We start from the raw sequence: 114,789 nt of genomic DNA on the forward strand, positions 1-114,789 counted from the left end.
CAGGTGCGGGAGTTTGACCTGCCTTTCATCACCGAAGTTGTGCTGGCTGAAGTCACCGCCCGCGTCCGCGACGCGGAGCCGCCGCAAAGCGTGCCTTATTTCCACAACAACGACGAGGCCAGCCTCTTCCTGCGCCTCAAGGGCTACCCGATGCCCGCAGACGGGTAACGTTTCCCAGGCTGGAAACGTCCCGGAAAACACGTGTTTTCCGAGCCGGAATTATCGCATAATTCCGGCCGCTCTGCCGCAGGCGGCACCTTTCAAAGGGCCAGAACCAGCACCAGGATAGACACCACCAGAAGCCCCATGCCCGCCAGTTCGCGCCCCGTGACCTTCTCCTTGAAGAACAGCACAGAGGCCAGCAGCGACAAGAGCAGCTCCACCTGCCCCACTGCCTTCACATAGGCGGCGTTTTGCAGCGTAAAGGCCCAGAACCAGCAGAACGATCCACCCATGCTGGTCAGCCCGACCCAGACCGCCACTTTGCGCGCCTGCCAAACCCGGGCGATCTCACCCTTTTCGCGCAGTCCCAGCCAGACAAGCATGAACAGCGTCTGCAGACTGACCACTGCGGCCAGCGTCACGCCTGCGCGGAACATCGGCTCCAGTTCACCCAGCTGCAGCGACGCCCCGCGGTAGCTGACCGCGGAAAATGCAAACAGCACACCCGACCCCAGCCCCAGCTGCGAGGCGCGGTTGGTTAGGTGCCGCCACCAGGGGCCAGCCGTGTCCGGCGTCTTGGACAGCACCAGCACCGCCGTCAGGCCGATCAGGATCGCCGCCCAGCCGCCAAGGCTGACAGGATCGCCCAGCACTGCCAGCCCGACGATGGCGGTCTGGATCACTTCGGTCTTCTTGAAGGTGATGCCCACCGCAAAATTGCGCTGCTTGAACAGGGCAACGACACAGACGGTGGCCAGGATCTGCGCAGTGCCGCCAATGGCGGCAAACATCCAGAACTTCGGCCCCAGTTCCGGCAGGCTCCGCCCCGAGACCATCAGGTAGGCGGCCAGCCCGGCCAGGATGAACGGTGCGGAATAGACAAACCGGGCGAAGGTGGCTCCGCCCGGCGACAGCGTCACGCTGCTCAGGACCTTCTGCAGCATGAAGCGCACGGTCTGAAAGCTGGCGGCGGCTATGGAAACGGGGATCCAGGCAAACATGCCCCGCTTATGCGCCGTTATTCCCCCTGCTGCCAGAGCGGATGCGGCACCGGGTCCTTGGCCCGCAGCAGGTAGTTGCGGAAAATCTGCAGGTAGTTGCGGTAAATGTACCCGTCATTTGCCGCCAGGAACTCCGCCCGGCGCGCCTGGTAGAGCCGCGGCAGCGCATGCCAGGGCACGCCCGGGTGCATGTGGTGCACGATGTGCAGGTTGTTGTTCAGGAACAGCAGGGCCAGCGGCCCCTTGTCCTCGATCACCACGGTGCGGCCGCGGGCAGTCTCATGCGCACGGTGCTCCAGGAAGGTGCGGATCTTCAGCAGCGCCAGCCCCAGATAGGCACCGGCCATCGCCGCCCACAGCGGCGCAGGCGACTGCACCACGACCCAGACCACCACTGCCAGACCGAGGCCATGCAGCGCCCAGTCGCGGGCAATCCCCGGCTGCCCCTTGCGCATCAGCCGCCAGTCGCCCGCCATGAAACAGAGTTGCCCGATCAGCGGCCCCAGCACCACCCGGCCCAGCAGCGTGTTGTTCACCCGCAACAGCGCCTTGCGCCAGGCAGGCAAGCGCGCCCAGACGCCCGGATCCTGAAAATTGCTCTCGGGGTCATCATAGGGATCCGTCAGCGCTTCATCCTCATGATGCGCCAGATGGGTGTCGCGGAACCGGCCGTAAGGAATTGCCAGGCTCAGCGGAAAGAACATCAGCGCCTCGTTCAGCCAGCGGCTGCGGAACGGGTGCCCGTGCAGCGCCTCATGGGTCAGCGAGGAATGCAGCGCCGCCATCACACCCAGCGCCAGTACCGTCAGCCCCAGGCTCACCTGCGGCAGCAGCCACAGCGCCGCCAGCCAGCCGCCGTGGCAAGCCACGATCAGCGCCAGAGTGCCCCATTCCACGCCCCGCGGCATGTATTCGCTGCACCGCTCAGACATGGCTGCGCCCCCAGCTGATCTTGGCCCAGGCGCGCTCATAGAAAAGATAGACCGTGAACCCGATGCCGGTGTTGACCAGCGCCATCATCCCGCCCGCCTTGACCGAGCCGGTGGCAACCAGCCCCACCAGCGTCATCGTCGCCAGCCCGAGGACGTTCCAGATCACTGCTTTGACAATGGAGCGCCTGCGCGTTTCCATCTTGCCTCCTGAAATTCTTGCTAAGGTCTTGTTTCCAAACTACCGCAGCCGCCGGCTGTGCAGAATTCCGAATGCAGTTAACAAAAACCACCATTCGTGATATTTAGAAACACATGATAGAAAATATCGACAAACGGGTGCGGGCTGAGCAGTTCCGGCAAAGATTGAACAAGGCCCTGCGCGACAGCGGCCTCAGCCAAAGCGCCCTGGCCCGCGCTGTCGGGGTGGACCGCTCCACCATCTCGCAGCTGCTGACGGATGAGGGCGCGCGGCTGCCCAACGCCCATGTGGTCGGCGCCTGCGCTGGCGCGCTTGGGGTCTCCGCCGACTGGCTCCTCAGCCTCTCGGACCGCCCTGAAAGCGCCGCCGAGCTGCTGGCCTCCAGCCTCACCCTCTCCGAGGCCCCGCGCGCGCTGGTCGATGAAAAGATCTTCGACTGGCACCAGGAGGCCGAGGGCTACAAGATCCGCCACGTCCCCGCCGCGCTCCCCGACATGCTGAAAACCCGGGCGCTGCTGGAATGGGAATACGCCCCGCACCTGGGCCGCACCGCAGGCCAGGCCATCGGCGCCTCCGAGGACCGCCTCACCTGGATGCGCCAGTCGCCTTCAGACTACGAAATCGCCCTGCCGCTGTATGAGCTCGACAGCTTTGCCCACGCCGTCGGCTACTACGAGGGCCTGCCACTGGAGATCCGGCTGGAGCAGCTTGACCAGTTCGAACGCCTCTGCGAGCAGCTCTACCCCCGCCTGCGCATCTACCTGTTTGATGCCAAGCGGCTTTACTCTTCACCGATCACGATCTTCGGGCCGCTCCTGTGCGTTTTTTACGCCGGCACCCATTATCTCGCCTTCCGCGACAAGGAGAGGATCGCCACCTTCACCAGCCATTTCGACAACCTGGTGCGCGAGGCCGATATCACCGCACGGCAATTGCCCGGACGGCTGCGCGCGCTCAGGGCGGCGATTTCCTGAACATAGCAGCAGGGCCGCCGGAATTCGGCGCGAATTCCGGCTCGGAAAACACGTGTTTTCCGGGACGTTTCCCGCGCCGGGAAACGTGACCCACCCGTTCAGCCCTGCTTACACCTTCGGATCCGGGTTCTCCGTATGGCCGTCGACGGCAATCACCTGCCCCGAAACCAGCCGCGCCGCGTCCGAGCCGAGGAACACCGCCATATTGGCAATGTCGCTGGCCTCCACGAACCGCCCCATCGAGGTGCCCGACGCATAGCCTGCATAGACCTCATCCCGGGTCATGCCTTTGGCCGCGGCCTCGCGTTCCAGCACGCCTTCCATCCGCGGCCCTTCCACCGCGCCGGGACAGATCACATTGGCGCGGATGCCAAACGGCCCCAGCTCCATCGCCAGCGTCTTCATCAGGCCGATAACGGCCCATTTGGCGGAACAATAAGGCGCCCGGTTCGGGTAGCCGTATTGCCCGGCAGTCGAGGAAGTCACGATGATCGCCCCCGCCTTGGCGGCCTTCATCAAAGGTGCCGCATATTTGGCAGCCAGAAAGCAGCCCTCCAGGTTGACGCTCACGCATTTGCGCCAGTCCTCCAGCGCAATGTCCTCGATCAGCGCGGTCGGCCCGGCAATGCCCGCATTGGCACAGAGCACATCCAAACCGCCCCAGGTTTCAGCGATCTCCGCAAACAACGCCTTGACGCCCGCCTCATCGGTGGCATCCACCGCCGTCGTGCGCCAGCCCTCCGGCACGTCTGCCAGCGCCACCGCGCTGACATCCGTGACCCAGACCTGATGGCCGGCAGCGGCAAAACCCTCGGCCATTGCCCGGCCGATGCCAGACCCGCCGGCGGTGACCAGAACCCGGCTCACTCCTTCAGCGCTCACCGCGGCGCACCAATGGCGCGGCCCAGCCCCTCAGGCGCCGGCAGCGCCGCATGGGCCTCTGCCAGCTTCACCAGATTGGCCTCGATATGCGGCGCAGGCGGCGCCGAGCGGCGGGTCGCAAGGTCCACATGCAGCAGCATATGCTCGCCCGTCGCCAGCAGCCGCTCGCCACAGAACATCTCGTGCCACAGGTGCATCTTCTTGCCCGCGCCCATGATCACCCGGGTCCGCACCTGGATCGGATCGCCCGCGTGCACTTCGTCGATATGGCGGATATGAGTTTCAGCGGTGAAGTAGCTGCCGCCGTTGGCGATATACTCCGCATCGCAGCCGATGATCATCATCAGCCGGTCGGTGGATTGCGCGAACGCGTCCAGATAGCGGCTCTCGGTCATATGGCCGTTGTAATCGGTCCAATCCAGCGGCACCACGCGGCTCTGGGTCAGCACCGGCTGGCTCAGATCGTCCAGACCGTCCATCGCGCGCACCAGCCCGGCCTCACCCTCGCGGTTCAGGTCATGGGCGTTCTGCAGCGCACCGGCGCCCCAGTTGTTGTTGCCCAGCGCCCGCATCATGCCCACCAGGTTGTCGTCCCGGTGCCGCTCCAGCTCGCGGATCGAATACTGGCCGGACTGCTCATCCGACTGGCCTGCAATCAAGTCGACCAGCTCATCTGTGAATTCCGGCACATCCATAAGCTTGGTCCAGGGCCAGCTGAGACAGGGGCCGAACTGCGCCATGAAGTGCTTCATGCCCGCCTCGCCGCCCGCCACCCGGTAGGTCTCAAACAGACCCATCTGTGCCCAGCGGATGCCAAAGCCGTAGCGGATCGCGTTGTCGATCTCCTCGGTGGTGGCGATGCCGTCCTTGACCAGCCACAGCGCCTCGCGCCAGACCGCCTCCAGGAAACGGTCCGCCACATGGGCGTCGATCTCTTTCTTGAGGTGCAGGGGATACATGCCGATGGCAGTGATGATCTCCTTGGCCCGGTCGATGACACCCGCCGGGTTGGCCTCGGTTGTGACCAGCTCTGCCAGCGGCAGCAGGTAGACCGGGTTGAACGGATGCGCGACCACGATCTGGCCGGGGTTCTCACGCCCGTCCTGCAGCTGCGAAGGCTTGAAACCGGAGGTGGACGAGCCGATCACCGCATCCGGCGCGCAATGCGCCTGCAGCTCGGCATAGACCTTCTGTTTCAGGTCCAGCCGCTCCGGCACGCTCTCCTGCACCCACTCGGCACCCTCAACGGCCTCCGCGATGGTTTCATGGAAGGTCAGGCTGCCCTCCGCAGGCAGCGCCACATTGCCCAGGCCGGGCAAGCTCCGGCGGGCATTCCCCAGCACTTCGCCGATCTTGCGCTCCGCTTCCGGGTCCGGGTCAAACACCCGCACGTTCCAGCCGTTCAAAAGGAACCGCGCGGCCCAGCCGCCGCCGATAACCCCGCCGCCGATGATTGCTGCTGTCTTTGTCATCTGAGTACCCTAGTATCCTTCAACCGTGATGACGTTCCCTTGGTCATCCAGTTCTTGCCAAATTCCAAACAGCTGATTCCGCGCCGAACACGTTTTGGTCTCAGCCATGCATTGCCCGCGGCAGTCCGAAGCCTTTGTGCAGGATCTTCCCGCATCGGCAAACGACAGGATGCATTCGTAGGAAACATGCGGATGCTGCAACAGGTAGCTCCCGCCTTGCTCCTCGCACATCTTTTCCTCGCGCACATCCCGCACCGGCCCCGCAGGCTCCGCCTCAGGCAAACAGGCCTGAAGCACCAAACAGAAGGAGAGACTAATCGGGAGGAGACGCATCGCCGTATTGGTGCCTAACCGGTGCACAGGGGGTGTACGGGGGGTGCACGCGTGGCACCCCCTCGAAAATCCGCTTACTTCGCCACCGGCGCGCGCTTGGTCAGCCCCAGCTTCTCGCGCACCTCCTGCGGCCCGATCACCCGCGCGCCCATGTTCGACACAATGGTATTCGCCCGCTCAACCAGCTGCCAGTTTTCCGCCAGCACCCCCTTGTCGAGCCACAGGTTGTCCTCCAGCCCGACCCGCACATTGCCGCCCGCCAGCACCGAGGCCGAGGCATAGGCCATCTGGTTGCGGCCCAGCGCAAAGGCCGAGAATGTCCAATCGGAGGGCACGTTATTGACCATCGCCATGAAGGTATTCAGATCATCCGGCGCGCCCCACGGAACCCCCATGCACAGTTGCACCAGCGCGTTCGGCTCCAGAATCCCCTCTTTTACCAGCTGCTTGGCAAACCACAGGTGGCCGGTGTCAAAGGCCTCGATCTCCGGCTTCACCCCTAGGTCTGTCATCATCTGCCCCATCGCCCGCAGCATGCCCGGCGTGTTGGTCATGACGTAATCGGCCTCGGCAAAGTTCATGGTGCCGCAGTCCAGCGTGCAGATCTCCGGCAGGCACTCCGCCACATGGGCCACCCGCTCCGTTGCCCCGACCATGTCGGTGCCCGCTTCTTTCAGCGGCAGCGGGTTCTCGGTGTCGCCAAACACCATGTCACCGCCCATGCCCGCGGTCAGGTTCAGCACCACATCCACTTCGGCATCGCGGATCCGGTCCGTCACCTCGCGGTAGAGATCCAGCCGGCGGCTCGGCACCCCGGTCTCCGGATCGCGCACATGGCAGTGCACAACGGCGGCGCCAGCCTTGGCCGCGGCGATGGCGCTGTCGGCAATTTGCTTGGGCGAGCGCGGCACATGCGGGCTGCGGTCCTGGGTGCCGCCGGAGCCGGTCACGGCACAGGTGATGAAGACTTCGCGGTTCATTTCCAGAGGCATTTCGCTTTTCCCTTCGATGTACAGGGTTTTGCCACGGGTTATCCCCAGGCTCCTCCCCAGATTCCGATTTGCGCTGACAGCGACTCTGCCGCAGCCTTTTACGGCACAGTTTACACCAGGCGAATCGAAGTTGATGAAATCCGCAAAAAACATCCTGCAGCCCGAGAACCGGCCGCTCAAAACAGCGGTTCTGGTTCTGGACGAATGCAACACGCTGTCCTTTGCCGCTGCAGTGGACCCGATGCGCGCCGCCAACCGGCTGGCCGGGCGGGCCGCCTTTGACTGGGATTACGTCAGCGCCACCGCAGAGCCGCCGATGCTGACCAGCGGCCTCACCGTGCCCAGCTTTCCGCTGGCCCGGCTGCAGGGCTGCGAGCTGTTGATCATTGTTGCGGGCTTCCAGCTGGCGCGTCATGCCACCCCTAGCCTGCTGGCCGGCCTGCGCCGCATTGCCGCCACCGGCGCCACCATCGCAGGCATCGACGGCGGGCCGTGGCTGATGGCCGAAGCCGGGCTGCTGGATGGCCACCCCGCCACCACCCACTGGGAAGACCTGGAAAATTTCTCCGCCCGGTTCCCGGAGGTGGACGCCCGCAACGACCGCTTCACCGTCTCGGATGCCCGCCTGACCTCCGGCGGCGCCACCCCTGCGATCGAGATGATGCTGCACATCATCAGCGCCCGCCACGGTGCCGGCTTTGCCTCCCGCGTCGCCGGGCTGTTCCTGTTCGACGGCCCCGCCGCGCTGCCGCGGCCGCAAAGCCGCCTGGGCAACCGCGGCCACAGTGCGCTCACCGCCAAGGCCAACGCGCTGATGGAGGCTTCGCTGGATGAGCCGCTGCCGCTGGCCCAGATCGCCGAGACCCTGGGCACCAGCCCGCGCAGCCTGCAGCAGCAGTTCCGGCTCAAGCTCAACACCACGCCGCAGGACCACTACCTGCAGCTGCGCCTGGCCGAGGCCCGCCGCCTGGTGACCGACACCGCAATGCCGCTGATGGAGGTGGCTATGGCCACCGGCTTCACCTCGCAGTCGAGCTTTGCCCGCGCCTTCCGCACTGCACATGGCACCTCTGCCCGCGACCTGCGTCAGGAACAGGCCCGCCCGACGGCGCACTAACACCACGCGGGTCAAGGGCCGCGCAGCGGCGGTGCGCAGCACCGTTCACCCTTGACGCGCAATCCTTGAACACACTTGCAAACGCGCTTCAGGGGCAGACCTGCCCCTGAACGCCTCTCAGCAAAACCTTCCGCGTTGCGCCAGCAGCGCCCGGCCCAACCGGCCCAGGGCATGCCCATGCCCGCAGGCCGGGCGGGAGCATCTCCGCCCCTTGGATCAATACGGCATCGGATGCAACCGGTGCGCCGCGTTGATCTCCTCCAACACGTCCTGGCTCAATTCCAGCTCCACCGATTGCAGCAGATGCTCCAATTGCGCCAGACGGGTGGCGCCAAAGATCGCCGAGGCCATGAAGGGCCGCGTCCGGCACCAGGCCAGCGCCATATGCACCGGATCCAGCCCGTGGCGACCCGCAATCTCCAGATAGGCCGCCACCGCATCATAGACCCGCGGGCTGTGGCGTCCGCCCAGTTCCGGGTTGATCGATTTGCGCGAGCCTTCCGGTACCGCCCCGTCCTGGTATTTCCCGGTCAGCAGTCCGGTGCCCAGCGGCGAAAATGCCATCAGGCCGACGTCCTCATTGACGCTCAACTCTGCAAGATCTGTGTCGTACATCCGGCAGACCAGCGAGTACTCGTTCTGGATCGAGGCCAGCCGCGGCCAGCCGCGCTCCTCAGAAATCCGCAGCCATTGCGCGGTGCCCCAGGCGCTCTCGTTGGACAGGCCAAAGGCCCGGATGGTGCCGCGGTCCACCTCACGCTGCAGCGCTTCCAGGCAGTCCTCCATATTGGCCAGAGTCTCCCCGCGGTTCTGGCCGGAGGGGTCATAGCTCCAGTTCTGCCGGAACATGTAGCTGCCCCGGTTCGGCCAGTGAAACTGGTAGAGGTCGATATAATCGGTCTTCAGCCGCTTCAGCGAGGCTTCCACGGTGGGCGCGATGGTCTTGGAGGAAATCGGCGCCCCGTCGCGCACATGTTTCATCCCCTCGCCGGAGTGCTTGGTCGCCAGGATGTAGTCGCCGCGCCGTCCGGTCTTTTCGTTCCAGTTGCCGATGATGCGCTCGCTGTTGCCCAATGTCTCTGCGCTGACCGGGTTCACCGGATACATCTCGGCGGTGTCGACAAAGTTCACACCGTTCGCCAGCGCCATATCAATCTGCGCGTGCGCCTCGTCCTCCGGTGTCTGGGTGCCGAATGTCATCGTGCCCAGGCACAGTTCGGACACCTTCATACCGGTGCGGCCCAACGGGTTCATCTTCATCTTGCGCGCTCCCCTGCTGCGGATCTGCCCGCGACCCTAACCGGCGGGACGGCGAGTGCAAGCGGCTTGCACCCGCAGCGCAAACCCGCCAGCCTGCGGGCAAACCGAGGAAGGGAGATGAGATGCCGCAACAGATCACCAAGGGTGTCAAGGCGCTGCTGGCCGAGGCCAACAGCCTTGTCGAGACCATGAGTGTCGAAGACGCCAAGCAGAAGGTGCTGGACGAGGATTACGTTTTCATCGACCTGCGCGACATTCGCGAACTGCAGCGCAGCGGCATGATCCCCGGCGCGTTCTCCTGCCCGCGCGGCATGCTGGAATTCTGGATCGATCCGGACAGCCCCTACCACAAGCCGGTGTTCAACCAGGACAAGACTTATGTGTTCTACTGCGCCAGCGCCTGGCGCTCTGCCCTGAGCGCCAGGGCGGCGATGGAGATGGGGCTGAAACCGGTGGTGCATCTGGAAGGCGGCTTCACCGAATGGGCCAAGCAGGGCGGCCCGGTGGTCCCACGCGAGGGCTGAGGCGCGCCGCGCAGCCAGGCTCAAGGCGCGGCACCCGGCGGCACTGGCCGTTTGGACGATTGAGAACAAAAGTGGAACATGTTAATCTGGCGGCATGCCGACTCACCTGCTTTCCCGCCGCAGCCACAAACCCCGCCCGGCGCTGACCCTGACAGAGGGGATCGCGCTGGACCTGGCCCGCGTGCATGAGGCCTGCGGCCCCGCCCGCCACAGTTTTGCGCTGTGGCTGGCAGCAGCGGCCCAGGGGCCTGTGCTGTGGCTGTCCCAGCCCCAGGCCGGCAGGCCGCTGAACCCGGCCCAGGCCGCGAGGCCGCTGAACCCGGACGGGATCGCGGAGTATGCCAGCCCTTCCCGGTTCCTGTTCGTGCAAACCGCCCGGGCAGAGGATCTGCTCTGGGCAATGGAAGACGCCCTGCGCGGCGGCGCCGCGCCGCTGGTGGTGGCAGAGCTGGCAGAGCCGCCCGCCATGACCCCGGTGCGGCGGCTGCATCTGGCGGCAGAGGCCGGCGGCCGCTTCGGCCCGGCCCCGCTGGGCCTGCTGCTGACCCCGGGCCAGGGCGGCGCCCAGGGCATCGAAAGCCGCTGGCACCTGGCCCCGGCCCACGGCCTGCCGGCCCATGCGCCCTGCCCCGCCAGCGGCCCGGCGGGCAGCCGCATGTGCTGGGCATTGCAGCGCCTGCGCGCCCGCACCCTGCCGCCGCGCAGCTGGCAGATCACCCGGGCCCGCGCAGGCGGCCCGCTGCAGGCCGCCCCGCTGCCGCCCGGCGCGGCCAGCCTGCAATCCACCCGCTCCGCACACTCCGGAGCACTCCCGCAACCGCAGTCACCGCTGGCTGCGCCAGCGCTGCCCTAGCGGCATTGGGCCCGGCACCGGGCGTTGCCCGGTGCCGGGCCCAACAGGCAAAGGCTTTGCCAAAAGCCGCTGCCTGGCGGGAGAGCCTCCCCGTTCCGCGCCTCACAACGGCACGCGCGAAAGTGAGCAGCCCGCGCCGGCAGATCCGGCTACACTCTGCCTGCAGCTCAAGGCCTGCAAAGGAAACCCGGCTTGGACACATACGGAATGAAGCGGCGCAAACTGCTTGCCTGCCTCAGCGCTGCGATGCTGGCACCGCAGGGGCTGGGTGCAGCGCCCCTGGCATACCAGCTGGTGCCAGAGGCCACCGATGTGCGGTTCACTTTCCTGCTCAGCGGCCAGCCGCAGCACGGGCGCATTCCGGTTGCCGCCGCCCGCATCCTGATTGATCCGGCAGACCTGGCCCGCAGCCAGGCCGATATCACCCTGGACGCCCGCCGTGCCCGCACCGGACTGATCTTTGCCACAGAAGCCCTGAAAGGCCCTGGCATCCTCGACACCGCACGCCACCCGCATATCCGCTTCCGCTCCACCCGCGTCCGGCTGGGGCCGGAGGGGCGGCTGTCGGGCGGCTCCGTGATCAAGGGCGATCTCACCCTGCGCGGAACCACCCGTGAAGTCACCCTGCAGGTCGCGCTCTACCGCCGCCCCGGCAGCGCCCCGGATGATCTGAGGGAGCTGGACGTGCAGCTGTCGGGCCAGCTCAGCCGCGCGGCATACGGCGCCACCGGCTATGCGGATTTGGTTGCCGACCGCGTCACACTTGCCATCAAGGCCCGCATCCGCCGCGCGGGCTGAAACCGCCGTCCGGTGCGGAAAAGCACCGCCGCGCAAAAATACGACATGGCTTTGGCGGAAACCGGCTGGCAATGAAGCGCCAGCCTGTCATGGTCGCAGCGTTATGCGCCTGATCGTCTCCTTTGCCGCCCTGTTCCTGTCCGTCATCCTGCTGCAGCTGTCCACCGGAGGCGTCGGCCCGCTCGATGCCATCTCGGGCCTGACGCTCAACTTCACCAAGGAACAAATCGGCCTCCTCGGCTCGGCCCATTTCTTCGGCTTCTTCATTGGCTGCTGGTGGGCGCCGCGGCTGATGGGCAATGTCGGCCATTCCCGCGCCTTTGCAGTCTGCACCGCGCTGGGGGCGATGGGCCTTTTGGGCCACACGCTGACCGAAAACCCCTATGCCTGGGCGGTGATGCGGATCGCCTCCGGCCTCTGCGTGGCCGGAGCCTATACAGTGATTGAGGCCTGGCTGAACGCCAAAGTCACCAATGAAAACCGCGGCCGGGCCATGGGCACCTATCGGATTGCCGACATGAGCGCCTCGCTGGCGGCGCAGCTGATCATCGCGGTGCTGCCGCCTGCGGTTTACATCTCCTATAATCTGCTGGCTGTGGTGTGCTGTGCGGCCCTGCTGCCGCTCACGCTGACCAAGGCCAGCCAGCCGGAAACCCCCGACGCTCCACGGCTGCGGCCCAAGCTGGCATGGCGCTGCTCGCCGCTGGCGGTGGCCGGCGTGATCGTGTCGGCGCTCAGCTCCGCCTCCTTCCGGATGGTCGGCCCGGTTTATGGCCAGGAGGTTGGGCTGGAGATCGGCCAGATCGCCTTCTTCCTTGCCTCTTTCGTCCTGGGCGGCGCGCTGGCGCAGTATCCAATGGGCTGGCTCGCCGACAAATACGACCGCCGCTGGGTGCTGATCTGGCTGTCCAGCATCGCCATCCTCAGCTGCGGCATTACCATGGCTGCCAGCGGCACAGGCACCCTGGGTGTGATGCTGGCAGCCGGCTTCTTCGGCTTCACCACCTTCCCGATCTTCTCGGTCTCTGCCGCCCACGCCAACGACTTTGCCACCTCTGCCGAACGGGTTGAGCTGTCGGCGGCGCTGATGTTCTGGTACGCGCTTGGCGCCATCGCCTCGCCCTATGTGTCCTCGGCGCTGATCGACAGCTTCGGCCCGGCGGCCCTGTTTGCCTATGTCGCCTGCGGCCACGTGGCTCTGATCGCTTTTGGCCTCAGCCGGATGAAAGTCCGCGCCAGCCCCGCAGAGCGCACCAATTATGTCTATGCGCCGCGGACATCTTTCACCATCGGGCGCCTGCTGAAACGCTCGCGCGAGGGGCGTGAATAAAGGTCAGCTTTACTGTCCGAATGTTTCGCGCGCGAAACATTCGGACAGAACCATTGACCCTTTAAAGGTTTGTTTACGAACAGCTTTCAAAGCCAAGAACTGCAGCGGCGGCAGTGGCGTGCCCATTGCCCGGCCCGCAGAGGGCGGCGAAATTGCCCGCCCGCCCTGCCGCTGCGCGCGGCCCGTCGCACAGCAGGGGTTTCCGCCGCCCGCGCCATGCGCTAGACGGGCCTTTGACGCATTACCTGGATGGATGGCATGGCACGTATTCTGATCACTTCGGCGCTTCCCTACATCAACGGGATCAAGCATCTGGGCAACCTGGTGGGCAGCCAGTTGCCGGCAGATCTTTACGCCCGTTACAACCGGGGCCGCGGGAATGAGGTGATGTTCCTGTGCGCCACCGACGAACACGGAACGCCGGCAGAACTGGCTGCCGCCAAGGCAGGTAAGCCGGTTGCGGACTACTGCGCCGAAATGCACGAGGTGCAGACGGATATCGCGCAGCGCTTCGGCCTGTCGTTCGACCATTACGGCCGCTCCTCCAGCCCGCAGAACCATGCGCTGACCCAGCATTTTGCAGGCAAGCTGGCGGACGCCGGGCTGATCTCCGAAGTCAGTGAAAAGCAGGTCTACTCCAATGCCGATGGCCGCTTCCTGCCCGACCGCTATATCGAGGGCACCTGCCCCAACTGCGGCTACGAGAAGGCGCGCGGCGACCAGTGCGAGGAATGCACCAAGCAGCTGGACCCCACCGACCTGATCAACCCGCGCTCCGCGATCTCCGGCTCCACAGACCTGGAAGTGCGTGAGACCAAGCACCTGTTCCTGCGCCAGTCGGCGATGCGCGATCAGCTGGATGCCTGGATCGATACCAAGAAGGACTGGCCGGTCCTGACCACCTCCATCGCCAAGAAGTGGCTGCATGACGGCGACGGCCTGCAGGACCGCGGCATCACCCGCGATCTGGACTGGGGTGTGCCGGTCAAGAAGGGCGGCGCCGACTGGCCGGGCATGGAGGGCAAGGTCTTCTATGTCTGGTTCGATGCGCCGATCGAATATATTGCCGCTGCTGGTGAATGGGCCGAAAAGCATGGGCTTGCAGACGCCGACTGGCAGCGCTGGTGGCGCACCGACAAGGGCGCCGAGGACGTCAAATACGTCCAGTTCATGGGCAAGGACAACGTGCCCTTCCACACCCTGTCGTTCCCGGCCACCATTCTGGGCTCGGGCGAGCCGTGGAAGATGGTCGATCACCTGAAGAGCTTCAACTACCTGAACTATGACGGCGGCCAATTCTCCACCTCGCAGGGCCGCGGCGTGTTCATGGACCAGGCGCTGGAGATCCTGCCCGCCGACTACTGGCGCTGGTGGCTGCTGAGCCATGCACCCGAAAGCTCCGACTCCGAATTCACCTGGGAGAACTTCCAGCAGTCGGTGAACAAGGATCTGGCGGACGTTCTGGGCAACTTCGTCAGCCGCATCACCAAGTTCTGCCGCTCCAAGTTCGGTGAGGAAGTCCCGGAAGGCGGCGAATACGGCGCGCAGGAGCAGGCGCTGATCGACGAGCTGACCACCCGCATCCGCGCCTATGAGGGCCACATGGAAGCGATGGAAGTGCGTAAATCGGCGCAGGAGCTGCGCGCGATCTGGGTTGCCGGCAATGAATACCTGCAATCCGCCGCCCCCTGGTCGGTGTTCAAGGAAGACCCCGAACGCGCCGCCGCGCAGGTGCGGTTGGGCCTCAATCTGATCCGGCTTTATGCGGTGCTGTCGGCACCGTTCATCCCGCACGCCTCGGACACGCTGATGGCAGCGCTGAACTCGGACGACCGCAGCTGGCCGGAAGACGTGGCGGTGGCGCTTTCCGCCCTGCCCGCAGGCCATGGCTTCACCGTGCCGGAAGTGCTGTTTGCCAAGATCACCGACGAGCAGAGCGAGGAATGGCAGGAGCGTTTCTCCGGCACCCGTGCCTGACGCACCGGACATTGACTGACACGAAGGCCGCCCCGTGGGCGGCCTTTTTTGTTTGCCATCCCCTTGCCACCGCGCAAAATTTATTTCCGACTAAAAAACTCGGATTGACATAGGTGAGTAAATAAATCAGGTATACAGCATTCCAGCCAGCCTGACTCGGATCGGGCGAGCCCGAGTGACATAGAATCAACCGAGATCGCCCCCATGCCGACCAGTGCGCGCCGCCCCAGCGGCCCTGATATCAAGGAACCGGAGTCCGAGGACATGCGCCAGCTGTGGCCGCAGGTCTTTGCTCCCTCCGGCGCATTGTCTGGCTTTTGTCTGGAATGGCTTCTGGACAGGGCGGAATTCAGCGATGGGCGCACGTCATGAACCAGATTACTTCCAAACCTGTCCCCACTGAGGCCACCGCCGAGGTGTTCCCGACCTATCACGCCGAGGACCTGACCCGCGGCGGCACCCAGGCCCGTATCCTGTTGAACGGCCAGATCTATTCGCTGCGCATCACCCGCGCAGGCAAGCTGATCCTGACCAAATGAGCGCCGCCTCCCATCCCCGCGGCGGTGTGACCGTCGGCACCCTGTCGGAGTTGCCGCCGCTGGAGGCCGGCGCGGTGATCTATCTGCGCCACTGGTTCTCCGGTTCCGAAACCCGCGCGCAGATGCGCCGTGATTTTGAGGTGAACTTCGGCCCGGAAATGGCGGAATCTGCCTTTGAGGCCTTTGGTTACTTGTGCAATTTCTGCGCCGCCCATGGCCGCCGCCCGCTGGTGCGCCACGGCATGACCTGCAACTGCCTGGGCGCTGATGAAAACTGCTTTGCCAACCTGCTCGCCTCAGCCGCGGAGGGCCAGAAGGACGACGCCCATGTTCTCGCCTCGCTGATCGTCACACCGCGTAAGGCGCCGGAACTGGCGAAACTTGCCTCTGACTGCGGGCTGCTGATGCAGCAGATCATGGGGCTGCAGCTGCCTGTGCAGACGGACCGCCCCGCCTCTGCCACCCTTCATTGAACACAGAACAAAACCAAGGACTTAGCTGATGAAATCTGTCTTTCTCGCGGGCACTGCCCTCGCCGGTCTCACCCTTGGCACCACCGCTGCCCTTGCTGCTGACAAAGCCGCGGTGCTGACCAACTACGCCAACATCGCCGAGGCGAAATACCAGGACAGCCTGGCAACAGCACAGGTGCTCAAGGCCGCCGTTGCGGCGCTGGTGGTGCAACCGTCGGCAGAGAACCTGGAGGCCGCCCGCGCCGCCTGGATCGCGGCGCGCGTGCCCTATCAGCAGTCCGAAGTGTTCCGGTTCGGCAATGCCATTGTCGACGACTGGGAAGGCAAAGTGAACGCCTGGCCGCTGGACGAAGGGCTGATCGACTATGTCGACGCTTCCTACGGCGGCCCAACTGACGAAAACACCCTGGCGGCGCTGAATGTGATCGCCAACCCCAGCTTCGAGCTGTCGGGCCAGGCCATCGACGCCACCAAAATCACCCCGGGCCTGCTGGAAGGTGCCCTGCATGAAGCCGACGGGGTCGAGGCAAACGTGGCCACCGGCTACCACGCCATCGAATTCCTGCTTTGGGGCCAGGACCTGAAGGGGACAGAACACGGCGCAGGCGACCGGCCCTGGACCGACTATGCAGCGGGCGACACCTGCACCGGCGGCAATTGCGACCGCCGCGGCGAATACCTGCAGGCCGCCACCGACCTGCTGATCTCCGACCTGGAGTGGATCGCCGCGCAATGGGGCGAGGCCGGCGAGGCCCGCACCGCGCTGCTGGCGGATGAGGACGCAGGCATTACCGCAATGCTGAACGGCATGGGCTCGCTGTCTTATGGCGAGCAGGCGGGCGAGCGGATGCGCCTGGGCCTGATGCTGAACGACCCGGAGGAAGAGCACGACTGCTTCTCCGACAACACCCACAACAGCCACTACTATGACGGGCTGGGTGTGCAGAACGTCTATCTGGGTGAATACGTGCGGGTGAACGGCGAACTGGTGTCCGGCCCCTCCCTGTCCGATCTGGTTGCTGCCAAGGACGCGGATCTGGACGCCGAGATGCGCGGCAAGCTGTCCACCACAATGATGGCGCTTGGCCGCATCAAGACCGCTGCCGAAGCAGGCCTGTCCTATGACCAGATGCTGGCACAGGGCAATGCGGCCGGCGAAGCGCTGGTGATGGGCGGCGTCAACGGGCTGATCGACCAGACCCGCTCCATTGAGCGTGTGGTTTCCACCCTCAAACTGGACGGTGTTGCCATCGAAGGCTCCGACAGCCTGGACAACCCCGCCGCCGTCTTCAACTGATCGCTTTCAAGCCACAGAAGCACCCCCGTGAAGGGCCGCATTTCCCGCGGCCCTTCATGCGCAGCCAGCAAACACCCGCCAATTCCCTAGTGTTTCACTCTGGATAACCCTTGAATCCCCAGTAATTTTATCAGATATATTTTCCCAACGGAATCACTTGGCCTATTGCGCCACGGGCAAGGACGCGAGCAGCATGATCGTTTGCCACTGCACACAGATCTCGGATCACGACATCCGCGCCGCCATCGACTGGATGCGAAGCGCCGACCCTGAAACGATTATCACCCCCGGAAAAATCTATCACGCGCTGGGAAAATCCGCCGATTGCGGCGGTTGCATGCCCCTTTTCCTCGACACCATGCGTGCGAGCAGTAAGCTGGAAGTACCTGCGCAGCTTGCGAATTTACGCGCTGGATCAATTCGGGAGAAGAATAATGAAGGGCGACGCCAAGGTTATCGACTATCTGAACAAGGCTCTGCGGCATGAGCTGACGGCGGTCAGCCAGTACTGGCTGCATTACCGGCTGCAGGACGATTGGGGCCTGGGCAGCATGGCCAAGAAAAGCCGCGAGGAAAGCATCGAGGAGATGCAGCACGCGGACAAATTGATTGAAAGGATATTGTTCCTGGGCGGCCACCCGAACCTGCAAAAGCTTGACCCGCTGCGGATCGGCCAGACGCCCAAAGAAACCCTCGAATGCGACCTTGCCGCCGAAGTGGACGCCCGTGCGCTCTACAAGGAAGCCCGCGACGCCTGCAACACCGCGGGCGACTATGTATCCCAGAAGCTGTTTGAAGAGCTGATGGCGGACGAAGAAGGCCATATCGATTTCCTCGAAACGCAGCTTGTACTGCACGACCGGATCGGTGCCGAAAACTATGCCCAGCTCAACGCCACCAAGATGGCAGAGGTTGAAGACTAATTTCACGCTGGCTGCCGCACTTGCGGCGGCCACGCCCCTTGCGGCGCTGGACCTGGCCAGCCGGTACCAGGCAGAGCCGCACCTCTCCCCGTCTCCCCGCACCGATGCCGAACGCGCCCGGATTGCCGGTGCAGTTGCGCCCGCCACGGATTTCTCGGCGCCTGAGCCGTTCGAGGACCTGCCCGCAGGTGCAGCCACGGTGCGCGCCCGTTCGGATGATGAGGCGTTTTCCCAGCATTCCGCCGGCCTCAGCTTTGAACAGGAACTGGAATTCAAGCTCGGCAACGGGCTTTTCAAGAAGATCTGGGTGTTTTCGCCCGCCTCCACCAAGGCGTCTGACGGGCTCGGGCCGCTTTATAACGCGCGGTCCTGCCAGCGCTGCCACCTGAAGGACGGGCGCGGCCATGTGCCGGAGCAGCCGGATTATGCCTCCACTTCGATGTTCCTGCGAGTCTCCATCCCAGGCCCTGTGCCGCCGGAGCTGCAGGAGATTACGGACTACATCGGCACCGCCCCTGACCCGCAGTATGGCCGCCAGCTGCAGGATTTTTCCGCCCCCGGCGTCGCGCCGGAATACAGGCTGCGGGTGGAGTATGAGGAATTTGAGGTCGTGCTGTCCGGCGGTGAGACCACCACCCTGCGGCGTCCCAGCTACACCGCCGCAAGCCTCGGCTATGGCCCGCTTGCGGAGGGCGCCATGCTGTCGCCCCGCGTAGCGCCGCCAATGATTGGGCTCGGCCTATTGGAGGCGATCCCTGCCACCGACATCCTCGCCCACGCGGATGAAAATGATGCGGATGACGACGGCATCTCCGGCCGCGCCAATCTGGTCTGGTCGCGGGAATTCGGCCAGATCATGCTGGGCCGCTTCGGGCTGAAGGCAGGTTCCCCAACCGTGCATGAGCAGTCCGCAGGCGCGTTTTCCGGTGACATCGGCATCTCCACCCCGTTGTTCCCGGCCCACGCGGGGGAATGCACGGATCTGCAAACCGCCTGCCAGACGGCCCCGCATGGCGGCAGTGATTCCCGTGAAACCGAGATCGACCAGCCCAATATGGATCTGGTCACTTTCTACAGCCGCAACCTGGGCGTGCCCGCGCGCCGCAACTCCGATGACCCGCAAGTGCTGCGCGGCAAGCAGGTATTCTACAACAGCGGCTGCGCCTCCTGCCATGTGCCGAAATACGTGACCCACCGGCTGGAAGACCGGCCCGAGCAGAGCTTTCAGCTGATCTGGCCCTACTCCGACCTCTTGCTGCATGACATGGGTGAAGGCCTGGCCGACAACCGCCCCGAAGCCCGCGCCACAGGCCGTGAATGGCGCACCGCGCCGCTCTGGGGCGTTGGTCTGACGCAGCAGGTGTCACCCCGTGCCACTTACCTGCACGACGGCCGCGCCCGCACCTTGCTGGAGGCCGTCCTGTGGCATGGCGGCGAGGCGGAAGCCGCGAAGACCCGCGTTGTGGAGCTGCCGCCGCAGGACCGCGCCGCCCTGATTTCTTTCCTGGAGAGCCTCTGATGCGCGTCCTTGCCATTGCCCTGACCCTGGCTGCCGCTCCCGCTGCGGCCTCCGACTTGTCCAGCAGCATCACCGATCAGCTGATCCTCCCGGCGTTTGAGGAGCTGGCAATGGACACGGCAGCGCTGGCGGACGCAGCCAAGGCCGACTGCAACCCGCAATCCGAAGCCCTGCGCTCAGCCTATGGCGAGACCTTCGACGCCTGGATCGCCGCCAGCCACTACCGTTTTGGGCCGACGGAAACGGACAGCCGCGCCTTTGCGCTGGCCTACTGGCCCGACAGCCGCAGTAAGACGCCCAAAGCGCTGGCCGGTCTGATCCGCAGCGAGGACCCCGGCATCACCGACCCCGCCGCATTTTCCAGCTATTCCATCGCCGCCCGCGGTTTCTATGCGCTGGAATACCTCCTGTATGACCCGGACCTCTCCTCCGCCGGCAGCGCGGACTACCGCTGCACCCTGACCCGCGCCATCAGCACGGACATTGCCGCCACTGCGCAGGCCATCAGCCGAGACTGGGCAGAAAACTACGCAGGCGAAATGCGCGCACCGGCCAGCCGCTACCGCAGCGAGGATGAAATCACCCAGGAGCTGCTGAAGGCGCTGACAACCGGTTTGCAGGTGCTGGACGACATGCGGCTGGGCCGCCCGCTGGGCAGCTTTGACAAGCCCCGCCCCAACCGCGCCGAGGCCCACCGCTCCGGGCGCAGCCTGCGCCATGTTCTGGTGTCGCTGAACGCGATGGAGCCGCTGGCGCTGGCTCTGGCACGGGATGAGGCCGGGTTGAAGGCGGACCTCGCAAAGGGTTTCGGCAAGGTCCGCAGCCGCGCCGAAGCGCTGGATGATCCGGTCTTTGCCGGAGTTGCCGATCCAACCGCCCGCATCCGGATCGAGGCGCTGCGCCAGCAAGTGAAAGACCTCCGCGCGATTGTTTCAGAACGCCTTGGCCCCTCTCTCGGCGTGGCGGCAGGATTCAACTCGCTCGACGGCGACTGACGGAAAGGACCCCGCATGACCTCCCGCCGCGGATTTCTGGCAGGCCTGATGGCCTCCGCCCTCACACCGCAGGCCAGCTGGGCCAGCGCCGGCAGCCCGGCCTTCCTGTCGGCTGGCAAGGATGCCAGCGGCGCCTTCCTGCTGGCGGGCCTTACCGGGACAGGACAGATCCTGTTCCGCCACCCACTGCCGGACCGCGGCCATGCAGCTGCCGCGCATCCCGTGCGGCCGGAAGCCGTTGCCTTTGCCCGCCGCCCGGGCCGCTTTGCCGATGTGATCGACTGCCGCACCGGTGCCGCGCTGGCCCGGCTGGAGCCGCCCGCTGGGCATCATTTCTACGGCCATGGGGTGTTTTCCCCGAACGGCAGCCGCCTGTTCACCACGGAAAACGACTATGAGAACGCCCGCGGTTTGATCGGCGTCTGGGATGCTGCAGACGGCTACCGCCGCGTTACCGCGTTCTCCTCCGGCGGCATTGGCCCGCATGACATGGCTTTGCGCCGCGATGCGCCCGGGCTGGTGGTGGCAAACGGTGGCATCGAGACCCACCCCGACAGCGGCCGCGCCAAGCTGAACCTGCCTGACATGCGCCCCAACCTCAGCTACCTGAGCCTGGACGGCGTGCTGCAGGAACAGATGGAACTGCCGCCAGAGCTGCGTCTCAATTCGATCCGCCACCTGGCGGTGCGGGCGGACGGCACCATTGGTTTCGCCATGCAATGGCAGGGTGATCTGGGCGAACAAGTCCCCACCGCCGGCCTGCACACCCCCGGAGGCGTGCCGCGTTTGCTGGCGGAGGACGACGCGCGGGTGCTGAACATGCGGGGCTACGGCGGCTCCATCGCCTTCTGCGCCGACGGCAGCCGGATCGGCGTCACCTCACCGCGCGGCGGGGTGCTGCAAGTGATGGACACAGTGAGCGGCGCGCTGCTGGCAGTGCACAAGATGGCAGATGTCTGCGGTCTGGCCGCCTCCGCCGAAGGCTTTACGGCCAGCACCGGCACTGGCCAGTTCTATGCGGTTTCGGATAGCGGCCGGGATGAGGTGCACCACGCGGAATTGGCCTGGGACAACCACCTGATCCCGCTGATCTGAAGCAAAGTTTCCCGGTGCTTCACAGGCGCGCCCGCCACGGCGCGCCTTTTCGTTTTCAAATCCCCCGAAAGTAATACGAAAACGAATGGTGACTCTTCGCGCGTGATACGCTACAGAATCGCGGCGAAAGGAAAGCAAATGGATGCCGCAAGCCGTCAGAACGAAATCATCTCCCTGCTGAACCGGCAGGACCGGGTCGAGGTTGAGGAACTCTCGCAACGCTTTGGCGTGTCCTTGCAGACCGTGCGCGCCGATCTGCGCGACTTGTCGGCGCGCGGCGCGCTGTCCCGCGTGCACGGCGGCGCCGTCCGCGTCAGCTCCGCCGCCAGCCAAGGGTACGAGGACCGGCGCAAGCTGAACGCCGGCAACAAGCTGGCGATGGCCGCCCTGGCGGCAGAGCTGATCCCCGACAACTGCTCGCTTTCGCTCAACATCGGCACCTCCACAGAACAGGTGGCCCGGGCCCTGTCCGGCCACAGCGGCCTGACGGTCATGTCCAACAATATAAACATTATCAACATGATGATGGGTGGTCAGGCCAAAGAGCTTATCCTGGCCGGCGGCACCGTGCGGCAAAGTGACGGTGCCATCGTGGGCCAAGATGCTGTGGACTTTTTCTCCCGCTACAAGGTGGATTTCGCGGTTATCGGCGCCTCAGCTTTGGATGCCGACGGCGCGGTGATGGATCACGATGCCCGCGAGGTATCTGTCGCCCGCGCAATCCTGAAAAACGCACGGCAGAAGGTGCTGGTCTGCGACGGCAGCAAGTTCGACCGCTCCGCCCCGGTGCGGATCTGCGACCTCTCCGATCTCGACGTGGTGATCACCGACCGCCCGGTTCCCGCAGAATTTGCCGAGGCCGCGCAGGCCGCCGGCACCCGCATCCTGACCGCAGGACAAAACGAAAGCAGCGAAAATGACTGACACGCCTGTAACAGACCTTTTCATCATCGGCGGCGGCATCAACGGCTGCGGCATCGCCCGCGACGCCGCCGGCCGCGGCTTGTCGGTGACGCTGGCAGAGATGAACGACCTGGCCTCGGCCACCTCTTCTGCCTCAACCAAGCTGTTCCACGGCGGCTTGCGCTATCTCGAATATTTTGAGTTCCGCCTGGTGCGCGAGGCGCTGATCGAGCGCGAAGTGCTGTTGAAAGCGATGCCGCATATCTCCTGGCCGATGCGGTTCGTGCTGCCGTTCCACAAGGACATGCGGTTCGACAGCGAGACGCCGACGTCCAAGCTGCTCACCACTTTCATGCCCTGGATGAAGGGCCGCCGCCCGGCCTGGCTGATCCGGCTGGGGCTGTTCCTCTACGACTCGCTTGGCAAACGCGGCATTCTGCCCGGCACCGCGAAGCTGGATCTGGAGGCCGACCCGGCGGGCAGACCGCTCAGGGACAAGTTCAAGACCGCCTTTGAATATTCCGACTGCTGGATCGAGGACGCCCGCCTGGTCGTCCTGAACGCCCGCGACGCCCAGGCCCGCGGCGCCGAGATCCTGACCCGGACCAAGGTGCTGGCCGCTGAACGCCATGCGGACCACTGGGTGATCACCCTACAGGATCAGGCCAGCGGCGAAACCCATCAGCGCCGCGCGAAAATGCTGATCAACGCGGGCGGGCCCTGGGTCGCCGATGTGCTGCATCAGAAGCTGGGCCAGAACAGCCGCGAGAACATCCGCCTGGTGCGCGGCAGCCATATCGTGGTGCCGAAGCTGTTTGACCACGGGCGCTGCTACTTCTTCCAGGGAACCGACGGGCGGATCATCTTTGCCATTCCCTATGAGGAAGACTTCACCCTCATCGGCACAACGGACAGCGACCACTCCGATCCGGACACCGCGCCGGAATGCACCGCAAAGGAGCAGGACTACCTGATTGATTTTGCATCAGGATATTTCAATCAGCCGCTCAAGCGCGAGGATATTGTCTGGACCTATTCCGGCGTGCGCCCGCTTTATGACGACGGCGCCAGCTCTGCCACCGCGGCGACCCGCGAATATGTGCTGACACTGGATCAGGCACAGGCGCCCCTCTTGAATGTCTTCGGCGGCAAAATCACCACCTACCGCAAACTGGCCGAAGCGGCGCTGGCGAAAATCGGCGAGGTTTTCCCGCAGCTGCCCGCGGACTGGACCGCAGGCGTGGCCCTGCCCGGCGGCGATTTTGCGGTGGCGGATGTGGAAAAGCTGCAAGGCAAACTCGCGGCGGACTATCCGTTCCTTTCGCCCTATTGGACCCGCCGCCTGATCCGCGCCTATGGCACCGAGGCCTGGGCGGTGCTGGGCGAGGCCAAATCCGCCGCTGATATGGGGCAGGACTTCGGGGCGACGATCACCGCGCGGGAACTGGACTGGGCAATTGCCCGCGAATGGGTACGGACCGGAGACGACTACCTGTGGCGGCGCACCAAGCTGGGACTGCGGCTGGATGAAGCCCAGCGCGCCGCGGTGGATGCCTATATTCAAGGCAAAGCGGCGCAGTTGGCGGCATAACTCAAAGGGTGGCGCCCGGCCCGGCGGGGTGGAAGCGAAGCGCCCGGCCCGTGGGGGCGGGACGGGCGCTGCCCGGCGTGCCGCCGGGCAGGACATTCTGAAAGGGTCTTAAAACTCCACGCCCTTCTGCGCCTTCACGCCGGCGCGGAACGGGTGTTTGATCTGCCCCATCTCGGTCACTAGGTCGGCGATCTCGATCAGCTCCTCCTTGGCGTTGCGCCCTGTCAGCACCACATGGGTCATCGGCGGCTTCTGCTCCACCAGGAACTCCAGCACCTCCTCCAGGTCCAGATACTCATAACGCAGCGCGATGTTGATCTCGTCGAGCAGAACCATGGTATTGCGCTCGTCCAGGATCATCTCCTTGGCCTTTTCCCAGCCCTTCTGCGCGGCGGCAATGTCGCGCGCCTTGTCCTGGGTTTCCCAGGTGAAGCCCTCGCCCATCGCATAGAACTGGCAGAGATCGCTGAAGTTCTCCTCGATCAGGGTGCGCTCGCCGGTCTGCCAGGCGCCCTTGATGAACTGCACCACGGCGGACGGCATCCCATGGGCAATGCAGCGCATGATCATGCCGAAGCCGGAGGAGGATTTGCCCTTGCCCGGCCCGGTGTGGACGATGATTAGGCCCTTCTCGCCTTCCTTGGTCTTCATCATCCGGTCGCGCGCGGCCTTCTTCTTGGCCATCTTGGAGGCGTGACGGGCGGCTTCTTCCTCTGAGATGCCGGTTTCAGACTTTTCGCTCATGGGGGCTCTCCAGCTGTTTGACCCCATGTCTTGACAAAGAAGCCCGCCATAGCGCAAGGGGGTTCAGCTGGTTCCTGTGAAAACAGGCGAAGAGGGAATGTGAAGGCCTTGCCAAGGCTCAAGCACAGCCGCCCCCGCGACCGTGACCGGATGAGGCCGCCATGCCACTGGGAATACGTCCCGGGAAGGCAGGATGGCCGGCAAGGCCTGAGCGCCTTGGCATCCGCAAGCCGGGAGACCTGCCAGCGAGAGAGAGATCAACGGGCAGACGGGGTGTTCTGCGACCGGGTGAGGGACTGGCACGACACAGTTCCTTTCTGGCCATCCCGCACGCCCTGCCGCGACAGGAGACGCGCTGATGGCTGACGATATGGCAGGCAAGACTGCCAGCACCCAGGGACCGGTCACGCTGACCGTTTGCCTCACCTGCCGCCGCGAGGGCGCCGACCCGGAGGCCGCCCGCCCCGGCGCCATCCTTCACACAGCCCTGGAAGAAGCCGGAATGCCCGAAGGCGTTCGCCTGCGCGGCGTCGAATGCCTGTCCTCCTGCAAGCGCGGCTGCGCCGTGGCCTTGGTCGGCGGCGAAGAACGCTGGACCTATGTCTACGGCGACCTCGACCCGGACCAGCATGTCCCCGAAATTCTGGAAGGCGCCGCAGCCTATGCCGCCACTACCGATGGGGTCGTGCCCTGGCGCGAGCGCCCGCAGACTTTCCGCAAGCAATCCGTTGCCCGCATCCCGCCGGCCAAGTTCTTCTCCGAGGAGTAAACATGAGCGACCTCAACAAGATCCCCGTCACCGTCATCACCGGCTTCCTCGGTGCGGGCAAGACCACCCTGATCCGCCACCTGATGCAGAACCCGCAGGGCAAGCGCCTGGCGGTTGTGGTGAACGAGTTCGGCACCGCTGGCGTTGACGGTGACATCCTGAAATCCTGCGCTGATGAAAACTGCCCAGCGGAGAACATCATGGAGCTGGCAAACGGCTGTATCTGCTGCACCGTGGCCGATGACTTCATCCCCACCATCGAACAGCTGATGGACCTGCCCGAAAAGCCCGATCACATCGTGATCGAAACCTCCGGCCTGGCGCTGCCCAAACCGCTGCTGAAAGCCTTTGACTGGCCCGCGATCCGCTCCCGCATCACCGTCGACGGCGTGATTGCGCTGGCCGATGCCGAGGCGGTCGCCAAGGGCCAGTTCGCCCCCGACCTGGACGCCGTGCAGGCCCAGCGCGAGGCGGACGACAGCATCGACCACGAAACCCCGCTCAGCGAAGTGTTCGAGGATCAGATCTCCTGCGCCGACATCGTGCTGCTGTCCAAGGCCGATCTGGCCGGCGACGCAGGTGTCGAGAAGGCCCGCGCGGTGATCGAGGCCGAGGCACCGCGCAAGCTGCCGATCCTGCCGATGAGCGAAGGCGTCATCGACCCGCGCATCATTCTGGGCCTGAATGCCGCTGCCGAAGACGATCTGGAGGCGCGCCCCAGCCACCACGACGGCCACCACGACCACGAGCATGACGATTTTGAAAGCATCGTTGTCGAAATGGGCGAAGTCTCCGACCCCGAAGCGCTGCAGAATGCTATCGTGAAACTCGCCCGCGAGCGCAATATCCTGCGCGTCAAAGGCTATGTCGCGGTGGAGGGGAAACCGATGCGGATGCTGGTTCAGGCCGTGGGCGAGCGCCTGCGCGCCCAGTATGACCAGCCCTGGGGCGCGCAGCCGCGCAAAACCGCGCTGGTGGTTATCGCCGAGCATGACGACATCGACGAACAGGCCATCCGCGCCGAGCTGGGGGCGTAAGCTGATGCCCCTGACCCGTAAACTTCATGAGCGGAAAGGATCGCGCCCGTCCCGGGGTGGGCGCAATCGCGCCCGCCCATGGGGGCGGGTCGGGCGCAATCCGGGGCTTCCGCCCCGGGACACCATTTTGCTGGCCGGGAAAGGCAGAAACTGATGCACGTCGTCTTCCGCGAAAGCCACGGCCTTGACGAGACCGACACCCCGCAGGACCTCGGGCAGACGCCCGCGGACCTTGTGGTGCTGTCCTTCTCCGACAGCGACCTCGGCGCCTTTGCGGCGGGCTGGCACCGTGCGGACGGCAAGCTGCCCAGCTTGCGCCTCGCCAACCTTGTGGCGCTCAAGCACCCGCTGTCGGTCGACGTTTACGCGGAACAGACACTGGAAGGCGCCAAGGGCGTCCTTGTCCGCCTGATTGGCGGCGAAAGCTACTGGTCCTACGGCCTTGCTACCCTGCAAGACCTTGCCCGGCGCAAGGGCATCGCGCTGGCCATCCTGCCAGCAGACGGCCGCGAGGATGCGCGGCTGGATGAGCTGTCCACCCTGCCAGTCTCCACCCTGCGCCGCCTGCAATCCCTGTGCGACGCCGGCGGCGCCGTCGCTGCTCAGGCGGCGCTTGCACAGCTTTCGCTGGCTGCCGGTCTCTACGCAGGCCCGGTTCTGGGTCTCAAGACCACACCCGAACACGGCTTCTACGACCCAGCTAAAGGCGTGCTTGCGGACCTGCCGCCGCAGGACAAACCGCTGGTGCTGGTGAGCTTCTACCGCTCTTACCTCACCGCTGCCGACACCGCCCCGGTGGATGCCATGATCGAGGAGCTCCGCGCCCGCGGCTATGCGGCCTATGGCGCCTTTGCCGCCAGCCTCAAGGCGCCCACTGCCGCGGACTGGCTGCGCGAAAAACTGCCCTCGCTGAGCCCGGCAGCCATCATCAACGCCACTGCGTTTTCCGCCCAAGGCACCGACGGCAGCGCCTCGCCGCTCTCCGCCACCGGCTGCCCGGTGTTCCAGGTCGCCCTCTCCACCGCACGCAAGAAAGACTGGGCCGAGGCCGACCGAGGACTGTCGCCCGCCGACCTCGCCATGCACGTCGTCCTGCCGGAGGTTGACGGGCGCATCTTTGCAGGCGTCGTCAGCTTCAAATCGCCGGGTAAGAAGGACCCGGACCTGCAATACTCCCGCTTTGCCCACCGCGCCGATGCAGACCGCATCAAGGCTGCTGTGGACCGTGTGGAGGGCTGGCTGCGCCTCGCCAAACTGCCGAATGCGGACAAGCGCCTGGCGCTGATCCTCTCCACCTACCCTGGCCGCGACCACAACCTCGCCCATGCCGTCGGCCTCGACGCGCTGGCCTCCTGCGACGAGATCCTGCGCGAACTGGCGGCCCAGGGCTACGCCGTCGAAGCGCTGGAAAACACCGGCCTGCGGCTGATGGAGGAAACACTCAGCGTCCCGCTGGAGGACTACCGCCAGGCCCTCTCCACACTGCCGCAAGACCTGCAAAACACCCTGACTGAGGCTTGGGGCAGCCCGGAAGAAGACGCCAATTGCCGCAACGGCGCCTTTCATTTCAAGGCCTTGCGTGCAGGCAACGCCCTGATCGCCCTGCAGCCCGAACGCGGCGAGGTCAAAACCCGCGTCGACGACTACCACGACCTCGACCGCACCCCGCGCCACGCCTATGCCGCCTTTTACCTGTGGCTGCGCGACCAAACCGACGCCCTCGTGCACATCGGCGCCCACGGCACCCTGGAATGGCTGCCGGGCAAGGCAGTCGCCCTCTCCGGCGCCTGCTGGCCCGAGGTGCTGACCGGCCCGCTGCCCGTCGCCTACCCGTTCATCGTCAATGACCCGGGCGAGGCCGCCCAGGCCAAGCGCCGTATCGGCGCCGTGACCATCGGCCACTTGCCGCCGCCGCTGGCGCAGACCAACCTGCCTGAGGGCATGGCGCGGCTCGAAAGCCTGCTGGATGAATATTCCACCGCCGACGGCCTTGATCCCGCCCGCCGCGACCGGCTGATCGGCGACATCCGCGCCGAGGCGCAGGGAACCGGTGTGGAGGCCGACCTCGGCCTCACCCCCGACACTTCCCCGGCTGAGGCGATCACACGCATTGACGCCTTTGTCTGCGACATCAAGGAAAGCCAGTACGGCGAGGGCTTGCACATCTTCGGCACCGGCCAATGCGGAGCGGAGGAACGCGCCGGGCTGATTGCTGCGCTGGACGGCCAGATCGTCACCCCCGGCCCTTCCGGCTCGCCGTTCCGCGGCCGCGCCGATGTGATCCCGACCGGGCGCAACCTCTTCACAACCGACCCGCGGGCGGTGCCGTCGCGGGCGGCGCATGCGCAAGGGGTCAAACTGGCGGAAGAACTGCTGCGCCGCCACCTTCAGGACCACGGCGACTGGCCCAAGGGGCTGGTGATCGACCTCTGGGGCTCCGCCACCATGCGCACCGCGGGTGAGGAGTTCGCTATGGCGCTGCACCTTGCAGGGCTGGCACCCAAGTGGGACGAAGGCTCCGAGCGCGTCTCCGGTTTCGAGGTGCTGCCGCTCTCCATGCTGAACCGCCCGCGCATCGACGTGACCCTGCGGGTGTCCGGCCTGTTCCGCGACGTCTTCCCGGGCCTTGCCCAGATGTTCGAAAGTGCCGCTGCCGCACTGGCGGGCCGCGAGGAAACCCAGGCCGACAACCCCTATCTCACTGAGACCCCGCGCGTCTTCGGCCCCAAGCCGGGCCAGTACGGTCTGTCGATGAACCCGCATCTGGACGACTACACCGATGCAGCGCGTAAGGCGGCGGGCGAGGCCTGGCTCAATGCCTCTTCCCACGCCATCGACGCCAAGGGAGAGATCAGCGACGCCCGCGAGGCGCTGGAAACCCGCCTGCAGGGTGCCGACAGCTTTGTGCACCTGCAGGACCTGCCGGAAACCGACCTGCTGGTCGCGTCTGATTACGCCGCGCATGAGGCCGGCTTTGCCGCCGCAATGGCGCGCATCGGCCAAGCAACACCCGCGCTCTACCACCTCGACGCCACACGGCCCGACAAGCCGCAGGCACGTTCCCTGGGCGAAGAAATCGCCCGCGTCACCCGCGCCCGCGCCGCCAATCCGGACTGGGCCACCTCAATGATGAGTCACGGCTTCCGCGGCGCGGCGGAAATCGCTGCGACGCTCGATCACATGGCTGCCTTCGCGCATCTGGCCCAGGTGGTGCAGCCGCATCTGTTCGACCTCTACTTCGAGGCCACCCTGGGCCGCGACGATCTGGTGGCGTTCATGGAGCGCGAAAACCCCGAAGCGCTCGCCGCCATGCGTGACCGCTTCCGCGCCCTGTTTGATGCAGGCCTCTGGAGCACACGGCGCAACTCGATCATGGCAGAGCTGGAGGGCGCCGCATGAGTGCCGCTGCCGCCCCCAAGGTCTATGGCTGGTGCCCCGGCGCCCTGCGGCCAATGATGTCGGGCGACGGGCTGGTGGTGCGGGTGCGCGCGCCAATGGGTAAACTGACCGTTACCCAAGCGCGCGGTGTGGCAAGGCTTTCTGAAGAGTTTGGTAACGGCCTACTGGATATCTCTGCCCGCGCCAACTTGCAGATGCGCGGCATCCGCGAAGAGGCACATGAGGAGCTGATCGGCGCCCTACGCGATCTCGGCTTCATCGACCCGGACGCAAGCGCCGAAGCCCGCCGCAACGTCCTGCTCGCGCCGTTCTGGACGGCGGGCGACGACACCCACGCCATCGCAGCAGCGCTCAGCGCCGCGCTGACCGCGGCAACAGACCTTACCCTGCCCGGCAAGTTCGGCTTTGCCGTCGACTGCGGCTCGGAACCCGTCCTGCAAGACACCGCTGCCGATATCCGCATCGAACGCTCTGACAGCACCCTGATCCTGCGCGCTGACGGCGCTGAAATCGGCCTGCCCGTCACACGTGAATCCGCTGTCGCCGAAGCCCTCGCCCTCGCCCGCTGGTTCCTGAAACAGGGCGGCGCGCCTGAGGGCCGTGGCCGGATGCACCGTCTCATTGCGCGCCGCGGGCCGCCGGCGGCACATGCCGCACCGGTGGCAAGAACCGCTTTCATCGCAAAGCCGGGCACTGTGTCCGCAGGAACTCTCGCGGCGCTGGAATTCGGCCAGATGCCCGCCGCAACGCTGGCACAGTTGGCAGGCCACGGCGATATCCGCCTCACCCCCTGGCGCGCGCTTCTGGTGGAAGGCGCGGAAAGCCTGCCGCCCCTGCCCGGCCTGATCCTGGATGCAACGGATCCGCGCCTGCAAGTCGTCGCTTGCACCGGGGCGCCCGGCTGCCTGCAGGCGCTGTCTGCAACCCGTGATCTGGCCCGTGACCTAGCGCCGCACGTTCCCTCGGGGACCAAACTTCATATTTCCGGCTGCACCAAAGGCTGTGCCTGCCCGGGCACCGCACCGCTGACACTGACCGCAACCGGCGAAAACGAATTCTCCCTGATCCGCAATGGCACTGCCGCGGATCAGCCGCTAAAGACCCGCCTGAGCGCCGACGCGTTGCGCGCCGCTCCCGAACTTCTGAAAGAGGGCAGCTGACATGCTCCACACCTATGAAACCAACGGCGCCGCGATCTACGCCGAAAGCTTTGCCACCATCCGCCGCGAAGCCGATCTGGCGCGCTTCAACAAGGACGAGGAAAGCGTCGTCGTCCGCATGATCCACGCCGCTGGCATGGTGGGGCTGGAGGAGCACGTGCGCTTCTCCGACGGCATGGCTGAAACCGCCCGTGCAGCCCTGGCGAACGGTGCGCCGATCCTCTGCGATGCCTATATGGTGAGCGAAGGCATCACCCGCCCGCGCCTGCCCGCGGACAATGAGGTAATCTGCACCCTGCGCGACCCCAAGGTGCCGGAGCTGGCCAAGGAAATGTCCAACACCCGTTCCGCCGCCGCACTGGAGCTGTGGCGCCCGAAACTGGACGGCGCCGTCGTGGCCATCGGCAACGCCCCCACCGCACTATTTCATCTGCTGAACATGCTGAAGGACCCGGCCTGCCCCCGCCCCGCCGCCATCATCGGCTGTCCCGTGGGCTTTGTCGGCGCGATGGAATCCAAGGACGCGCTGATGGAGGACCTGCCGGTCCCGTCGATGATCGTGAAGGGCCGTCTGGGCGGCTCCGCCATCACCGTTGCGGCGGTGAACGCACTGGCAAGCTGGAAAGAGTAACGATGGGCAAAGTCATCTGCGCAGGGCTTGGCCCCGGTGATCCCGACCTGATGAGCGTCCGCTCGCACCGGCTGATCACAGGCGCGCGCCACATCGCGTACTTCCGCAAGGCAGGCCGTCAGGGCCAGGCCCGCGCCATCGTCGAGGGCATGCTGGCCGAAGGCGTCACCGAACACGCGATGGAATATCCGGTTACGACCGAAATCCATTTCTCCGACCCTGAATACAACCGGGTGCTGGGCGAATTCTATGACCAGTGGGCCGACACATTGGCCGAAATCGCCAAGGATGAGGACGTGGTGGTCCTGTGCGAGGGCGACCCGTTCCTCTATGGCTCTTACATGCATCTCTACACCCGCCTGCAAGGCCGTGCGGAGCAAGAGATCGTGCCCGGCATCACCGGCATGTCCGGCTGCTGGACCGCCTCTGGCCAGCCGATCACCTGGGGCGATGACGTGCTGACCGTGGCGATGGCGACCCTCAGCGAGGATGAGCTGGCTAAGCGCGCGGCAGAAACCGACGCGCTGGTGGTTATGAAGATCGGCCGCAACCTGCCCAAGCTGCGCCGCGCACTGGAACGGGCTGGCCGTGCCGGTGAAGCCTGGCTGGTCGAACGCGGCACCATGCCCGGCCAGACCGTTCAGAAGCTGTCGGAGATCACAGGCGAGGTGCCCTATTTCTCCATCGTATTGGTTCACGGACAGGGGCGCCGGCCATGAAACTATCGCAAAACGGCTGGGTGGTGATTGCGGGCCTCGGCCCGGGAAATGAAGCACTGGTGACCCAGGAAGTCCGCGACGTCATCGCGGAAGCCACGGATATCGTTGGCTATATCCCCTATGTGAACCGTATCGCGCCGCGCGAGGGGCTGACCCTGCACGCCACTGACAACCGGGTTGAGGTCGACCGCGCCACCCATGCGCTGGAGATGGCCGCCGAAGGCAAGCGCGTGGTCGTGGTGTCCTCCGGCGATCCGGGCGTGTTTGCCATGGCCTCCGCCGTGTTCGAGGCGCTGGAGAACAGCGCGGAAAGCCACCCCGAATGGCTGGATCTGGAGATCAAGGTGCTGCCGGGCATCACCGCGATGCTGGCCGCCGCTGCCGCCATCGGCGCGCCGCTGGGGCATGATTTCGCGGCCATCAACCTCAGCGACAACCTGAAGCCCTGGTGCCTGATCGAAAAGCGCCTGCAGCTGGTTGGCGAGGCCGGTCTGGCAATGGCGTTTTACAACCCGCGCTCCAAGTCACGCCCGCATCAGTTTGCCCGCGCGCTGGAGATCCTGCGCGAGGCCTGCGGCGCGGACACGCTGATCACCTTCGCTCGCGACGTGACCAAACCCGGGCAGGAGCTGCTGACCGTGCCGCTGAAGGAGGCCACGCCTGAGATGGCCGACATGCGCACCGTGGTGATTGTCGGCAACCGCGACACCCGCAGGGTGGGCAATTACGTCTATACTCCACGCTACGCTGCCGAAGGATGAGCAATCCAGGCCATCACCTCTGCCACGTTGCCTTTGATGGGGCGCTCGGGCACCTTGGGTCTGCCGATCATGATGACCGGCAGGCCAAGACCGCGCGCGGCAGTGAGCTTGGCCGCGGCCCCCGCGCCGCCGGCGTTCTTGGCGACCACATGGGTGATGGCGTGGCACTGCATCAGCGCGGTGTCGCCCGCGACGTCAAACGGCCCGCGGGCAATCTCGACCGTTGTGTGCGGCAACGGCAGGGGCGCTTCGGGTTCGTCCACCAGCCGCAGCAGGTAGTGGTGCTGGGGCTTGGCCGCGAATTGCGCAAGGTTTTGCTTGCCGATCGCCAGAAACACCCGTGCCGGGGTTTCGGGAAGAGCCTCCACGGCCTGTTCAATGCTGTCCGCTTGCACCCAGTTGTCGCCCTCTCCCGCCTGCCAGGCCGGGCGCTCAAAGGCGCAGAGCGGCACGCCCACCAATGCGCAAGCGCCCACCGCGTTGGTGCTCATCTGCGCCGCGAAGGGATGGGTGGCATCGACCACATGGGTGATCCCTTCGGCCTGCAGGTAATCCGCCAGCCCGTCCGCGCCGCCAAAGCCGCCAATGCGGGTGGGCAGCGGCTGGCTGACCGGTTTGGCGGTACGACCCGCGTAGGAGAACACCGCATCCGCGCCTGCTTCGGCCAGGGTTTTGGCGAGCGCCGAGGCCTCGGTGGTGCCGCCCAGAAGAAGGATGCGTGTCATGTCTGATCCATGGCTTACGATAATCGGTCTGGGCGAAAATGGACTGGAAGGCTTGGGCGATGCAAGCCGGAAGGCGCTGGCGGAGGCCGATGTGATTTTCGGCGGCCCGCGGCACCTGGAACTGGCGGGTGCGGGCAGCAAAGGCCAGCCCTGGCCGGTGCCGTTTTCCATTGAACCTGTGCTGGCGATGCGCGGCCGCAACGTCGCGGTGCTAGCCTCGGGCGATCCGTTCTGGCATGGCGCCGGCGGTTCGCTGATGCGGGATCTGGCGCCCGATGAGTGGATCTCTTACCCGGTGCCATCCTGTTTCGCGCTGGCCGCCAACCGGCTGGGCTGGAAGCTGGAGGACGTTCTGTGCCTAGGCCTGCATGCCGCGCCTTATGCGCGGCTTCTGCCCTTGTTGGGGCGGGGTGTGCGGGTCATCTGCACACTGCGGGATGGCAAGGCCCCGGCGGAGCTGGCGGAATGGCTGGTTGTGCATGGTCAGCCTGATGCTGAACTGACCGTAATGGAACGGCTTGGCGGCCCCAGGGAACAGATGCACAGCACCACGGCCGAAAGTTGGGATTCGGCATCCGGTGGGGCGCCGGTCCTTATGGCCATCGAGGCCATGCGGCCCGGACTGCCGCAGGCGTCCGGGCTGGCGGATGATCTTTTTGCCAGCGACGGGCAGATCACCAAGCGTCCGGTCCGGGCGCTGACCCTGTCGGCCCTGGCACCGCGCGCAAGCGAACTACTGTGGGATATCGGCGGCGGCTCCGGCTCGGTCTCGGTCGAGTGGTGCCTGGCCGCCCCCGGCGCACAGGCCATCACTTTTGAGCCGCGCGAGAGCCGGCTGGAGAACATCCGCGCCAATGCCGCGGCCTTTGGGCTGGATCACCGGATGAAGCCGGTGCTGGGCAAGGCGCCGGAGGTGCTGGACGGCCAGCCCCTGCCTGACTGTGTCTTCATCGGCGGCGGCGGCTCGCAAGAGCTTTTGGACCATTTGTGGAACATCCTGCCCGAGGGCACCCGGCTGGTTGCCAATGGCGTCACACTGGAAACCGAGACCCTGCTGATGCAGGCCCATGCCACGCGCGGCGGGCATCTGCTGAAGGCCGAGATTGCCGAGGCAGGCCCCCTGGGTTCCATGCGCGACTGGCGGCGGGCGCGGCCCGTGATTCAGTGGAGCGCCACGCGATGAAGGTGGCAGGCATCGGGTTTCGCAGTGCCGCCACAGCGGCAGATCTGCAGGCGGCACTGGCATTGACCGGCGCGCAGGTGGATGCACTGGCCTCTGTCGCGGAGAAGGCCGGGGCGCCGGCCATGCAGGAGTTTGCGCGCAGCATCGGCCTGCCGGTGATTGCGCTTGAAAATCAGGATATTGCCGGGGAGCAGACCCTCACCTGCTCCCCCCGGATCAAGGCGCGGTTCGGCACCGGGTCGCTGGCGGAAGCCGCGGCGCTGGCCGGGGCGCGCCACGGGGTGCCGGGCGCGCAGTCGCGCCTGCTCGCCCCCAGAGTTGTCACCGCGGATGGGCTTGCCACCGCGGCCATAGCAGAAAGACTTGAGCCATGACCGTTCACTTCATTGGCGCCGGACCGGGCGCTGCCGATCTTCTGACCCTGCGCGGGCGCAACATCATCGCGTCCTGCCCGGTGTGCCTGTACGCGGGTTCGCTGGTGCCGGAGGAAATCCTGAGCCACTGCCCGGCGGACGCGAAGATCGTGAACACCGCGGCAATGGACCTGGATGCCATCGTGGCAGAGATCAAGGCAGCGCACGAGGCAGGACAGGACGTGGCGCGGCTGCATTCCGGCGACCTGTCGGTCTGGTCCGCCATGGGCGAGCAGATCCGCCGCCTGAAAGCAGAGGGCATCCCGGTGAGCGTCACCCCGGGCGTGCCGTCCTTTGCCGCTGCGGCTGCGGCGCTGGGAACCGAGCTCACCCTGCCGGGCCTCGGCCAGTCGGTGGTGCTGACCCGCACCCCGGGCCGCGCGTCCTCGATGCCTGCAGGCGAGTCGCTGGAGAATTTCGCGAAAACCGGCACCACCCTGGCGATCCACCTGTCGATCGGCAATCTGGACCATGTGGTCGACAGCCTGACACCGCATTACGGTGCGGACTGCCCGGTCGCCGTGGTCTACCGCGCCAGCTGGCCGGATCAGCAGATCATCCGCGCCACCCTGGACACGCTGAAAGAGTCGCTGGATGAGAAGATCTCCCGCACCGCGCTGATCCTTGTTGGGCCGGTTCTGAAGGGCGAGGGCTTTGAAGAAAGCTGCCTCTATTCCACCGACTACGACCGCCGCTACCGCCCGCAAACGGCTGACAGCCCGTGGTCGAGCTGGAACCATGGGGACGACTAAGACCATGGCCAACATGAACCCTCCCGGGCTGATGATCTCGGCGCCGTCCTCGGGCACTGGCAAGACCACCGTGATGCTGGGCCTTTTGCGGGCGCTGGCCGAGGACGGGCTGACCGTGCAGCCCTACAAGAGCGGACCGGATTATATCGACCCGGCCTTCCACCTGGCAGCGGCTGGGCGTGCATCCTTCAACCTGGACACCTGGGCGATGGACGCAGGCCTGCTGGATGCAGTCACCAGCCAGTCGGCGGGTGCCGAAATCTGCATCGGCGAAGGTTCCATGGGCCTTTACGACGGTGTGGCAACGCGCGGGCAGTCGGGCTTTGGCTCCTCCGCCGAGACCGCCAAGCGCATGGGCTGGCCGGTGGTGCTGGTGGTCGATGTGGGCGGTCAGGCGCAGTCCGCTGCGGCCACCGCGCTGGGGTTCAAGAACTACGACCCTGAGCTGCCCTTTGCCGGGGTGATCCTGAACCGTGTTGCCAGCCCGCGGCATGAGCGGCTGACCCGGCTGGGCATGGAGAAGGCAGGCATCAAGGTTCTGGGCTCCCTGCCCCGGCGCGGCGACCTGACCCTGCCGGAGCGGCATCTGGGCCTGATCCAGGCGGTGGAGCACCCCGATCTGGAGGCCGCCATCGCGGGCTATGCCGCCTTCCTGCGTGAGCATGTAGACCTGGAGGCAATCAAGGCCGCAGCACTGGCTGGTCAAGCGCCTGCGCCCGCAAACCTGCCCAAACCGCCCGCGCAACGGATTGCGCTGGCCTGGGATGCGGCGTTTTCCTTTACTTACCCGCATCTGCTGACCGGCTGGCGCGCGGCAGGCGCAGAAATCCTGCCGTTCTCGCCGCTCGCTGACGAGGCCCCGGCGGCGGACGCCGATCTGGTCTGGCTGCCCGGCGGCTACCCGGAGCTGCACGGCGGCACCTTGGCGGCGGCGGAGACCTTCCGCGCCGGTGTCCGCAAGCACGCCGAGACCAAGCCGGTGCATGGCGAATGCGGCGGCTATATGGCCCTGGGCGAGGCGCTCATTGACAAGGAAGGCAACCGCCACCAGATGCTGGGCCTTCTGGGCCTCGTGACCTCCTATGAAAAGCGCAAGTTCCACCTCGGCTACCGCCGCGCCATTCTGCAGGCCGGGATGCCGGGCTTTGACGCAGGCACGGCACTACGCGGGCATGAGTTCCATTACTCCACCATTCTGGAAGAGCCTGACGCACCGCTGGCCAATGTCATGGACGCCGACGGCGGCCCGGTGCCGGAGACCGGCTCGATCAAGGGCCACGTCACCGGCACCTTCTTCCACTTGATCACGGGAGAACAGGCATGAGCGGTTTTGTGAGCTTCGTCTCTTCCGGCCCCGGCGATCCGGAACTGCTGACCGTGAAAGCCGTGAAGCGGCTGGAAGCGGCGGATGCGGTGCTGTTCGACGACCTGTCGTCGGGGCCGATCCTGAGCCATGCCCGCGCCGATGCCGATCTGGTTGGGGTGGGCAAACGCGCCGGCCGCCCCTCGCCCAAGCAGGATCACGTCAGCCAGCTCTTGGTCGATTACGCTCAGAGCGGCCTCAACGTGGTGCGGCTGAAATCCGGGGACTCCGGCGTCTTCGGGCGGCTGGAGGAAGAGATGACGGCACTGCGCGAGGCGGGCATCGGGTTTGAAATCGTGCCCGGCGTCACCGCAGCCTCCGCTGCTGCGGCGGCAGCCAACATTCCGCTGACCCGGCGGCTGACCGCGCGGCGGCTTCAGTTCATCACCGGCCATGACGTTACCGGCGGACTGCCGGACGATCTGAACATGGCAGCGCTGGCCGACCCGCATGCCACCACCGTGGTCTATATGGGCAAACGCACCTTTGCCGACCTGGCAGAGAAGCTGATGGAAGCGGGCCTGCCCGCGGACACCCACGCGCTGGTGGCGCAAGGGGTTTCCACTCCTGAGCAGAAACTGTTCTGCCACACCGTGGGCGAGCTGCCCGTGACACTGCGTGCGATGGAGACCAAGGCGCCGGTGCTGATCCTGTACGGGCCGCTGGCCGATCAGGATCTGCCTGCCGTATGAGCATGCCCACCCTCACCCTGTGCCGCACCTGCCGCGACGCCGACCCTGCCCTGCCCGGTCAGGTCGCCGCAGCGCTGGAGACGCCGCGCATGATGTGCGCCACGCAACTGGCTTCCCCTGCCACTAAGGCCATGTTCAGTCGCATTCTGACCAGCGGCCTGTTCGCTGGCGCTGCAGCAGGGTTGATTACCGCCCTGCTGCAGCTGTATTTCGTGTAGCCCGTGCTGCTCCACGCCGAGCTCTACGAGGGCGGTGAGCTGGTGCATTTCGGCGCTGACCCCGTAACCGCCCATCCCGACCTGCCCGGCATGTTCGCCGAACCGGTGCGCGATGGCCTCAGCATCATCTTCACCATGCTGACCTACACCGGTTATGCGCTGGTGATGGCGGCGCTGATGTCTGTGGCAGAACGCCAGGGCCATGAGATCAACGCACGCACCGGCCTGATGTGGGGCCTGGCGGGTTTCATCACCTTCCACTTCGCCCCCGGCCTGTCGCTGGCGCCTGAGGTGCCGGGTGTTGCTGCTGCTGACGTGGGCGTGCGCCAGGCCTGGTGGACCGTCACCGTGGCCGCGGCCGGCGTTGCCATGTGGCTGATTGCCTTTGGCGGCAACCTGGTCAGCTACTTGGTCGCTGCCCTTTTGCTGATGGCCCCGCATATCGTTGGCGCACCTGAGCCGGAGAGCTTCTCCGGTCCGGTCCCGACCGAAATCGGCGCGCTGTTTGCCGCCCGTACCTTCGGCATCGGCATGGCCGCCTGGGTGCTCTTGGGCAGCTTTGCCGGCTACTTCTGGCAAACAGAAGGCAAGCGCGCGGAAGCCGCAGCCTGATCCCCTGACACCTCCCGCCGGGCCTGCCCAGGCGGGAGCTTTCTTTTCGAGGATGACATGATGTCCCGTTCTCTTGCTCTTTTTGCCATCGGCCTGATCTTTGGCGGCGGCGCCGGCTTTGTGACCGCTGCCGGCAATGGCATCACCTTCGACGGCCATGATCACGGCGACCCGGCGCATCACGGCGGCGGTCATGGTGAAATGGCGGCGCATGACCATTCCCAGACCGTCAGCCTGGCGGCTGGCCCGGATGCGCCCGGCGTCGCCATCCAGCTGCACAAGGACCCGATGGCTGGATGGAACCTGCAGGTCACGCCGCAGAACTTCCGCTTTGCCCTGCAGAACGCCTCTGCCGCGGACGTGGACGGCGAAGGCCACGCGCATGTCTATGTGAACAGCGAGAAACTCGCCCGGCTCTACGCCAGCTGGATGCATATACCTGCCCTGCCCGGCGGGGCTGAGGTCAAGGTCTCGCTCAACACCAACAGCCACAGCGCGCTGCTGGTGGACGGTCAGCCGGTGGAAGCGAAGATTGCCGTTCCCGCAGGCGAAGGCTCCTGAGCTGTAAATCCCGGCTTGCAAGACAAATGGCGCGGCCCCATAGAGGGCCGTGTTTTCACGTGAAAGGCCCCGTCATGATTGAGCTTTCCCTGATCGGCATAGGCACCGGAAACCCGCAGCACATGACGCTGCAGGCGATGGACGCGCTGAACGCTCAGGATGTGATCCTGATCCCCAACAAGGGCGCGGGCAAGGACGACCTTGCGGGACTGCGCCGCGAGATCTGCGCGCGCGCAATTCAGGGCGATGGCCCGGAGATCGTGGAGTTCGCCCTGCCCGTGCGGGACGAGGCCACCAAGAGCTACCGCAAACGGGTGGACGACTGGCACGACGCCATCGCCGAAATCTGGTGGCAGAACATCACGGCCCATCTGCCGGATGGCGGCAAAGCCGGGTTCCTGGTCTGGGGTGACCCGTCGCTTTATGACAGCACCATGCGGATTGCCGAGCGGCTGAAAAGGCTGGCAGAAATCAAACTGACCGTGATCCCCGGCATCACCTCGATCCAGGCGCTGACCGCAGCGCATGCGATCCCGGTTAACGAAATCGGCGCGCCCTTCACCATCACCACCGGGCGGCAGTTGCGCGAGAACGGCTGGCCGGACAGTGCTGATACGCTGGTGATCATGCTGGACGGGGAATGCTCCTTTCAGTCCATCGCGCCGCAGGGTGTGGAAATTTTCTGGACCGCCTATGCCGGGATGGAGAACCAGATTTCCGTTGCAGGCCCACTGGCAGAGGTTTCAGAGCAGATCATCGCAACCCGCGCCAAGGCGCGCGCCCAGCACGGCTGGATCATGGACATCTATCTGCTGCGAAAAAGCTGAAACCGGCCGCTATTGCAGCGGCTCTCATGTTACCGGGCTGGATTGAGTGGCGGGGAGACAGGGATTCGAACCCTGGGAACGCTCTCACGTTCAACGGTTTTCAAGACCGCCGCATTCGACCACTCTGCCACCTCCCCGGTCCGTCAGCGGTTTAGGATGCAACGCCGGGCGAGGCAAGGGGAAATCCGAGGCCCGCAACCAGCCCGCAAGGGAAATTTTTGAACGGCCGCCCGGCGCGCGGAAATTTGCCGCCGCTGAGGCTTTCCCTTGTGCCGCGGCCCGGCAGGGTTTTCATGACCGGAAGCGCAGGCTATCATGCCGCCAAATCAAGAAGACCGGGCATTCCGGCAGGGGCGCAGAAGCGCCGCGGGCACAGGCAAGGATGAGAGCATGACAGACACCGTGTCGAGAGCAAAACACGCCCCGCGGATCGCCGCGGCGGCCCTGGGCCTGTTGGTCCTGGCAGCCTGCGAGGACGGGCCGAAGCTGGGGTTCCTGGAGCCCAAACCCAAGGCGGAAGGCGAGGTCAAGGCCTCCAGCAGCACCAAGCTGGTGGAACGCGACGTGGAAGCGCCGGATGTGTTCCAGGTGACCGAAGCGGGCCTCTGGGACGGCCGCCCCTCGATCGGCGGCGTCTGGGTGGCGCATCCCGATACCCAGGACCCGGAACGGGTGATCATCCGCAACAATGCCAATGGCCAGTTCGTGATCGGCGCCCTGTTCCGGCGCGAGCGCGAGATTCCGGGACCGCGGCTGCAGGTATCCTCTGACGCCGCCGCCGCGCTTGGCGTGCTGGCAGGCGCCCCGGTGGAACTGAACGTGACCGCCCTGCGGCGCGAGGAAGTTAACCCCGATCCGCTGCCGGAAGACCTGTCAGGCACCGAGCCCGCGCTGGAGGGCGACGCAGGGCTGAACGACGATGCGCTGGCCGGAAGCGAGATCTCTGAAACCCCGCTGGACCCGATTGCCGGCGCCGCGGCTGCCATTGAAGCCTCGGCACCCTCAGCCGCCTCTGCTGCGGCCCCTGCCAAGGCAGAACCTGCCGCCGCCGCGGCCCCCAAGCGACAGAAATCCTCGCTGAGCAAGCCGTTCATCCAGATCGGCATTTTCAGTGTCGAGGCCAATGCCAAACGGACCGCCAACATGATGCGCAGCGCCGGCATGGTGCCGGAAGTGCGTGAGCAATCCGCCAGTGGCAAGACCTTCTGGCGGGTGCTGGTCGGCCCGGCACAGAACAAATCCGAACGCAGCCAGCTGCTGCAAAGCGTGAAGGAAACCGGATTCGCGGATGCCTATGCAGTCTCAAACTGATCCCCGCACCGCGCGCCTGGCGCGTGCCCTGAAATCTTCGCTGCGCATGGGCCTGGCTGCCGGGCTGGCGGTCAGCCTGTCGGCGCTGTCCGCCGCCGCCTTTGATACCAAGGCGCGCGCGGCCTATGTGCTGGATGCAGGCACCGACACGGTGCTTTTGTCCAAGAACTCCGACGTGCCGCTGCCGCCGGCCTCGATGTCCAAGCTGATGACGCTTTACGTGGCATTTGAGGCCCTGCGCGACGGGCGGCTGACGCTGGACGAGACCCTGCCGGTCAGCGAGCACGCGATGAGCTACAAGGGCTCGACCATGTTCCTGGACACGCTGGACCGGGTCCGGGTCGAAGACCTGCTGCGCGGCATCATCGTGCTGTCCGGCAACGACGCCTGCGTGGTGATTGCCGAGGCGCTGAGCCCGGATGGAACCGAGGCCGGGTTCGCCCGCTATATGACCAAGCGCGGCCAGGAACTGGGCATGACCGCCTCAACCTTTGCCAACTCCAACGGCTGGCCCGCCGCAGGGCACCGGATGTCGGTGCATGATCTGGCAATCCTGGCCGAGCGGCTGATCGAGGATTTCCCGGAATACTATCCGCTGTTTGCCGAAACCAAGTTCGAATTTGACGGCCGCGCGCCGTCCAATGTCCGCAACCGCAACCCGCTGCTGAAGCTGGGTATCGGCGCCGACGGGCTGAAGACCGGCCACACCGAGGAAGCGGGCTATGGCCTGGTTGGCTCTGCCAAGCAGGGTGACCGGCGGGTGATCTTTGTGGTTTCCGGTCTGGACAGCGAACGCGCCCGGGCAGAGGAGGCAGAAGCCCTCGTTAACTGGTCGTTTCGCCAATTTACCAAGAAAACCGTTGCCAAAGAGGGCATCCCCATCGCCGAAGCCGAGATTTGGCGGGGGGCCGAGCGATCGGTAGGACTGGTGCCGGCGGAGGATCTGGAAATCCTGCTGCCGACGCTGGCAGGCGGCACCATCGAGGGCGAAGTTGTTTACAGCGGCCCGATCGAGGCGCCTGTGGCCCAGGGTCAGCGACTGGCGGAACTGGTGCTGCAACCCGAGGAACTGCCGGAGGTGCGGCTGCCGCTGGTGGCTGAAAGCGATGTGCCCGCGGGCGGCTTTGTGGTGCGGGTGAAAACCGCGGCGCAGGTGCTCATCAAGCAGTTCCTGACCGGTCCCGAGGGGGCGCTGTGACAGCGGACACGGGGCGCGGCGGCCTGTTCATTACCTTTGAAGGCATCGATGGGTCCGGTAAGTCCACCCAATGCCGCCTGCTGGGTGAGGCGCTGCAGGCGGAGGGCCGGGATGTTGTGCTGACGCGAGAACCTGGCGGCTCCCCCGGCGCCGAGGAAATCCGCCGCCTGGTGCTGGAGGGCGATCCTGACCGCTGGTCGGCGGAAACTGAACTGCTCTTGTTCATGGCGGCGCGGCGCGACCATCTGGAGCGCACCATCGAGCCTGCCCTCGCAGCTGGCAAGGTGGTGATCTGCGACCGTTTTGCCGACAGCACAAGGATGTATCAGGGGCTGTCCCGCGGCGATCTGCGTGCAGCGGTGGACCAGATGCACAAGCTGATGATCGGGCGCGAACCGGACCTGACCCTGCTGATTGACATGGACCCCGCCGAAGGCCTGGCCCGCGCCAAAGGGCGGCAGGGCAAGGAAGAGCGGTTCGAGGATTTCGGGGTCGCGCTGCAGGAGAAGATGCGCGCGGGCTTCCTGGCGCTGGCGCAGGAATTTGCCACCCGCTTCCGGGTGGTCGATGGCGCCCGCCCGGTAGAGGAGATTGCGGCCGATGTACGCAAGCTGGCGGAAGCTGCCCTGAAGGGAACTGGGGCATGAGCGCTGACGAAGACCTTCCCCGCGCCGACCAGGCCGAGGGCGCACCGCATCCGCGCGAGACCCTGCGGCTGATCGGGCAAGAGGCGGCAGAGCAGGATTTCCTGACCGCATACACTTCCGACCGCCTGCACCACGGCTGGCTGCTGACCGGCCCGCAGGGGGTGGGCAAGGCAACGCTGGCCTGGCGGATCGCCCGTTTCCTGCTGGCAACGCCGCCGGCCGAGGAGGGCCTGTTCGGCGCCCCGCCCCCGCCGCAGACGCTGGACATTGACGCAGAGCACCCGGTCTCCCACCGCATTCAGGCGCTGGCGGAACCGGGACTGGCGCCGATCACCCGCTCTTACGATGACAAGGGCAAGCTGCGCAGCCAGATCGTGGTGGACGACATCCGCAAGCTCAACCGCTTCTTTGGCCTGTCGGCCACCGACGGCGGGCGGAGGGTGGTGATCGTTGACGCCGCCGACGACATGAATGTCAGCGCCGCCAATGCGCTCTTGAAAATGCTGGAGGAGCCGCCGGCACGCACCACGATCCTGCTGATCTCGCACCAGCCCTCGCGCCTGTTGCCAACGATCCGCTCGCGCTGCCGCACCCTGCGGCTGGGGCCGCTCAGCGCGCCGGACATGGAGGCGGCGCTGGCGCAATCAGGTGTCGAGCTGCCCCAGAATATGGACAATCTCGCGGCCCTTGCTGGCGGCTCTGTCGGCGCGGCGCTGCGGCTGATCAATCTGGGCGGGCTCAAGATCTATGCCGAACTGGTGCAGATCCTCGATTCCATGCCGCGGCTGGACCGCCAGCGCGCCATGGCGCTGGCCGAGGCCGCCGCCCAGCGCGGTGCGGCTGAGAAATTCGAGCTGCTGTTGTCGCTGACCGAGATGGCGCTGGCCCGGCTGGCGCGCACCGGCGCCACCGGCGCACCGCCAGCGCCGGAAGCGGCACCGCAGGAGGCAGCGATGCTGCAGCGCTTGTCCCCCGATCCGCGCAAAGCGCGCGCCTGGGCTGACCTTGCCGCGGAAGTGACAGCGCGCTCCCGCCACGGGCAGGCGGTGAACCTTGACCCCGCGGCGCTTGTCCTAGATACGGTTTTCAAGATGCAGGAAACCGCGTCGCGCTAGGCATCCGGCGCGGCGCAAGCGGCACCAGAGGATTCATGACCGAGACGCCCCCCCAGATTACGGACAGCCATTGCCACCTGGACTTTCCGGACTTCGAAGGCCGCCTGGATGAGGTGATCGCCAGCGCGGCAGAGGCCGGCGTGACCCGGATGGTGACGATCTGCACCAAGATGAAGAACGAGCCCTCCGTGCGCGCCATTGCCGAGGCGCACACGCCGGTGTTCTACGCCGCGGGCACCCACCCGATGAGCGCCGCGGACGAGCCGCTGGTCACCGTTGACGAACTGGTGGCGCTGGCCAAACACCCGAAGTTTGTCGGCATCGGCGAGACGGGCCTCGACTACCACTACACCGCCGACAGCGCCACAGTGCAGCAGGAGTCCTTGCGTATTCACATTGCTGCCGCCCGCGAAACCGGCCTGCCGCTGATCATCCACGCCCGCGCTGCCGACGACGACATGGCCCGCATTTTGGGCGAGGAGATGAACAACGGCGCCTATTCCTGCGTGATGCACTGCTTCTCGTCTTCGGCAGAGCTGGCCAGGGCGGCCCTGGACCTGGGCTTCTACCTGTCGATGTCCGGTATTGCCGCCTTCCCCAAGAGCCAGGAGCTGCGCGATATCTTTGCCGCTGCACCCGTGGAGCGCATTCTGGTCGAGACCGACGCGCCTTATCTGGCGCCGCCGCCCTACCGCGGCAAGCGGAACGAGCCGGCCTATACTGCCTTTACCGCCAAGGTGGGGGCCGAGGTGTTCGGCATGGACTACACCGCTTTTGCCGCGCAGACGCAGCAGAACTTCGACCGGCTGTTCTGGAAAGCCGCCCAGTATGAGGCTGCCGCCTGATGGCTGAGATGCGCTTTACCATCCTGGGCTCGGGCTCATCGGGCGGGGTGCCGCGCATTGGCGGCCATTGGGGCGATTGCGACCCCAAGAACCCGAAGAACCGCCGCGGCCGTTGCTCGATGCTAGTGGAGCGCATTGATGCGGGCGGCACCACCTCAGTGCTGATCGACACTCCGCCGGACATGCGCAACCAGCTTCTGGATGCAGAAGTCGAGCGCCTGGACGCTGTGGTCTTCACCCATTCCCACGCCGATCATCTGCACGGGATCGATGACCTGCGCATGGTCTATTACAACATGCGCCAGCGGATCGATGTATATGCCGACGGACCGACCCAGAATGACCTTTTGAACCGCTTCGGCTACGCTTTCACACAGCCTGAGGGCTCTCCCTACCCGCCGATCCTGGACCTGAAGGCCATCAGCGGCCCGTTCACCATTGAAGGTCCCGGCGGCGCAATCCCGTTTCGCCCTTTTGAAGTGAAGCACGGTTCTGTCGATGCCCAGGGTTTCCGTATCGGCGGCCTGGCCTATCTGCCGGATGTGAAAGAGATCCCGGACGCCGCCCTGCCGGAACTAGAGGGCCTGGAAGTCTGGGTTTTGGACGCGCTGCGCCGCACGCCCCATCCGACCCATTTCAGCTTCAGCGACGCAATGGAGTGGTTCGAAAAGATGGCGCCCAAACGCGGCATCCTGACCAACATGCATATCGACATGGACTACGCCACTTTGGAGGCCGAGACTCCGGACCACATCACGCCTGCTTATGACGGGATGGTCATCCGGATGGAGATCTGATGGGCGCGCTTGCGCCCTTTTTCATTTACGCATTTTGAGGCCGGATTTGTTTCAAAGCCTGATTGACGTCATCCTGCCGGTGTTCCTGGTTGTCGGCGCAGGCTACGCCGCCACCGCGCGGGGCGTGCTGGAGCAGGCGCATGTCGACGGCGTGATGAAATTCGCCCAAGGCTTTGCGATCCCCTGCCTGCTGTTCAAAGCGATGGCGGAACTGGATCTGTCTGCCAGCTTCAATCCGCAGCTGCTGGCAAGTTTTTACACCGGCGCCTTCACCTGTTTTCTGATCGGACTGTTTGGTGCCAGGCTCCTGTTCAAGCGGGAGTGGGAGGACTGCATCGCCATCGGCTTTTGCTGCCTGTTCTCCAACTCCGTGCTGCTGGGGCTGCCGATTACCGAACGCGCCTTCGGGCCGGACAACCTGACCGGCAACTACGCAATCATCGCCTTCCATTCGCCGTTCTGCTATGGCGTCGGCATCACCGCGATGGAGTTTGTGCGCAACCGCGGGGCGGGCGGCATCAAGACTGTCACATCGGTGCTGAACGCAATGTTCCGCAATGTGCTGATCCTGGGGATTACGCTGGGGTTTGCGGTCAACCTGTCGGGGCTGGCGATTCCGCTGGTCATCAATGAGGCACTGTCGCTGCTGATCCGCGCGGCACTGCCGGCGGCGCTGTTTGCGCTTGGCGGCGTGCTGGTGAAGTACCGCCCCGAAGGCGATATGCGGGCGATTCTGTTTGTCTGCTTCACCTCGCTGATGATCCATCCGGCAATTGTCTGGACCTTGGGATCGGCCTTGGCGCTGCCGCAGGATCTGTTCCGCTCCGGCGTTCTGAACGCCGCGATGGCGACCGGGTTCAACGGCTATATCTTTGCCAATATGTACGGGCGGGCCAAACGGGTGGCCGCGTCCTCCGTGCTGATTGCCACCGGGGCCAGTATCCTGACCGTGTGGTTCTGGCTGCTGGTTTTGAGCTGAATAAAAAGGTCAGCAGTTCTGCCCAAATGTTTCGCGCGCGAAACATTTGGACAGCAAGACTGACCTTATCCTTCAGATTTCATTAGCAATTTTCCACCAAATCGTTACCGCCGTTAAAAGCGGGGATCATCCAGCTCCAGCGGAAATCCCTTGGGCAGCAGACCAGCCTGAAACCAGTTGATGAAGGAATGGATCGAAAACACCGGCAGGCCGGTGGCCTTCCTCACGTCGCGGGCGTAAGGCACCATATTTGTGCATTCCAGCACGATAGCGCCCAGATCCGGTATGTCCGCTACCATTGCGCGGGCTGCATCGATCATGTCCAGGCGGCAGGATTCGAAGTCAATCGAGGGCGCGTCACCCAGGACATCGCGGGTAAAGGCGCGGAGGCCGTCAGTGCCTGCAATGGGCGTATCCGGCGCAACACCTGCGGCAACAAGGTGGGCGGGTGTCAGCGTCGCCTTGGAAATAGTCAGGATGCCGCAACGCTTGCCCGCGGGCAGCAGGTTTTGCACCATCGGCACCTGCATCAGCGAGGATGTCGCCACCGGCACGCCCAGCGCCTGCTTCACCTCATCCTGGATCAGCGCCAGGAATCCGCAGTTGGTGGTGATGCCATCGGCGCCCATGGCGACCAGGTCACGGCCGGCCTCGACAAACAGGTCGATCAGGTCCTTGGGATTGCCGCGCACGACATTCTCAGGGTTGGCGCCGCGCACCACCTTGTAGTGGACCGGGAAGTCCCAGGTCATCGCGTTGCCCATGTCGCCAAAAATGCGGGGAAAGCGGGTTTCCAGCATCAGGATGCCAACCGCCGCGCCAAAGACCGTCTTGCCACCGTGTTCCATGTGACTCCCCTACTCGTCCGGCACGTAAAGCTGGGAAAAGGCGATGCGGACAGCTTCCGTCGCCTCCTCCCGCCGTTTCTCGATATGGCTGCGCATGGCCGATACCGCCGCATCCGTGTTGCGGGCTGCAATGCCTTCGACGATCTGGCGGTGGGCCGAAATGTCGCCCGGCGCCTTGCCCCCTGCCCGGTCGCGCATGCGTTTGAGGTCAATGAGCCGGATATAGCGGATCCGGCCGTTGAGGTTGTTCAGGATGCGCTGCAATTCGCTGTTACCCGAAAGCTGCGCCAGCCGGGCATGGAAGCTTTCGTCCATCGCCAGCAGTTCTTCCGGGTCGGTGGCGCTTTCGTACTCCGGCTCCATCCGGTTCAGGTAATCCGCCAGCGCGGCAATGTCCCCATCCGGGGCACGGGTGCAGGCCAGCCGCACGGCTTCGCATTCCACCGCCACGCGGGCCTCATACAGGTCCATGATATAACTGGGCGTCAGCGGGCGGCAAAAGAAGCCGCGGTTGTTCTGGAAGGTCAGAAAGCCCTCGGCCACAAGCCGGTTCAGCGCTTCGCGCAGCGGGGTGCGGCTGGCGCCCAGCACCTCGGACAGGGCGCTTTCGTTGATCCGCTGGTCAGGCTTGAAGGCAAAATCCGCCGCCATCCGGCGCAGCGCCTCGTACACCCTGTCCACATTGCTTTCGCGTTTGGCCATCATTCCCGCCGTGTGTTCAATCCGCGGAGCAAATTAGGGCGGTGCCCGGTCCTTGGCAAGATTGAATTCGGAATTGAATACAATTCCCGGATCAGTCACTCTTGGTGCGCAGTGTAGGGTGCCAGCTCCTGCTTCAAGAGCGCCAGGAACTCCTGCCCGACTGCCGACAGGGGGCGCGACTTGGAGGTGATCACCGCCATATCCATCATGATGCGCGGCCGGAACGGGCGGGAAACAAATCCGCCGCCGCTCTCGAAGCCCAGTACGAAGGGGTCGAGGAGCGAAACCCCCATTCCCTCCTGCACGAAACTCAGGAGGTTCTTGAACATATGCGAATGCACGCGGGTTTTCAGAGGGATCCCTGCCTGCTGAAAGACTTCCCGGGTGCGGCGGTGGGTCATGTGGTCCGGCCCCATGACAATGAAGGGCACACCCTCCAGCAATTCGGGCGTCAGCACCTCGTGTTCCGCCAGCGGACTGTCCGCAGGCATCGCCAGACGGGTTTCGACGCTGACTGGATGCACCTCCAGCCCGTCATGGATCAGCGGCATCTCGCAGACGCCGATCTCAAACAGACCGGCGATCACCCATTCCTGGATCTTCAGCGAATACTGCGCCTGGAAGGAGATCGACAAATCGGGGCGTGTACGGGCAAAACGGGCGATCAGCGCAGGCATGAAACCAAAGGACATGGAGTGCTGCGAGGCCACCTGCAGCTGACCCGCCTGTTTGTTCTGCAGGTCCGTCACTGCCTGCGCCACGTGGTCCAGCCCGCGCACCACGGTGTCGACCTCCTGAAACAGCACGCCGGCCTCCGGTGTCGGGATCAGCCGGCCCTTGCTGCGTTCGAACAGTTTGAGCCGTGTCTGGCGCTCCAGCTGGTAGAGCAGATTGGAAATGCCGGGCTGGGAGATCCCCAGTTGCTCTGCCGCACCGGTAACAGTGCCGGTTTCGACAATGGCGTGAAAGGCCTGCAGCTGGCGGAAGCGGAGAGACATGTCAGCTCATCACTTTTCATGATACCTTATCCAATTCTTTGTATTGGTAATGATGATCCAGTCAAGGCAGGCTTTTCCCGCACCTGGGAGGAAGATCAAAGTGCTGGAACAAAAGATTGCCGGGATGGATTTGTGGCATCTCGCGCTGCCCGTCTTGTCGCGCCGCGACCATGGGATCGGGTCTGTTGAGGGCTCCTGCGAAGTTGTGATTGTCCGGCTGCGCAGCGAAGGCGGCGCCGAAGGGTTTGGCGAGGCCTCGACCTGGTCGGTTTTCACCGGCACGCCCGAGGCCAGCCTTGCGGCGCTGGACCGCTACATCCGGCCGCTGGTGGAGGGCCGCCGGGTGGCGGACCGCGCGGCGATCATGGAGGATGCGGCCAAAGCCGTGGCCCATTGCACCGAGGCCAAGGCGGCGCTGGAAACCGCCCTGCTGGACCTGACCGGGCGGATCTCCGGTGTGCCGGTCTGGGCTCTGCTGGGCGGCAAGTGCCGCGATAGCATCCCGCTCAGCTGTTCGATTGCCGATCCGGATTTTGAGAAGGACGTGGAGCTGCTGCACCGGCTGCGCGCAGACAAGGTTGGGCTGATCAAGCTGAAGACCGGCTTCAAAGATCACGCCTTCGACATCATGCGGCTGGAGCGGATTGCCAGGGACTTCCCCGATTTCCGGGTGCGGGTGGACTACAATCAGGGCCTCAGCATCGAGGACGCGCCTGCGCAGGTCCGCGATGTGGCGGAGTTCAAGCCGGTTTTCATCGAGCAGCCGGTGCGGTTCCACCACTTTGGCATGATGGCAAAGCTGCGCCAGATGATTGATGTGCCGCTCTTGGCGGACGAGAGCGTATTCGGCCCGGAGGACATGGTGCGCGCGGCACGCGAGGGCATCTGCGATGGTGTCTCGGTCAAGATCATGAAATCGGGCGGCCTCAGCCGCGGTCAGACGGTGGCGCGGATTGCGGCGGCCAACGGGCTGTCGGCCTATGGCGGCGACATGTTCGAAGCAGGGGTGGCGCATCTGGCAGGCACCCACATGATTGCGGCCACGCCAGAGATCCGGCTGGGCTGCGAGTTCTACCAGGCAAGCTATTTCCTGAAAGAGGACATACTGGAGACCCCCTTCCAGGTCGTCGACGGTCAAGTGGTGGTGCCGGACGGACCGGGCCTGGGCATCAAGCCGGATGTTGAAAAGCTGGACCGTTACGCGGTCTCAAAGAAGGTCGCGGCATGACGGCGGGAAAGAAAACCGTTGCCATCATCGGCGCCGGCATTGTCGGCGTCTCGGCCGCGATTGAGCTGCAACGTGACGGGCATCAGGTGATCCTGATTGACGGCAAGGGGCCGGGTGAAGGCACCAGCCACGGCAACGGCGGCATTCTGGCCTCCTGCTCCATCGTGCCCGTCACCGGACCGGGGCTGTGGAAGAAGGCGCCAAAGATGCTGCTGGACCCGGAGCAGCCGCTGTTCATGCGCTGGGGGTACCTGCCGAAACTGGCGCCATGGCTGATGAAATACATGGGCCATGCCAATGCAGCCGATACCGCCCGCATCGCCGCGGCACTGGCGCCCATCGTGGGGGATTCGCTGACCGATCATCAGGCACTGGCGGCTGGGTCCGGGGCGGAACGGCACCTGAAACCCTCGGACTACCTGTTCCTCTATAATGACCGCGCGCATTTCGGCGAGGACGCATTCGGCTGGGGGTTGCGCAAGAAACACGGTTTCCAGTGGGATGAGTTGGAGGGAGCGGAGTTCCGGGCCTATGACGGCATCTATTCCCGGGACATCACCTTTGCCGCGCGGCTGAAGGACCACGGCATCATCACTGACCCCGGCCAGTACGTGAAGGACCTGGCGGCCCACGTCACCGGCAATGGCGGCCGGCTGATCAAAGCCTTTGTGACGGACGTGGCGCGCGAAAACGGCACGGTGACCGGCGTGCGCGCAGGCGGCGAGACCATCCCCTGCGACGCGGTTGTGGTGGCCACCGGCGTTTGGTCCAAGCCGCTGGCAGAGAAACTGGGAATTTCCGTACCACTGGAAGCAGAACGCGGCTATCATCTTGAATTATGGGAGCCTTCGGCGATGCCCAAGGCCCCTGTGATGGTAGCAGCGGCCAAATGCGTGGTGACCCCGATGGAGGGACGGATCCGGATTGCAGGCATCGTGGAATTCGGCGGGCTGGAAGCCGGGCCGTCGAAAGGCCCGCTGGAGCTGTTGCACAGGAATGCGCGCCGCATCCTGCCGGGTGTCACCTGGAAACACGAAGAGGAATGGCAGGGCGCCCGCCCTGCCCCGGCCGACTCGATTCCGGTGATCGGCAAAGTTCCCGGCCTGTCCGGCGCCTACGTCGGTTTTGGCCACCACCACATCGGCCTGACAGGCGGACCAAAGACCGGGCGCCTGCTGGCGCAGATGATTTCGGGCCGAACCCCGAACATGGACATGAGCGCCTATGACCCGGCGCGATACGCGATCTGATACCAACCAGTGCCCCTTAAGGGGCCGCAACCACAACAGGGAGTAAATGATGAAGAAACTGACCAAACTGCTGGCCGCCACCGCGCTGACCGCAGCCGCCGCCCTGCCCGCTGCGGCTGAAACTTGGGACATGCCGATGGCCTATTCGGCGTCCAACTTCCACTCTGCCACAGGTGCCGAGTTTGCCGAGTGTGTAACCACCGGCACCGGCGGCGAAGTTGAGATCAAGACCCACCCCTCCGGCTCGCTGTTCAAGGGCGCCGACATCAAGCGCGCTGTGCAGACCGGCCAGGCCCCCATTGGCGAGCGGCTGCTGTCCGGCCACCAGAACGAAAACGCGCTCTTTGGCTTTGACTCGATCCCGTTCCTGGCGACCTCCTTTGATGACAGCGACAGGCTGTGGAAGGCGGCAAAGCCCTCCATCGAAAAACTGCTGGCTGAGCAAAACCTGACCCTGCTTTACGCTGTGCCGTGGCCGCCGCAGGGCCTCTATTTCAAGAATGAGGTGAACTCGGTGGCCGACATGAAAGGCATCAAGTTCCGCTCCTACAACAATGCCACCTCGCGGCTGGCGGAGCTGACAGGCATGCTGCCGGTGACCATCGAGGCGGCTGAGATCAGCCAGGCCTTTGCCACCGGTGTGGCGGAGTCGATGGTCTCCTCCGGCTCCACCGGGTATGACCGCAAAGTCTGGGAAAGCCTGAACTATTTCTACGAAGTGGATGCCTGGCTGCCCCGCAACTACGTGTTTGTGAACTCCGATGTCTGGAACGGCACCTCCGAGGCCAACCAGAACGTGATCAACGGCTGTGCCAAGCTGGCGGAATACGCGGGCAACTGGCGCGCCAAGGAGTACACCGGCTTTACCCTGCAGGGCCTGCGCGATGGCGGCATGACCGTGGGTCCGGCGTCCGATCAGATGGTGGGCGAGCTGAAGGAAATCGGCGTCACCATGACCAATGAGTGGCTGGAAGCGGCCGGCGAAGAAGGCAAGGCCATCGTCGACGCCTTCCGCGCTGAGTAATCAGACAAATTGGTACGGGCGGCGCGGCAGGTGCCGCCCGTAGTCTTATAAGAATAATGCCGATGGGGATGCTATGACTGTGCTCAGGGGGCTGCGCTCCGGACTGGATTTTCTCTACCTTGCGGCGGGGGGGCTGGCCGCGCTCTGCCTGATTGCCATTCTGGGGCTGATCGTGGTCCAGATGCTGGCCCGCTGGACCGGTGAGGTCTTCCCCGGCGCGCCGGATTACGCAGGCTATGCGATGGCCGCTGCGTCCTTCCTGGCCTTTGCCAATGCCCTGAACCGCGGCAGCCATATCCGGGTGTCGATCCTGCTGAACGCCGTGCCCGAAGGTTTCCGCCGGGTGCTGGAAATCTGGTGTTTCGGCATCGGCACCGCGGTGATGTGGTACTTCTGCTTCTACGCCTATCGCTTTGTCTACTGGAGCTGGAAGTTCAACGACGTGAGCCAGGGTCAGGACCGCACGCCGCTTTGGATCCCGCAAAGCGCCATGCTGATCGGCGCGGTCATCCTGGCCATCGCCCTCACCGACCACCTGATCCACGTGATTTTCCGCGGCGACCACCGCATCACCCGGGATCTCGAAGATCAGAGCCACGCGGAGTAAGGGCCCATGGAAAACATCTCAGTCATCATCCTCTTCCTCTTCGTGCTGTTCACGCTTCTGGGCACCGGCGTTTGGGTCGGCCTGGCGCTGATGGGCGTGGCCTGGGTTGGCATGGAATTGTTCACCACACGGCCTGTGGGCGACGTGATGCTGACCACGGTCTGGTCGGCTTCCTCCAGCTGGACCCTGACGGCGCTGCCGATGTTTATCTGGATGGGCGAAATCCTGTACCGGACCCGATTATCCGAGGACATGTTCAAGGGCCTCAGCCCCTGGATGGCGCCCCTGCCCGGCGGGCTGGTGCACACCAATATCGTCGGCTGCACGGTATTTGCCGCGGTCTCCGGCTCCTCCGCCGCGACGCTGACCACGGTGGGTAAGATGTCCATCCCGGAGCTGCGCAAGCGCAACTACCCCGAGAAAATGGTGATCGGCACCCTGACCGGCGCGGCCACCCTGGGCCTGATGATCCCTCCGTCGCTGACGCTGATTGTCTATGGCGTCACCATCAATGAATCGATCACCAAGCTGTTCTTTGCTGGCATCCTGCCCGGCCTGGTGCTGGCGGCGATGTTCATGGGCTATGTGGCGGTCTATTCCAAGGTCGGCAAGGACTGGAACCCGAACAGGGAGGACAAGCTGACCTTCGCGCAAAAGGTCAAGAACTCCCGCTTTCTGGCGCCGGTGATTGCGCTGATCGTGGTGGTGATCGGGTCGATGTACCTGGGCTTTGCCACGGCAACCGAGGCTGCCGCATTCGGCGTTATCGGCTCGCTGCTGCTGGCACTTGGCCAAGGCTCTCTGAATTGGAAGACCTTCACCGAGAGCCTGATGGGCGCAACCCGCACCAGTGCGATGATTGCATTGATCCTGGCGGGCGCGGCCTTCCTGTCGCTGTCGATGGGCTTCACCGGCTTGCCGCGGGGCCTTGCCGACCTGATTGCCGGCTGGGAGCTTTCGCGCCTGGAACTCCTCATGGTGCTCCTGGTGTTCTACATCGTGCTTGGCTGCTTCCTCGACGGCATCTCCTCGGTGGTGCTGACCATGGCAGTGGTGGAGCCGATGATCCGCCAGGCCGGCATCGACCTCATTTGGTTCGGCATCTTCATCGTGGTGGTTGTGGAAATGGCGCAGATCACTCCGCCGATCGGTTTCAACCTGTTTGTGATGCAGGGCATGACCCACCACGAGATGAGCTATATCGCCCGTGCCGCGATCCCGATGTTCCTGATCATGGTGCTGATGGTGTTTGTGCTGATCGCCTTCCCGGAGCTGGCAACCTACCTGCCGAACAACCTCAGGCCGGGACCGGTCTAACCTCATGCTCCGCGCGCTCGCCTTTGCTGCCCGGCACGGGCGGGCCGCACTGGTCCTGGGGCTTCTGGCCGGGCTGTTGCTGCCCAGCCTCGCCGCTGCGCTTCAGCCCTGGCTGCCGCAAATGGTGGCCGGGCTTTTGTTTCTGAACGCCTACCGCATCGGCCTGCGCAAAGCCGCAGGCGGGCTGGCGGACGGTATCGGCACGCTGAAGGCCATCACCCTTCTGCAAGTCGCCCTGCCGCTGCTGGCTCTGGGGATTGCCGCGCTGTTCGGCGTTGCGCAGACCCCCGCCGCTGTGGCGCTGATCCTGATGCTGAGCGCCCCCTCGGTGACCGGCAGCCCGAATATTACCGCGCTGATGGGGCACGCACCGGAACCGGCCTTCCGCCTGCTGATCACCGGCACCGCGCTGATGCCGCTGACGGTGATTCCGGTGTTCCTGCTGGCGCCCGGCCTCGGCGATCTGGGCGAGGTGCTGCGCGCCGCCGGACGGCTGATCGGCGCGATTGGCCTGACGGTTGCGGCAGCCTTTTTGCTGCGCCGCCTGACCCTGCCGCAGATGCGTGAGGACCAGGCCAAAGCCATCGACGGGCTGACCGTGATTGCGCTGGCAGTGATTGTGGTCGGGCTGATGGCCGCGCTGGGGCCTGCGCTGCGGATGGACCCGCTGCTGGTCCTGCAGTGGCTGGGATTCGCTTTGGCGGCCAACCTGGGCCTGCAGGCACTGGTGTTTGCAGTATTGCGACGCCGCGCGGGCAGTGGCGCGGTGCCCGTTTCCGTTGTCGCCGGCAACCGGAACTTTGCCCTCTTCCTGATCGCCCTGCCCGCGGCCACAACCGATCCGCTGCTGATCTTTCTCGGCTGCTACCAGATCCCGATGTACCTGACTGCGATCCTGATGAAGCCGCTTTACGGCCGCGCTGCGCTCAGGACAGGAAGGTGACCCCCGGCATGTGCCGGATCAGCTCGGCATCCGCCACGTAGCTTTCGCTCATGTCGTCCACCAGTGCCTGCGACCAGCCGGGAAGGTCGATTTCCTCCTCGATCTCCGCCTCGTCGTGGAAGTAACTCAGAAACAGCGCACGCACCCGCTCCCTCTGGTCTTCCGACAGCCCGGGGCGGCTTGCCAGATAAGCCTCCAGCCGCTCGTATCCTGCCTCGGAGATGATGCCGCGGGTGATGTCCAGCTCACCGCTGAAGCGAAAGCCCTCCCCAAGGCCGGTTACATGACCCAGGATGCTGGGCCAGATCACCGGTGTTTCCTCATTGCACCAAACGGTAATGCGGCAGCCGGGATTGCGGTCCTGAATGTCCTCGACAACCTCCGACCACCGCAGATTCAGAAAATCGGTGTCCGACGCAAACTGCTTCCAGGTGCGTCCGGACTGGGACTTGAACACCGGCCCGACCAGAGTGGCCGGGTTGCGCAGGCCCAGGAAAAACTCGCAAGGGTTCCCGGGAAACAGGCCACGCAGGGCTGCTGCGTTCTTGCCTGCATTGCGGTACAGCCTGCCGCCGTTCAGCATCCAGCCCGGCACACCCAGAAAACTGGAATTGGTCAGGATGATCCGCGATACCGCCTGATCCTTGACCAGCCCGGCCAGCAGGGCCTCGCGCTCCTGTTCCGTGACGAACTCCTGATCCTGCTTGCGCAGCAGCTGGTTGAGCGCACTCATGTAGGTGCCAGGGCGGCGGATCATGACACCCCGCTCCAACAGCGGTTGCGCGTCCTTGCGCAGCGACCAGGTCAGCTGGCCGTTGTCGGTATTGGGCGCGCCGACGTGAAAGGCGAGGGTGATGTCCCGTATGTCCGTATCTGCCTGGCTCATTTTCCTGTCCGGCCTTTGCCCGGTATTTGCTCAGCAGCGCATTGGAAGCCTGCCGCGGGTCCCTTTGTGCGCGTCATAGCCGCTCCTTCATCCGGCGGAAGAACCGGTCGTCCCGCTGGCGCAAGATATACGCGCAGACCTGCTTCGCAAGCCCCGGATGGCCGCGGTCAAGTGCCAGATTGGCAAGCTCCCTTTGGAACCGGGGGAAACTGTGGCGCTTGCGCAAAAGGCGATGAAAGCGGTGCGGGGTCAGCTCGCCGGTAATGGCGCCGCGGGCAATCTCCTGCAGAATACCCATCTGCTGCAGTGAGGAGCCCAGCCTGTGCCCCAGCAGCGGGCAGCGCCAGAAGGTGACATTATCGCCGGTGAACCGCGCCGCATGGCCCGCATCCGGCGCCACGTAGGGGTCGAACATGATGTGCACCTCCCCTGCCCCCTGGCTGGCCTGCGCCGCATCGCCGAAGGGGCCGGAAAAATCCCGGTCCCAAACCTTCTTGTAGCGCATTTCCCAAGGCACGATGGTCTTGTCCAGCGTGGACTGCGGGCTGATTGCAAACACCGTTGAGCCCGGCGCCGCCGCGGCAAACGCCGCCGCCGCATAACCGCCCATCGAGGCACCATAGAACACGACGCGGGAAAACTGCGCAAAGAACCCGCTGTCGCGCAGTTCCTCAAACTTGCGGGTGACTTCCTGATGGCGGAACCAGGTCCAGCCGTTGGCCATCACCCCCAGCATTGACCAGCCCTGCGCCTCGATAAAGCTGAAGCCCCAGGGCCGGCGGTCATCCCGCTTGGTCATCGCAATGTCGAGATTGTCGAACGTAACAACCAGCGTGCTGCCGCGCGGCATGAACAGGAAGGAGTGCTCTTCCAGCTCGTCGAAGAAGCCTTCCTTGCCGGCCAGTTGCCGGGCCACCTTGGACCACTCTCCGGAAGGCGGCAGCACCTCCTGCGGTTCGGCGGACAGAATTGCCAGACCGTTGCGGTCCGCTTCCGGCGGCAGCAATGTATTGCAGCTGCCGTAGGCCTTCAGGAACGGATAGCTGCCAGACCCCTTGCGGATTTCTATCACCATCCGGCTCAGCGGGTGCAGCGCCCGGTCCAGCATCGGTTTGATGTTCTGGATCTTGTGGCGGACGCCAAAGCTGTTCAGCGCCAGGATCACATCGTACTGACGGTTTTCAACTGTACCGGAAACGACCCGGATGGCATCGCGGTCCACCCCACCCTGTTCGAGGCGGGCATGCCAGTCCTGCGCTGCCGCCTCGTTCACAGGCTTTGGCTGCCCCTTTCGGTCGAGGCTGACCAGATCAATGCTGCATCCATAGCGCCGGTGCAGCAAAATGCACAACTCCGGCGCCTGGCCGTTGATATCGGCGACCGTCAAAACATCATCCACATCCAGCGCGGTCAGCACGGTTCCGATGTCGAAAATGTCACTCAGCATGGGTATTCAACTGTCTTTCAATGGCCAGGCGGCCCAAAGACGGCCGCGAGCTGGACTTGGCAAGCGCTTAACTGAAAGGCGTTCCCTCGCCACCCAATACACGCAAAAGGTTAATGGCCCGGTTAACTGTCAGGACCCCTGTCCGGTTCGGGTCAGCACTGTGGAGTACTTGCCGTGCTTGGCCAGCACATCGACAACGCCGAAATCTTTCATCGCACCGATGCCGCCTGATCCCTTGCGGATATCCAGGACAATGCCGCCGCCGTCATTGATCTGGCTGCGGAACAGTCTGTCATAGGTGCTAACGGGATAGTGGAAGCCGCAGGACGCCAGGCTGATCACCAGATCAAACGTGCCAAGTGCAGGAATATCCCCGGTTTTGGGGTTGCAGACGGTAATCTGATCAGACGGGACACCGTTTTTTTCCAGAAATGCGCGGGCGGTATCCAGGCTTGCATAGCCTGCAGCGTCACCCTGAAACCCGAAATGCCGGCTGCTGCTTTCTTCGATATCAATCAGTGCGATGCTGCAGCCGTAGCGGCGGTGCAGCAGCAGGCTGGAAAACGCATAGCCGCAGCCGATGTCGGCAGAGCGCTTGGGAGCGATGGCATCAACCGGCTCCAGGAAATGCGCGCATTCGCGTTCAGCTATGCGCAGTGCGCCATGCAGGATCGCATCCCGGTTCGTGCGGGCTTCGTCCAGCAATAACTGCTCACCTCCCGCCAGCCAATCGCGGATTGTCTGGCCGGAACTTGCCAGTTCCGTCCGCTGCAGAAGAATGTTGGCCACGTCCTGATCGCTGAACATGGAAAAATCCAGCGTGGCCGTGTCGACAGGCTCCGCCTGTTCTTGTTCTGCGTCCGGCGCGGGCTGCAGCAGGTGGCGGGTTTTCTCAGCATCAATCCCGTGTTTGATCAGCAGTTCATGCACATAGCAGCCTTCGGCCGGAACCCCGCCGTATTTGGCCGCGATATTACGGAACCGGCGGCCCCAGAAATGGATCGACAGCGTGTCGCTGCGGATGTGTTTGCCGGCCTGGTTGCGACGGTTCGGATTCAACACCACTCCAGCCTGCTTGAACGGAACCGGATAGATCACATGGCCCGGCCGCGAGTTTGAGACCTCTCCGGTTTCCTGCAGGAACCAGGTCAGCGCATCCGGCCCCCAGACGCCCCAAGGCAGCAGCGACACATGCACGCCCTGCCCCGCGTCTTTCAGTGCCTGCAGTTCAGCCTGTTTTTCCGCGCTGTACCACGGCGGGATGGGGTATTCGTCGCTGGTGAATTTCAGCATTGCTTTCAGCGTCTTGGACGTCTTCGGCAACCGCAGCACACCATTGTTGACCATCGGCTTGTTGTCGGAAATCCAGCCGTGGAAATGCTTGCCCTTGATGTCCCAGGGCTGGCAGCAATAGGCATCGGTGTCGGCCCAAACATAATCCGTCTGCTGCAGCATATGCAGGCGGAACACATCCGCATGATAGGCCGGGCTGCCTGTCTTGGCGTGGCGGATGATGCGATCTGCGGGCAGAATATCGTTGGCATCCGCTACCTGAACGCCATCCGGCACCCCCTTGACCTCATCATAGGTGAACAGGATCACCTCGTGGCCATTGTCGAGAAAGGACTTCAGGCAAAGCTGTTCCAGCCAGCTCAGCTCAGGGCCAACCCAAAGTGACGCAATGGCCGGAAGTGCCATGATACCTGCCCCTTATTCTACCCAATACATTGGCGCCTAACCGCGCCTTTTTGTTAACGAAAATTACCGCGCTTGCTGAACGCCTGTCAATCTGCCGGGATCTGGAAACCTCAATGTGTGGTTTCGCCGCGCTCCACGGTGAACCAAAAATCGCTGCCCGGTTCCTTTTCGGCAATTTCATCCGGGATCACACCTGGGCCGCTGAGAAAGACATTGGCGCCGAAATGCGCGTGCATCCGGGACAGTTTGCAGAGCTTGTCGCTGGTCAGCTCGTGAAACAGCGCGATCATATCCTCCCGGGTCTTCAGTTCCTCGATCTTCTCGCGGTGCTTGCGGCATGAGTATTCATGCGCCGCAGCGATGTCCGGATCTGCCAAAAGCCGCGCCATCTCAGCTTCCAGCGCCGGGATCATCCGCTGGATTGTGCGCTCCTCTTCGGCATTGTTGTTCATCCGGAACCAGTAGGACAGCCCCTGGTCGCGGTCGACATGGTTGACCCGGCCGCGGTCGCGTTTGACCAGAAAGCTCTCAGCACTGCGCACAGCGTAGTGGTTGAGCTGCACCAGATCGTAGCCGTAGGTGCTCATTGACGAGCGCCAGCCATTGCGGAACATCTCCCGTGGCATGTCCTGCCCGGAACCGTTGACCCAGCGGATGTCCTCCCACAGCTGCGGCTTCAGGCCCTTGGGCCGGTGCACCCCCAGCTTCTTGAAGATGCCAGTGTTGCGGAACAAGGTCTTGAAGCCCCAGGCCTGATGCGGCTTGCGGGTGATCTCATGCGCGCAGCGGGTGAATTCCCGGGTGATCAGATCGCCGGTAAAGTCGCGCACATCATTGTTGCCGAACAGCCGCCAGGTCATCGCGATCATGTTGGCATCACCGACCGCCTCGAACAGATCCGCCAGCCGCCCGTCACCGCATTTGATGTTGATGAACTCATCCACATCCATGCAGACCAGCCAGTCGGCGTTGCGGATCAACGGTTCTTCCTCCGCGGCCTGCAGCGCTGCGTGCTGCGGTTTCAGATCCGTGCCCCGGAACGGGTTTTCGCGGTGCTGCACGATGCCCTTCTCCTGCAGCATCTGCAGCATCGTGTCGGTGCCATCGGTGCAATCGTTGGTGTAGACGAGGAAATCATCCACCCCGATTGCCCGGTGATAGGCCAGCCATTCCAGAATGAACGGCCCCTCGTTCTTCATCGTCGTGACGATAGCCGTCCTGGGCTTGCCGCCTGAACGCTTGACCGCCTGCTCTTCAGGAATGCGGACGGGTTTGGCATTGAAGTATCTGGTGGCCAGGTCCAGCAGCTCAGGTGTTTCAACCAGGCTGGTCTTGGGCACGATTTTCGAGACTGTATCTGCGGGGTGGCGCAAGGCCATGCAGCGGTAGAACCGGGCATCCTGGTCAGGATCAGGGTCTGCACCGACAACCCGGATCAGCCGCCAGATGCAGCCCGCTGGCGCCTTGGCCGGCGCCAGGCACCAGCGCGGCCGCAGCCCGGAAGCGTCGAACTGGATGCAGATGTGATCGCCAAAGGCAGGCTCGTCTCCCTTGCGCACCCGCCAGGGATAAGCCTGCACACCGCCCAGCTTCAGACAGCCGGAGGGGGCGGCTACCGCGCGGTCAAAGACATTCATCCCCTCGCCCGGCGCGAGAAGGTCGAACAGGTCGATGTTGGCCACAGCGCGGGCCCGCGCCAGGAACCGCGCGCGCAGGATCTCATAGATCAGGAACTCCCCCAGCGGTGCGCTCCAGGGGTCGGCAGGCGGGATCTCCATCCGGTCCTTGCCCGGGGCGCCAGGCACATTAAAGGGATGCGCTTCCGGCGGCAGCCCCTCCTTGCCCAGGGGCAGGCCGGAATGCACCACCACAACCCGCTCAAGCCCGCCGATGTCTTCCGCAAGCTCTTGCAGTGCATGAACAAAACGGCGGCTGTCCCGGGGCCGCGCCCTGTCAAATATGACGGCCCCTTGCATACCGTGCTGCGCCGCATGGAACCGCAGCCATTCCGCCGCGGCTTCTGCCGTTTCTCCGTTGCGGACTGCTGCCAGGACGTTCAGCCCGGCAAACAAACCGGTCTCATCCGGCTGCAGCGGAACCAGCTGCTGCTCTGCGTCAGCCGAAAGACTTACCGCGCTGCTGGCACCGCTGACCGGAATATCCAGAACCGGTGCACCACCAAAATTGTGCAGCACCGTTCCGGCATGGGATGACATGGCCGCGGCAACGTCGCGCGGGGAACCCGATCTGAAGAACAGCCTGGCGGTCCGGCCTTCCGGACCTGCCATTTCCACGGCATCCAGCAGATCCGCCCCGGCAAGCGTCAGTGCGCTGAGTTCACGTTCGAGGACTTTGCCGCCGCAATTCCCGGCATCTGGACTGGACATACTGCTGCATCACGCTGTGAAATTCTTGGCCCCGGGCACAAGTGTCCGGAGCGGCCCCCTTATAGCCGGTCCGCGGAAATGCAGGAACCGGCAATTGCCGCTGGCCACCCGCATCAGGCCAAGCAGTTGATATAAGGGCAACAGGCATTCTCGGCACACACAGGAAACCTGAGCTTGCAGCAGTTTTTTCAGAGAGAGATGATGGTGCGGTCGAGATGCATTGAAGACTTGAACAAAGGCGTTTAAGCAAGCTCACGAACCTCCATGAACTCAAATTTTTCAACGTAAATTCAGTATTTTACGGTTCAATCCAGTTCAAGATCGGTTAAACTAAGCCAAGCAAATCGGGTGGGCAGAAAGGTGGATCAATGGCGACACTCAACCGGTTATCAGCGCTCCATGTGAAGAATGCCGCACCGGGGAAATACAGCGACGGCGGCGGATTGTGGCTTCATCGACGCGCAGACGGCGGCGGGCAATGGTTTCTTAGGGTTCAAATCCACGGAAGACGCCGCGAAATGGGGCTGGGCTCAATCGCGGAGGTCAGCCTAAAGGAAGTTCGTGAAGAAGCCGCAAGGTGGCGTGCTGTCGTCCGAACAGGAAAAGACCCGATTAAAGAACGCGAGCGCCTGCGCCGGGAAGCCGCAAAAGCGGATCACACCTTGGCGACTGTAGCAAGGGAAGCCTTTGAAGCCCGCAAGGCCGAACTAAAGAACGACGGAAAGTCAGGCAGATGGTTCTCGCCCCTGGAGCTTCACATTCTCCCGAAGCTGGGGAACGTGCCGATTGAAGAAATCGACCAGCAGGACATAAAGAACGCACTTGCCCCAATTTGGCATAGCAAGGGCGAAACTGCCCAAAAAGCACTGGGCCGTCTTGGCATCGTTATCCAGCACGGCGCGGCGATGGGGCTGGCCGTGGACATTCAAGCTACTGCGAAAGCGAAAGCCCTTCTGGGCAAGTCCCGGCAAAAGCGGAGCCATATTCCCGCGATGCCGTGGGCCGAGGTGCCAGAATTCTATGACAGCCTTAACGAAGGCTCGATAACCCACCTGGCGCTGCGCCTGTTAATCCTGACTGCTGTTCGTTCCCACCCGGTCCGGCACTGCCATATTGATGACATCGACGGGAACACATGGGTGATCCCGGCGGAACGGATGAAATCCGGAAAAGAATTCCGTGTCCCCCTTTCAACCGAAGCACTGTCCGTCATTGAGCAGGCGGCGGCTTTTGCCCGAGATGGATACCTGTTCCCCAGCGTACGCAAGGGTGTGATTTCCGATGCGACAATGTCCCGATTGATGGAACGGCGTGAAGTTACGGCGCACCCCCACGGGTTCCGCTCCAGTTTTAGGACTTGGTGCGCGGAGGCGACGGAAACCCCACGAGAGATTGCTGAGATGGCTCTAGCGCACTCTATTGGAGGCAAGGTCGAATTATCCTATCGCCGGACAGACTACCTCGAAAAACGGCGCACCCTGATGGAGAGGTGGGCAAGTCACGTGACCGGCAACACCGCTGAGATTGTGCAACTGGTTGCAAAATGAAAGAACTCTAATGAGCACAAAAGTACAAAGCATTTCGGTAGCGTCGATTTTTCAACGGTGTATCGGCCTCGCCACCAATGAGGCAGTATGTATTGGTTTGGCGAAGCAGCTTGCTGAAGCTGCCCCTCTTCGCTCCACCCGCTTCGATCAGGGCACTGGTGACATCGCAAGCGCTCTCCGGATTTCGGATGAGAGAAACAATCTAAGAATGGGCTTAGCGATGTACCTGACAGAGCGGTACATCCACCAGCATGCCGACAGCCTGCATATCGTGGACAGCAATCGAGAAACGAAGCTGCTGGGAGCGAACATCCTGACGCCGACAAGTGGTCAGGAGTTCGCTCCCATAGAGTTCAAACCCCGCAGTTCCGAGACGGCGGAACCAACGAGCATGCAACTCGCCAAGGAGGAGTTGCTTTCTCGGGTTCGGAACAGGGGCAACCTCTATGCCTTTCTGGATACATCCGATTGGACGATCCGCGGACTTGAGGAATTCACAGAAGCCGAGCCGCCCATCGATGGCATCCACTTTGTCCGGCAGCTAATGGAATACCCTCGCTTTGCAGTTTGCGTCGGCGTCGCCCGAAAGCCGCTAGACGCCCAACTGTTAAACTTACTGGCGTACGGCACGTTGCACGAAACGTTTATAAAGTCCCTCGCCTTCGTAAATGCTAGCCATGAAACTGTATCTCAGGCTGAATTGGCAAAGTACCTTGGCCGCAAGGTTAAAAACCCAACCTTTGGCTACGCGTGGGAACTTCTGCACGAGAGCGGAGCAAATATTCTAGGGCCTGGCCGCCCGCCGAAAAAAAATTAAAATTAATTCCGGCCCATTTTTTACCGGTCGCGAGTGGTCGATTTTGGTCTCAGATAGGCCAAAAAGGACTCCTCCATGGAACCGCTTTATTTCAACATCAACGACATCCGCAACCTGACCGGGTTGTGCAAGACAACTGTGTACAACCGGGTCAACGATGGGACCTTTCCCCGCCCGGTAAAGATCGGGGCAAGGTCGTTCTGGAAACGGGACGAATTCCTGAGTGCCCTTGAGGCCCTGGAAGCTAACCGCGCACATTAAGAAACCCGCCCCAGATGTACCGGGAGCGGGCTGTCTTAGGTTGCACTAAACAGTACCATTTCCTGGCTCGGGGCGCAATCCAAGAGCATGAAATGCACCATGAAATTCTTCAGGTGCAACCGGCTGCAATTCAACGGAAGCACCGTGATTGCAACCAGTTGCAAAACCGCCAGGGCACCAACTCTTCACATCACCCCTTTGCCTCTGCTGACAGCTGGAACAGAGACAGCAAGAGCCAAGCCGCCACATACAACAAAAGCTGGGGCACAAGTACCGGCCAGTCGCAACAATCAGCGGCAGCACGTGTCGCGTGGAAATTCTTGCACGGTTTGTCCAGGGAAGACATCACTCCCCTTGACCGATTGCAGGTCGTTCAGGAGGTGAACCGGAAGTGGGCCAAGGTCCTCGATCTCTTCGAGTTCCGGGTGGTTAGCTATATCCTCGACCGCACGGTCCTTTGGGGCCGCAAAACCTTCCGAGCTTGTCATGAAAACATCCTGAACGGCACGGATCGCTTTGCCGGGATTGGCCTGAAACGGGCCAAGTACCTGTCCACTCTGAAATCCCTCGAAGACCGTAAGGTGATCACCCGCGAGCGCACCCGCAACTTCGTGGTCCTCGGTCTCAATCTCGACTGGGAGCCGGAGGAAGTTCTGATGAAATTGCCAACTTCGAAAAACGCATCCGAGCCCGGAAAAGACCAGAAGTCCACCACACGAACTTCTAGAAGTCCACGACATGGACACAGAATAAAGAGAATATAGATAAAGAGAATAATATTAGCGCTGAGCCTGTCGGCTCGCGCGGTTACGGTTTTTCGGATGAAAATTTGAAAATTGATCCGGTCGAAAAATCCGAGACCGTTCCGGACGAAATCCAGAAAGATTTGTTTGGCGGCGAAAATTGCAACGGGTTGCACTCGGCGGACAAGGTCCGGGCCGGACTGGCCGAGCGGATGGAAAAGACAGAGGGCGCCCGGAAACAGGCGGCGGAGAAAGCCAAGACTAAAAAGCCCAACAGCACCGACGTCGAGATCGTCTGGAAGGCCGCGATGACAGAGACCTTCCCGATGTATAACCACGTAGGCTGGGGGAGCGAACAGCACGCCAAAGTGAAGCGCGCCCTGTCAAAATACGTCTATAGCAACACGATCACGCTCCCGGCCCTGCTGGATTGGTCCGTCCGCCGGTGGTCTCGACTGCTGCAAAGAAAGCTCCACTTCCTGACCAATGCACCCAATATCCCCAGTATCAATTTCATGTTGTCCGAAGGCATCCTGCGCCTGATCGCGGACGCCTACGCAGACAGCGATCTGGACCGGATGATCAGCGGCGGCGAAGAGAACGAACTGAAGCGGCTGATGTTGACCGGGATGACAGAGCAGGAAGCTCTTGCCCTGATCGGTGAGGAGCGCGCCCGGAAGCGGATGAGGGACGAGATCAACCGGAAAACGCGGGAGGCCAACCGCAAGCTGGCTGCCGCCCGCGACCATGAGGACCGCGCGATCCGGCTGGAGGGCTTTGGCGAGCGACTGGCGGAGGTTGGCGTGCCGGTCCAGCCCGTGAAAAAGCGCTGCCCTGGTCAGGCATGGCAAGCCCCCCCAATCCCGTTCTCGAACAGCCCGGCGATGCAGGAGAAACGTAGAGCGGCAAGGGCCGCAGAACCGGCTCCGCCGGTACCCTCCGGCAGCCCGCCGCCGGGCTCAAAGATGGAAACATGGGATGAGTTGCAGGAACGCCTGCGCAAAGCGAACGAAGAACTGATGAACGGATGCGGGGATCGCCATCAGGTTGATTGCGCCGGGTTGCGAGGGACACAGAATGCCTCCAGCCCCCACGGCTTTCCCGCCTCCGCTGACAGCCTGGAAGGCGAACATCAGACCCAGCAGTCCCGGAGGCAGAATAGTGACCTGTGAAATTTCTCACCGCGAAAGCAGCGAGCACTATTGCCGGGTGATCGCCCGCGCCCAGCGCTTCCGGGTTGTCATCTGCAAGGATACAATCCAGTGGATCATTCAGTACCGCATAGGAGGCGCTGAGAGGGGTGCTGGAAGCCGTTGGCGCGCTCTCAGCTATCACCGCTCCCGCAGCGCCCTAATCCGCCTCTGGCAAGTAAAAACCAAGCAGCCCGTGCCGGAAGAAATCTCCAATCTGCCAGCGAATATTCCGGCCCCGAACACTTCAAGCAGCACCGCGCTGAGATCGACAGGTGAAGGCTGATGAGACGTGACAAGCATATCACGCGGTACTGCAAGCCTGTCACCAAACCCATCCTCAACTTAACCGAAATCCTGACGTTGAGGCTGCTACCCAGAAATTCTCGGCCCGCCAGCCGAACGTTCCCCCAGGCTGCACAACGGTAAGAATTCAGGAATGTCAGAGGGAGGTGCAACCAGTTGCAACGTACCTAAGTGGGTATCGCCCAGCGCGCCGTTGCAACTGGTTGCAAAATCCACCGAACAGTCCCCCTTGAAAGGCCATCATGGTCGCCTCACGCCGAACCGGAGGCATGGAAAGGTGTCGGCTTAGGGCAGCTTCGGCAATTTTTGCACCCCGAAGCCAAGCGGTCTTTAGGTTAAAAGCCATCGGCAAACCGGCCCGAATTGGGACCCAACTGACAGAACGTGCTAACAGCGACCCTTTCCGCAACCATTTGAAACTGAAATTCCGCCAAACCTGATGAATGGACAAGCACTCGAGAACACTATCACGTTCGCCTGGCTTTCGACCACGAGCAAGAACGCTTCAGTCGACAGTTGTCACAGGATGGGCTGCGCGCCTTACATACCGCGGCAGCGTAGTCGAGGACCGCCCAGTTCACCAGCTCAGGTCTCTCATGCTTCACGAGCCAAGTTGCAGCCTCTTGCAACCAAGGATCGTGGCGAATGTCGGCTAGCGAACGCGGGCGTACTACGCGTTCTAACACGCGAGCCATGTTTACATCTAGCAATGGCCGAACTTTCTTGTGCTGGAAAAGCAAGATCGCGTTCGAGACGTACTGCCCCACCCCAGGAATATTAGCATGTTTGAAAGCATCACGCGGGAAGACCCCGCCGTGGGCATCAGCGTAAGCCGCCAGGCCTTGAAGCGATGCCGCGCGGCGCTTCCAAAGACCGATTGGCTTCAAGTATGCTTCGAGCTCTTCGCGTTCGGCACGCGCTATTTGGCCCCACCCCGAGTACTTTCTAAAGAAGGCGTCGTACATTCGCGCAACAGTTTCCGCTCGTGTGCGTTGGAGGAGGACTTCGACGCAGATCTTTTCAAAGGTGCTCGCACTTGGAGAGCGCCAAGGCAAGTGGCGCCCATGGCCTGCGTACCATGCGACTAGAGCGGCCCGGGTACGCGTGATGCGCAATTTTTCACTTCGAGTTAGATGCGCATCGACCATATGCACTCAATACTTTTTCCCTTCACAAAGTGTAGTCGATAATCCAGGACACCCAAACCCCGGAGCGTCCAGCTTGTCCCGAGGCAAACTGCCCCGCTAACCTTGCCCTCGAGCGTTGACGTGCCTGGTTTGCTCGACTAGACCAGGGCACCGCAAGCCGCTCGGCCCAGCGGAATGGCCCTTATTTGGGATGCACGATGACCAAGACCTTTACATGCGTCGACCTTTTCGCTGGCTGCGGCGGCCTTTCTCTGGGCCTGCGTGCCGCGGGTTTCAAAGAACGTCTGGCTGTCGAGAAATCTGAGATGCCAGCCGAGACCTACCATCACAACCTCATCGCCCCGGTCGACGACGTCGAGAAGTGGAAACGTGACCACGTTGGCGCCGACTTAGCCGAGCAAGTGCGCCGTGGACTGGTGGTAAACGAACTCGGCGCGCTCTTGGAGCGCAAGGAGCTGGTCGAGGGTATCGCAGCCGAAGGCATTGACCTCGTTGCTGGCGGCCCGCCGTGTCAGGGGTTCTCCATGGCCGGTCGCAGAAACCCGGACGACGCGCGCAACAAGCTGCCGTGGCAGTTCTTGGAATTTGTGGAGGCAGTGAATCCCAAGGCTGTCATCATCGAGAATGTCTCGGGCATGAAGAGCGACTTCGCCAAGCACGGGAAACGCTCGCCGTTCAAAGAGCTCCAAGAGGCCCTTCGCCAAACAGGATCGGGGTACGTTGTTCAACCTCTATTGCTAAATGCACGCCATTTTGGAGCGCCGCAAAATCGGCCGCGCTTGTTCCTAGTAGGTATTTCAAGAGATATTGCGGACACGCTTGGTATCGCCACGTCGAACGCACTGTGGAGTTCCGCTGACGACGATGGCGCAAAAGTGCCTACGGCGGGTGGGCGCCCGGCGCTGGCCCCGAGGCGTACACACTTCAACTCTTTGGAACTCGAGTACCTTGGGCACTATGCAGACAGGCAAAAGGAGCGCGTTGTACAGGAAGCGCTATACGATCTGCTGGACGACGAGCTTAGTCCGCGGTCACTCGACTATCAGGAATTGCTGGCGGGGCTAGACCAACACGTTACCCGCAAACAATCCAACGGCCTGAAAAACCACATCAAGCGTAGACATTCAGACAAGGTTACGAAACGCTTCGGCTTTTATCAGATAGCAGCGGAAAGGGGTGTCAACAAGCAGGTGCTGGGCCTCCCTTATCGCCACGATCTCTCGAGCGAGGCTCGCCTCGAGGCTATCCGCGACACCTACCCTGGGCCCGGCAAGGGTGGCGAAGTTGATTTCCTCGAAGACGTCCAGACCTACATCCAGCACGTACAGGAACTGGCGACAAAGAAGCATAGCCAACGTGCGCTTCGCTTGCTCGAACCTTCACCGACAGTCGTTAGCCTGCCGGATGACTTCGTGCATCCAGTGGAACCTCGAGTACCCACCGTCCGTGAATTGGCGCGCTTACAGTCGTTCCCAGACACTTTCGAATTCCGTGCCAAGGAAACGACGGGAGCGCACAAGAGACGCGTCGAGGTTCCACAGTACACTCAGGTAGGTAACGCCGTCCCGCCGCTGCTCGCAAAAGCACTAGGAGCGCACCTGCACGAGATCCTCGCTCAAGCAACCTACGAGCAGTAGGTGGGTGGGCCAAGCCGAGTGGTGCTCTGCTTGGCCCAGCGCCTACCTTTTGAGTGAGAAGAAGGGTTGCCCCTTCATCAACACACCCTCGTTATTGTTGTTCATACAACGGTAATAGGCCCAGTGCGTCTGCAACTTGGTCACCTCAGTAACCATGTCTCCCACATTGCTCCGGAAACCAATCCCCTCGAACTGCTTGGCCGTAGCGTTACGCACGTTGTGAACGACCCAAGTCGAGAGTGCCTCTGCCCAGTTGTAGCTTCGCGTGTTGAAGTGCGAGAGGTATTGCGACGAAAGGATGACTCCCATGCCGAACTCCCGCCCTTCGAGCATCAATTTCATTAGCACTTCGAAGTCCCGTCCCATTGCGTGGTGCGCTTCGTCGATCAAAACGAACGAGTCCACGAAACGTCGGCTCTTCCCGTCGCCGCCAGTGATAAAGGGCTTTTTCTCCCGCGTTTTCATGTAGTCGGTGTACAGGTTGTCGAGGAACATCGTGGCAACGATGTCCACGATATCCTGTCCTGCACCCGAGATGCCCGAAAGGTTCAATACCGTACTGCGGTCGAATAGCTCCACGAAAGAACGCGTCTTGGACGGATCGCTCTCGAAGATCATCAAGTCAACGAGCATTCGCAGCACGGAAATCACGCTATCGTTTTTACCAAGTTCTTGGTAGGCCGCGTAAACATTATTAATCGTCGGAAAAGAACCGTGGGGCGCCGAACTATATGCTGCGATAACACACCCGTATAGGTCATTTCGCTGGACGACACCTATGTTGGAAATTCGGCGAAGGAGATCGCTGAAGAAATTCGCGCGCCGGACGCGTTCCATCTGGATGCTACCGTCCAACCGGTCAGTGTCGATCGCAAAGAAGTTGATAGGCAAGGGAGCCTTGGCTGGGTCCAAAACCTGCGCTCCGAGTGCAACCGGGTACTCTTTCTCGGAGTAGTCCCGCTTGTAATCAAAGATGAAAACCTTAGGGGCCGTTCCACGGTTGGCCGATGCCGAATTCGCGATCTGGTAGACCAACGATTTCAAGAACTGCGTCTTGCCCGTCCCTAGGTCGCCAACGACACCGATGTTCATCTGACTCAGTGAGGTCTCGCTTAGCTTGAGATGGATTGTCCGTTGCGTGCTGCCATGCGAGTAGTGCCCAACTAGGACCTCTATGCCCGCGTCGGCGGAAACATCCGCGGGTGCCAGCGTTGCCGAGGAAACCTGCTTTGTCGCCACTTCGGATTGCACTTTCACCGGCTCGCCCGCCCCGCGTACTGTAGGAGCCGCCGTGTTAGACGAGGCCACCTGCTCAGGTTGCTCCACTTCTGGCTCCGCCTCCTCTACCGGGGTAGGCTCGTTCGCCGGAACAGGCTGTCCAGTTCCTTCCGGGTTCGCCAAGGGGGCAAGGGCCTCCGCGTGGGCTTTCTTTCCCGGCAGGCCAGGCATTGTGCCAGCGCGTTCCAGCACGCCGTCTATCACGTCAGTGATCGCGACCTGCACGTGCCCTCCAACACTTGGGATGTTGAAAGCTGCTGGGTCAATGAGAACTCCGCCCGGTTCGCGACCCTCTGCAAAAAACAGGTCAAACGGGTCACCTTCCTCTGTGCGGCCACCGACCTGGAACCATAGGACGGTTCCACTTTCAGCGACGATCCGCGAATTTGATGATGCAACCGATCCAAGTATCTGCGCTTCTAGTGCAGGATCGCTATTCGCTACCGATGGCCGCAAGGAAAGTGCGGCCTCCAAGAAGCTTGCGAACGCGGCCCAGGGCAAGACGCGGGCGCCCGCGGCATCAAGGTTCTTGGAAACTTGGCTCAGAACTTTGAACGTGCTTTCCAGTTGCTCGAGTGGGTCCTCGAGCTTGTTCCGCGCCGGGAACCGGCTGCTATGCCCGGTTCTCATTTTCACCTCGACCGGATGCATTCGAACCGTGCCGTTGCCCGCGTCGTCAACCATTGCGCTCAGCAAAAGCAGGTCCGCGCGCCGTTGGTCATCCGGTGTACGGGCGCCTTCTCCGAGGAGATCCAGCAGCGGGTAAACCGAATCCATGGGGACAACGCAGCGAATCTCACCTGGCGCAGCAGCCCCTTCCCAGTTCGCAAGCCCCCTAAATGCAAGGTTAAACCCGATAGCGCCGAGACTCTGGGTGTGCCCCATCGTCAGCAGCGACGAGAGGCCTACGCCCCGCATGCCGAGGCTGGTGATAACCTCGGTTGCATCCTCGTCCTTGTTGTGCACGCCGCAGTCGCCGAGAACACGCTTGATTTCGGTCGTGAGCGTTTTCGAAGGTTTGGCCAAGACCGTGTAGGGATGGGTCGAAGAAATAGCGGAGATCGCGTTTTTTTGGCGTTGCCGCGAAAGAAACGCCGGTCTCCATTCCCACAGGGCCACGTCGGCACGGGACGCGCGGAGCTGAGAGGACAAGACCGCCGGGCTCAAGTTGCGGTTGCCAGTGATCGTCCACTTTGCATTCTCGCCCAGCATGCGGTCACCTAGCTGCAAACGAGCCTCCATTCGGCACGCTTCCCCAGCGAGCTGCAAGCCCTCCAGCTTAGCAAGCACAGCGGAAAAACTCGCCAGCCCAGCAAAGGAGCGCCTCTCGATTCCCAGCCCAAAAGTCGACACACTATCGCTGGCGTGCGCCAACTGCCACGATCGAAAACGGTTCACAGGGAGGTTGGGCCCCGCGGTACAAGTGGCTTCAGTCTTCTCCTTGGCTACGTCCGTGCGTACGGTAACGACGCTGTCTTCAACAAATTGCAAGTCGACGTGGTGCTGGGTGAGAGACCCGGCATCTTCAGTCATCCATTCAAAGGGGGGCAAACTTCCACCGTCGCGGGCGCCACCCACGTCCTGAAGCCTAGCGAGAACACGGCTAGAACTTGGCGGCGTTCCCTTTCTCTCGCTCGAGTCCACGATGCGAATCCCGCCAGGAAGCAGGCCTTCGCGTTCGCTCAGCAGGTTGACCGACGCGGCGATAATCGCGTCATCGGTTTCTTCGAAGCGCTTGCCTCCTCTGGGCGCGGCAAGGCCAATTCGCAGATGCTGCGACGCGGGGAAAACCCGGAGGTAATCACGCAAGGCAGAGGACACCCCCCCTCGATCGAGGCCAGAAGGCGTTCCGAACGGCAAGTCCAGACCAAGCAACTTTAGGGACTGAGCCTGATTCGCTACCTCGAGCGGGAGGCTCGAAAGCATGCTCCATCCAACAAACATTTCCTGCGGCCCTGGGGCAAGCCCCGTGGACACCCAGGTCATACCCGTGTCCGTAGATGGGCCCGCCTCGGGGAACATCTCACCGTCGATGAACCGCAGGAAGGACCGTGAGACCTTGCCGAACACCGGGTCGTGGTTGATTTCCCCTCCAGCGGCCTGGACGCTCCACGCCCAGGCCAAGCGAACTGGGTGCAACGGCGACAGCAACACGCCCTTTGCCTGCCCCAACTGCGTATCGAACAGCAGGGCAGAGAAAGGGTACGCAGCCCAGGAATTTGCCCGCGCACCCTTCGCCAGTTCCAAAATCGCACCGTAGGCCTCGATGTAAGCCTCGACCTTCTCGCGCGCGACGGTGCGTAGGTCCAAGGTGCTCGGTAGGGCGCGTACGGATTGCAGGCCAATCACAGGCTCATTGCCTAGCCCGAGGTTCAGGAAGGCTCTCCAAAAGCGATCCGCCGCAAGGGAGGCGGAGATATCCATTGGAAAAGTGACCGACCGCGCGCCATCAGTGTTCGTGAAGGCACCGAGCCCGTCATCCCATTGAAGGGAGGTTGCCCCCGGTCTTCTCCCGGCCTCGACGAGGCAACTTCCGAGGCATGCGCGGAACTGGTCACTTGGAGCGTCCAGAATTGCCTGATCGCGGAACCACTTCTCGAGATCTCCCCGCGGATCCAGCTCCATCTCTTCGTTCAGATCTTCGCTTGCGGCAATCACGGGCTCCGCCATGAACGCCGCGAGGAAAGGGTTGACTTGACCATTCTCGACGAGCGGAACGGTAATGTTGACCGTCTTGCCACCTAGATCGACAACAGGGTCGGCAGGCTGGCCGGTCAAATCGTAATAGTTGATAAAATCCGATTTGGTTCCTTCTGTCGGCTTGAGCTTTCCCCCTCCCACCCATGCCGGGTTTTTCACGTCTCCTACCACAACCAGTTCCGCCGTGCCGCCCTTGTCAGAAAGGGTCAAGTCTCGGTCGGGGGTACCGCCTTCGGGTTCGACTAGCGTGTTGTCACCATCAACGGCAAGAAACACGTCGCCCGAGAAGCTGGGCACTTGCCCTTTACCCTTACCCGTTGCTTCGACGACAAGCACACTGGGCACAACTGGGTTAGGCGAGAAGAGCTTCAACTCGAAGCTTTCGCGGAACTGCGAGCCCAATGTGGTCCGCGATGGGCTAACCGAAAGCGTAAAGGGTTTCTCACGCCACTTGCCGCCTTTCATGGCGATCTTCCGAGTCAGTTCGAACTCCAGTTCCAAAGCCCCGTCAACGGTGACGCAGGAAACGACCGTCGCCGCGCATGCACTCGCGGGCCTGCATTCCAACTTGGCACTTGGCTTATCGCCGGGATCGACCTCAAGCCGCAGCTTGTAGTAGCCGAGCAAAACGGTTCCGTCGTCTCGGCGAACCGGGGCAGCGGGAGGCAAGACATGGTCAACGCCGCGCCATTCAAGCCGGGGCATTTCCTTTTCCCCGCCGTTTCCTAGGGCCCAGAACTGGTAGTCGACCTCACCCTTCTTAGGCCTATCAAAAAACGCGGCTTCCGACGTTCCGGCCCAAGCATCCAACCGTTCCTGTCCCCGCGATTTCCCGTGGAAGGCCAAGGCAAGCAGGCCATGCCCAAGCGAAGCTCGGCTTGCGACGAAGCCGGACCAGTCCAGCTTAGCCAACGGATGCTCTTCACCCTCTCCGTCGCTCTCCTGCACGCCCAGAAGCGAGAGCTCGATATCGTCGATCTCGCTCCATCCCTGCTGCACAATTTTCGCGTAATCTGACGGCCTATGATTCGACGCAAATCCCTCCTTCGACTTCGGCCGTGGCAGGCCCGCGCTGGCAAAAACCAAGAGGATCTCCCGGTTGGGAAGATCCCAAGGAAAGATTTTCAGGCCTAGCTCGAGGGCGTCGCAGAGCATGTCTAGATGTAGCCAGAACGCTTCTGTCCAACGCTTCTCCCCGTTCCCGGCTTCGCGATAAGCGGCGGCCAGGAAAGTAAAGACCATCTGCAGAGCATTGGCCATTTCCGCCGTGTGAAAATCAAACTGCCGCGCCAAGATGTCGGCGGCTTGGCGCGCAATATCCGGTGCCTGCAAGATCGCCTGTTCGTCCGAGCTTAGCCCGCCAGGCAGGCCTCCAACCAAAACATCTCGGAAGGTTTCCAGCGATTTCAACTCACGCACATCGCCTTCTGTGGCAATGAGCAAGATTGAGGCCGCGGTCTCTCCGCCTTCTGGCGTACGGTAAGAGATGGCTTCACCCAGTGACAATTCACCGGGCGCTGACCCTAAGCGCACTGGTGTTCCGCCGAGATCAGCCAATGCCGCGGAGAGGTCGGCCTTGAAAGCAGAGGGCAGTCCACGTGGGAGGATAATCTTCGCCAACCCTTGGTTCTGGGCGCAGGCGCTCGCGATTGCCTCGGGGAGTAATTTTCTCTTCATTTTTAGAATCCTGGCATGATCTCGAGTGCATCGTCCGCGTCGTGGCTACTACGGGCTAGGCCGTAACTTTCGAGGCGAGAAACGAGCGTTCTCTGTGATGCATCGATCCCGATCGAAGCAAGTGCTGAGGTGAGGTCTGTCATCCGGGACAGCTGCCCCGGCCCTCTGGCTTGTAGACTACTGATTGTGACCAGCCATTCCTGGCCCGGCTCTACCCATGTATACTTGCCCGCCGACTTCAGAAGCGCGTACAGATCTTGCTCACCGTCGCTGGACCGTGCCAGCAAGGAGTACCTGATGGTTTCCCATGTGTTGTTCGCGGTCCCCGACTTCTTCGCGGCCATCGCGGCCCCCACTTCTTGCTCGAACCCGGAGCGGCCCTTGCACACTTTTCGGGCCGCCTGTAGCCAAGAAGTCAAGCCATTTCCCTCTTGATCGAACTCGGCAAACGCGGGAACCGCCTCGCCATCCTCCGACACGAGATCATTGATGAGCTCCCTGCAGGCGCTTCCGGAATCAGCTAGTTGGCGAACAATCGGCCCAACGTCAGCGGCGCTCTTCTGCATGAGATCATCCCAAGAGAAGAGCCGATTGCTGTCGTCCATCATCGACCGAACGGCGTCTCCCGCATCTTCCTCGGTAATCAGAGCGGCACATAGCCGACGGTAGAGGTGCATCTCGAACATAAACCCAGTCGCCAAGGCGGTCCGAGCCACACAAGATGCCCAGTCTGTCCAGCGACGGCGCGGCATCTGGTCAACCCATCCCCGTTCGCAAAGATTGTCCCAGGCTCCTGCAAACCACGAGTACGGGGTGTTGCTGGGCAGCCAACGCGGCTGACGGAGATCCTTGATCACATGAGAGGGGCCGTGCTGCTTCACGGTTTGGACGATGGCGTCCATGTCACCAGGAGTCACTCCTGCAAAGAAATCCCGGATCCATGCGGGCATCCCACCACCCGAGGGCGACATGACCGCACTTGTCCAACCAGCAGCAACAGACGTTTTCCCACCGCCGAGCGCGTACATCTTCTCTAGGTTCAGCGCCAAGTTAGCTGGGTTTCTCTTACCCGTTATACCACGTAGATCCTGCAAGAGTGCGGTTTCGATACTAAGAGGCGTCGCTGCCGACCGAAGGGCTTTGCTCGAATACGGTGCTTCAAGCTCCTCTAGGAGGATCGAAACGACTTTCGCGGCACTGTTACGGTCGCGCGCTTTCCTCCCATTGACTAGGGCCGTGCAGAGGTCTTCGAATTTCTTCGATCCGGGCTCCGGCCTCGTGAACTCGAAACCGGCCTTTGCCTTGGCGCTCAACTCCCCGTAGGCATAGCCAGCAAAACCGGCTTTTTTCTCTTGTCGCTTGTTTACATCCCTCTCGACCGACCACGCCAGCTCGGACATGAACAGTTCCCGCGAAGGCGGGTATTCGGGTCGATTTAGTCCGAACAACGAGACATTCTTTGCCATCGAAAAACTCCTTAACGCGTCTCGTCATAGTTGCGGTCCGAGAAATTGAACCTATTCCTGTCACCCCCAGAGTGCATTTGCGCGGCGACCATCGCCGCGCGCAGCCGTTCAATACGAGGCTCGATTATAAGGCGACTGTCGGTGAACCCGTGGCCCTCAAGTCCCGCCATGGCCTCGCGCAGCAGGTGAAAATCAAGAGAGGTTACCGCGGAAGCCTGATCCTCGCGCTGCGACCGAAGACGGATCTCGAGTTCCACTCGGTCTCCTTCGACGCGGGCGGACAAGTTCATGTCGTTGCGTGGGATCTCGATACGGACCTTTGGTGCATTGGGTTCACCTTGTGTCACACGAGGCTGCAAGAATGTGAACAACGCCTTGTGCGCGCCCTCTGAAACTGGCGCGACGATCTCAAGAATGGCATCCTCCAGAGACGCGTCCAGCCGCCCATTTGAAAGCGCGTCCAACCACGTTTCTTGCCAGGCCGTGACAACGGAAACGTAGGCCGGCCAACCGCGAACTAGTGCGACAAGCCGATACATATACCGTCCGTACCACGACAATAGATTGCTACGCTCCTTGAGGGGCAAGCCGGATTCCTTATCCGGGTCAATCGCTTCCTGTACGATTTCTTCGATCCGAGCATCCAGTTGTCCCCAGTATGCCCCAACGGCTTCGTCCCCGGACACCAGGTCAGCTCCGGGGTATTTCCCATCTTTCAACCCATCCAAGGCTTCGTCGATGTCAGCGCTGCCATGCCCTGTAGATGGGCCAAAATGCTTCAAGGGATCTGCGAAATGGACCGCCTTCATGGCATCGCTGGTGGTTCTCGGCCAATTAAAGATGTTGGCTTCGCCACCCGTGCTAGAAGCTCCAGCCTCGAACAACATCATGTGCGACCGAAGGTTTCCCAGCGCAACGGCACCCGCGACCCGTTCACCGATGCCCTTGGATTGGATCTTTTCGAGGTTCTCTGCTACGTGCCGGGCAAGGCGAGACATGGTATCGCTACTTGCCGGGCCAACCAGCGAGTGCGCCGAGAGCGCCCAGAGCTCACGGTAGCTGAAGTGCGTGCCAGAAAGGATCTCGGCCCCACGCATCAATGAGCACCATCCCCGTGCCACGATATCCTTTGACAACGAGCGCGCATTCGCAGCGATCGGGTCCAGCTCATCCAGCCGTAGTTCCTTTTGAAAATTGCGGGCAAGATTAGTCAGGCAGGGTTCAAACGCCGTGGCCACGTCGGCACGCTCAACACCGCCAAGCGGCGTCACGCGCAGTTCGACCGTCGGCAAAGCTGCATCTGCCTGTTCCATCAGGGGCGGTTCGGGCCAATTCTCGAGAAGCGAGGCGCTGTCCATATATACGAGGTGCAAGACCGCGGTTACCTTGCCCGCCGCGCGCACTTTGGCAAACTGGTAGTTGCCACCCTCTTGCCCCACAACCAAGTCCAGGCAGGGCTCCTCCGCACCTTGACAGCGCAATTCGCCATTCAGCAGCCAGGCAACAATATCCGAAGCAACTTTCTCGTCGTCGTCCTTCAACTTTGACCGCTCCGACTGCTCGCCGATGAGAACACCGCGGTTAATGCACCCAAGAAAGTGTTCCTTGCCGCGCAGCGCACTGGCGATATCTCTCATGAGAGCAGAACCTTGCCGATCGACAGGAGGAATGGTCGCATCATTCAACACCCGCAGAGCACGCCCGTTCGGCAAGTCGAACTCGTAGCAACGCTGGGCAAAAACGCTCCCCCCCCCTTTCCGGATCCCGCGCACATTCGCCACTACTTCGGCCGCAAGTTTAGATTTACCGTTGCCTGCCCCACCGACAAGAAACACCATGTGGGCTGGGCCTAAAGTATCAGACGCAGAGCAAGCCATCATCATGGCTCGGCAGGCTTCGGAGGACATCGGGGAGGACCGTCCATTTGGCCACTTTTCGCCGGATGAGGCACAAACCGGGGAAACCGCGACTCCGAGCCCCCCGAACGAACGCTCCAGGATCCAACTTGGGTAAGACATTCTGCCCTCTCGCGTGATTAGTCAAAGCTCTTTCCTATAGATTGATCCTATGGAATTTAAGATGCGATCACCAGAGAAGAAAAAACCTCCTTTCCTCCTGATAACATTAAAAAACAAAGCACCTCATTGAAAAAATGTCGCAATCAAAGCGAGAAATCATACCCGATAACAAAGCTAAATCCGCTTGGCACGCAAGCCCCCTTCTTCACCCTGCCTACGACAATCCGCCACAGCAAAACGCTGCTTCACTTTGCCCAGCCGGATGTCCTAGGGCATTTCGCGCCTGATCACGGGTGCCTACGCCACAGGCAAGCTGAAGCGACTGATGCTGACCGGCATGATGGAGCAGGAAACCCTTGCCCTAATTGGTGAGCGTCGCGCCCGCAAGCGGCTGAAAGTGGAGAGCAACCAGAAAACGCAGGAGGCCAACCGAGCGTCTTCACGGTCTGCGCGACGGAAAAAATTCAGGAATGTCAGAAGTAGATGCAACCAGTTGCAAATCCCGCCGAAAAGCACTCTTGCAACACCACCACGGGCGCCCCACGCCGAAGCGGAAACGCATGCATTGTGACAGTTTAGGGTAACAGCGGCAGTTTTTACGCTCGGCAACCAAGCCGTCTTGAAGGGAGAAGGCATCGGCAAACCGGCCCGATGCGGGACCCAACTGACAGAACACAATAACAGCGCCCCTCTCCGAAACCATTTGAAACTGAAATTCCGCCAAACCTGATAAATGGACACCTCAACATGACTTATTGGACTATCTTTTGCACAGCCCTTTACCTAGCCGGAGGCGCCCTCTTCTGGGAAAAAGTCGTAATGCGGACCAACTCCATGCCCGACATCGCCAATTGCCGCTGCCCCTTTGAAGCTGCCAGACAAGAGGAAACACAACTCTTCCTTCAGACTGCCGAGAGCAACCAGTGTTTGGCTCTCTACATTTGTAAGGCTAAGGTCGGCCCATTGCGGCCGCTCCTTTGACTTCAAGCACAGGCTTGCCTTGCGGCGGAGTTGAGTCATGCTCAGAGAACACAACATTGCGCTCCAATGACTTTCCATTCTCTACAAGTCTACGAGTGGATCCCCAACATTTCGCCCGGGCGCCGACAAGCGTTTCCATAACCAGTTAACTGTCCGGCGCTCAACTAAAGACTGAAGCATTACAGACTCCCAATTATTCTTACTTTGATGCTGCCAGCATGCCTCGCTGATTTCGTCGCACAGCAAATGAACCAAATGCTCTTTACTATCTGGATTAGCACGTTTCAGGAGGCGAATTACGTTACCGGGGCGTCGGCAGAAGCGCTCAAAACCGTCTTTGACATAATCGACAAGAGCCTCTTGCGATACAAGCTTCTGGGTGTGAAATTCAAAAGCCGTAGCATCACGAACACCCTTGGGCCTTCTAATAATTACTGTGTAGGTCGGAACGTCGTCGTGGCACCTAATGCGCACAAAAATAGAACGTTCACCGATTTTCCTGTCGAACTTTGGGTGAAGAAAACGTTCTCCGATCGCGGCGCCTATGGTCCTCTTCCCTTTGGACTGATTGCACGCGCAGATCGGAAACAAGTTCTGTAGAAAAATTGAAAACTCGGGGTAGTGTTCCTGCGGGAGAAAATGATCGATTTGGTTGTTATTAAGAGACCCGCAAAAAGCGCAGCAACGGCCACGGGTGCTCCTGCGGAGATCAGAAATATAACTTACCGCTTCCATCTTCGACCCATATAGGCTTACCATCGCCTTCTGAAAGTCAGGATTCTTTACATACCCCGAAATCAGCCAAGGATTTCCGCGCTTTCTTACGTATTCTCGATACGCACTAACGAGAAATTCCATATTCGCTCCAACAATTGGAGCATTCTTAGATCTTCTGTTTTGCGAAACATTTGCGAGAGCTCGCACCTGGCCCTTTGATCTATGATTTAAGTTTTTCATTTCTATTTACGCAGATCGCTAAGAATTTCCCGGGAAAGAAATCTGCCATATTTTTCACGCAATTCATCAAATGAAAGATTCTCCTCCTTAATTCTTGCCATTGTATCCTCAGCGAGAAATGAACTATCCTCCTCGCCAAAAATAAATGCGGATATTGTGGAGATGTCAGCGCCGAAAGTTCGCATACCAGGCGCCTTAACAGATACCTCCCCATCATCGTCTCTTTCAACAATCACCACTTGATCATGGAAAACTTCGCGTACGAAGTAGACTGAGTGTGTTGCCATAATCGCGCACGAGCCGGTATCCGCGAGAAGCCTCTCCAAGGCACTCATTAAGCGAGCTATGAAATTCGGATGTAGATGAGTCTCCGGCTCATCAAGCAGTAGCAAAGAGCCATTCTCGATGTAGGTGCAAGCCTGCGCCAATAGCTTGATAAATTGCACTTCTCCAGCGCTCAAGTGAAAAAATTTATCACCGATGTGGCGGCCAGGCTCTACAGCTTGGTTCATGTCGGAAAGTAGACCAAGCCGACGATGCTCCGAATGGGTTTGCAGCTCTTTCAACTTTATGAAATGCGGGCTTTTTGATGATCTAAAAGCTATTTCCTCTGGGCGATTAATGGCTTGAATCGCATCCATAAAAATGGAAAAGCGGGACTTTGTGGAAATCATCCTATCATTGCGAGACAATTCAGCTATACTTGCCGTCGCTGTGTTTCCGGCCGTGCCGCTCCGAACACGACTTGAGGACAGGCGCTTGTAGAATGTTGCAGGTCGTTTCCACCCTTCATTTGGGAATACGCCAGTGCATTCATTACTCGGTGTGAAGGCTAGTATTCGGCTCGCCGTAATTCTGTCTTCGCCACCTCTTGCGCCACGATCAATACCTTGCAACGCCTTTCTGGCTATGCCACCCAAAGCGCGACTCTTCCCGACCCCATTTTTTCCAATTATTACACACGTACGCTTCGGAATAGTCGTGTGGTGATTGAAAGTGAATCCTATCTCATACTCCAAACCATTCTGGTCTGTTAAGGCAACTGTCACCTTATCTGGTCCGGATGATATGTCTTCTTGATCCAGCCCTCGAAGAATTGTTGCTGCATTCCTAAACGCGTAGTAAGCTTCTGAATCTCGAGACAAGGATAATTGGAAAACATCTGATTCCAATGCGGACTTCTCCACATCTTTTGCTGATCCCTTATTTCGGACCGCAACCAGGTCACCAGCCGCCAAAAGACGATCACTCGCCAATTCAACTCCATACTCCCGGACTATTTCGCGATAAGTCTCTTGATCCTGCCCCAGGGATATTAAACTGCGACTGTCAGTCTCTATGATGGAATTTGGACCGCTTGGGTCCTGCTGCATGAAATTTCCGACACCAACATATTTCTTTGCATCCGGATCAAAATATGCCGCCTTACAATTGTATTCAAATTCATGGCGACCGTTATGGAAGAAAAATATAGTCGCCCTCGTGATGTGTCCAAAATCGTTCCACGAAAAATCATACGGCCTCACCCAGACAAATGAATCTGGGCGATCAATTTGATCCGGCCCGCGCAATGAAATAATCACCTTGTGAGGCGTTTGCCCTGACTTAATTTCTCTACTATTCATGCAACACTCTTCTCAAACAGCCGCTGATCATAGACGGAGGCCGAAAATTTTCTATCCCTATGTATGTGATGTTAGTGAGTGCCTGCAAGGTTGCCCTGCGCAGTTTTGGTGAAAGGAGCGTTCACTCCACGGCGGCGCGATTGGTTCGGGTGGCTCTTGGTACGTAAGAACTCAACCATCCCCCGAGATCTTGCCCACTTTGCGAATTGCGGCCATTCGTGAACGACGCAGCTAAAACCCGCTTTTCGCAAGACCTTCTGATGTTGCGCTACTGCAGCAAGAATCGCGTACTTGCAACGAACAGCAAGTTTGTCCCGCATCTTGCCAGTCAGTACGCCAGGCAGTGAACGACTGGGCTGCCCACTTCCAGCCCAACTTAGCACTTCCAGCAATCAAATGCGTTGCATGGTAAAGGGTGGACCAAGGGGTGGATACGCGCACCCAACAACCGAATAAGATATTGAAAAAAATGCTCTTTTAAGGAAGGTTGGTGCGGTCGAGAAGACTCGAACTTCCACTCCGGTTAAGGAACAGCGACCTCAACGCTGCGCGTCTACCAATTCCGCCACGACCGCACTGTCTTAGGCTTGGTGTAGCGGCGTATAGACCAGCACGAATGCGATGTGAAGCCGAAAATCATCTTTTTTGCGCGGAATATCCAAGCTCCCGCCCTATCCGGGCTAAGCGCAGGAAAACAGGGGCGCAATTCGGCTGCCAAGACCGCGCGACAGCCCGGGGCAGGCGTTGAATAACCCAAATGAAAGCGGCCGGCACTTTTGCCGGCCGCTTACTGTTCCGGTCAGCGGAGAAACCGCTATTCAGAACCGAAGGTCGGCAGTGCAGCACCGCCGCCGGACGCCTGCACCGGCTGCACACGGCCGCCTGCCAGTTCGCTTGAAGCCGCCTTGATCAGTTCCGCGCGGCCGGACTGGCCTGGTGCGAATACAGGCTCGGCACCGCTTTCAAGCGCGATCACTGCCATGCTGTACCATTCCTGCGCCTTCTTCACCGCGTTCGGTGCGCCGAAGCCCAGCGCCAGGTGGTGGCCGATCAGCTCTGCATAGGGGCGCTGCCCGGTGCCGGTCAGGATCAGCGCCGCGCCCAGTGCCACATCCATGTCGTCGCGCCGGTAGCCGGAGAACAGGCAGATCCCTGCCGTGTTGGACAGCTGCTCCAGCGACATGCCGGATTGCAGCACAAATTTCTGCACATCCCCCATCACTTCGCCGCTGCCAGCGCTGCCGAGCTTGGCCAGATAGGGCTTCAAGGCCGGGCCGAAGGCATCGCACTGGCTGTCGATCTGCGCCTGTGAGGCTCCTGCAACCTTACCGGCCCGGGCTTCGCCCGCGTTGATGGCATAGGTGCGGGCCAGACAGAACTGCTCACCCAATGCCAGTTCCGGGTCGTTCATGCTGTCGGCGGTCATGAATCCGCCGTTGGAACTGGTCAGCAGGCTCACCTTGCTGCAATAGCTTGTAAGCGAGGCGCTTTGCTCTGGCTGATCGAACAGAGTGATGCCGCCCAGGGCCGCATTTTCCTGCCCCGAGAAAGCCATCACCGTGCTGCGGTTCTGCGCGGCCTGAACCGGCGCGTCCGGGCCGGTATCCGCCATCCTGCAAGTGCCCTGGTGGCAGGCGAAGCTGGCCGGGGTCACGCCGCGGGCCAGGAAATCGTTGCGCTGGTACCCTTGCGGCGTCGAAACAAAGACCATCACCGAACAATTTGACGCGCCGCACCAGAACGAGCTGCCGGAGACAGAGGTATCCAGCACATAATCGTTGCGGCCGTCGCCATTCAGGTCTGCCAGCTGCATGAAGCCGGTGCGCTGCAGCAGCTGTTCGCCGGTCGGTTCGGAGCTGGCGGCAATTTCATCCACCGCGTGGCTGACTTCTGGCGGCAGCCCGCCATAACCGCCGCTGGCATAGGTGCTGCCTGGAGCGCGGATGCCTGCGGCCTCATCCCGCCAGGTGTGCAGCACACCGCGCACGCCCTGCGGGCCTTGCATCGCCTTGATAACCTGCGGGCCGCCAACCTGGGCCCGGTTGTAGGAGCTGACCAGGAAATTTCGCTCATACGGTGCCAGATGGCCGGTGGCCGGATAGCCCATGTGGACCTGGTACTGGGTAATGGCCGCACGGGACCGGCGGCCCAGCACCCCGTCAGGGGTTCCCGAATTAAAGCCGAAATAGTTGAGCGCAACCTGGGTTTCCCGGTTTTCAGCCCGCGCCGCCGAATAGGTTGGTGCGCGCCTGTAGGTAGTGGCGGCGCGGCGCCGTTGCTTGTTCTTGTGGACTTCATTGACAATGACGCCGCCGATCACGGCGCCGGCAATGGCGGCCCCCAATTCGTCCGCGGCTGCAGGACTGGTGACGGATGTTGCCAGAAATGCGGCGGTAAGGGCCGGCTTGAGCGGCTTGATAAACATGATACGCGCCCCCTATGGATACTCGCTATGGAATCAGGATACTCCACAGAAAGCACTGGCACCTAGGGGTTTTCCGGCCAATTTTATCCGCCCCCCTTACAAACGATGGAAGAAGACGGCATCGGGCATGGTTGAGTGGATCACATCAGACGGTTTAGTCGAGTATGATCAAGCGGTTGCCTTCATGGAGGAGCGCGCTGCGGCAATTGCTGCCGGATCGGCGGAAGAATGCATCTGGCTGGTTGAGCACCCGCCGCTTTACACAGCCGGCACCTCTGCCAAACGTGAAGACCTGACAGATCCCGAACGTTTCCCGGTCTATGAGAGCAAGCGCGGCGGCCAGTACACCTATCACGGGCCGGGACAGCGGGTGGTCTATGTGATGCTGGACGTGGGCAAACGCGGCCACGACGTGCGCCGTTTTGTGCAGCAGCTGGAAAGCTGGGTGATCGCGGCTTTGGATGAGTTCAACATCAAGGGCCACATCCGCGAAGGCCGGGTCGGCGTCTGGGTCGAGCGGCCTGAAAAGCCGCGGACCCTAGCGGGCAGTATGGCTGAGGACAAGATTGCCGCCATCGGAATCCGCTTGCGGAAATGGGTGAGCTTCCACGGCATCTCCATCAACGTTGAACCGGAACTGGAACATTTCACGGGCATCGTTCCCTGCGGCATCACAGAATACGGGGTGACCAGCCTCGTGGATTTGGGGCTGCCGGTGACGATGGCAGATGTGGATGTCGCCCTGAAACGCAGTTTCGCGCAGGTCTTTGGACGCTGACCTCAACTGTCTGCTACGGACGCAAGATCCTGCAGCGCTGTCAGCACCAGCTCCGGGAAAGTGTAGAACAGGAGTGCTCCGGCATCCTGGCTGATGCACAGCCTGGCATCCGGCAGGCCGCCCAGCATCTCGCGAACAGCGGAGAGCGGCGCAATGTGATCCTCTCCTCCATGTACAAACACCGACCGTGTATTCTTGCCCGGCACCACCGCCTGCACCCCTTGCCGCAGCATCTGAACATCAGCCAGGAATCCCGCGCCGCCCTGTTCCTGGAACAGCCGCTGACTTTGCTGAAGCAGCTGCAGAAGGTCCAGCTGCGACAGCATGGCCCGCTCCTTGCTGCCGCTGCGGGTTTGCATCCGCAGCAGGGTCTTGGGCCCGTACCAGTGCAGCGCTGCGGCCCAGCCTTTCATCAGCGCGGGCAGCATCCAGCTGGCGCGGGCGGCGGCCAGCGCGACCAGCCATGCGTAGCCGCTCAGGCCGGAGAACTGCCGGGGCGAACTGATGGCGCAGTTTGAAGCAGCTGCCACCAAACCGGCAATCCTGCTGTCCAGGCGGCGGGCTGCCTGAAAGCCATAAAGCGCACCTCCGCGATGGCACAGCAGCACAGGGCGCTGCAGGTTCTCATGCGCCATCAAAGCAGCCAGCTGCTTTACAAAGGCATCAGCGGGATCCTCTTCGCGTTTCAGCGGCACCGATCCGCCATAGCCGCGGCGCATCGGTGCATAGACCCTGAACCCCAACGTCCGCAACTGCGGCTGCAAGCGCTGCAGCGGTGCAATCCCGTCCAGCATCCCATGCACGAAAATCACCGGCTGGCCAGTCTCTGCCCCTAGCCGGAAGTATTGAGAGCGCTGGCCCGAGCTGTCTTCGAAGGTCTCGGATGGCGGCAGCAGGTCACCCTTGGCAATAGCCAGATCCCGGCTGTGCTCGTTCATCAGGAAGGCGGCCAGCCGGACCAGCTCCGCCGGGCCTGGCGCTCCCGCTTGCTCAGCGGCCTGCTCCAGCCTGCCCCCCACCTTGCCGCCGCCCCTGGCTGCCGCGTCCCTTAAAGGCTCGAAGCCCTGCTGCTGCAAACCCAAAGCAGCCGCAACCGGCGCCGCAGCCTCGGTGGCCCAATCCCCCTCCAACCGCTCAGCCATGACCGCAACGCCGCCACCGTTCAGGCGAACCGGGCGGCACAAAAATTGCTCTCCGGGGCCGCAGGCCGCAAGCAGCAGGACATCGCGCCAGGAGAAATTCCCGCTGCGCACGTCCTCAAGGTAATTCTGCCAGTGTTCCGCTGCTGCTGGTGTTAGCCCCAGCGCTGCAGGAATTGCCATGCCGCCAGCCAGCTGGCGCGCTGCCCGCTGCGAGGCATTCAGAAGACCTCCGCCTGCGCTCGCATCCACCAGAAGCCAGAACCGGGTGCAATTGCCCGAATATGCACCCGGATGAGGCCGTCCCGCCCGCTGCCATTGCTGCTCCTGGATCCCGGCTGCCCGTGCGAAATGCGCTTGCAGCACCGGCGCGGTCCTGAGCCGTCCTTGCTGCATGCGGCCCGGAGAAGGCGCAACCGGACCATCATGCGGGCCGGGCATAAACCGGTCGAATTGCTCTGGCCGGATCATCGTTTCATAAATTGCGGCCACGACCTGATCCTGCGACAAGGTCTGCGCACGGCACAAGAGCGTCACCCCGCCCCTCCAATACTGCTTTAACGTCAAAGAGACCCTGCGCCCGGCAAGCATTCAGCAAGCGCACAGGCGAGTGCAGACCTTCTGGCCCGCATGTTTCAGGCGACCTGCCTGTAAACTAAAAATGCCCGGCTGATGCCGCCCGAAACCAGGCAGGCATTCCGTGCCGGTCTACCCCAATTCTTGGGTTCCCATACGCTTGGGCGCGCGCGCCCTCTTTGACCTACAACCAATTTGCGAAACAGCTATGATCAAATTCAACTAAAATTCAACATTTATTTCAGATGCATAAATTCGCATTGAAGAACACCGCAGAATCTACTGCGGTGTTCTTGCATTTCAAAACGCATAGGCCGTGGAGAAAATCAGCTGTCCGCCAGCGCCGCGCGGATCTTTTCCGCCTGGGCCTGGATCAGGTCCATGTCGCCCATGGTGCCCGGCGGCCGCAGCCGGTCGCCCTCGTGCCGCGGCAGCACATGCATGTGCAGGTGGAACACCTCCTGCCCGCCAGCCGCCTCATTGAACTGCTGCACGGTGACCCCGTCCGCGCCGAACGCCGCGATCACTGCCTGCGACAGTTTCTGCACCGTCTGCATCACTGCGCCCAGCTGCGCCGGGCTGGCATCCAGGATATTGCGGCAGGGGGTCTTGGGGATAACCAGCAGATGCCCGTCTGCGCGTGGCATGATATCCATGAAGGCCAGGGTATCGTCATCCTCATAAACGCGGGTGGACGGGATCTCCCCGCGCAGGAGCTTGGCAAAAATATTGTCGGGGTCATAATCAGGCATGCTTCCGGGCTCCTTGTTCTGGCTTTCCCCGGTTGTGCGCGCGCCCCGCCCCCAGGTCAAGCCGTCTGAGCCGGGCAAATCCCAGGGCATTCAAGCCCCTGCGGCAATAAATCTTGATCCAGATCAAACTCCGCCATTGAAGGCCCCGGCAGGCCACACTAAAACTCGCAAGGAATCCAGGCCGCCCGGAGTCCGTCTCCGGGGGCCTTTCGTTATGCAGCAGGAGGCACCTAAATGGCAGACGCAGCCATTCATGGTCACGGCCACGAGGACGAGCGGAGCTTTTTCACCCGCTGGTTCATGAGCACGAACCATAAGGATATCGGCATTCTTTACCTGATCGTCTCGGCGATTGCAGGTCTCATCTCCGTCATCTTCACCGTCTACATGCGGCTGGAGCTGATGGATCCCGGCGTTCAATACATGTGCCTTGAAGGCGCGCGCCTGTTCGCAGACGCCGCTGCGGAATGTACTCCGAACGGCCACCTCTGGAACGTGATGATCACCGCCCACGGCATCCTGATGATGTTCTTCGTGGTGATTCCGGCCCTGTTCGGCGGTTTCGGCAACTACTTCATGCCGCTGCAGATCGGTGCGCCGGACATGGCGTTCCCGCGGATGAACAACCTGTCGTTCTGGATGTATGTCGCAGGCACCTCGCTGGCGGTCCTCTCGGTTGTCTCCCCGGGCGGCAATGACCAGCTGGGCTCCGGCGTCGGCTGGGTTCTGTACCCGCCGCTGTCCGTGAACGAAGGCGGCTACTCGATGGACCTGGCGATCTTCGCCGTTCACGTCTCGGGTGCTTCGTCGATCCTGGGTGCGATCAACATGATCACCACCTTCCTGAACATGCGCGCCCCGGGCATGACCCTGTTCAAGGTGCCGCTGTTCTCCTGGTCGATCTTCGTCACCTCCTGGCTGATCCTGCTGAGCTTGCCGGTTCTGGCCGGCGCCATCACCATGCTGCTGATGGACCGCAACTTCGGCTTCACCTTCTTTGATGCAGCCGGCGGCGGCGACCCGATCCTGTACCAGCACATCCTGTGGTTCTTCGGCCACCCGGAAGTGTACATCGTGATCCTGCCCGGCTTCGGCATCATCTCCCACGTCATCGCCACCTTCGCGCGCAAGCCGGTGTTCGGCTACCTGCCGATGGTCTGGGCGATCATCGCCATCGGCGTGCTGGGCTTTGTCGTGTGGGCGCACCACATGTACACCGTCGGCATGTCGCTGAACCAGCAGGCCTACTTCATGCTGGCCACCATGGTGATCGCGGTTCCCACGGGCGTGAAGGTGTTCTCCTGGATCGCCACCATGTGGGGCGGCTCCATCGAGTTCAAAGCTCCGATGATGTTCGCCTTCGGCTTCCTGTTCCTGTTCACCGTCGGCGGTGTGACCGGCGTGGTGCTGAGCCAGGCGGCTGTCGACCGCGCCTATCACGACACCTACTACGTTGTGGCTCACTTCCACTACGTGATGAGCTTGGGTGCGGTGTTCGCGATCTTCTCGGGCATCTACTTCTACTTCGGCAAGATGACCGGCCGCCAGTACAACGAGCTGGGCGCACAGATCCACTTCTGGCTGTTCTTCATCGGCGCCAACCTGACCTTCTTCCCGCAGCACTTCCTGGGCCGTCAGGGCATGCCGCGCCGCTACATCGACTACCCGGAAGGTTTTGCCTACTGGAACAAGATCTCGTCCTATGGCGCGTTCATCTCCTTCGCTTCGTTCATCCTGTTCTTCGGCGTGGTGATCTATTCGCTGCTGCGCGGCGCCCGCGTCACCCAGAACAACTACTGGAACGAATATGCGGACACCCTGGAGTGGACCCTGCCCTCCCCGCCGCCGGAGCACACCTTCGAAATCCTGCCCAAGCAGGAAGACTGGGACCGCTCGCATTCGCACTAAGCGGCTGAGAAGCTGATACAGAAAGGCCCCGGTGCTGATGCTCCGGGGCCTTTTTCATACCCGCTTGTCCGGATAAATGGCCGCAGTGGAATTTCCGCCCTTCCGGCACATCATTCATAGAGCGCTCTCCCTCTTCAGGCCCGAACCTATGCCCTACAATTGGATCCGCCCGCAGTCTGGCGCCGAGCGTGAACTGCACCTCTGGCCGCACCAGTCGCTGCCGCCCAAGGGGTACGCGCGCTTCATTGGCGTCACTGCAGTTTTGATCTGCGTGCCACTGTTGCCGCTGCTGGGATCCTTCCTGCTCTGGGGCCTCCTGCCCTTCCTGCTGCTGGCGCTGTTCGGCATGAAATGGGCGCTGGACCGCAGCCGCCGCGACCACCAGATCCTCGAAGTGCTGACCCTCACTGCCGAGGAAGCCCGGCTGGAGCGGATCAACCCGGACGGCAAGCGGCAAAGCTGGCGCTGCAACCGCTACTGGACCCGCGTCGAGATGCACGAGCATGACGGCCCGGTGCCCCATTATGTCACCCTGCAGGGCGGCGGCCGCGAGGTGGAAATCGGCGCCTTCCTCTCGGAAGAAGAACGGGTCGCGCTTTACGGCGACCTCAAAGACGCCCTGTCCAGCTAGCTGACATAAGAAAGGCCCGCGATGCGGGCCTTACGCTTCTTTCTGGTCTCAAATACCCCCGCCGGAGGCAGCACGCGCCAGCGTGCCTTCCCTCAGCAGTCGCCCTTGCTGCAGAGCTGATCCTTGACCATCGGGCCGGCTTTGCCGAAATCCATCTGGCCGGTGTATTTCGCCTTCAGCGCGGCCATCACCTTGCCCATGTCGCGAATCGATTCGGCGCCGGTCTCCGCAACTACCGTCTTTACCGCCTCAGCCGCTTCCTCGTCGCTCAGCTGCTGCGGCAGGAATTCCTCGATGACGGCGATCTCGCCCAGTTCCCGCTCCGCCAGATCCAGCCGCCCGCCTTCCTCATAGGCGTGGGCGCTTTCCTTGCGCTGCTTGGTCATCTTGCTCAGAATGGCGAGGATTTCCTCATCTCCGATGCTGGTTTCCTCGCCATCGGCGCGGGCAGCAATTTCGCGGTCCTTGATCGCAGCATTGATCAGCCGCAGCGTACACAGCCGCTCCGCCGCCTTGTCTTTCATCGCCTGCTTCAGGGCCTGATTGACCCGAGTGCGCGTATCCATATGCAAAAGCATCCCCATGGTTGCCGGACACCGATGGTTATCCATTCTTATGCAGCTGTGCAAGTTTACAGTAAACTTTCCATTCCTGTCCCCGCGTCAGCCTGCCCGCCTCTTGCAGGCTTGACCCGCATGGGCGCTCCCCTTACAAGCCCATGAATTTTACCCGCATGGAGACTCGCGCAATGGCCGCTTCCGCCCCGACCAAGCCCACCGCATGCCTGGCGCTCGCTGATGGCACCGTCTTTTACGGCACCGGTTTCGGCGCGACCGGCGACACCGTGGCCGAGCTCTGCTTCAACACCGCGATGACCGGCTATCAGGAGATCATGACCGATCCCTCCTATGCCGGCCAGATCGTCACCTTCACCTTCCCGCATATCGGCAACACCGGCGTGACACCTGAAGACGACGAAACCGGCGATCCCGTTGCTGCGGGCATGGTGGTGAAATGGGATCCGACGCTGGCCTCCAACTGGCGCGCAACCGAAGAGCTGAAGGACTGGCTCACCCGCACCGGCCGCATCGCCATCGGCGGCGTCGACACCCGCCGCCTGACCCGCGCGATCCGCCAGCAGGGCGCGCCGCATGTGGCACTGGCGCATGACCCGGAGGGCAACTTCGACGTTGAGGCGCTGGTCGCCAAGGCGCGCGGCTGGTCCGGCCTGGTCGGCCTTGACCTGGCCAAGGACGTTACCTGCGCGCAAAGCTACCGCTGGGACGAAATGCGCTGGGCCTGGCCGGATGGTTATGCCCGCCAGGAAGCGCCCAAGCACAAGGTTGTGGCTGTTGACTATGGTGCCAAGCGCAACATCCTGCGCTGCCTCGCCTCCGCGGGCTGCGACGTGACCGTGCTGCCCGCCACCGCCACCGCCGAGGAAGTGCTGGCGCACAATCCCGACGGCGTGTTCCTGTCCAACGGCCCGGGCGATCCGGCGGCCACTGGCGAATACGCGGTGCCGATGATCCAGGACGTGCTGAAAGCGGACCTGCCGGTTTTTGGCATCTGCCTCGGCCATCAGATGCTGGCGCTTGCGCTGGGTGCCAAGACCGTCAAGATGAACCACGGCCACCACGGCGCCAACCACCCGGTCAAAGAGCATTCCACCGGCAAGGTGGAAATCACCTCGATGAACCACGGCTTTGCGGTGGATGCGCAGACCCTGCCGGAGGGCGTCGAAGAATCGCATGTCTCGCTGTTCGACGGCTCCAACTGCGGTATCCGCATTGCCGGCAAGCCGGTGTTCTCGGTGCAGCACCACCCCGAGGCCAGCCCCGGCCCGCAGGACAGCTTCTACCTGTTCGAGCGCTTTGCCGACGCGATGGCAGAACGCAAATCTGCGTAAAAAATCGGCCGGCCATGCCGCTCTGGCGGCATGGTTAACACCGCATTTACCAACTCTTAACCCCCCTCCGCCAGCCTGAACGCCTCTGGTTTCAGTGTTGCGGACGGGCGATGGGTATTGTGTCACAGCCGCTGCGGCAGCTCCGGCAGCCGCAGCAGGGAAAGCTCCCGCAGCAAGGGCTGCCGCCGGATGCGCCGCCGCCGGTAGACAACAGCAGCATGATGAAGGCTCTGGTGCTGCGCCAGCATCAGAAAGCCGCGCTTGGACGGGTGCTGGTTGCCGAAGGGCTGGCGAGCGAGGACCAGGTCCAGGACACATTGTCCCGCCAGTACCGGATGCCCCGCGCTGACTTGTCCGGCCAGATGGCCAACTCCCGGCTGCTGGCCTGCAAACCCGCGCGGTTCTGGCTGCGCCACTGCGCGGTTCCCTGGATGCAGCTGGGCCGGACCGTCACAGTGGCGGTTGCCCACCCCGACCGGTTTGAGACCCTGCAGCAGGAACTGCGGGACAGTTTCCAGCAGGTCACCCCGGTTCTGGCCAGTGAAGCCCAGATTACAGCACTGCTTACCGGCCATTTCAGCCCCGCCCTGGTGCAGCAGGCCAGCTGCAGCGTGGCCCCGCAGCTAAGCTGCCGCACCCTGCGGCTTGCGCGGGGCCGCGCTCTGCTGGCCACCTTGGCCGCCCCGGCGCTCTTTCTGTCCTGGCACGCTCCGGCAGCGGTTTTCACCTCTCTCAGCGCATTGGCGCTGCTCTCTGTAATTCTGTTTACCGCGCTCAAGCTCTGCGGACTCGCCTCTTACTGGCATGCACGCGCGCACCGGGTATCCACCAAGCCCGAGCTTGCCACGCCTCCCCGCACCTCCTGCCCTATGATTTCAATCCTGATTCCGCTCTATCAGGAGGCCGAGATCAGCCGCGCCTTGCTCACCCGGATGCGGAAACTCAGCTATCCGCGGGCGCAGACAGACGTGATCCTGGTGCTGGAGGAGCACGACAGCGTCACCCGTGCCGCCCTGCAGAACGCCCGCCTGCCCGCTTGGATCCGCGTGGTGGAAGTGCCGGCCTTCGGCGGGCTGACGACAAAACCCCGGGCGATGAACTATGCGCTGAATTTCTGCCGGGGCGACATCATCGGGGTCTGGGACGCAGAAGATGCGCCCCAGGCCGAGCAGCTGAATCAGGTCGCGCAGGCCTTTGCCGCCGCTGATAAACGGACGGCGTGTTTTCAGGGAGTGCTGGACTACTACAATCCGGGCACCAACTGGATATCACGCTGCTTCACGCTGGAATATGCCAGCTGGTTCCGCATCGTTTTGCATGGCATCGCCCGGCTCGGCCTTGTTGTGCCTCTGGGCGGCACCACCATGTTTGTGCGCCGCAAGGTGCTGGAGGAACTGGGCGGCTGGGATGCCCACAACGTCACCGAAGACGCTGATCTGGGCGTCCGCCTGTACCGGGCAGGATACCGCACGGAAATGCTGCCCAGCACGACATATGAGGAAGCCAACTGGCGCCCCTGGCCCTGGATCAAGCAGCGTTCCCGCTGGCTCAAGGGGTTTATGGTGACCTATCTGGTGCATATGCGCCAGCCGCTGCGGCTGCTAGCGGAACTGGGCTGGAAGCGTTTTCTGGGCTTTCAGGCGTTCTTTCTGGGCACCATCGGGCAGTTCCTGTTTGCCCCGGTGCTGTGGTCGTTCTGGCTGTTCACCCTGGGCCTGCCGCACCCCAGCGACGAGAGCCTGCCGCCGCTGCTGCTGACGCTGGCCGCGGCAATGCTGGTGTTCTTTGAAGGGTTGGGGCTGGTTATAAGTATCACCGCGGCCTTTGCCATGGGCCGCCCGTGGCTGGCAGCCTGGGCACCTGCAATGATCCTTTACTTCCCGATGGGCGCCGTTGCGGTTGCCAAGGCGGCGCATGAACTGCTCGCCCGGCCATTTTTCTGGGACAAGACGGCCCACGGCATCAAACCCGCCACCAAACGCCGCCGCCGCCGCTGGCGGGTTATCCCCGCCCGCTGGCGTCCTGCTTCAGCCGGGTCATGAACGCGATTGAAATATGCTCCTTCAGCGCTTCACCCGCTGCCGCCTCATCGCGGCGGCTGATCGCGTCGACAATTCCCTTGTGCTCTGACTGGGCAATCTCGCTGCGGCCCTCGGCCGCCAGCGAGGTGGTTGCCATCAGCGCCATCGTCCGGTGCACCAGATCCAGCTGCTGCACCAGGTAACGGTTGTGCGATGCCAGGTGGATCTGCTCATGGAACCGGCGGTTTGCCTTGGACAGCGCCGCCGGATCGCCGACCAGCTTGTCGTCGGACTCGACCATCTCCTTCAGCACCTTGATCTCTTCTTCGGTGGCATGGCGCGCCGCCAGCTGCGCCGCCAGCCCCTCCAGCTCGCGCCGCACCACATAGAGCTCTGCCATCTGGTTGTGATCCAGCGAAGCGACGATCAGGGACCGCCCGTCACGTTCGAGCAGCGATTGCGTCTCCAGCCGCTGCAACGCTTCGCGGATCGGGGTGCGCGACACGCCAAAGCGCTCCGCCAGATCGCTTTCCACCAGCCGGTCGCCCGGTTTGTAGATCCCCGAGTCGATCGCCTCGAGGATCAGCGCATAGGCATCTTTCTGGTTGCTGCGGCTCTGGCTCATGGTCGCCCCTCGTCTGTTTTGATCCGACAATCTCTACAGCGCATCCCCCAGCAATCAACCCTGATGGCGCCAACGCGCTGAAAACCCGCAGGCAAAATGCGCTTTTGATTGCAAATGCCGCTTGGGGGCCCTACTTCGGCACCATGCCCAAACACGCCTTTTCCCACGTCCGCCAATGGGTGTTCGATCTCGACAACACCCTCTATCACCCCTCCGCCCGGCTGTTCGACCAGATCGAGGTCAAGATGACGGCCTATGTGATGGATGCGCTCAAGGTCGACAGGGCAGAGGCCGACCGCCTGCGCAGCCATTACTGGCGCGAGCATGGCACAACCCTTGCCGGGCTGATGCGCGAACACGATCTGGACCCGGACCCCTATCTGGTCGCAGTCCACGACATCTCTATGGACCATCTGGAGGAGGACGCGCCGCTGGCGGCCGCGATCCGCAATCTGCCCGGCAAGAAGATCGTCTATACCAACGGCTCTGCCCCCTATGCCGAGCGGGTACTGGCCGCGCGCGGACTGTCCGGACTGTTCGATGAGGTTTACGGCGTCGAACATGCGGACTACCACCCGAAGCCCGAACGCCGCGCCTTTGACCGGGTGTTTGCCCGCGCCGGGATCGCCCCGCAGCAGGCCGCCATGTTCGAGGATGATCCGCGCAACCTGGCCGCCCCGCATGAGATGGGCATGCGCACCGTGCATGTGGCGCCAGAGCCGGTACAGGCGGACCATATCCACCATCACTCGGACGATCTGGCCGGATTCCTCGCCGCTCTGACTTGAGCCCGGAACCAGTGCCAGGACGCTTTTGCGCAGCCGTTTGCCGCATCGCAAAATGTGTGCAATTGCATTCCGGCAAAACTTCGCAACTGCGGCAAAATATACCTGTTTGCTGCATGTTTTCCTCCCTATATGCGCCCCGAAACGACCTGATGGAGCCTGACCGATGAGCGCATATACCCTCCCCGCCCAACTGACCCTGTGGCAGCGCATCCTGTTTGCCGTGCCGCTGCTGGGACGGATCTTCAAGGAGGTCGCCTACGGCCCGGAAGAGAACATCGGCTACGCCCTGGCAACCTTTGTCAGCCTCTGGGGCTGCTCGGTCCTGCTGTTCGGTATTCCGGGGCTGTATATCCCCGCGCTGTGCATGGTGCCGGTGATGTTTCTGGTTCTGCTCTCCATCACCCGCGGCTAATTCCCCGCGCGGCAGGTTGCTGCTTGTCTTCCCCCTCCGTCAGGGCCTATTTCAGGGCAACAACGGAGGGCTGAGACCATGGCCGAGACCTGCGACATCCTGATTTCCGGCGGCGGCATTGCGGGACTGACCGCAGCCGCCGCGTTTGCCTCCAAGGGCTTCAGCGTCATTTGCGCCGACCCGGCCCCGCCGGTCACCGAACGCGACGCCGAAGGTTCCGACCTGCGCACCACCGCTTTTCTGCAACCGGCCCAGGCGCTGCTGGAGCGCTGCGGGATTTGGGCGCGGCTGGCGGATCACGCCGCCCCCTTGCAGATCATGCGGATCGTCGATGCCGGCGGCGCCCGGCCCGAACCGCGGGTGGTCAAGGACTTCAACGCCGCTGACATTTCTGACCAGCCTTTCGGGTGGAACCTGCCCAATTGGCTGCTGCGGCGCGAGATGATTGCCCGGCTGGCGGAACTCCCGAACGTCGACCTGCGCTTTGGTACCGGCACCACCGCCCTGTTCACCCGCACCGATGAGGCGCGCGTCAGCCTCAGCGACGGCAGCCAGGTGACGGCCAAACTGGTGGTGGCCTGCGACGGCCGCAACTCCCCGATGCGCCAGGCCGCAGGCATTCCGGTGAAAACCACCCGCTACGGGCAAAAGGCGCTGGCCTTTGCCGTCACCCATCCGGTGCCGCATGAAAACGTCTCAACCGAGATCCACCGCTCCGGCGGGCCGTTCACGCTGGTGCCTCTGCCCGACTACCAGGGCCAGCCGTCCTCCGCCATTGTCTGGATGGAGCGCGGCCCCGAGGCGCAGGAACTCTTGAACCTGGAACCCGCAGCCTTCGAGGCCGCGATGACCGAGCGCAGCTGCGGGCTGTTCGGCGATCTGAAACTGGCCTCGCGCCGCACCATCTGGCCGATCATCAGTCAGTCGGCAGAGCGGCTGAACGGCGAGCGGCTGGCGCTGATGGCCGAAGCCGCCCATGTGGTGCCGCCGATCGGCGCCCAGGGTTTGAACATGTCCCTGGGCGATCTGCGCAGCCTGCTGGACCTGGCTGAGGCCCGCGCCGAGGGCTTGGGCGATGCGCAGATGCTGGCCGCCTACCACAAGGCCCGCCACAACGAGATCCTGCTGCGCGTGAAGGGCATCGACCTCCTGAACCGCACCTCCATGCTGGCGCCGCGCCCGCTGCGCGACCTGCGTGCCTTTGGCCTCAACGCGCTGTATTCGCTGGCCCCGGTGCGCAAAACGCTGATGCAGATGGGCCTTGGTGTGAAGTAACATGCGGGCTGCCGGACGCTTTTTGAAAGGCCACTGGCAGCTCCTCTGCCTGACCCTGGCGATTGCCATCCTCTGGCAAACCCCGGCGCTGCTTCCGTTGCGGATCCTGACCGTGTTCCTGCATGAAGTCTCCCATGCCGGCATGACCTTGCTGACCGGCGGGGATGTGGTCAGCCTGACCATCGACCCCTATGAAGGCGGCAGAGTGGTCTCGCGCGGCGGCAGCCGGTTCCTGACGCTCACGGCAGGCTACACCGGATCGCTGCTGATCGGTTCTGCCCTGTTCGTGATTGCCCTGCGCACCGATTGGGACCGCAAGGTGCTCGCCTTCTTCGGCGCAATCACCCTGGCGGTTGCGGCTTTTTATGTCCGGGATCTGTTCGCGCTTGGCTTTACCCTTGCCACCGGCGCGCTGATGCTCGCCGCATCGCGCTACCTCAGCCTCAATATCAACGACATGATCCTGCGGGTGATCGGGGTCAGCAGCATGATCTACGTGCCGCTTGATATCTGGGACGACACCATCGCGCGATCCTACCTGCGCTCCGACGCGCGGATGATGGCGGAGGAGTTCGGCGGCGTAACCATGCTATGGGGCGGAATATGGCTGGCCATCAGCCTCGGGGTGATCTGGCTCACCCTGCGCCACGGGCTGGGCCGCACAAGCAATATCCCCTTGCGCAGCCCAGTCCAGATTTTGCGTTAAAGCACCTGATCCACGACTGTTTTCAGCCGTGCGATGGTGGCATCCACGTCATAGAGCTTGTCCAGACCGAACAGTCCGAGGCGGAAGGTGCGGAAATCGGCAGGCTCATCACACTGCAGCGGCACGCCGGCGGCGATCTGGGTACCCAGTGCCAGGAACTTCTTGCCGTTCTGCACGTCCGGATCAGAGGTATAGCTCACCACCACGCCCGGCGCACCGAAGCCATCCGCCGCAACTGAGGTGATCCCCTTCTCCTTCAGCATCGCCCGCACGCCGTTGCCCAGCGCCCACTGCGCATCGCGCAAGCGGCCGAACCCGTACTCCTTGGTCTCCAGCATGGTGTCGCGGAAGGCCTTCAGCGCATCGGTCGGCATGGTCGCGTGATAGGCGTGGCCGCCATCCTCATACGCCTTCATGATGGTACGCCACTGTTTGAGGTTAATGGCGAAACTGTCCGACGTGGTTTCCTCCAACCGCGCCAGCGCACGGTCCGAGAACATCACTAGGCCGGCAGACGGAGACGCGCTCCAGCCCTTTTGCGGGGCAGAGATCAGCACGTCGACACCGGTTGCCTTCATGTCGATCCAGGCACAGCCCGACGCGATGCAGTCCAGCACCATCAGCGCGCCCACCTCATGCGCAGCCGCCGCCATGGCGGTCACATAGTCATCCGGCAGGATCACACCGGCAGCGGTCTCCACATGCGGGGCAAAGACGATATCCGGCTTCTGCTCATGAATCGCAGCCACCACATCCGCAATCGGCGCGGGCTCAAACGGCGAGGCGCTCTCATTGCCGGTGCGGCGTGCCTTCATCACGGTGGAGGAAGCGGTGAAGCCGCCGGCTTCAAAGATCTGGCTCCAGCGGTAAGAGAACCAGCCGTTGCGCACGACAAGCGCATTTGCCCCACGGGCAAACTGGCGCGCCACCGCCTCCATCGCATAAGTCCCGCCACCCGGCACCAGCGCCACAGCCTCGGCGTTATAGACCTCTTTCAGCATCCCGTTGATGTCCAGCATCACGGTCTGAAAGGCCTTGGACATGTGGTTGAGCGAGCGGTCGGTGAAAACCACCGAGAATTCATCCAGACCCTGCGGGTCCACGGTATCGAGCAGTGCCATCTGGGCCTCCCTTGGTATTCCTCATGTAACGGCTAGCCGGTGCCGCAGGCTTTGGCAAAGCCTACAATGGCATACAGCGCCGCCGCCGTTCTCCGAAGGGTGATACTGGCGGAACTCAGCAGAAAAGACAGCCCAAGCACGACAGAAAACACCCGTATTTGCGCCAAGCGGGTTTCACATCGGCAACAAAGGTGCGCCGGGTCACCCCAGCGGCCCCGGCCGCCGCTCCTCGCTCAGCAGCACATTGGCCTCGACATTGCCCACCCCGGGCAGTGTCATCACCCGCCGCCGCAGCACGCGTTCAAAATCGGAGATGTCCCGCGCCGTCACCCGCAGGCGGTAGTCATACATGCCCAGAACATGCTCCACCGTCTGCACCTCGGGGATGGCGGACACCGCGCGCTCAAAGTCCTCCAAACTGACCCGCCCCTTGGTGGCCAGCTTCACCCCCAGAAAGACGGTCACGCCAAACCCCAGCTTTTCCTTGTCCAATTCCAGCCTGCGGCCCGCGATGATGCCCGTCTCCTGCAGCCGCTTGATCCGCCGCCAGGTGGCCGGTTGACTCAACCCCATCTGCCGCCCCAGCGCCCCTGCGGACAGCGTTGCATCCTCAGACAAGGCCCGCAGGATGGCGAAATCCAGATCATCCAGCGCGCTCATACCGGCAGCACCTCATCCGACTTGATCCGCGCCACATGCATCAGCGCCTCGATATCCGTGATATGCGGCAGGTTCAAAATGGCGGCGCGGTAGATTTGCTGGTAGTGCGGCATGTCCCGCGCGATCACCGAAAGCCGCACATCGACCTGCCCCAGAAAGGTCTGGATCTCGATCACCTCGGCAATACCGCGGGCCGCCTCGATGAATTCGTCAAAGGCGCGCGGGTTGGTCTTGTCCAGCGTCACCCGCAGAGAGACCTCCACCCCATACCCCAATGCGCGCCAGTCGATCACCGCGCGCTGGCCGAGGATCACGCGCGCGTCGCGCAGCTTCTCCAGCCGCCGCGACAGGCGCGATGCGCTGAGGCCAAGGCGTTCGGCCAGGTCCGGAATCGACTGCTCCGGGTCGCTTTGCATATAGCGCAGAATGCGCCGGTCGAGGTCATCAAGCATGATTTCTTCACTATCAGTCAAAGTGACGAATGACCACTGCAAAGAAACTGCGAAATTCATGCGCAACAGCAATCGCCTTCCCCGCCCACATGCCTATGATGCCCTCAAACACCAAACGAAAGGACGTGGATCATGCGCGTTTATTACGACCGCGATTGCGATGTGAACCTGATCAAGGACAAGAAAGTGGCCATCCTGGGCTATGGCTCCCAGGGCCACGCCCACGCGCTGAACCTGCGCGATAGCGGCGCCAAGAACCTTGTTGTTGCTCTGCGCGAAGGCTCCCCCTCCGCCAAGAAAGCCGAAGGCGAAGGCCTGCAGGTCATGGGCATCGCAGAAGCGGCCGCCTGGTGCGACGTGATCATGTTCACCATGCCCGACGAACTGCAGGCTGAGACCTACAAGAAATACGTCCACGACAACATCCGTCCGGGTGCCGCCATCGCGTTTGCCCACGGCCTGAACGTGCACTTCGGCCTGATTGAGCCGAAAGAAGGCGTCGACGTCATCATGATGGCGCCCAAGGGCCCGGGCCACACCGTGCGCGGCGAATACACCAAAGGCGGCGGCGTGCCCTGCCTGGTTGCGGTTCACACCGACGCCACCGGCAAAGCGCTGGAAACCGGCCTGTCCTACTGCTCCGCCATCGGCGGCGGCCGCTCCGGCATCATCGAAACCAACTTCCGCGAAGAATGCGAAACCGACCTGTTCGGCGAGCAGGCGGTTCTCTGCGGCGGCCTGGTTGAACTGATCCGCTGCGGTTTCGAGACCCTGGTCGAAGCCGGCTATGCCCCGGAAATGGCCTATTTCGAGTGCCTGCACGAAGTGAAGCTGATCGTTGACCTGATCTATGAAGGCGGCATCGCCAACATGGACTACTCGATCTCCAACACCGCCGAGTACGGCCAGTACGTCACCGGCCCGCGCATCCTGAAGTACGACGAAACCAAAGCCCGCATGAAAGCGGTTCTGGAAGACATCCAGCAGGGCAAATTCGTCCGCGACTTCATGCTGGAAAACCAGGTTGGCCAACCGACCCTGAAAGCGTCCCGCCGTGCCAACGACGAGCACCTGATCGAAGAGACCGGCGCCAAGCTGCGCGGCATGATGCCCTGGATCTCGGCCGGCAAGATGGTCGACAAAGAGAAGAACTAAGGCGCCCGCGGAACCCTCCGCTGACCTTACCTCTGCAGGGCGCTCCGGTTTTGGGGCGCCCTTTTTCATTTATTTTATTGAGGTTATCCGATGCCAGATTCTCCCGGCGCTGCCAATTGGGCCAAGCTGCTGTTCCTCGGTGTAATCTGGGGCGCCTCTTTCATGGCGGTGTCGCTGGCACTCAGGGGCTTCCCGCCGATGACCATCGCCGCGCTTCGGATCTCCATCGGCGCGCTGTGCCTTCTGGGCGCGATCTATGCCATGGGCATCGGCCTGCCCTCCCCGCGCACGCGTGATGGCCGGATCATCTGGGCCTGCGCCATCGGCATGGGGTTCTTTACCAACGCCCTGCCCTTCACCCTGCTCAGCTGGGGGCAGACCTATGTGGCCAGTGGCTTTGCCGGGGTCTGCATGGCGGTGGTGCCGCTGTTTGTGCTGCCGCTGGCGCATCTGCTGGTTCCGGGCGAAAGCATGACCCTGCGCCGCACCATCAGCTTCCTGATCGGCTTTGCCGGCGTGGTGGTGCTGATCGGCCTCGACGCCTTCCGCTCTGCCGGCACGGATTTCGAATCGCTGGCCCGCCTGGCCTGCCTGGGCGCTTCGCTCTGTTACGCCATCGGCTCAATCATCACCCGACTCTGCCCGCAGGTGAACATGCTGTCGCTCTCCGCCGCCGCTCTCCTCTGCGGTGCCGCCATGATGACCCCGGCCGCGCTCTGGGCCGAAGGTGTGCCGGAATTGCCCGCCGTCCTGCCGCTTGGTGCCGTTATCTACCTTGGCCTGCTGCCCACTGCCCTCGCCCAGGTGCTGCTGGTGCAAGTCGCCCGCAGCGCAGGCCCGGCATTCCTGTCCACCGTGAACTACCAGGTGCCGGTCTGGTCGGTGATCTTCGGCGCAGCCCTTCTGGGGGAAACCCTGCCGCCGCAGCTGTTTGCCGCCCTGGCGCTGATCCTCGGCGGCCTGCTCCTCAGCCGCAGCCGCCGCCCGCGCGTGGCGTAAAGCGCAAACTGTTCGATCGGTAACAAAGCAATTGCCATTGACCCCGCCCGCCCGGCGGGGTCTTGTCGCGCGGAGACCCGGCACGAGGACCCCATGCCCGATATCGCCCCGCGCTACTGGCTGATGATTGCCACCCTCGGCTTTGTCTGGGGCGGGACGTTTCTGCTGATCAAGCTGGCGCTCAATGGGATCACCCCGTTCTGGCTGGCCGCCAGCCGGATCGGCTTTGCCGCGCTGCTGCTGTGCGCGGTCTGGGGGTGGCGCGGGTTCAAACTGTTCCGGGGCGAGGCCAACTGGCCGTCGCTGATCCTGATCGGCATCCTCAGCACCGCCCTGCCCTTCATGCTGATCAACTGGGGCCAGCAGCACGTCTCCTCCGGCTTCACCGGCGTCAGCATGGCGGCAATCCCGCTGATGGTGCTGCCTCTGGCGCATGTCTTTGTGCCGGGCGAACAAATGACCCTGCGCCGCCTCATCGGCTTCTGCATCGGCTTTGCCGGGGTTGCTCTGCTGATCGGTGGCAAGGCATTTGAAACCAGCGGCGCCGAACTGGAGGCCTATGGCCGCGCCGCCTGCCTGTCAGCGGCGGCCTGCTACTCGGTCAGCTCAATCCTGACCCGCCGCCTGCCGCCTGCCGACCCTGTCGGGCTGGCCGCCATATTCCTGGTGATCGGCTGTTTCATCACCTTTCCAGCCGCATGGGTTGCCGAAGGCCCGCCGGTAATGCCAGACACCCGGACCTTGCTGATTGCCGCCGTGCTCGGCCTGATCCCAACAGCCGCCGCCAACCTCTTGCGGGTCATCGTGGTGCGCGAGGCAGGCCCCACCTTCATGACCCTCACCAACTATCAGGTGCCGGTCTGGGCCGTGGTGCTGGGCGCGGTTTTCCTGGGCGAGGAGCTGCCGCCCTCGATGCTGCTGGCAATGGTGATGATCCTCGGCGGCCTCGGCCTCAGCCAGTTCGGCAGGCTCAGCCGCCTGTTCGGAAAACGGGGCTGAGCGCCCGCCGCCTTAATCGGCGACGGCGGCCTCAACCGCGGCAACCACGCTGTCGACTGCCAGCGTCATCAGCTCAGCGTCTTCGCTTTCAGCCATCACCCGCACCAGCGGCTCGGTGCCGGACTTGCGGATCAGCAGACGGCCCTGGCCGTCCAGCATCTTCTCTGCCGCGGCAATCGCCTCCTGCACCCGGGCTTCCTCCAGCGGCACCTGACCCGCCTGGAACCGCACGTTGCGCAGCCGCTGCGGCACGGTTTCAAACTGATGCGCCAGCTGGGACGCCTTCTGCCCCGTCTGCACCATCTCCGCCAGGAAATGCAGCCCCGCCATCAGCCCGTCGCCGGTGGTGGCGTAATCGCTCATCACGATATGGCCGGACTGTTCGCCACCCAGGTTAAAGCCGCCTTCGCGCATCCGCTCCACCACGTAGCGGTCACCAACAGCCGTGCGCTCCAAGCCCAGGCCATTGGCTTCCAGATGCCGCTCGAGACCAAGGTTCGACATCACCGTCGCCACCAGTGCGCCGCCGTCCAGCTGCCCCTGCTCAGCCCAGCGGGTCGCCAGCAGCGCCATCAGCTGGTCGCCATCAGCGACAGTGCCGGTCTCGTCGATCAGGATCACCCGGTCTGCATCGCCGTCCAGGCAAATGCCTACATGGGCGCCATGCGCCACCACCGCCTCTGCCGCGGTCTGCGGATGCGTCGAACCGCAGCCGCGGTTGATGTTCAAACCATCCGGCGACACCCCAACCGGGATCACTTCCGCCCCCAGCTCCCACAGGACCTCAGGCGCGGTCCGGTGCGCCGCGCCATTGGCGCAGTCGATCACAACCTTCAGGCCATTCAGACCCAGGTTTCGCGGAAGCGAGCTTTTGACCCGCTCACCATAACGGAACCGGGCATCGTCGATCCGCTTGGCGCGGCCGATGTTTGCGGCCTGGGCCGGCTCAACCCCGGCTTCAACCAGCGCCTCGATCTCCATCTCCGCACTGTCCGACAGTTTGAAGCCGTCGGGTCCGAAGAACTTGATGCCATTGTCCTCGGACGGGTTGTGGCTGGCAGAAATCATCACACCAAGGTCCGCCCGCATCGAGCGCGTCATCAGCCCGACCGCCGGCGTTGGCACCGGCCCCAGCAGCAGCACGTTCATACCGGTCGAGGTCAGCCCCGCAGTCAGCGCGTTCTCAAACATGTAGCCGGACAGCCGGGTGTCCTTGCCGATCACCACACGGTGCACCCCGGTGCCGTCGCGCCGGAAATACCGCCCCACTGCCGCACCGATGCGCAGCGCCATCTCGGCGGTCATGGGATGGGTGTTGGCGGTGCCGCGCACGCCATCGGTTCCAAAGAGTTTCCGCATTATGCTTTCCTGCCTAAAAGGCCTTACCGGACCGCCTGCCAAAGCCGCAGAGCCTGAACCGTCTCAGCCACGTCATGCACCCGCAGGAATTGCACGCCTTGCGCCAGGGCCGCAAGCCCCACCGCAATTGAACCCGGCGCCCGGGCATCCGCGCGCGGTGCATCGCCGATGGTGCCGATGAATTTCTTGCGGGAAACACCCAGCAGCACCGGGCAGCCAAGCCCGTGAAACAGGCTGAGATTGCGCAGCAGCGTCAGATTATGCTCCTGCGTCTTGCCAAAGCCGATGCCCGGGTCGATCACGATCTGCTCACGGACCACGCCGATGGCCTCCAGCCGGTCGATCTGGTCGCTCAGGAAGTCATAGACATCCAGCAGCACATTTCCGTATTGCGGGTCATCCTGCATGGTGGCCGGGTCGCCTTGGGCATGCATGATGCAGACCGGCACGCTGGCCTGCGCCGCCAGCGGCGCCAGCGCCGGGTCAAAGGTAAAGCCGGAGACATCATTCAGCAGGTTCGCCCCCGCCTCCAGCGCCTCCATGCCCACCGTGGCCTTACGGGTGTCGATGGAGACCGGCACCGGGCACTCCGCGCGAATGGCCGCGATCACCGGCGCCGTGCGCTCGATTTCTTCGGCTTCCGGAACCTCAGCGGCCCCGGGCCGGGTGGATTCGCCACCCACGTCGATGATCGTGGCGCCATCAGCCACCATCTGCAGCGCCGCTTCCTTTCCAGCCTCAATACCGGCATGCTTGCCGCCATCCGAGAAGCTGTCCGGCGTCACATTCAAAATGCCCATGATCTGCGGCTGGGTCATGTCCAGCCCGGCGATCGAGGCACGCCGCGCGCTCAGGCGGCGGCGCTCGGCCTCCGGCACCAGACCGGCAGGCACGATCCGCGGCGGCGCATCGCGGCTCAGGATCTCAACCTCGGTAAACCACAGGGCACTGCCCGCCAGCGGAACCGCGCCTTCGGGGCGCGCCTCGCCGTGCTGAACCAACGGCCGGTAATATGTCACAGTTGTGCTTGCTCCACGCTGACATCCCGCAGGGGGACACCGGGATTATCGGGCAAATCCCCGCCAAGCACAATCATCTCACCCGCTTCAAAGGTCGCTGCAAACCAGGCCGCCAGCGCAACCGAGTTCGATGGCGGCGCCGAAGGGCCGTCCACCGCGTCCAGCACGATCTTGGACGGTGCCCAGACGCAGATCTGGCGGTTCTTCATCGCCCAGTCCAGCTCGGTCCGGGTCGAAACCACGACGCAGCGGTCATCCTTGGCCGCCAGGCGCCAGGCGTTTTGCTCAATCGCCAGCAAATCGATCCGCCGCTGGGTCCATTTGTGGCCCGTCTCGGGCACCGCCAGCGGATGCGTCCCGACACACAGGATCAGCGGCCGCTGGCGGCATTCCATCTGGTCGATCCATCCGGTCAGGTTTTCACTGTCGATGGCCGCGTTGGACAGATACATCAGCCGCGGATGCGGGCGGTCCTGCTCTTCCGCCAAATGGGTGATCTGGTCCTTGGAGCGCACCACTTCGACGCCCAGAGCGCCGGGGCCGCGGTCCAGCTTCTCGATCCGCACGAAGGCGCGCACCGCCTGATGCTCCAGCAGGATCCGTTCAGCCACGCGTTCTGCCAGCGTCTCCAGCAGGTTCAGCCGTTCCGCCGCCAGCTCATGGGCGATGGCTTCGGTCAGCTTGTCATAGGACAGGATCCGGTCGACATCGTCATCCAGGTCCTTGGGCAGCGGCGCGATTTCGACCACCACATTGAAACTGATCCGCTGGGTTGTGCCGCGCTCCGCCTGGAACGCGCCGATCTCCACCTCGACAGTATGATCGCGCAGCGAAATGCGGTCCAGCAGGCCGGGCGCGGCAGTGGCCATCGAACGCTCGGACGGATGCGCAAAGGCAAGGCGGATTTCAGAGGGCATGGCAGAACGGGCCTTTGGCTGGCTGTGTCAGGTGTGGGACCCAACAATAGACTTTCGGCGGCTTCTTAACAGTCCCGCATACGCCATGCCAGTAGCAGAAAGCGGCACATGCATGCCGCCTTCAGGCCATCAGTTGCTCATCGCGGTCTGGTAGCGATCGTCGCGGTAGAACAGGTGCACACCAATGCGCGTGGTGTTTGTGAAGGTGCGGCTCCAGCGCGGGCGCACCGCGGTGGTATGATAGTAGGTCGCACCTTCCGTCAGCTCCGACTTCAGCCCGTCCAGCGCCGCGCGCGCCACCTTGGCTACCCGCTGATACGCTTTCTTCTCGCGGATCACTTCCTTGTGGCCGTCGCAAGTGTAGGTGAACTGGCACTGGTACTTGCGCCCAGTTCCCTGGTTGATCACCCCGCAAGGGGTGTTCGGGAACTGCTCGCTTCTGACCCGGTTCAGGATCACCTCGGCCACCGCAAACTGGCCCTTCACGGTCTCGCCGCGCGCCTCGAAGTACAGGGCCTCAGCCAGGCAGGCGAATTGCTCGCCCCCGGTCGCTTTCGGCTGGTCATCCAGCCAGGCCTTGGAGTACTCCACCTGCTGCGTGCCGGTCTTGCGGTTCTTGAACGGATTGGAGCGGAATCCGAAAAATCCGCTGAACTTCCGCGCAGGCACCGCGTTGAGACTGGCCTGCTCACGCTCGATCAGCGTATCCAGGCCGGTTTCGGCAGCAACACTCTTACCCATCGTGATGGTGGCAGCCATCACGGCAATCATAGTCAACAATTTCATTCAGGGTTCCCCCGTCCTAACAGCCTGCAACCGGTTTCCCCGGCCACATGCGGTCGCATCCCTTAATGGAAACAGCTCCAAACGTCCAGCTTGCCGCCCCGGGGTGCGACAGCATGGTTAACGCAAGTGCGGAGCCGTCCCCGTTTCCTGCGGCTGGATGACCTGAATTTTCCTAATATTTTGTGTAAGTTGGCGCGATCTGACCGGTTTTGCTGCCAATCGCCAGCTGGGCGGCGGCTAACCGCGCAACCGGCACGCGGAATGGCGAGCACGAAACGTAATCAAAGCCCGCGTCACGGCAAAATGCAATCGATTCGGGGTTGCCGCCATGCTCTCCGCAGATCGAAAGCGTTATTTCGCCGTTCTCTGCCCGGCCCCGCTGAACCCCCAGTTTCAGCAGTTCGCCGACTCCGTCGGTATCCAGAACATGGAACGGATCCTCCGGGAACACCCCCTGGTTGACGTATTCCGACATGAACCGCCCGGCATCATCCCGCGACAGACCGTAGGTCATCTGGGTGAGGTCGTTGGTTCCGAAGCTTAGGAAAGCCGTGTGCGGCGAAATCTCCCCTGCCCGCAGGGCGGCGCGCGGTGTCTCCACCATCACGCCCAGCCGGTAGGTGAAATCCTCGCCCCGCTCCAGTTTTACTGCCGAGGCCACCGCGTCGATGCGGGCCTTCACCAGCTCCACCTCCCGCTTGGCCGAGACCAGCGGGATCATGATCTCCGGCACCACCGGCTCACCCCATTTAGAGGCTTCAAGCGTGGCCTCGAAGATGGCGCGCGCCTGCATGTCATAGATTTCCGGCACCGTAACACCCAGACGCACCCCGCGCAGGCCCAGCATCGGGTTGTACTCATCCATCTCCTCGACCCGCCGGGTCACATCGCTGACCGGAATACCCAAGGCCTCCGACAGCTCACGCTGGCCGGTTTTGGTGGCCGGCAGGAACTCGTGCAGCGGCGGATCGAACAGGCGGATGCAGACCGGCATCCCCTCCATGATCCGGAACAGCTCGCGGAAGTCGTCGCGCTGCATCGGCAGCAGCCGCTCCAGCACCGCTTCCCGGCCCGAGGGCGTCTCGGCAAAGATCATCTCCCGCATCACCGTCAGCCGGCCGGGTTCAAAGAACATATGCTCCGTGCGGCACAGCCCAATGCCCTGAGCATTGAATTTCCGCGCCATTTCAGCATCTTCCGGTGTATCCGCATTGGCACGGATACCGATATCACGGGCCTCGTCCGCCCAGGCCAGCAAGGTCAGCAGCGCGCCATCCTCAGCCGCTTCCAGCATACGCGGCTGGCCTGCCAGAACCTGCCCGCTGCTGCCGTCGATGGTGATTGTATCACCCGGCTTGAAGATCCGCCCGTCTGCCGCCTCCAGCATCTTGCGCTTGCTGTGGAACTTCATGTTCGAGGCGCCGACGATGCACGGCAGCCCCAGACCGCGGCCGATCACCGCCGCATGGCTGGTCATACCGCCCTTCTCGGTCAGCACTGCTGCGGCAGCGTGCATACCGCGCACATCTTCGGGCGAAGTTTCCCGGCGCACCAGAATGCACGGCTCGCCGCGCGCGGCACTGGCCTGCGCCCCGGCGGCAGTGAACACCAGTTTGCCTGTGGCCGCACCGGGGCTGGCGGCTATGCCGCGGCCGATCACATCACGTTCAGCATCCGGCGCCACCTGCCGGTGCAAAAGCTCGTTCAGGATATGCGCGTCGACCCGGATCAGCGCCTCTTCCCTTGGAATCACACCGTCCTCGGCCAGCGCGACCGCAATCCGCACCGCCGCCTGGGCGCTGCGCGTCACCCGCACCCCGTCCAGAATATGCACCCGGCCGTTTTCGACCACAAATTCCAGCTGCATCTCCTCACGCAGCTTAACCCGCATCAGCGCCGCGTGGGTTTTCAGATCGGCAAAGGCCTCCGGCGCCAGTTCCTCCAGCGACAGCCCGCGCGCATCTTTCGCCAGATACAGCGCCCCGGCCCCGGCTCCCAGCGCATCGCGCCCCTGGCTCTGGCTCAGGTAGCGCCCCGTAAGCTGCGGCATGCCGGTGGTGGAATTCACCAGCTGCAATACGCCCGATCCGCATTCCCCTTGGCCCACGCCAGGGATCATTTCCTGCACCACCAGCCCGAGGCCCGCATCGGCCGGCGCGCCCTTGGCCTGGCGCAGCAGCCGGGCTGAGGTACCCTCCCACGCCCGTGCCATCGAGCGCAGCACCGCCGCCAGCTGCTCACCCGGGTCCTGCGGGAATTGCTCGTCGGTTTCCGCCTCATAGGCATGCAAGATCTCGGTCAGCGCATCCGGGCCGCCGTCCTCGACATCGTCGAACACATCCGGGTCCAGCCGTGCCACATGCACCGCATAGGACTGCACGAACCGCAGATAGAGCGCCGCCGCCGCCTCCCGCCCCAGGCTGTCACACAGGTCGACATAACGCGCATCGTTCATACCGATGTTCAGGATTGCCCCCGGCCCGCCCCAATCAGGGTCCTCCGAGGACGGGCGCACGCACAGCAATGCCTCCGGATCAAATTCAGCCAGCACCGCGTTCAGATCCGGCATCTGCCCTTCGGCAATGGAATGCACTGCGTCAAACGACAGCGCCACTGTGCGCGGCACCGGCAGGTCCAAGCGCACCAGCCGCTGCAGGCACTTCGCCCGGCCGCCATGGGTGGCGGTGGCAATAGGCGCTGTCGAAGTGATCAGCGAGGCCGGCGGGATCTGTTCGAAATCTTTCTGCACTGCAGCACATCTCCTTTGAAAGTCACCATAAGGCCAAGACGCGACGGCGCAAGAGTCTTGTAACGGGCCGGTGACGGATCAGGCAGGCACAGATACGAAAAACCGGCCTTCCCTAGCGGAAAGGCCGGTCCCGGCGGGGCGGGTATTTAGGACCAGAAAGAAGCAGCCGGTCCGGCGCTTAGCCCTCAACCTTGGTGAGGTCCGCAACCTGGCCGCAAACCTGGCGGATCTGGCTGAGAAGGTTCAGCCGGTTGCGGCGTACCACTTCACTGTCCGCATTGACCTGCACCGCCTCAAAGAACGCATCGATGGGGGCACGCAGGGCAGCCATGCCCCGCATGGCTGCCGCGAAATCTTCGGCTTCGATAGCCGGAGAGATCGCCGCCCCGCCGGCTTCCAGCGCATCAAACAGCGCGGTTTCGGTGTCGTCCTCGGCAAACTTGCGGTCGGCGCCATAGGAGTATTCCACGCCGTCCTTTTCTTCCGCCTGGCTGAGGATGTTGTTGGCGCGTTTGAAGCCCTGCAGGAGGTTGGTGCCATCCTCGGTCTTCAGGAAATCCTCCAGCGCCCGGGCGCGTTTGACCAGCAGGGTCAAGTCGTCATTGCCGTCCATGGCGATGCAGGCGTCGATCACGTCATGGCGGATGCCCTGATCCCGCAGGAAGACCTTGAGGCGGTCGTGGAAGAAGGACAGGAGGTCTGCTGGGGTTTTCAGAGCATGCTCCAGTTCTTCGGAGGCTTCGCTATCCGCAGTGGGCAAATCCCTAGAAACAAGCTCATTGAGATGCTCTTTGAACCTAGCAAGCAAGTCAGACTCAGACCCGTCTTTGACTACGTGTTGAGAAAAACCACGCAAGTTTAACTTCCAAAGCGAACCACGCACATCATTCTCCAGCACCAGCCGGATCACCCCCAGCGCGGCGCGGCGCAGCGCGAAGGGGTCTTTCGACCCGGTGGGCTTTTCATCAATCGCCCAAAACCCGGTCAGCGTGTCCAGCTTGTCGGCCAGCGCCACAGCGACCGAAACAGGCTCCGACGGCACATCATCGCCCGGCCCCAGCGGCGAGTAATGCTGTTCGCAGGCATTCGCCACTGCCGAGGGCAGGCCCGCGGCCTCGGTATAGTAGCGGCCCATCAGGCCCTGCAGCTCCGGGAACTCATAGACCATTTCCGAGCTGAGGTCGGCCTTCGCCACCCGCGCCGCCTGCTCTGCCAGATCCGCATCGGCGTCCACCACCGGCGCAATTTCCCGCGCCAGCGCGGCGATGCGGTCAATCCGCGCCGCCTGGGTGCCCAGCTTGTTGTGGAAGGTCACATTGCCCAGGTTTTTCACCCAGGCGCTCATGCCCGCCTCGGACTTCGCCGTGCGCAGGTCGTTCTCCCAGAAGAACTTGGCATCGGCCAGACGCGCCGAAAGGACCTTTTGATTGCCTGCCAGGATGGTGGCGCCATTGTCCGCGGTCTCGCGGTTGGCGACGGTGATGAATTTCTCGATCCGCCCCGTCTTGGGGTTCTTCACCGAGAAGAACTTCTGGTGCTCCTTCATAGAGGTCTGCAGCACCTCCGGCGGCAGCGCCAGGAATTCTTCGTCAATCGCGCCCATCAGCACCACCGGCCATTCGACCAGCCCGGCGACCTCAGCCAAGAGGCCCTTGTCCTCGACCACTTCCAGCCCGTTGGCAAAGGCCTGATTGGTCGCCTCCTGCCAAATCGCCTCCGCCCGCTCGCGGGCGTCCAGCACCACATGCGCGCGCTTCAGCTTGGCGGCGTAGTCGTCAAAGCCGGTGACGGTGATCTCCTCCGGCGCCATGAAGCGGTGGCCGCGGGTGGTGTTGCCGGACTTGATACCGTCGATGTCCAGATCGACCACGCTGGCGCCTGCCTCATCCGACAGAATGCAGAGGATCGAATGCAGCGGCCGCACCCAGCGCAAGGAGCCTGCGCCCCAGCGCATCGACTTGGGCCAGGGGAAGTTGCGGATACAGTCTTCCAGCACTTCGGCAATGATCTCCGCCGCCGGGCGGCCTGGCTTTTCGATCATCGCGAAATAGACCGCGCCCTTGGGGGTCTCGCGCTCTTCCAGCTGCTCGCGGGTGAGGCCCGCACCGCGCAGGAAGCCTTCGATGGCCTTGTCCGGCGCGCCCTTTTTCGGCCCCTTGCGCTCTTCCCGGATGGTGGGGCTTTCCGCCAGCAGGCCATCCACCGCCAGCGTCAGGCGGCGCGGCGTCGACAGTGCGGCGGCCCCGGCATAGGTGAGACCCGCCTCGACCAGACCATCGGTCACGCGCTTCTTCAGGTCCTCGGCGGCACGCGCCTGCATGCGGGCCGGGATTTCCTCGGAAAACAGTTCAATCAGCAGATCGGGCATCAGATATCCTCGGGCGTGGCCGCGCGGGCGGGCGCAGCGGAAAATTCAGAAAAGGCGGGCATGGGGCGAAGGCACATCATTCGCTTGCACCCGCCTCAGGCCGGGGCGGGCATTCCTCGCCCACCACGGTTCCGTCATAGGCTTTCTGGCCGCAGTCATTCAGCTCATGCCAGACATAGCCGCGGCCCTCATCGGTGACGGCGACAATGCGGTCGACGCCATAAGAGATGTTCTTGACCGACAGGAACGGCTTGGCAGAGCCATCCGCCAGCTTGGCGCCAATAGCGGCGGCGTCAAAGCACTCGAACCAATCCGGCGCATTGCGCGGCTCGGTCTTGTCCGACAGGGTAAAGACCTGCGCCAGCGCGTCCGGCGTCATCTTGGTGCTGAAACAGGCGCGGTAGCGGATGGGGGAGCTGTCGGCGTCAATTGCCTCGAAATCCGCATAGGCAATCGGCTGCGCCTCACCGCCATCCAGCGGCACCAGCATCACATCGCGGCCCGGCTGCAGCGCGACCTCATCATAGAAGCCATAGACCTGCAGGTAATACATCGCCCCCCCGGCCGCGAGGCCGGACAGGACGAGTATGATCGAAAGCAGCTTACCCATCGATTTCCCCCTCAATCGAGCCAGCACTCATTGCTTCGGTTTCCTCGTCAGTCAGTATTCTTTTCTTATATGGGCGCATTAGGAAACGACCCTCAGAAACTGTGCTGCGGGAAGCGCGGAGCTCTTTAGTCTCATCCTCAGTTACGGCTACGGATGTAAGCAATTTACCCTCTGTTTCGCAGTCCTTCAGTATTTCCAAGAACCAAGGAACATGAGTGGCAGAAAGCTGGAGAGAATACTCGAACCCTTCTTCGCCAAGTGGTGTTAGCCAGAAATGTTTTCCTTTTGGCTCAAAGCGCGGCGAGTTTTGCTTAACGTTTTCCTCGTCGCAAAAGAACACTTCCAAGGAAACAAACCCGTCCGCC

The 114,789-nt window shown here is 62.8% G+C and carries 101 protein-coding genes, 2 tRNA genes, 2 pseudogenes and 1 riboswitch (1 of these 106 only partly in view); of the genes and pseudogenes, 65 read left to right on the forward strand and 40 right to left on the reverse strand.

Annotation, left to right across the window (positions count from 1 at the left end; genetic code table 11):
- Positions 1-168 (forward strand): annotated as a pseudogene (locus RA24_RS22695) (DNA mismatch repair protein MutT); the annotation flags it as partial.
- 92 nt (positions 169-260) lie between these two features.
- On the opposite strand, the gene RA24_RS01410 reads toward RA24_RS22695, so the two are convergent.
- From RA24_RS01410 to RA24_RS01420, 3 genes are read right to left on the reverse strand one after another with little or no spacing between them, the layout of a single operon-like run.
- Positions 261-1,163 carry an EamA family transporter gene (locus RA24_RS01410; RefSeq protein WP_039150010.1) on the reverse strand — a complete coding sequence of 301 codons (903 nt, stop codon included), beginning with the start codon at positions 1,161-1,163 and terminating at the stop codon, positions 261-263.
- 17 nt (positions 1,164-1,180) lie between these two features.
- Entirely contained in the window at positions 1,181-2,095 is a 915-nt protein-coding gene (locus RA24_RS01415; protein WP_039189277.1) for a fatty acid desaturase, read from the reverse strand.
- A complete protein-coding gene (locus tag RA24_RS01420) occupies positions 2,088-2,294 on the reverse strand; it encodes a DUF2061 domain-containing protein (protein WP_019296553.1) in 207 nt (68 codons plus the stop codon). Before RA24_RS01420 ends, RA24_RS01415 begins: the two co-directional genes overlap by 8 nt.
- 113 nt (positions 2,295-2,407) lie before the next feature.
- Here RA24_RS01420 and RA24_RS01425 point away from each other — a divergent pair, with 113 nt between their 5' ends.
- Positions 2,408-3,268 (forward strand): helix-turn-helix domain-containing protein, encoded by an 861-nt coding sequence (locus RA24_RS01425; RefSeq protein WP_019296552.1) that lies wholly within the window; start codon positions 2,408-2,410, stop codon positions 3,266-3,268.
- Positions 3,269-3,376: 108 nt separating this feature from the next.
- On the opposite strand, the gene RA24_RS01430 is transcribed toward RA24_RS01425, so the two are convergent.
- From RA24_RS01430 to RA24_RS01445, 3 genes are all read right to left on the reverse strand, one after another.
- Positions 3,377-4,150, reverse strand: a complete 774-nt coding sequence (locus tag RA24_RS01430) for an SDR family oxidoreductase (protein ID WP_039189280.1) — start codon at positions 4,148-4,150, stop codon at positions 3,377-3,379.
- The gene (locus tag RA24_RS01435) at positions 4,147-5,622 is read right to left on the reverse strand and encodes a carnitine 3-dehydrogenase (protein ID WP_039173337.1); all 1,476 of its coding nucleotides are present in this window, start codon (positions 5,620-5,622) and stop codon (positions 4,147-4,149) included. The genes RA24_RS01430 and RA24_RS01435 overlap by 4 nt, the downstream gene beginning before the upstream one ends.
- 407 nt (positions 5,623-6,029) lie before the next feature.
- Positions 6,030-6,947 (reverse strand): 3-keto-5-aminohexanoate cleavage protein, encoded by a 918-nt coding sequence (locus RA24_RS01445; protein ID WP_039173335.1) that lies wholly within the window; start codon positions 6,945-6,947, stop codon positions 6,030-6,032.
- 133 nt (positions 6,948-7,080) lie between these two features.
- Between RA24_RS01445 and RA24_RS01450 the strand changes: the two genes are divergently transcribed.
- Positions 7,081-8,064 carry a GlxA family transcriptional regulator gene (locus tag RA24_RS01450; RefSeq protein ID WP_039189283.1) on the forward strand — a complete coding sequence of 328 codons (984 nt, stop codon included), beginning with the start codon at positions 7,081-7,083 and terminating at the stop codon, positions 8,062-8,064.
- A gap of 216 nt (positions 8,065-8,280) precedes the next feature.
- Here the strand turns inward: RA24_RS01450 and RA24_RS01455 are convergent, their stop codons facing one another.
- Positions 8,281-9,324, reverse strand: coding sequence for an aldo/keto reductase (locus tag RA24_RS01455; protein WP_039189286.1), 1,044 nt, complete (start codon positions 9,322-9,324; stop codon positions 8,281-8,283).
- Between the two features lie 122 nt (positions 9,325-9,446).
- On the opposite strand from RA24_RS01455, the gene RA24_RS01460 reads away from it, so the two are divergent.
- From RA24_RS01460 to glpD, 16 genes are all read left to right on the forward strand, one after another.
- Positions 9,447-9,848 (forward strand): rhodanese-like domain-containing protein, encoded by a 402-nt coding sequence (locus tag RA24_RS01460; protein WP_019294924.1) that lies wholly within the window; start codon positions 9,447-9,449, stop codon positions 9,846-9,848.
- A gap of 94 nt (positions 9,849-9,942) precedes the next feature.
- Positions 9,943-10,701, forward strand: coding sequence for an ImuA family protein (locus RA24_RS01465; RefSeq protein WP_241477419.1), 759 nt, complete (start codon positions 9,943-9,945; stop codon positions 10,699-10,701).
- A gap of 192 nt (positions 10,702-10,893) precedes the next feature.
- The gene (locus tag RA24_RS01470) at positions 10,894-11,499 is read left to right on the forward strand and encodes a YceI family protein (protein ID WP_241480877.1); all 606 of its coding nucleotides are present in this window, start codon (positions 10,894-10,896) and stop codon (positions 11,497-11,499) included.
- Between the two features lie 103 nt (positions 11,500-11,602).
- Entirely contained in the window at positions 11,603-12,829 is a 1,227-nt protein-coding gene (locus tag RA24_RS01475; RefSeq protein ID WP_019297513.1) for an MFS transporter, read from the forward strand.
- A 258-nt stretch (positions 12,830-13,087) separates the two neighbouring features.
- Positions 13,088-14,806, forward strand: a complete 1,719-nt coding sequence (gene metG / locus RA24_RS01480; protein WP_039189290.1) for a methionine--tRNA ligase — start codon at positions 13,088-13,090, stop codon at positions 14,804-14,806.
- 204 nt (positions 14,807-15,010) lie between these two features.
- Positions 15,011-15,178: a hypothetical protein gene (locus tag RA24_RS22410; RefSeq protein ID WP_175393028.1), complete on the forward strand. Its 168-nt coding sequence runs from the start codon at positions 15,011-15,013 to the stop codon at positions 15,176-15,178.
- On the forward strand, positions 15,175-15,345 hold the full coding sequence (gene hemP, locus RA24_RS21875; protein ID WP_019297511.1) for a hemin uptake protein HemP: 171 nt from the start codon (positions 15,175-15,177) through the stop codon (positions 15,343-15,345). Before RA24_RS22410 ends, hemP begins: the two co-directional genes overlap by 4 nt.
- Positions 15,342-15,818, forward strand: coding sequence for a hypothetical protein (locus RA24_RS01485; protein WP_019297510.1), 477 nt, complete (start codon positions 15,342-15,344; stop codon positions 15,816-15,818). Before hemP ends, RA24_RS01485 begins: the two co-directional genes overlap by 4 nt.
- 28 nt (positions 15,819-15,846) lie before the next feature.
- On the forward strand, positions 15,847-17,115 hold the full coding sequence (locus RA24_RS01490) for an imelysin family protein (RefSeq protein ID WP_039189293.1): 1,269 nt from the start codon (positions 15,847-15,849) through the stop codon (positions 17,113-17,115).
- A gap of 193 nt (positions 17,116-17,308) precedes the next feature.
- Positions 17,309-17,602, forward strand: coding sequence for a (2Fe-2S)-binding protein (locus RA24_RS21880; RefSeq protein WP_082008958.1), 294 nt, complete (start codon positions 17,309-17,311; stop codon positions 17,600-17,602).
- The gene (bfr, locus tag RA24_RS01495) at positions 17,550-18,038 is read left to right on the forward strand and encodes a bacterioferritin (RefSeq protein ID WP_039189296.1); all 489 of its coding nucleotides are present in this window, start codon (positions 17,550-17,552) and stop codon (positions 18,036-18,038) included. The genes RA24_RS21880 and bfr overlap by 53 nt, the downstream gene beginning before the upstream one ends.
- Positions 18,028-19,557, forward strand: coding sequence for a di-heme oxidoreductase family protein (locus RA24_RS01500; protein ID WP_039189298.1), 1,530 nt, complete (start codon positions 18,028-18,030; stop codon positions 19,555-19,557). The genes bfr and RA24_RS01500 overlap by 11 nt, the downstream gene beginning before the upstream one ends.
- On the forward strand, positions 19,557-20,552 hold the full coding sequence (locus RA24_RS01505) for an imelysin family protein (RefSeq protein ID WP_039189301.1): 996 nt from the start codon (positions 19,557-19,559) through the stop codon (positions 20,550-20,552). The genes RA24_RS01500 and RA24_RS01505 overlap by 1 nt, the downstream gene beginning before the upstream one ends.
- A gap of 15 nt (positions 20,553-20,567) precedes the next feature.
- Positions 20,568-21,647 (forward strand): DUF1513 domain-containing protein, encoded by a 1,080-nt coding sequence (locus RA24_RS01510; protein WP_039189302.1) that lies wholly within the window; start codon positions 20,568-20,570, stop codon positions 21,645-21,647.
- Between the two features lie 138 nt (positions 21,648-21,785).
- A complete protein-coding gene (locus RA24_RS01515; protein WP_039189305.1) occupies positions 21,786-22,571 on the forward strand; it encodes a DeoR/GlpR family DNA-binding transcription regulator in 786 nt (261 codons plus the stop codon).
- Positions 22,564-24,141 (forward strand): glycerol-3-phosphate dehydrogenase, encoded by a 1,578-nt coding sequence (gene glpD, locus RA24_RS01520; protein WP_039189308.1) that lies wholly within the window; start codon positions 22,564-22,566, stop codon positions 24,139-24,141. The genes RA24_RS01515 and glpD overlap by 8 nt, the downstream gene beginning before the upstream one ends.
- Before the next feature lie 108 nt (positions 24,142-24,249).
- Here the strand turns inward: glpD and cobO are convergent, their stop codons facing one another.
- Positions 24,250-24,885 carry a cob(I)yrinic acid a,c-diamide adenosyltransferase gene (cobO, locus tag RA24_RS01525; protein ID WP_039173313.1) on the reverse strand — a complete coding sequence of 212 codons (636 nt, stop codon included), beginning with the start codon at positions 24,883-24,885 and terminating at the stop codon, positions 24,250-24,252.
- A 51-nt stretch (positions 24,886-24,936) separates the two neighbouring features.
- Positions 24,937-25,146, forward strand: a riboswitch (cobalamin riboswitch).
- A 97-nt stretch (positions 25,147-25,243) separates the two neighbouring features.
- Between cobO and RA24_RS01530 the strand changes: the two genes are divergently transcribed.
- The 7 genes from RA24_RS01530 (at position 25,244) to cobJ (ending at position 33,361) form a co-directional block, all read left to right on the forward strand.
- Positions 25,244-25,654 (forward strand): DUF1636 family protein, encoded by a 411-nt coding sequence (locus tag RA24_RS01530; protein ID WP_039189310.1) that lies wholly within the window; start codon positions 25,244-25,246, stop codon positions 25,652-25,654.
- A gap of 2 nt (positions 25,655-25,656) precedes the next feature.
- Complete coding sequence (gene cobW / locus RA24_RS01535; RefSeq protein ID WP_019298450.1) at positions 25,657-26,691, forward strand: cobalamin biosynthesis protein CobW; 1,035 nt, start codon at positions 25,657-25,659, stop codon at positions 26,689-26,691.
- 153 nt (positions 26,692-26,844) lie between these two features.
- The gene (gene cobN, locus RA24_RS01540) at positions 26,845-30,090 is read left to right on the forward strand and encodes a cobaltochelatase subunit CobN (protein ID WP_039189313.1); all 3,246 of its coding nucleotides are present in this window, start codon (positions 26,845-26,847) and stop codon (positions 30,088-30,090) included.
- Positions 30,087-31,250, forward strand: a complete 1,164-nt coding sequence (gene cobG / locus RA24_RS01545) for a precorrin-3B synthase (RefSeq protein ID WP_039189316.1) — start codon at positions 30,087-30,089, stop codon at positions 31,248-31,250. Before cobN ends, cobG begins: the two co-directional genes overlap by 4 nt.
- Position 31,251: 1 nt before the next feature.
- A complete protein-coding gene (locus RA24_RS01550; RefSeq protein ID WP_039189318.1) occupies positions 31,252-31,881 on the forward strand; it encodes a precorrin-8X methylmutase in 630 nt (209 codons plus the stop codon).
- A gap of 2 nt (positions 31,882-31,883) precedes the next feature.
- Positions 31,884-32,600 carry a precorrin-2 C(20)-methyltransferase gene (locus tag RA24_RS01555; protein ID WP_029205069.1) on the forward strand — a complete coding sequence of 239 codons (717 nt, stop codon included), beginning with the start codon at positions 31,884-31,886 and terminating at the stop codon, positions 32,598-32,600.
- Complete coding sequence (cobJ, locus tag RA24_RS01560) at positions 32,597-33,361, forward strand: precorrin-3B C(17)-methyltransferase (RefSeq protein ID WP_039189320.1); 765 nt, start codon at positions 32,597-32,599, stop codon at positions 33,359-33,361. Before RA24_RS01555 ends, cobJ begins: the two co-directional genes overlap by 4 nt.
- On the opposite strand, the gene RA24_RS01565 is transcribed toward cobJ, so the two are convergent.
- Positions 33,343-34,086, reverse strand: coding sequence for a cobalt-precorrin-6A reductase (locus tag RA24_RS01565; protein ID WP_039189322.1), 744 nt, complete (start codon positions 34,084-34,086; stop codon positions 33,343-33,345). The genes cobJ and RA24_RS01565 overlap by 19 nt on opposite strands.
- Here RA24_RS01565 and RA24_RS01570 point away from each other — a divergent pair.
- The 8 genes and pseudogenes from RA24_RS01570 to cobF all read left to right on the forward strand — a co-directional run bounded on the left by RA24_RS01570 (position 34,085) and on the right by cobF (position 40,707).
- Complete coding sequence (locus RA24_RS01570; RefSeq protein ID WP_039189323.1) at positions 34,085-35,269, forward strand: bifunctional cobalt-precorrin-7 (C(5))-methyltransferase/cobalt-precorrin-6B (C(15))-methyltransferase; 1,185 nt, start codon at positions 34,085-34,087, stop codon at positions 35,267-35,269. The genes RA24_RS01565 and RA24_RS01570 overlap by 2 nt on opposite strands.
- A complete protein-coding gene (locus tag RA24_RS01575; protein ID WP_039189325.1) occupies positions 35,266-35,643 on the forward strand; it encodes a cobalamin biosynthesis protein in 378 nt (125 codons plus the stop codon). The genes RA24_RS01570 and RA24_RS01575 overlap by 4 nt, the downstream gene beginning before the upstream one ends.
- Positions 35,640-36,434, forward strand: coding sequence for a precorrin-4 C(11)-methyltransferase (gene cobM, locus RA24_RS01580; RefSeq protein ID WP_039189327.1), 795 nt, complete (start codon positions 35,640-35,642; stop codon positions 36,432-36,434). Before RA24_RS01575 ends, cobM begins: the two co-directional genes overlap by 4 nt.
- A 4-nt stretch (positions 36,435-36,438) precedes the next feature.
- Entirely contained in the window at positions 36,439-37,758 is a 1,320-nt protein-coding gene (locus RA24_RS01585) for a cobyrinate a,c-diamide synthase (RefSeq protein ID WP_039189330.1), read from the forward strand.
- Positions 37,755-38,489, forward strand: coding sequence for a uroporphyrinogen-III C-methyltransferase (gene cobA / locus RA24_RS01590; RefSeq protein WP_039151673.1), 735 nt, complete (start codon positions 37,755-37,757; stop codon positions 38,487-38,489). The genes RA24_RS01585 and cobA overlap by 4 nt, the downstream gene beginning before the upstream one ends.
- Positions 38,490-38,620: 131 nt before the next feature.
- Positions 38,621-39,319, forward strand: a pseudogene (locus RA24_RS01595) (CbtA family protein).
- Between the two features lie 60 nt (positions 39,320-39,379).
- A complete protein-coding gene (locus RA24_RS01600; protein ID WP_039189463.1) occupies positions 39,380-39,880 on the forward strand; it encodes a hypothetical protein in 501 nt (166 codons plus the stop codon).
- 74 nt (positions 39,881-39,954) lie between these two features.
- The gene (gene cobF / locus RA24_RS01605; RefSeq protein WP_039189332.1) at positions 39,955-40,707 is read left to right on the forward strand and encodes a precorrin-6A synthase (deacetylating); all 753 of its coding nucleotides are present in this window, start codon (positions 39,955-39,957) and stop codon (positions 40,705-40,707) included.
- A 47-nt stretch (positions 40,708-40,754) separates the two neighbouring features.
- Here the strand turns inward: cobF and RA24_RS01610 are convergent.
- Positions 40,755-40,844, reverse strand: a tRNA-Ser gene (locus RA24_RS01610).
- A 253-nt stretch (positions 40,845-41,097) separates the two neighbouring features.
- On the opposite strand from RA24_RS01610, the gene RA24_RS01615 reads away from it, so the two are divergent.
- Genes RA24_RS01615 through RA24_RS01645 form a run of 7 tightly spaced genes read left to right on the forward strand, consistent with a single transcriptional unit; the run spans position 41,098 to position 47,599 of the window.
- Complete coding sequence (locus tag RA24_RS01615) at positions 41,098-42,018, forward strand: SPOR domain-containing protein (RefSeq protein ID WP_039189464.1); 921 nt, start codon at positions 41,098-41,100, stop codon at positions 42,016-42,018.
- Positions 42,019-42,064: 46 nt separating this feature from the next.
- On the forward strand, positions 42,065-43,216 hold the full coding sequence (locus tag RA24_RS01620; RefSeq protein WP_052269509.1) for a D-alanyl-D-alanine carboxypeptidase family protein: 1,152 nt from the start codon (positions 42,065-42,067) through the stop codon (positions 43,214-43,216).
- On the forward strand, positions 43,213-43,863 hold the full coding sequence (gene tmk / locus RA24_RS01625; RefSeq protein ID WP_039189334.1) for a dTMP kinase: 651 nt from the start codon (positions 43,213-43,215) through the stop codon (positions 43,861-43,863). Before RA24_RS01620 ends, tmk begins: the two co-directional genes overlap by 4 nt.
- Entirely contained in the window at positions 43,860-44,978 is a 1,119-nt protein-coding gene (locus tag RA24_RS01630) for a DNA polymerase III subunit delta' (RefSeq protein WP_039189337.1), read from the forward strand. Before tmk ends, RA24_RS01630 begins: the two co-directional genes overlap by 4 nt.
- A gap of 35 nt (positions 44,979-45,013) precedes the next feature.
- Entirely contained in the window at positions 45,014-45,823 is an 810-nt protein-coding gene (locus tag RA24_RS01635) for a TatD family hydrolase (protein WP_039189340.1), read from the forward strand.
- Positions 45,823-46,620 carry an MBL fold metallo-hydrolase gene (locus RA24_RS01640; protein ID WP_019298429.1) on the forward strand — a complete coding sequence of 266 codons (798 nt, stop codon included), beginning with the start codon at positions 45,823-45,825 and terminating at the stop codon, positions 46,618-46,620. Before RA24_RS01635 ends, RA24_RS01640 begins: the two co-directional genes overlap by 1 nt.
- Before the next feature lie 46 nt (positions 46,621-46,666).
- Positions 46,667-47,599, forward strand: a complete 933-nt coding sequence (locus RA24_RS01645) for an AEC family transporter (RefSeq protein WP_039189342.1) — start codon at positions 46,667-46,669, stop codon at positions 47,597-47,599.
- 113 nt (positions 47,600-47,712) lie between these two features.
- On the opposite strand, the gene RA24_RS01650 is transcribed toward RA24_RS01645, so the two are convergent.
- The 3 genes from RA24_RS01650 to RA24_RS01660 all read right to left on the reverse strand — a co-directional run bounded on the left by RA24_RS01650 (position 47,713) and on the right by RA24_RS01660 (position 50,147).
- Complete coding sequence (locus RA24_RS01650) at positions 47,713-48,447, reverse strand: aspartate/glutamate racemase family protein (RefSeq protein ID WP_039189343.1); 735 nt, start codon at positions 48,445-48,447, stop codon at positions 47,713-47,715.
- 9 nt (positions 48,448-48,456) lie between these two features.
- The gene (locus tag RA24_RS01655) at positions 48,457-49,149 is read right to left on the reverse strand and encodes a GntR family transcriptional regulator (RefSeq protein WP_029205065.1); all 693 of its coding nucleotides are present in this window, start codon (positions 49,147-49,149) and stop codon (positions 48,457-48,459) included.
- A 95-nt stretch (positions 49,150-49,244) separates the two neighbouring features.
- Complete coding sequence (locus tag RA24_RS01660) at positions 49,245-50,147, reverse strand: LysR family transcriptional regulator (protein WP_019298425.1); 903 nt, start codon at positions 50,145-50,147, stop codon at positions 49,245-49,247.
- A 52-nt stretch (positions 50,148-50,199) separates the two neighbouring features.
- Between RA24_RS01660 and RA24_RS01665 the strand changes: the two genes are divergently transcribed.
- The 6 genes from RA24_RS01665 to RA24_RS01690 all read left to right on the forward strand — a co-directional run bounded on the left by RA24_RS01665 (position 50,200) and on the right by RA24_RS01690 (position 56,516).
- A complete protein-coding gene (locus RA24_RS01665; protein ID WP_052269510.1) occupies positions 50,200-51,375 on the forward strand; it encodes an enolase C-terminal domain-like protein in 1,176 nt (391 codons plus the stop codon).
- Entirely contained in the window at positions 51,372-52,625 is a 1,254-nt protein-coding gene (locus tag RA24_RS01670; protein ID WP_039189345.1) for an NAD(P)/FAD-dependent oxidoreductase, read from the forward strand. Before RA24_RS01665 ends, RA24_RS01670 begins: the two co-directional genes overlap by 4 nt.
- Before the next feature lie 49 nt (positions 52,626-52,674).
- The gene (locus tag RA24_RS01675; protein ID WP_039189470.1) at positions 52,675-53,649 is read left to right on the forward strand and encodes a TRAP transporter substrate-binding protein; all 975 of its coding nucleotides are present in this window, start codon (positions 52,675-52,677) and stop codon (positions 53,647-53,649) included.
- A 73-nt stretch (positions 53,650-53,722) separates the two neighbouring features.
- A complete protein-coding gene (locus tag RA24_RS01680; RefSeq protein ID WP_039189346.1) occupies positions 53,723-54,256 on the forward strand; it encodes a TRAP transporter small permease in 534 nt (177 codons plus the stop codon).
- Between the two features lie 6 nt (positions 54,257-54,262).
- Positions 54,263-55,573, forward strand: a complete 1,311-nt coding sequence (locus RA24_RS01685) for a TRAP transporter large permease (protein ID WP_019298420.1) — start codon at positions 54,263-54,265, stop codon at positions 55,571-55,573.
- A 4-nt stretch (positions 55,574-55,577) separates the two neighbouring features.
- On the forward strand, positions 55,578-56,516 hold the full coding sequence (locus RA24_RS01690; RefSeq protein ID WP_039189348.1) for a hypothetical protein: 939 nt from the start codon (positions 55,578-55,580) through the stop codon (positions 56,514-56,516).
- On the opposite strand, the gene RA24_RS01695 is transcribed toward RA24_RS01690, so the two are convergent.
- From RA24_RS01695 to RA24_RS01710, 4 genes are all read right to left on the reverse strand, one after another.
- On the reverse strand, positions 56,500-57,402 hold the full coding sequence (locus tag RA24_RS01695; protein WP_019298418.1) for a hypothetical protein: 903 nt from the start codon (positions 57,400-57,402) through the stop codon (positions 56,500-56,502). The genes RA24_RS01690 and RA24_RS01695 overlap by 17 nt on opposite strands.
- Before the next feature lie 73 nt (positions 57,403-57,475).
- Positions 57,476-58,849 (reverse strand): hypothetical protein, encoded by a 1,374-nt coding sequence (locus tag RA24_RS01700; RefSeq protein WP_039189350.1) that lies wholly within the window; start codon positions 58,847-58,849, stop codon positions 57,476-57,478.
- A 129-nt stretch (positions 58,850-58,978) separates the two neighbouring features.
- Positions 58,979-60,547, reverse strand: coding sequence for a class I SAM-dependent methyltransferase (locus RA24_RS01705; RefSeq protein ID WP_039189351.1), 1,569 nt, complete (start codon positions 60,545-60,547; stop codon positions 58,979-58,981).
- Positions 60,548-60,657: 110 nt separating this feature from the next.
- The gene (locus RA24_RS01710) at positions 60,658-62,934 is read right to left on the reverse strand and encodes a glycosyltransferase family 2 protein (protein WP_039189353.1); all 2,277 of its coding nucleotides are present in this window, start codon (positions 62,932-62,934) and stop codon (positions 60,658-60,660) included.
- A 368-nt stretch (positions 62,935-63,302) separates the two neighbouring features.
- On the opposite strand from RA24_RS01710, the gene RA24_RS01715 reads away from it, so the two are divergent.
- The 5 genes from RA24_RS01715 (at position 63,303) to RA24_RS22415 (ending at position 67,474) form a co-directional block, all read left to right on the forward strand.
- Positions 63,303-64,481: a tyrosine-type recombinase/integrase gene (locus tag RA24_RS01715; RefSeq protein ID WP_039189355.1), complete on the forward strand. Its 1,179-nt coding sequence runs from the start codon at positions 63,303-63,305 to the stop codon at positions 64,479-64,481.
- A gap of 10 nt (positions 64,482-64,491) precedes the next feature.
- The gene (locus RA24_RS01720; RefSeq protein WP_039189357.1) at positions 64,492-65,298 is read left to right on the forward strand and encodes a hypothetical protein; all 807 of its coding nucleotides are present in this window, start codon (positions 64,492-64,494) and stop codon (positions 65,296-65,298) included.
- 75 nt (positions 65,299-65,373) lie between these two features.
- Positions 65,374-65,559, forward strand: a complete 186-nt coding sequence (locus RA24_RS01725; protein WP_039189359.1) for a helix-turn-helix transcriptional regulator — start codon at positions 65,374-65,376, stop codon at positions 65,557-65,559.
- Between the two features lie 92 nt (positions 65,560-65,651).
- Positions 65,652-66,323 carry a hypothetical protein gene (locus RA24_RS01730; RefSeq protein ID WP_152612788.1) on the forward strand — a complete coding sequence of 224 codons (672 nt, stop codon included), beginning with the start codon at positions 65,652-65,654 and terminating at the stop codon, positions 66,321-66,323.
- 65 nt (positions 66,324-66,388) lie between these two features.
- Positions 66,389-67,474 carry a hypothetical protein gene (locus tag RA24_RS22415; protein ID WP_039189364.1) on the forward strand — a complete coding sequence of 362 codons (1,086 nt, stop codon included), beginning with the start codon at positions 66,389-66,391 and terminating at the stop codon, positions 67,472-67,474.
- A 791-nt stretch (positions 67,475-68,265) separates the two neighbouring features.
- On the opposite strand, the gene RA24_RS01740 is transcribed toward RA24_RS22415, so the two are convergent.
- Positions 68,266-68,946 carry a hypothetical protein gene (locus RA24_RS01740; RefSeq protein ID WP_082020303.1) on the reverse strand — a complete coding sequence of 227 codons (681 nt, stop codon included), beginning with the start codon at positions 68,944-68,946 and terminating at the stop codon, positions 68,266-68,268.
- Between the two features lie 197 nt (positions 68,947-69,143).
- Between RA24_RS01740 and RA24_RS01745 the strand changes: the two genes are divergently transcribed.
- A complete protein-coding gene (locus tag RA24_RS01745; RefSeq protein WP_039189369.1) occupies positions 69,144-70,583 on the forward strand; it encodes a DNA cytosine methyltransferase in 1,440 nt (479 codons plus the stop codon).
- Between the two features lie 42 nt (positions 70,584-70,625).
- On the opposite strand, the gene RA24_RS01750 is transcribed toward RA24_RS01745, so the two are convergent.
- The 7 genes from RA24_RS01750 to RA24_RS01785 all read right to left on the reverse strand — a co-directional run bounded on the left by RA24_RS01750 (position 70,626) and on the right by RA24_RS01785 (position 85,710).
- Entirely contained in the window at positions 70,626-76,238 is a 5,613-nt protein-coding gene (locus RA24_RS01750) for an ATP-binding protein (protein WP_039189372.1), read from the reverse strand.
- A gap of 2 nt (positions 76,239-76,240) precedes the next feature.
- Positions 76,241-77,704 carry a hypothetical protein gene (locus RA24_RS01755; protein WP_152612789.1) on the reverse strand — a complete coding sequence of 488 codons (1,464 nt, stop codon included), beginning with the start codon at positions 77,702-77,704 and terminating at the stop codon, positions 76,241-76,243.
- A gap of 11 nt (positions 77,705-77,715) precedes the next feature.
- Positions 77,716-79,542 (reverse strand): hypothetical protein, encoded by a 1,827-nt coding sequence (locus RA24_RS01760; protein ID WP_152612790.1) that lies wholly within the window; start codon positions 79,540-79,542, stop codon positions 77,716-77,718.
- A gap of 1,242 nt (positions 79,543-80,784) precedes the next feature.
- A complete protein-coding gene (locus RA24_RS22145; RefSeq protein ID WP_152612791.1) occupies positions 80,785-81,561 on the reverse strand; it encodes a hypothetical protein in 777 nt (258 codons plus the stop codon).
- A gap of 101 nt (positions 81,562-81,662) precedes the next feature.
- Complete coding sequence (locus tag RA24_RS21890; protein WP_082020304.1) at positions 81,663-83,285, reverse strand: AAA family ATPase; 1,623 nt, start codon at positions 83,283-83,285, stop codon at positions 81,663-81,665.
- Positions 83,286-83,773: 488 nt separating this feature from the next.
- Positions 83,774-83,860 (reverse strand) — tRNA-Leu (locus RA24_RS01780).
- A gap of 239 nt (positions 83,861-84,099) precedes the next feature.
- A complete protein-coding gene (locus tag RA24_RS01785; RefSeq protein ID WP_039189387.1) occupies positions 84,100-85,710 on the reverse strand; it encodes a peptidoglycan-binding domain-containing protein in 1,611 nt (536 codons plus the stop codon).
- Between RA24_RS01785 and lipB the strand changes: the two genes are divergently transcribed.
- A complete protein-coding gene (lipB, locus tag RA24_RS01790; RefSeq protein ID WP_275041210.1) occupies positions 85,709-86,488 on the forward strand; it encodes a lipoyl(octanoyl) transferase LipB in 780 nt (259 codons plus the stop codon). The genes RA24_RS01785 and lipB overlap by 2 nt on opposite strands.
- 2 nt (positions 86,489-86,490) lie before the next feature.
- On the opposite strand, the gene RA24_RS01795 is transcribed toward lipB, so the two are convergent.
- Both RA24_RS01795 and RA24_RS01800 read right to left on the reverse strand, forming a co-directional pair.
- Complete coding sequence (locus RA24_RS01795) at positions 86,491-88,164, reverse strand: alpha/beta fold hydrolase (RefSeq protein ID WP_241480878.1); 1,674 nt, start codon at positions 88,162-88,164, stop codon at positions 86,491-86,493.
- Positions 88,165-88,529: 365 nt separating this feature from the next.
- Positions 88,530-88,955, reverse strand: coding sequence for an HIT family protein (locus RA24_RS01800; protein ID WP_029205061.1), 426 nt, complete (start codon positions 88,953-88,955; stop codon positions 88,530-88,532).
- Between the two features lie 234 nt (positions 88,956-89,189).
- Between RA24_RS01800 and ctaD the strand changes: the two genes are divergently transcribed.
- Together ctaD and RA24_RS01810 are read left to right on the forward strand one after the other, a co-directional pair.
- Complete coding sequence (gene ctaD / locus RA24_RS01805) at positions 89,190-90,863, forward strand: cytochrome c oxidase subunit I (protein WP_019298396.1); 1,674 nt, start codon at positions 89,190-89,192, stop codon at positions 90,861-90,863.
- Between the two features lie 148 nt (positions 90,864-91,011).
- Positions 91,012-91,494, forward strand: a complete 483-nt coding sequence (locus RA24_RS01810; protein WP_019298395.1) for a DUF2244 domain-containing protein — start codon at positions 91,012-91,014, stop codon at positions 91,492-91,494.
- 92 nt (positions 91,495-91,586) lie between these two features.
- Here RA24_RS01810 and RA24_RS01815 read toward each other — a convergent pair whose 3' ends face one another.
- Positions 91,587-92,060, reverse strand: a complete 474-nt coding sequence (locus RA24_RS01815) for a GatB/YqeY domain-containing protein (RefSeq protein WP_029205060.1) — start codon at positions 92,058-92,060, stop codon at positions 91,587-91,589.
- A gap of 182 nt (positions 92,061-92,242) precedes the next feature.
- Here RA24_RS01815 and carA point away from each other — a divergent pair, with 182 nt between their 5' ends.
- Together carA and RA24_RS01825 are read left to right on the forward strand one after the other, a co-directional pair.
- Positions 92,243-93,403 carry a glutamine-hydrolyzing carbamoyl-phosphate synthase small subunit gene (carA, locus tag RA24_RS01820; protein WP_039189391.1) on the forward strand — a complete coding sequence of 387 codons (1,161 nt, stop codon included), beginning with the start codon at positions 92,243-92,245 and terminating at the stop codon, positions 93,401-93,403.
- 110 nt (positions 93,404-93,513) lie between these two features.
- Positions 93,514-95,445, forward strand: coding sequence for a glycosyltransferase (locus tag RA24_RS01825; RefSeq protein ID WP_039189393.1), 1,932 nt, complete (start codon positions 93,514-93,516; stop codon positions 95,443-95,445).
- On the opposite strand, the gene RA24_RS01830 is transcribed toward RA24_RS01825, so the two are convergent.
- A complete protein-coding gene (locus tag RA24_RS01830; RefSeq protein WP_039151715.1) occupies positions 95,405-96,049 on the reverse strand; it encodes a GntR family transcriptional regulator in 645 nt (214 codons plus the stop codon). The two genes, RA24_RS01825 and RA24_RS01830, sit on opposite strands and share 41 nt — an antisense overlap.
- A 143-nt stretch (positions 96,050-96,192) precedes the next feature.
- Here RA24_RS01830 and RA24_RS01835 point away from each other — a divergent pair, with 143 nt between their 5' ends.
- The 4 genes from RA24_RS01835 (at position 96,193) to RA24_RS01850 (ending at position 99,230) form a co-directional block, all read left to right on the forward strand.
- A complete protein-coding gene (locus RA24_RS01835; RefSeq protein WP_039189472.1) occupies positions 96,193-96,837 on the forward strand; it encodes a pyrimidine 5'-nucleotidase in 645 nt (214 codons plus the stop codon).
- A 163-nt stretch (positions 96,838-97,000) separates the two neighbouring features.
- Entirely contained in the window at positions 97,001-97,249 is a 249-nt protein-coding gene (locus RA24_RS01840; protein WP_019298389.1) for a hypothetical protein, read from the forward strand.
- Positions 97,250-97,327: 78 nt separating this feature from the next.
- On the forward strand, positions 97,328-98,524 hold the full coding sequence (locus tag RA24_RS01845) for a UbiH/UbiF family hydroxylase (protein ID WP_039189394.1): 1,197 nt from the start codon (positions 97,328-97,330) through the stop codon (positions 98,522-98,524).
- 1 nt (position 98,525) lies between these two features.
- Positions 98,526-99,230 carry a M50 family metallopeptidase gene (locus RA24_RS01850; protein WP_039151723.1) on the forward strand — a complete coding sequence of 235 codons (705 nt, stop codon included), beginning with the start codon at positions 98,526-98,528 and terminating at the stop codon, positions 99,228-99,230.
- Here RA24_RS01850 and RA24_RS01855 read toward each other — a convergent pair.
- The 3 genes from RA24_RS01855 to RA24_RS01865 form a co-directional block, all read right to left on the reverse strand.
- Positions 99,227-100,351, reverse strand: a complete 1,125-nt coding sequence (locus RA24_RS01855; protein WP_039189396.1) for an aminotransferase class V-fold PLP-dependent enzyme — start codon at positions 100,349-100,351, stop codon at positions 99,227-99,229. The genes RA24_RS01850 and RA24_RS01855 overlap by 4 nt on opposite strands.
- 201 nt (positions 100,352-100,552) lie before the next feature.
- Positions 100,553-101,011, reverse strand: a complete 459-nt coding sequence (locus tag RA24_RS01860) for an Lrp/AsnC family transcriptional regulator (RefSeq protein WP_039189398.1) — start codon at positions 101,009-101,011, stop codon at positions 100,553-100,555.
- Positions 101,008-101,463: an Lrp/AsnC family transcriptional regulator gene (locus RA24_RS01865; protein WP_039189399.1), complete on the reverse strand. Its 456-nt coding sequence runs from the start codon at positions 101,461-101,463 to the stop codon at positions 101,008-101,010. Before RA24_RS01865 ends, RA24_RS01860 begins: the two co-directional genes overlap by 4 nt.
- Positions 101,464-101,595: 132 nt before the next feature.
- Here RA24_RS01865 and ilvC point away from each other — a divergent pair, with 132 nt between their 5' ends.
- The 3 genes from ilvC to RA24_RS01880 all read left to right on the forward strand — a co-directional run bounded on the left by ilvC (position 101,596) and on the right by RA24_RS01880 (position 104,616).
- The gene (ilvC, locus tag RA24_RS01870; protein WP_019298383.1) at positions 101,596-102,618 is read left to right on the forward strand and encodes a ketol-acid reductoisomerase; all 1,023 of its coding nucleotides are present in this window, start codon (positions 101,596-101,598) and stop codon (positions 102,616-102,618) included.
- Between the two features lie 90 nt (positions 102,619-102,708).
- Positions 102,709-103,617 (forward strand): DMT family transporter, encoded by a 909-nt coding sequence (locus RA24_RS01875; protein ID WP_039189401.1) that lies wholly within the window; start codon positions 102,709-102,711, stop codon positions 103,615-103,617.
- Positions 103,618-103,710: 93 nt separating this feature from the next.
- The gene (locus RA24_RS01880) at positions 103,711-104,616 is read left to right on the forward strand and encodes a DMT family transporter (RefSeq protein ID WP_039189403.1); all 906 of its coding nucleotides are present in this window, start codon (positions 103,711-103,713) and stop codon (positions 104,614-104,616) included.
- Between the two features lie 12 nt (positions 104,617-104,628).
- Here RA24_RS01880 and glmM read toward each other — a convergent pair whose 3' ends face one another.
- From glmM to RA24_RS01920, 8 genes are all read right to left on the reverse strand, one after another.
- Positions 104,629-105,975: a phosphoglucosamine mutase gene (gene glmM / locus RA24_RS01885; RefSeq protein WP_039151735.1), complete on the reverse strand. Its 1,347-nt coding sequence runs from the start codon at positions 105,973-105,975 to the stop codon at positions 104,629-104,631.
- Between the two features lie 23 nt (positions 105,976-105,998).
- A complete protein-coding gene (gene folP, locus RA24_RS01890; protein ID WP_039151737.1) occupies positions 105,999-106,994 on the reverse strand; it encodes a dihydropteroate synthase in 996 nt (331 codons plus the stop codon).
- On the reverse strand, positions 106,991-107,911 hold the full coding sequence (locus RA24_RS01895; protein WP_019298377.1) for a dihydroneopterin aldolase: 921 nt from the start codon (positions 107,909-107,911) through the stop codon (positions 106,991-106,993). The genes folP and RA24_RS01895 overlap by 4 nt, the downstream gene beginning before the upstream one ends.
- 129 nt (positions 107,912-108,040) lie before the next feature.
- Entirely contained in the window at positions 108,041-108,697 is a 657-nt protein-coding gene (locus RA24_RS01900; protein WP_029205058.1) for a cell wall hydrolase, read from the reverse strand.
- Positions 108,698-108,869: 172 nt separating this feature from the next.
- Positions 108,870-111,446 (reverse strand): putative PEP-binding protein, encoded by a 2,577-nt coding sequence (locus RA24_RS01905; RefSeq protein WP_039189405.1) that lies wholly within the window; start codon positions 111,444-111,446, stop codon positions 108,870-108,872.
- 178 nt (positions 111,447-111,624) lie between these two features.
- Positions 111,625-113,814 carry a glycine--tRNA ligase subunit beta gene (gene glyS, locus RA24_RS01910; RefSeq protein ID WP_039189407.1) on the reverse strand — a complete coding sequence of 730 codons (2,190 nt, stop codon included), beginning with the start codon at positions 113,812-113,814 and terminating at the stop codon, positions 111,625-111,627.
- A gap of 76 nt (positions 113,815-113,890) precedes the next feature.
- On the reverse strand, positions 113,891-114,424 hold the full coding sequence (locus tag RA24_RS01915; protein WP_039189409.1) for a DUF6446 family protein: 534 nt from the start codon (positions 114,422-114,424) through the stop codon (positions 113,891-113,893).
- On the reverse strand, positions 114,417-114,789 hold the 3' portion of the coding sequence (locus RA24_RS01920; protein WP_039189411.1) for a hypothetical protein. It continues 167 nt past the right edge of the window; 373 of the gene's 540 nt are visible here — the last part of the coding sequence; its start codon lies off the right edge, out of view — the gene reads right to left on this strand; its stop codon occupies positions 114,417-114,419. The genes RA24_RS01915 and RA24_RS01920 overlap by 8 nt, the downstream gene beginning before the upstream one ends.

Source organism: Leisingera sp. ANG-M6, from assembly GCF_000813905.1.
In the GTDB taxonomy this organism is placed as follows: domain Bacteria; phylum Pseudomonadota; class Alphaproteobacteria; order Rhodobacterales; family Rhodobacteraceae; genus Leisingera.

Bases quoted from the DNA above. Each gene is read 5' to 3' on its own strand.
- RA24_RS01700 (WP_039189350.1), bottom strand. From the start codon at position 58,849: ATGCTGAGTGACATTTTCGACATCGGAACCGTGCTGACCGCGCTGGAT.
- RA24_RS01415 (WP_039189277.1), bottom strand. From the start codon at position 2,095: ATGTCTGAGCGGTGCAGCGAATACATGCCGCGGGGCGTGGAATGGGGC.
- RA24_RS01720 (WP_039189357.1), top strand. From the start codon at position 64,492: ATGAGCACAAAAGTACAAAGCATTTCGGTAGCGTCGATTTTTCAACGG.
- cobA (WP_039151673.1), top strand. From the start codon at position 37,755: ATGAGCGGTTTTGTGAGCTTCGTCTCTTCCGGCCCCGGCGATCCGGAA.
- RA24_RS01575 (WP_039189325.1), top strand. From the start codon at position 35,266: ATGAAGGTGGCAGGCATCGGGTTTCGCAGTGCCGCCACAGCGGCAGAT.
- RA24_RS01695 (WP_019298418.1), bottom strand. From the start codon at position 57,402: ATGAGCCAGGCAGATACGGACATACGGGACATCACCCTCGCCTTTCAC.
- RA24_RS01565 (WP_039189322.1), bottom strand. From the start codon at position 34,086: ATGACACGCATCCTTCTTCTGGGCGGCACCACCGAGGCCTCGGCGCTC.
- RA24_RS01585 (WP_039189330.1), top strand. From the start codon at position 36,439: ATGGCCAACATGAACCCTCCCGGGCTGATGATCTCGGCGCCGTCCTCG.
- glmM (WP_039151735.1), bottom strand. From the start codon at position 105,975: ATGCGGAAACTCTTTGGAACCGATGGCGTGCGCGGCACCGCCAACACC.
- RA24_RS01630 (WP_039189337.1), top strand. From the start codon at position 43,860: ATGAGCGCTGACGAAGACCTTCCCCGCGCCGACCAGGCCGAGGGCGCA.
- RA24_RS01685 (WP_019298420.1), top strand. From the start codon at position 54,263: ATGGAAAACATCTCAGTCATCATCCTCTTCCTCTTCGTGCTGTTCACG.
- RA24_RS01475 (WP_019297513.1), top strand. From the start codon at position 11,603: ATGCGCCTGATCGTCTCCTTTGCCGCCCTGTTCCTGTCCGTCATCCTG.
- RA24_RS01715 (WP_039189355.1), top strand. From the start codon at position 63,303: ATGGCGACACTCAACCGGTTATCAGCGCTCCATGTGAAGAATGCCGCA.
- RA24_RS01865 (WP_039189399.1), bottom strand. From the start codon at position 101,463: ATGCTTGATGACCTCGACCGGCGCATTCTGCGCTATATGCAAAGCGAC.
- RA24_RS01745 (WP_039189369.1), top strand. From the start codon at position 69,144: ATGACCAAGACCTTTACATGCGTCGACCTTTTCGCTGGCTGCGGCGGC.
- RA24_RS01530 (WP_039189310.1), top strand. From the start codon at position 25,244: ATGGCTGACGATATGGCAGGCAAGACTGCCAGCACCCAGGGACCGGTC.
- RA24_RS01815 (WP_029205060.1), bottom strand. From the start codon at position 92,060: ATGGATACGCGCACTCGGGTCAATCAGGCCCTGAAGCAGGCGATGAAA.
- RA24_RS01455 (WP_039189286.1), bottom strand. From the start codon at position 9,324: ATGAAGATGAACCCGTTGGGCCGCACCGGTATGAAGGTGTCCGAACTG.
- ilvC (WP_019298383.1), top strand. From the start codon at position 101,596: ATGCGCGTTTATTACGACCGCGATTGCGATGTGAACCTGATCAAGGAC.
- cobG (WP_039189316.1), top strand. From the start codon at position 30,087: ATGAGTGCCGCTGCCGCCCCCAAGGTCTATGGCTGGTGCCCCGGCGCC.
- RA24_RS01730 (WP_152612788.1), top strand. From the start codon at position 65,652: ATGCACCATGAAATTCTTCAGGTGCAACCGGCTGCAATTCAACGGAAG.
- RA24_RS01705 (WP_039189351.1), bottom strand. From the start codon at position 60,547: ATGGCACTTCCGGCCATTGCGTCACTTTGGGTTGGCCCTGAGCTGAGC.
- RA24_RS01785 (WP_039189387.1), bottom strand. From the start codon at position 85,710: ATGTTTATCAAGCCGCTCAAGCCGGCCCTTACCGCCGCATTTCTGGCA.
- RA24_RS01640 (WP_019298429.1), top strand. From the start codon at position 45,823: ATGGCTGAGATGCGCTTTACCATCCTGGGCTCGGGCTCATCGGGCGGG.
- RA24_RS01410 (WP_039150010.1), bottom strand. From the start codon at position 1,163: ATGTTTGCCTGGATCCCCGTTTCCATAGCCGCCGCCAGCTTTCAGACC.
- RA24_RS01690 (WP_039189348.1), top strand. From the start codon at position 55,578: ATGCTCCGCGCGCTCGCCTTTGCTGCCCGGCACGGGCGGGCCGCACTG.
- RA24_RS01750 (WP_039189372.1), bottom strand. From the start codon at position 76,238: ATGAAGAGAAAATTACTCCCCGAGGCAATCGCGAGCGCCTGCGCCCAG.
- RA24_RS01860 (WP_039189398.1), bottom strand. From the start codon at position 101,011: ATGAGCGCGCTGGATGATCTGGATTTCGCCATCCTGCGGGCCTTGTCT.
- RA24_RS01550 (WP_039189318.1), top strand. From the start codon at position 31,252: ATGCTCCACACCTATGAAACCAACGGCGCCGCGATCTACGCCGAAAGC.
- RA24_RS01850 (WP_039151723.1), top strand. From the start codon at position 98,526: ATGCGGGCTGCCGGACGCTTTTTGAAAGGCCACTGGCAGCTCCTCTGC.
- glpD (WP_039189308.1), top strand. From the start codon at position 22,564: ATGACTGACACGCCTGTAACAGACCTTTTCATCATCGGCGGCGGCATC.
- RA24_RS01460 (WP_019294924.1), top strand. From the start codon at position 9,447: ATGCCGCAACAGATCACCAAGGGTGTCAAGGCGCTGCTGGCCGAGGCC.
- RA24_RS01660 (WP_019298425.1), bottom strand. From the start codon at position 50,147: ATGTCTCTCCGCTTCCGCCAGCTGCAGGCCTTTCACGCCATTGTCGAA.
- ctaD (WP_019298396.1), top strand. From the start codon at position 89,190: ATGGCAGACGCAGCCATTCATGGTCACGGCCACGAGGACGAGCGGAGC.
- RA24_RS01615 (WP_039189464.1), top strand. From the start codon at position 41,098: ATGACAGACACCGTGTCGAGAGCAAAACACGCCCCGCGGATCGCCGCG.
- RA24_RS01620 (WP_052269509.1), top strand. From the start codon at position 42,065: ATGGGCCTGGCTGCCGGGCTGGCGGTCAGCCTGTCGGCGCTGTCCGCC.
- RA24_RS01740 (WP_082020303.1), bottom strand. From the start codon at position 68,946: ATGGTCGATGCGCATCTAACTCGAAGTGAAAAATTGCGCATCACGCGT.
- RA24_RS01555 (WP_029205069.1), top strand. From the start codon at position 31,884: ATGGGCAAAGTCATCTGCGCAGGGCTTGGCCCCGGTGATCCCGACCTG.
- RA24_RS01895 (WP_019298377.1), bottom strand. From the start codon at position 107,911: ATGCCCTCTGAAATCCGCCTTGCCTTTGCGCATCCGTCCGAGCGTTCG.
- RA24_RS01650 (WP_039189343.1), bottom strand. From the start codon at position 48,447: ATGGAACACGGTGGCAAGACGGTCTTTGGCGCGGCGGTTGGCATCCTG.
- cobF (WP_039189332.1), top strand. From the start codon at position 39,955: ATGATTGAGCTTTCCCTGATCGGCATAGGCACCGGAAACCCGCAGCAC.
- RA24_RS01760 (WP_152612790.1), bottom strand. From the start codon at position 79,542: ATGGTGTTTCTTGTCGGTGGGGCAGGCAACGGTAAATCTAAACTTGCG.
- RA24_RS01675 (WP_039189470.1), top strand. From the start codon at position 52,675: ATGAAGAAACTGACCAAACTGCTGGCCGCCACCGCGCTGACCGCAGCC.
- RA24_RS01665 (WP_052269510.1), top strand. From the start codon at position 50,200: ATGATCCAGTCAAGGCAGGCTTTTCCCGCACCTGGGAGGAAGATCAAA.
- hemP (WP_019297511.1), top strand. From the start codon at position 15,175: ATGAACCAGATTACTTCCAAACCTGTCCCCACTGAGGCCACCGCCGAG.
- bfr (WP_039189296.1), top strand. From the start codon at position 17,550: ATGAAGGGCGACGCCAAGGTTATCGACTATCTGAACAAGGCTCTGCGG.
- RA24_RS01670 (WP_039189345.1), top strand. From the start codon at position 51,372: ATGACGGCGGGAAAGAAAACCGTTGCCATCATCGGCGCCGGCATTGTC.
- RA24_RS01425 (WP_019296552.1), top strand. From the start codon at position 2,408: ATGATAGAAAATATCGACAAACGGGTGCGGGCTGAGCAGTTCCGGCAA.
- RA24_RS01830 (WP_039151715.1), bottom strand. From the start codon at position 96,049: ATGAGCCAGAGCCGCAGCAACCAGAAAGATGCCTATGCGCTGATCCTC.
- RA24_RS01445 (WP_039173335.1), bottom strand. From the start codon at position 6,947: ATGCCTCTGGAAATGAACCGCGAAGTCTTCATCACCTGTGCCGTGACC.
- RA24_RS01655 (WP_029205065.1), bottom strand. From the start codon at position 49,149: ATGGCCAAACGCGAAAGCAATGTGGACAGGGTGTACGAGGCGCTGCGC.
- RA24_RS01800 (WP_029205061.1), bottom strand. From the start codon at position 88,955: ATGCCTGATTATGACCCCGACAATATTTTTGCCAAGCTCCTGCGCGGG.
- RA24_RS01835 (WP_039189472.1), top strand. From the start codon at position 96,193: ATGCCCAAACACGCCTTTTCCCACGTCCGCCAATGGGTGTTCGATCTC.
- RA24_RS01725 (WP_039189359.1), top strand. From the start codon at position 65,374: ATGGAACCGCTTTATTTCAACATCAACGACATCCGCAACCTGACCGGG.
- RA24_RS01825 (WP_039189393.1), top strand. From the start codon at position 93,514: ATGGGTATTGTGTCACAGCCGCTGCGGCAGCTCCGGCAGCCGCAGCAG.
- cobO (WP_039173313.1), bottom strand. From the start codon at position 24,885: ATGAGCGAAAAGTCTGAAACCGGCATCTCAGAGGAAGAAGCCGCCCGT.
- RA24_RS01490 (WP_039189293.1), top strand. From the start codon at position 15,847: ATGAAATCTGTCTTTCTCGCGGGCACTGCCCTCGCCGGTCTCACCCTT.
- RA24_RS22410 (WP_175393028.1), top strand. From the start codon at position 15,011: ATGCCGACCAGTGCGCGCCGCCCCAGCGGCCCTGATATCAAGGAACCG.
- cobN (WP_039189313.1), top strand. From the start codon at position 26,845: ATGCACGTCGTCTTCCGCGAAAGCCACGGCCTTGACGAGACCGACACC.
- cobW (WP_019298450.1), top strand. From the start codon at position 25,657: ATGAGCGACCTCAACAAGATCCCCGTCACCGTCATCACCGGCTTCCTC.
- RA24_RS01810 (WP_019298395.1), top strand. From the start codon at position 91,012: ATGCCCTACAATTGGATCCGCCCGCAGTCTGGCGCCGAGCGTGAACTG.
- cobJ (WP_039189320.1), top strand. From the start codon at position 32,597: ATGAAACTATCGCAAAACGGCTGGGTGGTGATTGCGGGCCTCGGCCCG.
- RA24_RS01755 (WP_152612789.1), bottom strand. From the start codon at position 77,704: ATGGCAAAGAATGTCTCGTTGTTCGGACTAAATCGACCCGAATACCCG.
- RA24_RS01710 (WP_039189353.1), bottom strand. From the start codon at position 62,934: ATGTCCAGTCCAGATGCCGGGAATTGCGGCGGCAAAGTCCTCGAACGT.
- RA24_RS01845 (WP_039189394.1), top strand. From the start codon at position 97,328: ATGGCCGAGACCTGCGACATCCTGATTTCCGGCGGCGGCATTGCGGGA.
- RA24_RS21890 (WP_082020304.1), bottom strand. From the start codon at position 83,285: ATGAATAGTAGAGAAATTAAGTCAGGGCAAACGCCTCACAAGGTGATT.
- RA24_RS22145 (WP_152612791.1), bottom strand. From the start codon at position 81,561: ATGGAATTTCTCGTTAGTGCGTATCGAGAATACGTAAGAAAGCGCGGA.
- RA24_RS01450 (WP_039189283.1), top strand. From the start codon at position 7,081: ATGAAATCCGCAAAAAACATCCTGCAGCCCGAGAACCGGCCGCTCAAA.
- RA24_RS01900 (WP_029205058.1), bottom strand. From the start codon at position 108,697: ATGAAATTGTTGACTATGATTGCCGTGATGGCTGCCACCATCACGATG.
- cobM (WP_039189327.1), top strand. From the start codon at position 35,640: ATGACCGTTCACTTCATTGGCGCCGGACCGGGCGCTGCCGATCTTCTG.
- RA24_RS01840 (WP_019298389.1), top strand. From the start codon at position 97,001: ATGAGCGCATATACCCTCCCCGCCCAACTGACCCTGTGGCAGCGCATC.
- RA24_RS01485 (WP_019297510.1), top strand. From the start codon at position 15,342: ATGAGCGCCGCCTCCCATCCCCGCGGCGGTGTGACCGTCGGCACCCTG.
- RA24_RS01855 (WP_039189396.1), bottom strand. From the start codon at position 100,351: ATGGCACTGCTCGATACCGTGGACCCGCAGGGTCTGGATGAATTCTCG.
- RA24_RS01505 (WP_039189301.1), top strand. From the start codon at position 19,557: ATGCGCGTCCTTGCCATTGCCCTGACCCTGGCTGCCGCTCCCGCTGCG.
- RA24_RS01420 (WP_019296553.1), bottom strand. From the start codon at position 2,294: ATGGAAACGCGCAGGCGCTCCATTGTCAAAGCAGTGATCTGGAACGTC.
- RA24_RS01510 (WP_039189302.1), top strand. From the start codon at position 20,568: ATGACCTCCCGCCGCGGATTTCTGGCAGGCCTGATGGCCTCCGCCCTC.
- RA24_RS01570 (WP_039189323.1), top strand. From the start codon at position 34,085: ATGTCTGATCCATGGCTTACGATAATCGGTCTGGGCGAAAATGGACTG.
- RA24_RS01435 (WP_039173337.1), bottom strand. From the start codon at position 5,622: ATGACAAAGACAGCAGCAATCATCGGCGGCGGGGTTATCGGCGGCGGC.
- RA24_RS01635 (WP_039189340.1), top strand. From the start codon at position 45,014: ATGACCGAGACGCCCCCCCAGATTACGGACAGCCATTGCCACCTGGAC.
- glyS (WP_039189407.1), bottom strand. From the start codon at position 113,814: ATGCCCGATCTGCTGATTGAACTGTTTTCCGAGGAAATCCCGGCCCGC.
- RA24_RS01915 (WP_039189409.1), bottom strand. From the start codon at position 114,424: ATGGGTAAGCTGCTTTCGATCATACTCGTCCTGTCCGGCCTCGCGGCC.
- RA24_RS01875 (WP_039189401.1), top strand. From the start codon at position 102,709: ATGCCAGATTCTCCCGGCGCTGCCAATTGGGCCAAGCTGCTGTTCCTC.
- RA24_RS01880 (WP_039189403.1), top strand. From the start codon at position 103,711: ATGCCCGATATCGCCCCGCGCTACTGGCTGATGATTGCCACCCTCGGC.
- carA (WP_039189391.1), top strand. From the start codon at position 92,243: ATGGCCGCTTCCGCCCCGACCAAGCCCACCGCATGCCTGGCGCTCGCT.
- RA24_RS01515 (WP_039189305.1), top strand. From the start codon at position 21,786: ATGGATGCCGCAAGCCGTCAGAACGAAATCATCTCCCTGCTGAACCGG.
- metG (WP_039189290.1), top strand. From the start codon at position 13,088: ATGGCACGTATTCTGATCACTTCGGCGCTTCCCTACATCAACGGGATC.
- RA24_RS01600 (WP_039189463.1), top strand. From the start codon at position 39,380: ATGTCCCGTTCTCTTGCTCTTTTTGCCATCGGCCTGATCTTTGGCGGC.
- RA24_RS01680 (WP_039189346.1), top strand. From the start codon at position 53,723: ATGACTGTGCTCAGGGGGCTGCGCTCCGGACTGGATTTTCTCTACCTT.
- RA24_RS21880 (WP_082008958.1), top strand. From the start codon at position 17,309: ATGATCGTTTGCCACTGCACACAGATCTCGGATCACGACATCCGCGCC.
- RA24_RS01465 (WP_241477419.1), top strand. From the start codon at position 9,943: ATGCCGACTCACCTGCTTTCCCGCCGCAGCCACAAACCCCGCCCGGCG.
- lipB (WP_275041210.1), top strand. From the start codon at position 85,709: ATGATACGCGCCCCCTATGGATACTCGCTATGGAATCAGGATACTCCA.